101 protein-coding genes and 2 riboswitches (1 of these 103 only partly in view) are annotated in these 90,807 nt (G+C 47.5%); of the genes, 27 read left to right on the plus strand and 74 right to left on the minus strand.

Going from position 1 to position 90,807, the window contains the following annotated elements:
- The 6 genes from C7R93_RS00615 to C7R93_RS00635 form a co-directional block, all read right to left on the minus strand.
- Nucleotides 1-586: the 5' portion of a 3D domain-containing protein gene (locus C7R93_RS00615; protein WP_106836999.1), read on the minus strand. Its footprint begins 50 nt before the window's first position; 586 of the gene's 636 nt are visible here — the first part of the coding sequence; the start codon lies at nt 584-586; its stop codon lies off the left edge, out of view.
- Between the two features lie 160 nt (nt 587-746).
- On the minus strand, nt 747-1,007 hold the full coding sequence (locus C7R93_RS00620; protein ID WP_017251331.1) for a YuiB family protein: 261 nt from the start codon (nt 1,005-1,007) through the stop codon (nt 747-749).
- Between the two features lie 206 nt (nt 1,008-1,213).
- On the minus strand, nt 1,214-1,357 hold the full coding sequence (locus C7R93_RS29995) for a YuiA family protein (RefSeq protein WP_238144523.1): 144 nt from the start codon (nt 1,355-1,357) through the stop codon (nt 1,214-1,216).
- 180 nt (nt 1,358-1,537) lie between these two features.
- Nucleotides 1,538-2,014 carry an NUDIX domain-containing protein gene (locus tag C7R93_RS00625; RefSeq protein WP_106837000.1) on the minus strand — a complete coding sequence of 159 codons (477 nt, stop codon included), beginning with the start codon at nt 2,012-2,014 and terminating at the stop codon, nt 1,538-1,540.
- A 65-nt stretch (nt 2,015-2,079) separates the two neighbouring features.
- A complete protein-coding gene (locus C7R93_RS00630; RefSeq protein ID WP_106837001.1) occupies nt 2,080-2,331 on the minus strand; it encodes a hypothetical protein in 252 nt (83 codons plus the stop codon).
- Nucleotides 2,332-2,335: 4 nt separating this feature from the next.
- Nucleotides 2,336-3,526: an NAD(P)/FAD-dependent oxidoreductase gene (locus C7R93_RS00635; RefSeq protein ID WP_106837002.1), complete on the minus strand. Its 1,191-nt coding sequence runs from the start codon at nt 3,524-3,526 to the stop codon at nt 2,336-2,338.
- A 349-nt stretch (nt 3,527-3,875) separates the two neighbouring features.
- Here C7R93_RS00635 and C7R93_RS00640 point away from each other — a divergent pair, with 349 nt between their 5' ends.
- Nucleotides 3,876-4,886, plus strand: a complete 1,011-nt coding sequence (locus tag C7R93_RS00640; RefSeq protein WP_106837003.1) for an NAD(P)/FAD-dependent oxidoreductase — start codon at nt 3,876-3,878, stop codon at nt 4,884-4,886.
- Between the two features lie 290 nt (nt 4,887-5,176).
- Here C7R93_RS00640 and C7R93_RS00645 read toward each other — a convergent pair whose 3' ends face one another.
- Nucleotides 5,177-5,647, minus strand: coding sequence for a DUF6896 domain-containing protein (locus C7R93_RS00645; RefSeq protein ID WP_106837004.1), 471 nt, complete (start codon nt 5,645-5,647; stop codon nt 5,177-5,179).
- A 485-nt stretch (nt 5,648-6,132) separates the two neighbouring features.
- On the opposite strand from C7R93_RS00645, the gene C7R93_RS00650 reads away from it, so the two are divergent.
- Nucleotides 6,133-6,423 carry a hypothetical protein gene (locus tag C7R93_RS00650; protein WP_106837005.1) on the plus strand — a complete coding sequence of 97 codons (291 nt, stop codon included), beginning with the start codon at nt 6,133-6,135 and terminating at the stop codon, nt 6,421-6,423.
- Nucleotides 6,424-6,451: 28 nt separating this feature from the next.
- Here the strand turns inward: C7R93_RS00650 and C7R93_RS00655 are convergent, their stop codons facing one another.
- From C7R93_RS00655 to C7R93_RS00670, 4 genes are all read right to left on the minus strand, one after another.
- A complete protein-coding gene (locus C7R93_RS00655) occupies nt 6,452-7,072 on the minus strand; it encodes a hypothetical protein (RefSeq protein ID WP_106837006.1) in 621 nt (206 codons plus the stop codon).
- A 42-nt stretch (nt 7,073-7,114) separates the two neighbouring features.
- Nucleotides 7,115-7,474 (minus strand): hypothetical protein, encoded by a 360-nt coding sequence (locus C7R93_RS00660; RefSeq protein ID WP_088909219.1) that lies wholly within the window; start codon nt 7,472-7,474, stop codon nt 7,115-7,117.
- A 400-nt stretch (nt 7,475-7,874) separates the two neighbouring features.
- Nucleotides 7,875-8,258 (minus strand): cupredoxin domain-containing protein, encoded by a 384-nt coding sequence (locus C7R93_RS00665; protein ID WP_106837007.1) that lies wholly within the window; start codon nt 8,256-8,258, stop codon nt 7,875-7,877.
- A 119-nt stretch (nt 8,259-8,377) separates the two neighbouring features.
- On the minus strand, nt 8,378-9,172 hold the full coding sequence (locus C7R93_RS00670) for a metallophosphoesterase (protein ID WP_106837008.1): 795 nt from the start codon (nt 9,170-9,172) through the stop codon (nt 8,378-8,380).
- Between the two features lie 55 nt (nt 9,173-9,227).
- Between C7R93_RS00670 and C7R93_RS00675 the strand changes: the two genes are divergently transcribed.
- On the plus strand, nt 9,228-9,809 hold the full coding sequence (locus tag C7R93_RS00675; RefSeq protein WP_244191409.1) for a hypothetical protein: 582 nt from the start codon (nt 9,228-9,230) through the stop codon (nt 9,807-9,809).
- Nucleotides 9,810-9,835: 26 nt separating this feature from the next.
- Here C7R93_RS00675 and C7R93_RS00680 read toward each other — a convergent pair whose 3' ends face one another.
- The 3 genes from C7R93_RS00680 to C7R93_RS00690 all read right to left on the minus strand — a co-directional run bounded on the left by C7R93_RS00680 (nt 9,836) and on the right by C7R93_RS00690 (nt 12,321).
- Complete coding sequence (locus C7R93_RS00680; RefSeq protein ID WP_244191410.1) at nt 9,836-11,317, minus strand: DUF4153 domain-containing protein; 1,482 nt, start codon at nt 11,315-11,317, stop codon at nt 9,836-9,838.
- A gap of 272 nt (nt 11,318-11,589) precedes the next feature.
- Nucleotides 11,590-11,949 carry an iron-sulfur cluster insertion protein ErpA gene (erpA, locus tag C7R93_RS00685; protein ID WP_106837010.1) on the minus strand — a complete coding sequence of 120 codons (360 nt, stop codon included), beginning with the start codon at nt 11,947-11,949 and terminating at the stop codon, nt 11,590-11,592.
- A 150-nt stretch (nt 11,950-12,099) separates the two neighbouring features.
- Nucleotides 12,100-12,321: an aspartyl-phosphate phosphatase Spo0E family protein gene (locus C7R93_RS00690; protein ID WP_048034523.1), complete on the minus strand. Its 222-nt coding sequence runs from the start codon at nt 12,319-12,321 to the stop codon at nt 12,100-12,102.
- Between the two features lie 336 nt (nt 12,322-12,657).
- Between C7R93_RS00690 and mqnE the strand changes: the two genes are divergently transcribed.
- Entirely contained in the window at nt 12,658-13,761 is a 1,104-nt protein-coding gene (gene mqnE, locus C7R93_RS00695) for an aminofutalosine synthase MqnE (RefSeq protein WP_106837011.1), read from the plus strand.
- A 104-nt stretch (nt 13,762-13,865) separates the two neighbouring features.
- Here the strand turns inward: mqnE and C7R93_RS00700 are convergent, their stop codons facing one another.
- Complete coding sequence (locus C7R93_RS00700) at nt 13,866-14,129, minus strand: DUF1450 domain-containing protein (protein WP_047072975.1); 264 nt, start codon at nt 14,127-14,129, stop codon at nt 13,866-13,868.
- A gap of 173 nt (nt 14,130-14,302) precedes the next feature.
- Between C7R93_RS00700 and C7R93_RS00705 the strand changes: the two genes are divergently transcribed.
- Nucleotides 14,303-15,370 (plus strand): NAD(P)/FAD-dependent oxidoreductase, encoded by a 1,068-nt coding sequence (locus tag C7R93_RS00705; protein ID WP_106837012.1) that lies wholly within the window; start codon nt 14,303-14,305, stop codon nt 15,368-15,370.
- Between the two features lie 164 nt (nt 15,371-15,534).
- Here C7R93_RS00705 and C7R93_RS30910 read toward each other — a convergent pair whose 3' ends face one another.
- The 7 genes from C7R93_RS30910 to cysK form a co-directional block, all read right to left on the minus strand.
- Complete coding sequence (locus tag C7R93_RS30910) at nt 15,535-15,666, minus strand: hypothetical protein (protein ID WP_279629435.1); 132 nt, start codon at nt 15,664-15,666, stop codon at nt 15,535-15,537.
- Nucleotides 15,667-15,806: 140 nt separating this feature from the next.
- Entirely contained in the window at nt 15,807-16,148 is a 342-nt protein-coding gene (locus C7R93_RS00710; protein ID WP_106837013.1) for a hypothetical protein, read from the minus strand.
- Between the two features lie 144 nt (nt 16,149-16,292).
- A complete protein-coding gene (locus C7R93_RS00715; RefSeq protein ID WP_106837014.1) occupies nt 16,293-17,186 on the minus strand; it encodes a hypothetical protein in 894 nt (297 codons plus the stop codon).
- Between the two features lie 111 nt (nt 17,187-17,297).
- Entirely contained in the window at nt 17,298-18,515 is a 1,218-nt protein-coding gene (locus C7R93_RS00720; protein ID WP_244191411.1) for a hypothetical protein, read from the minus strand.
- 126 nt (nt 18,516-18,641) lie between these two features.
- On the minus strand, nt 18,642-18,971 hold the full coding sequence (locus tag C7R93_RS00725; RefSeq protein WP_106837015.1) for a YuzD family protein: 330 nt from the start codon (nt 18,969-18,971) through the stop codon (nt 18,642-18,644).
- 29 nt (nt 18,972-19,000) lie between these two features.
- A complete protein-coding gene (locus C7R93_RS00730; RefSeq protein WP_106837016.1) occupies nt 19,001-20,134 on the minus strand; it encodes a bifunctional cystathionine gamma-lyase/homocysteine desulfhydrase in 1,134 nt (377 codons plus the stop codon).
- 1 nt (nt 20,135) lies between these two features.
- Entirely contained in the window at nt 20,136-21,059 is a 924-nt protein-coding gene (gene cysK / locus C7R93_RS00735; protein ID WP_106837017.1) for a cysteine synthase A, read from the minus strand.
- 195 nt (nt 21,060-21,254) lie between these two features.
- Between cysK and C7R93_RS00740 the strand changes: the two genes are divergently transcribed.
- Nucleotides 21,255-21,482, plus strand: coding sequence for a NifU family protein (locus C7R93_RS00740; protein ID WP_007715787.1), 228 nt, complete (start codon nt 21,255-21,257; stop codon nt 21,480-21,482).
- 51 nt (nt 21,483-21,533) lie between these two features.
- Here C7R93_RS00740 and C7R93_RS00745 read toward each other — a convergent pair whose 3' ends face one another.
- From C7R93_RS00745 to C7R93_RS00755, 3 genes are read right to left on the minus strand one after another with little or no spacing between them, the layout of a single operon-like run.
- Entirely contained in the window at nt 21,534-22,454 is a 921-nt protein-coding gene (locus tag C7R93_RS00745) for an alpha/beta hydrolase (protein ID WP_106837018.1), read from the minus strand.
- Entirely contained in the window at nt 22,451-23,410 is a 960-nt protein-coding gene (locus C7R93_RS00750) for a 2-hydroxyacid dehydrogenase (RefSeq protein WP_106837019.1), read from the minus strand. The genes C7R93_RS00745 and C7R93_RS00750 overlap by 4 nt, the downstream gene beginning before the upstream one ends.
- On the minus strand, nt 23,367-24,452 hold the full coding sequence (locus C7R93_RS00755; RefSeq protein WP_106837020.1) for a protein kinase family protein: 1,086 nt from the start codon (nt 24,450-24,452) through the stop codon (nt 23,367-23,369). Before C7R93_RS00755 ends, C7R93_RS00750 begins: the two co-directional genes overlap by 44 nt.
- Before the next feature lie 164 nt (nt 24,453-24,616).
- Between C7R93_RS00755 and C7R93_RS00760 the strand changes: the two genes are divergently transcribed.
- On the plus strand, nt 24,617-25,132 hold the full coding sequence (locus C7R93_RS00760) for a phosphatidylglycerophosphatase A family protein (protein ID WP_106837021.1): 516 nt from the start codon (nt 24,617-24,619) through the stop codon (nt 25,130-25,132).
- Here the strand turns inward: C7R93_RS00760 and C7R93_RS00765 are convergent.
- The 4 genes from C7R93_RS00765 to C7R93_RS00780 all read right to left on the minus strand — a co-directional run bounded on the left by C7R93_RS00765 (nt 25,127) and on the right by C7R93_RS00780 (nt 28,775).
- Nucleotides 25,127-25,906, minus strand: coding sequence for a TIGR01457 family HAD-type hydrolase (locus tag C7R93_RS00765; protein ID WP_106837092.1), 780 nt, complete (start codon nt 25,904-25,906; stop codon nt 25,127-25,129). The two genes, C7R93_RS00760 and C7R93_RS00765, sit on opposite strands and share 6 nt — an antisense overlap.
- Nucleotides 25,907-26,049: 143 nt before the next feature.
- Nucleotides 26,050-27,291, minus strand: a complete 1,242-nt coding sequence (locus C7R93_RS00770; RefSeq protein WP_106837022.1) for a DUF4073 domain-containing protein — start codon at nt 27,289-27,291, stop codon at nt 26,050-26,052.
- 309 nt (nt 27,292-27,600) lie between these two features.
- Nucleotides 27,601-28,230: a helix-turn-helix transcriptional regulator gene (locus C7R93_RS00775; RefSeq protein ID WP_106837093.1), complete on the minus strand. Its 630-nt coding sequence runs from the start codon at nt 28,228-28,230 to the stop codon at nt 27,601-27,603.
- Between the two features lie 110 nt (nt 28,231-28,340).
- Entirely contained in the window at nt 28,341-28,775 is a 435-nt protein-coding gene (locus C7R93_RS00780; protein WP_048034536.1) for a DUF86 domain-containing protein, read from the minus strand.
- 242 nt (nt 28,776-29,017) lie between these two features.
- On the opposite strand from C7R93_RS00780, the gene glpX reads away from it, so the two are divergent.
- The 3 genes from glpX (at nt 29,018) to C7R93_RS00800 (ending at nt 30,875) form a co-directional block, all read left to right on the plus strand.
- Nucleotides 29,018-29,992, plus strand: a complete 975-nt coding sequence (gene glpX, locus C7R93_RS00790; protein ID WP_106837023.1) for a class II fructose-bisphosphatase — start codon at nt 29,018-29,020, stop codon at nt 29,990-29,992.
- A 12-nt stretch (nt 29,993-30,004) separates the two neighbouring features.
- On the plus strand, nt 30,005-30,274 hold the full coding sequence (locus tag C7R93_RS00795; RefSeq protein ID WP_106837024.1) for a DUF3055 domain-containing protein: 270 nt from the start codon (nt 30,005-30,007) through the stop codon (nt 30,272-30,274).
- A gap of 184 nt (nt 30,275-30,458) precedes the next feature.
- Complete coding sequence (locus C7R93_RS00800; RefSeq protein WP_106837025.1) at nt 30,459-30,875, plus strand: hypothetical protein; 417 nt, start codon at nt 30,459-30,461, stop codon at nt 30,873-30,875.
- A gap of 71 nt (nt 30,876-30,946) precedes the next feature.
- On the opposite strand, the gene C7R93_RS00805 is transcribed toward C7R93_RS00800, so the two are convergent.
- Nucleotides 30,947-31,612, minus strand: a complete 666-nt coding sequence (locus tag C7R93_RS00805) for a YutD family protein (protein WP_106837026.1) — start codon at nt 31,610-31,612, stop codon at nt 30,947-30,949.
- Nucleotides 31,613-31,691: 79 nt separating this feature from the next.
- Between C7R93_RS00805 and C7R93_RS00810 the strand changes: the two genes are divergently transcribed.
- Entirely contained in the window at nt 31,692-32,627 is a 936-nt protein-coding gene (locus C7R93_RS00810) for a YhcN/YlaJ family sporulation lipoprotein (RefSeq protein ID WP_208637772.1), read from the plus strand.
- Between the two features lie 70 nt (nt 32,628-32,697).
- Here C7R93_RS00810 and lipA read toward each other — a convergent pair whose 3' ends face one another.
- The 4 genes from lipA to C7R93_RS00830 all read right to left on the minus strand — a co-directional run bounded on the left by lipA (nt 32,698) and on the right by C7R93_RS00830 (nt 37,709).
- Nucleotides 32,698-33,600, minus strand: coding sequence for a lipoyl synthase (lipA, locus tag C7R93_RS00815; protein WP_106837028.1), 903 nt, complete (start codon nt 33,598-33,600; stop codon nt 32,698-32,700).
- Nucleotides 33,601-33,701: 101 nt separating this feature from the next.
- Complete coding sequence (locus tag C7R93_RS00820; protein ID WP_106837029.1) at nt 33,702-35,897, minus strand: ATP-binding protein; 2,196 nt, start codon at nt 35,895-35,897, stop codon at nt 33,702-33,704.
- On the minus strand, nt 35,894-37,021 hold the full coding sequence (locus tag C7R93_RS00825) for a metallophosphoesterase family protein (RefSeq protein ID WP_106837094.1): 1,128 nt from the start codon (nt 37,019-37,021) through the stop codon (nt 35,894-35,896). Before C7R93_RS00825 ends, C7R93_RS00820 begins: the two co-directional genes overlap by 4 nt.
- Before the next feature lie 136 nt (nt 37,022-37,157).
- Nucleotides 37,158-37,709 carry a DJ-1/PfpI family protein gene (locus C7R93_RS00830; RefSeq protein ID WP_106837030.1) on the minus strand — a complete coding sequence of 184 codons (552 nt, stop codon included), beginning with the start codon at nt 37,707-37,709 and terminating at the stop codon, nt 37,158-37,160.
- Between the two features lie 207 nt (nt 37,710-37,916).
- Between C7R93_RS00830 and C7R93_RS00835 the strand changes: the two genes are divergently transcribed.
- The 3 genes from C7R93_RS00835 (at nt 37,917) to C7R93_RS00845 (ending at nt 41,193) form a co-directional block, all read left to right on the plus strand.
- Nucleotides 37,917-38,924 carry a M23 family metallopeptidase gene (locus tag C7R93_RS00835; protein ID WP_106837031.1) on the plus strand — a complete coding sequence of 336 codons (1,008 nt, stop codon included), beginning with the start codon at nt 37,917-37,919 and terminating at the stop codon, nt 38,922-38,924.
- Nucleotides 38,925-39,030: 106 nt separating this feature from the next.
- Nucleotides 39,031-39,639: a TetR/AcrR family transcriptional regulator gene (locus C7R93_RS00840; protein ID WP_106837032.1), complete on the plus strand. Its 609-nt coding sequence runs from the start codon at nt 39,031-39,033 to the stop codon at nt 39,637-39,639.
- Nucleotides 39,640-39,660: 21 nt separating this feature from the next.
- Nucleotides 39,661-41,193, plus strand: coding sequence for an aldehyde dehydrogenase family protein (locus tag C7R93_RS00845; protein WP_106837033.1), 1,533 nt, complete (start codon nt 39,661-39,663; stop codon nt 41,191-41,193).
- Nucleotides 41,194-41,216: 23 nt separating this feature from the next.
- Here C7R93_RS00845 and C7R93_RS00850 read toward each other — a convergent pair whose 3' ends face one another.
- The 17 genes from C7R93_RS00850 to C7R93_RS00930 form a co-directional block, all read right to left on the minus strand.
- The gene (locus C7R93_RS00850; RefSeq protein WP_106837034.1) at nt 41,217-42,335 is read right to left on the minus strand and encodes a Ger(x)C family spore germination protein; all 1,119 of its coding nucleotides are present in this window, start codon (nt 42,333-42,335) and stop codon (nt 41,217-41,219) included.
- On the minus strand, nt 42,332-43,420 hold the full coding sequence (locus C7R93_RS00855) for a GerAB/ArcD/ProY family transporter (protein WP_106837035.1): 1,089 nt from the start codon (nt 43,418-43,420) through the stop codon (nt 42,332-42,334). Before C7R93_RS00855 ends, C7R93_RS00850 begins: the two co-directional genes overlap by 4 nt.
- A 5-nt stretch (nt 43,421-43,425) precedes the next feature.
- Entirely contained in the window at nt 43,426-44,928 is a 1,503-nt protein-coding gene (locus C7R93_RS00860; protein ID WP_106837036.1) for a spore germination protein, read from the minus strand.
- 124 nt (nt 44,929-45,052) lie between these two features.
- Nucleotides 45,053-45,517, minus strand: a complete 465-nt coding sequence (gene ribH, locus C7R93_RS00865) for a 6,7-dimethyl-8-ribityllumazine synthase (RefSeq protein WP_106837037.1) — start codon at nt 45,515-45,517, stop codon at nt 45,053-45,055.
- Between the two features lie 16 nt (nt 45,518-45,533).
- Complete coding sequence (locus C7R93_RS00870; protein WP_106837038.1) at nt 45,534-46,733, minus strand: bifunctional 3,4-dihydroxy-2-butanone-4-phosphate synthase/GTP cyclohydrolase II; 1,200 nt, start codon at nt 46,731-46,733, stop codon at nt 45,534-45,536.
- A 16-nt stretch (nt 46,734-46,749) separates the two neighbouring features.
- Nucleotides 46,750-47,406: a riboflavin synthase gene (locus C7R93_RS00875; protein ID WP_106837039.1), complete on the minus strand. Its 657-nt coding sequence runs from the start codon at nt 47,404-47,406 to the stop codon at nt 46,750-46,752.
- Between the two features lie 19 nt (nt 47,407-47,425).
- A complete protein-coding gene (gene ribD, locus C7R93_RS00880) occupies nt 47,426-48,532 on the minus strand; it encodes a bifunctional diaminohydroxyphosphoribosylaminopyrimidine deaminase/5-amino-6-(5-phosphoribosylamino)uracil reductase RibD (protein ID WP_106837040.1) in 1,107 nt (368 codons plus the stop codon).
- Between the two features lie 134 nt (nt 48,533-48,666).
- Nucleotides 48,667-48,811: riboswitch (FMN riboswitch) on the minus strand.
- A 113-nt stretch (nt 48,812-48,924) separates the two neighbouring features.
- A riboswitch (FMN riboswitch) is annotated at nt 48,925-49,072 on the minus strand.
- A gap of 67 nt (nt 49,073-49,139) precedes the next feature.
- Entirely contained in the window at nt 49,140-49,808 is a 669-nt protein-coding gene (locus tag C7R93_RS00885; protein WP_106837041.1) for an HAD family hydrolase, read from the minus strand.
- Nucleotides 49,805-50,347 carry a YdbC family protein gene (locus C7R93_RS00890; RefSeq protein WP_106837042.1) on the minus strand — a complete coding sequence of 181 codons (543 nt, stop codon included), beginning with the start codon at nt 50,345-50,347 and terminating at the stop codon, nt 49,805-49,807. Before C7R93_RS00890 ends, C7R93_RS00885 begins: the two co-directional genes overlap by 4 nt.
- A 145-nt stretch (nt 50,348-50,492) precedes the next feature.
- Nucleotides 50,493-51,263, minus strand: coding sequence for a hypothetical protein (locus C7R93_RS00895; protein ID WP_106837043.1), 771 nt, complete (start codon nt 51,261-51,263; stop codon nt 50,493-50,495).
- Between the two features lie 513 nt (nt 51,264-51,776).
- Nucleotides 51,777-52,709, minus strand: a complete 933-nt coding sequence (locus tag C7R93_RS00900) for a c-type cytochrome (protein ID WP_106837044.1) — start codon at nt 52,707-52,709, stop codon at nt 51,777-51,779.
- Nucleotides 52,710-52,867: 158 nt separating this feature from the next.
- A complete protein-coding gene (locus C7R93_RS00905) occupies nt 52,868-54,250 on the minus strand; it encodes a sigma-54-dependent transcriptional regulator (RefSeq protein WP_244191413.1) in 1,383 nt (460 codons plus the stop codon).
- Entirely contained in the window at nt 54,237-56,441 is a 2,205-nt protein-coding gene (locus tag C7R93_RS00910) for an ATP-binding protein (protein WP_106837045.1), read from the minus strand. Before C7R93_RS00910 ends, C7R93_RS00905 begins: the two co-directional genes overlap by 14 nt.
- Nucleotides 56,438-57,433, minus strand: coding sequence for an ABC transporter substrate-binding protein (locus tag C7R93_RS00915; protein ID WP_106837046.1), 996 nt, complete (start codon nt 57,431-57,433; stop codon nt 56,438-56,440). The genes C7R93_RS00910 and C7R93_RS00915 overlap by 4 nt, the downstream gene beginning before the upstream one ends.
- Before the next feature lie 222 nt (nt 57,434-57,655).
- A complete protein-coding gene (locus tag C7R93_RS00920) occupies nt 57,656-58,300 on the minus strand; it encodes a hypothetical protein (RefSeq protein ID WP_106837047.1) in 645 nt (214 codons plus the stop codon).
- A 143-nt stretch (nt 58,301-58,443) separates the two neighbouring features.
- On the minus strand, nt 58,444-59,169 hold the full coding sequence (yunB, locus tag C7R93_RS00925) for a sporulation protein YunB (RefSeq protein ID WP_106837048.1): 726 nt from the start codon (nt 59,167-59,169) through the stop codon (nt 58,444-58,446).
- 65 nt (nt 59,170-59,234) lie between these two features.
- A complete protein-coding gene (locus tag C7R93_RS00930; RefSeq protein ID WP_106837049.1) occupies nt 59,235-60,410 on the minus strand; it encodes an MFS transporter in 1,176 nt (391 codons plus the stop codon).
- Between the two features lie 420 nt (nt 60,411-60,830).
- Here C7R93_RS00930 and C7R93_RS00935 point away from each other — a divergent pair, with 420 nt between their 5' ends.
- Nucleotides 60,831-61,316, plus strand: a complete 486-nt coding sequence (locus C7R93_RS00935; RefSeq protein ID WP_106837050.1) for a cysteine dioxygenase — start codon at nt 60,831-60,833, stop codon at nt 61,314-61,316.
- 9 nt (nt 61,317-61,325) lie between these two features.
- Here C7R93_RS00935 and C7R93_RS00940 read toward each other — a convergent pair whose 3' ends face one another.
- Both C7R93_RS00940 and C7R93_RS00945 read right to left on the minus strand, forming a co-directional pair.
- Nucleotides 61,326-62,642 (minus strand): globin-coupled sensor protein, encoded by a 1,317-nt coding sequence (locus C7R93_RS00940; protein WP_106837051.1) that lies wholly within the window; start codon nt 62,640-62,642, stop codon nt 61,326-61,328.
- 124 nt (nt 62,643-62,766) lie between these two features.
- Nucleotides 62,767-63,564 (minus strand): hypothetical protein, encoded by a 798-nt coding sequence (locus C7R93_RS00945; RefSeq protein ID WP_106837052.1) that lies wholly within the window; start codon nt 63,562-63,564, stop codon nt 62,767-62,769.
- Between the two features lie 118 nt (nt 63,565-63,682).
- On the opposite strand from C7R93_RS00945, the gene C7R93_RS00950 reads away from it, so the two are divergent.
- From C7R93_RS00950 to corA, 3 genes are read left to right on the plus strand one after another with little or no spacing between them, the layout of a single operon-like run.
- Nucleotides 63,683-64,096, plus strand: a complete 414-nt coding sequence (locus C7R93_RS00950) for an NAD-dependent epimerase/dehydratase family protein (protein ID WP_106837053.1) — start codon at nt 63,683-63,685, stop codon at nt 64,094-64,096.
- A 47-nt stretch (nt 64,097-64,143) separates the two neighbouring features.
- A complete protein-coding gene (locus C7R93_RS30000; protein WP_158264001.1) occupies nt 64,144-64,320 on the plus strand; it encodes a hypothetical protein in 177 nt (58 codons plus the stop codon).
- Entirely contained in the window at nt 64,283-65,218 is a 936-nt protein-coding gene (gene corA / locus C7R93_RS00955) for a magnesium/cobalt transporter CorA (protein ID WP_106837054.1), read from the plus strand. The genes C7R93_RS30000 and corA overlap by 38 nt, the downstream gene beginning before the upstream one ends.
- Here the strand turns inward: corA and C7R93_RS00960 are convergent, their stop codons facing one another.
- The gene (locus C7R93_RS00960; RefSeq protein ID WP_106837055.1) at nt 65,219-66,313 is read right to left on the minus strand and encodes an HD-GYP domain-containing protein; all 1,095 of its coding nucleotides are present in this window, start codon (nt 66,311-66,313) and stop codon (nt 65,219-65,221) included. It lies immediately after the preceding gene.
- A gap of 158 nt (nt 66,314-66,471) precedes the next feature.
- Between C7R93_RS00960 and C7R93_RS00965 the strand changes: the two genes are divergently transcribed.
- A complete protein-coding gene (locus C7R93_RS00965) occupies nt 66,472-67,485 on the plus strand; it encodes a DUF2804 domain-containing protein (protein WP_106837056.1) in 1,014 nt (337 codons plus the stop codon).
- Between the two features lie 71 nt (nt 67,486-67,556).
- On the opposite strand, the gene C7R93_RS00970 is transcribed toward C7R93_RS00965, so the two are convergent.
- The 5 genes from C7R93_RS00970 to C7R93_RS00990 form a co-directional block, all read right to left on the minus strand.
- Entirely contained in the window at nt 67,557-67,859 is a 303-nt protein-coding gene (locus C7R93_RS00970; RefSeq protein WP_106837057.1) for a YunC family protein, read from the minus strand.
- A gap of 105 nt (nt 67,860-67,964) precedes the next feature.
- On the minus strand, nt 67,965-68,204 hold the full coding sequence (locus tag C7R93_RS00975; RefSeq protein ID WP_106837058.1) for a DUF6154 family protein: 240 nt from the start codon (nt 68,202-68,204) through the stop codon (nt 67,965-67,967).
- A 47-nt stretch (nt 68,205-68,251) separates the two neighbouring features.
- Nucleotides 68,252-69,706, minus strand: a complete 1,455-nt coding sequence (locus tag C7R93_RS00980; protein WP_106837059.1) for a bifunctional metallophosphatase/5'-nucleotidase — start codon at nt 69,704-69,706, stop codon at nt 68,252-68,254.
- Nucleotides 69,707-69,728: 22 nt separating this feature from the next.
- Complete coding sequence (locus C7R93_RS00985; RefSeq protein WP_106837060.1) at nt 69,729-70,553, minus strand: sulfite exporter TauE/SafE family protein; 825 nt, start codon at nt 70,551-70,553, stop codon at nt 69,729-69,731.
- Between the two features lie 20 nt (nt 70,554-70,573).
- Nucleotides 70,574-71,431, minus strand: coding sequence for a DUF72 domain-containing protein (locus C7R93_RS00990; RefSeq protein WP_106837061.1), 858 nt, complete (start codon nt 71,429-71,431; stop codon nt 70,574-70,576).
- Between the two features lie 52 nt (nt 71,432-71,483).
- On the opposite strand from C7R93_RS00990, the gene C7R93_RS00995 reads away from it, so the two are divergent.
- Nucleotides 71,484-71,990: a M67 family metallopeptidase gene (locus C7R93_RS00995; RefSeq protein ID WP_106837062.1), complete on the plus strand. Its 507-nt coding sequence runs from the start codon at nt 71,484-71,486 to the stop codon at nt 71,988-71,990.
- On the opposite strand, the gene C7R93_RS01000 is transcribed toward C7R93_RS00995, so the two are convergent.
- Nucleotides 71,921-73,324: an aspartate kinase gene (locus C7R93_RS01000; protein WP_106837063.1), complete on the minus strand. Its 1,404-nt coding sequence runs from the start codon at nt 73,322-73,324 to the stop codon at nt 71,921-71,923. The two genes, C7R93_RS00995 and C7R93_RS01000, sit on opposite strands and share 70 nt — an antisense overlap.
- 187 nt (nt 73,325-73,511) lie before the next feature.
- Here C7R93_RS01000 and C7R93_RS01005 point away from each other — a divergent pair, with 187 nt between their 5' ends.
- Nucleotides 73,512-74,264, plus strand: a complete 753-nt coding sequence (locus C7R93_RS01005; RefSeq protein WP_106837064.1) for a polysaccharide deacetylase family protein — start codon at nt 73,512-73,514, stop codon at nt 74,262-74,264.
- A 62-nt stretch (nt 74,265-74,326) separates the two neighbouring features.
- Here C7R93_RS01005 and C7R93_RS01010 read toward each other — a convergent pair whose 3' ends face one another.
- The 3 genes from C7R93_RS01010 to C7R93_RS01020 all read right to left on the minus strand — a co-directional run bounded on the left by C7R93_RS01010 (nt 74,327) and on the right by C7R93_RS01020 (nt 77,931).
- Complete coding sequence (locus C7R93_RS01010; RefSeq protein ID WP_106837065.1) at nt 74,327-75,868, minus strand: flotillin family protein; 1,542 nt, start codon at nt 75,866-75,868, stop codon at nt 74,327-74,329.
- Entirely contained in the window at nt 75,868-76,407 is a 540-nt protein-coding gene (locus C7R93_RS01015) for an NfeD family membrane protein (protein WP_106837066.1), read from the minus strand. Before C7R93_RS01015 ends, C7R93_RS01010 begins: the two co-directional genes overlap by 1 nt.
- Before the next feature lie 87 nt (nt 76,408-76,494).
- Nucleotides 76,495-77,931: an aminotransferase-like domain-containing protein gene (locus C7R93_RS01020; RefSeq protein WP_106837067.1), complete on the minus strand. Its 1,437-nt coding sequence runs from the start codon at nt 77,929-77,931 to the stop codon at nt 76,495-76,497.
- Between the two features lie 147 nt (nt 77,932-78,078).
- Here C7R93_RS01020 and C7R93_RS01025 point away from each other — a divergent pair, with 147 nt between their 5' ends.
- Nucleotides 78,079-79,020, plus strand: coding sequence for a DMT family transporter (locus tag C7R93_RS01025; protein ID WP_106837068.1), 942 nt, complete (start codon nt 78,079-78,081; stop codon nt 79,018-79,020).
- A gap of 50 nt (nt 79,021-79,070) precedes the next feature.
- On the opposite strand, the gene C7R93_RS01030 is transcribed toward C7R93_RS01025, so the two are convergent.
- Both C7R93_RS01030 and C7R93_RS01035 read right to left on the minus strand, forming a co-directional pair.
- Nucleotides 79,071-79,535: an NUDIX domain-containing protein gene (locus C7R93_RS01030; RefSeq protein WP_244191415.1), complete on the minus strand. Its 465-nt coding sequence runs from the start codon at nt 79,533-79,535 to the stop codon at nt 79,071-79,073.
- 16 nt (nt 79,536-79,551) lie between these two features.
- Nucleotides 79,552-80,088 carry a suppressor of fused domain protein gene (locus C7R93_RS01035; protein WP_106837070.1) on the minus strand — a complete coding sequence of 179 codons (537 nt, stop codon included), beginning with the start codon at nt 80,086-80,088 and terminating at the stop codon, nt 79,552-79,554.
- An 865-nt stretch (nt 80,089-80,953) separates the two neighbouring features.
- Between C7R93_RS01035 and C7R93_RS30915 the strand changes: the two genes are divergently transcribed.
- Nucleotides 80,954-81,076: a hypothetical protein gene (locus C7R93_RS30915; protein ID WP_279629437.1), complete on the plus strand. Its 123-nt coding sequence runs from the start codon at nt 80,954-80,956 to the stop codon at nt 81,074-81,076.
- Between the two features lie 443 nt (nt 81,077-81,519).
- On the plus strand, nt 81,520-81,891 hold the full coding sequence (locus C7R93_RS01040) for a hypothetical protein (RefSeq protein WP_106837071.1): 372 nt from the start codon (nt 81,520-81,522) through the stop codon (nt 81,889-81,891).
- A 1,443-nt stretch (nt 81,892-83,334) separates the two neighbouring features.
- Here the strand turns inward: C7R93_RS01040 and C7R93_RS01055 are convergent.
- Nucleotides 83,335-83,559: a transcriptional regulator gene (locus C7R93_RS01055; RefSeq protein ID WP_106837074.1), complete on the minus strand. Its 225-nt coding sequence runs from the start codon at nt 83,557-83,559 to the stop codon at nt 83,335-83,337.
- 148 nt (nt 83,560-83,707) lie between these two features.
- Here C7R93_RS01055 and C7R93_RS01060 point away from each other — a divergent pair, with 148 nt between their 5' ends.
- Both C7R93_RS01060 and C7R93_RS01070 read left to right on the plus strand, forming a co-directional pair.
- Nucleotides 83,708-83,923, plus strand: coding sequence for a hypothetical protein (locus C7R93_RS01060; protein WP_106837075.1), 216 nt, complete (start codon nt 83,708-83,710; stop codon nt 83,921-83,923).
- A 460-nt stretch (nt 83,924-84,383) separates the two neighbouring features.
- Nucleotides 84,384-84,659, plus strand: coding sequence for a hypothetical protein (locus C7R93_RS01070; RefSeq protein ID WP_106837077.1), 276 nt, complete (start codon nt 84,384-84,386; stop codon nt 84,657-84,659).
- A 68-nt stretch (nt 84,660-84,727) separates the two neighbouring features.
- On the opposite strand, the gene C7R93_RS01075 is transcribed toward C7R93_RS01070, so the two are convergent.
- Nucleotides 84,728-85,501, minus strand: coding sequence for a M23 family metallopeptidase (locus tag C7R93_RS01075; protein WP_106837078.1), 774 nt, complete (start codon nt 85,499-85,501; stop codon nt 84,728-84,730).
- A 108-nt stretch (nt 85,502-85,609) separates the two neighbouring features.
- On the opposite strand from C7R93_RS01075, the gene C7R93_RS01080 reads away from it, so the two are divergent.
- Nucleotides 85,610-86,302: a hypothetical protein gene (locus C7R93_RS01080; RefSeq protein ID WP_106837079.1), complete on the plus strand. Its 693-nt coding sequence runs from the start codon at nt 85,610-85,612 to the stop codon at nt 86,300-86,302.
- A 155-nt stretch (nt 86,303-86,457) separates the two neighbouring features.
- Here C7R93_RS01080 and C7R93_RS01085 read toward each other — a convergent pair whose 3' ends face one another.
- The 7 genes from C7R93_RS01085 to C7R93_RS01115 all read right to left on the minus strand — a co-directional run bounded on the left by C7R93_RS01085 (nt 86,458) and on the right by C7R93_RS01115 (nt 90,538).
- Nucleotides 86,458-87,285 carry an ATP-dependent DNA ligase gene (locus C7R93_RS01085; RefSeq protein WP_106837080.1) on the minus strand — a complete coding sequence of 276 codons (828 nt, stop codon included), beginning with the start codon at nt 87,283-87,285 and terminating at the stop codon, nt 86,458-86,460.
- 52 nt (nt 87,286-87,337) lie between these two features.
- Nucleotides 87,338-87,580: a YolD-like family protein gene (locus tag C7R93_RS01090; protein ID WP_106837081.1), complete on the minus strand. Its 243-nt coding sequence runs from the start codon at nt 87,578-87,580 to the stop codon at nt 87,338-87,340.
- Between the two features lie 11 nt (nt 87,581-87,591).
- Nucleotides 87,592-87,936 carry a YolD-like family protein gene (locus C7R93_RS01095; protein WP_106837082.1) on the minus strand — a complete coding sequence of 115 codons (345 nt, stop codon included), beginning with the start codon at nt 87,934-87,936 and terminating at the stop codon, nt 87,592-87,594.
- Nucleotides 87,936-88,304, minus strand: coding sequence for a YhjD family protein (locus C7R93_RS01100; RefSeq protein ID WP_208637773.1), 369 nt, complete (start codon nt 88,302-88,304; stop codon nt 87,936-87,938). Before C7R93_RS01100 ends, C7R93_RS01095 begins: the two co-directional genes overlap by 1 nt.
- On the minus strand, nt 88,301-89,542 hold the full coding sequence (locus tag C7R93_RS01105; RefSeq protein WP_106837083.1) for a DNA polymerase IV: 1,242 nt from the start codon (nt 89,540-89,542) through the stop codon (nt 88,301-88,303). Before C7R93_RS01105 ends, C7R93_RS01100 begins: the two co-directional genes overlap by 4 nt.
- A 124-nt stretch (nt 89,543-89,666) precedes the next feature.
- Complete coding sequence (locus C7R93_RS01110; RefSeq protein WP_106837084.1) at nt 89,667-90,038, minus strand: hypothetical protein; 372 nt, start codon at nt 90,036-90,038, stop codon at nt 89,667-89,669.
- Nucleotides 90,039-90,040: 2 nt separating this feature from the next.
- On the minus strand, nt 90,041-90,538 hold the full coding sequence (locus C7R93_RS01115; protein WP_106837085.1) for a hypothetical protein: 498 nt from the start codon (nt 90,536-90,538) through the stop codon (nt 90,041-90,043).
- Nucleotides 90,539-90,807 lie beyond the last annotated feature (269 nt).

A 90,807-nucleotide genomic window follows, 5' to 3' on the forward strand; every position in this document is an offset into this window, starting at 1 on the left:
CTTTTTCATTCAAGTTATTGAGAAAAGCTTCCGTTACTTTACCTTCGCCTTTTTTTACGATATACACGTCCACCGATTTTTTCCCCCATTGCGAGAATACGTCTTGCTTGGTCTCGAAATACAGGTCGATCTTATGGCCGCGAATCGCCCCACCCTTGTCAGCTACGACGCCATATCCATAACCGGGGATGTACAAAATGGTCCCCAGCGGGAAAACACGCAAATCAGCTGCAATCGTGGAATAGTCGTCTCTACGTACTTTTACACCTGAATATGTAATGCCATAGGACGGGTGAGATGGATTTTTGCCCGTCGACTCGTATCCAGCATAGTAGCCTGTTGCTACTACACGTACTTTTGGATATTGATCGTGAAATGCATCCGCTTTATCAATCACTTGAGTAAGAGAACTGGCAGATACCGTCCGTTTTTTGACGACACGCTGCCCCTCTTTCGTTTCCTTGATTCCAAAGGTGGATGAGACACCGTGATCTCCCACAACATTATAGCTGTATCCATCGCTTGCGAAGGCCGTCAAGACCAGGATGAACAGCGCGACGATACTTACAAACTGTTTCCTATTCATTTCTTGGTAAACCTCCTCTCGCTTCTAGTCATGTCCCGACGAGGAGGAAAGTATACACAAATTTTGGTTGATTACTGAAATATTCAGTAAGTTGCACGCATTTCCAATCAAATTGAAAAAGAAAAACAGGCCCAAAACAAAGGCCTGCTTGCACTTTTTGTTAAAACATCCGATATCCTTTTTTCCGAAGCGTTTGAATGGTCCAGCCGCTCGCCACTGTACCTGCCATGCCGCAGCCCAGAATGAGCGAATCCCAAATTCCTGGAACGATTTGTTGATAGACAAGCGCCCCTACCACTACGCCAACGCCGATCACAACTGGAAACCATGTCGTTTTCAAAATCATGTTTAAAATAAACCCAATGCCAAACCCTAGCACGGAGAACAGAACAATGGATACCATAAATTGCATCAAATTCATCGACGAAAAAGACCTCCTGCCACCTTCTCCACCTATTGCCACTTATTCGGCAAATACAGGAAAGACGGGCTATTTTCGGTATTAAGTGTAGCAAAAAGGCGAGGGGTCGGTCAATAAGAGAAGCCTATCTTATGTGTTGCATGCGAGACAGAAAAAACCGCCGATGCATTCGCTTCGACGGATTTCTATACGAGATTTCCCTGTCATTATTGATGAAAAGAAACAGCTTCCTTCTGAGCTTCCTGTGTACCAGCTCCATCACAGTTAGGGCAATTCTCCGAGCCCCCCAGGAGCAGTTGGAAATACCCTTGGCCATGGCAGTACGGGCACTGTTCTTGTTTTTGTCTCATGTTGAGCTCCCCTTTCGGCATACATGCGCGAGAATTAATTGCATGTATTTTCAGATTATTTTGATGTATCTAACTATATCAGAATCTTCCCTTGGTTCACAATGCACTTCATTGCGAAAAATCCATAAAAAACCGCAATGTAAGCGAAAACATTGCGGTTTATCTAGCTTATTCGCAGTATTACTTAAAGATTTTATAGGAAGTGTATTGAAAAACGGGATCGATAGCAAACGATTGACCTGTCATTCCTTGCTCCCGTTTGATATAGTCCGGCAAGATGATTTTCAAATAAGTCGAAGAAAGCGGGTCATGTAGTAGCTCCTGTATCGGCATAAATCTCGCCTCCGCGATCTCACCTTCCTGCGGGCGCGGTTCTCCCCCTATGTAATCCATCCAAAAAACGACCATATTGTCGCTAATGGACTCCCGAATGACACCTGAACGGATTCCCGCTACCTGTCGCACAACTGCCTCGACACCCGTTTCTTCCAGTACCTCACGCACGGCAGCTTCATCTACAGTCTCACCTTCCTGCACGAATCCCGCAGGAAACGACCATTGTCCTTTTAGACCACTGTACGTTTTTTTGACAACCAATGCTTCTTGCCCGCGAATGACGATCCCGCAGGCGCCAAGCCAAACCTTCCCCTCGCGCATCCTGCTCGCTCCTTCCATGTCTTGGCTAAACGAAACCCCCGGCTCTTCTTCGCCGGGGGTACTTATCAATCATCCTCGTCATCTAGGAGCCCATTATCGATCATGTATCGCAGATTTTCCCGATCCCTCTCGCGGCCCTTTTCCTTTAGCCGGTCGATGGCAGGTAGGATGAGAATATCTACTTCACGCTGTACATGCCATGCCAAATCGTGTCGCCCCTGTTCTTCCAGGTAAAGGCCCACTTCCATCAAGGCGTTGTACCGATCCATCTCTTCGCGGACCATGAGCCCCCGGACTTGAATGCTCGCGTGACGCATCGTTTTACAGCTTTACTTTCTTCATGGCGAGACCGACGCCGCCAATTTTGTACAAGTAGCGCAGGTCGCTCGCTTTTTTCATCATGGCTGCTGTGCTGCCGAACAGCTTTTTCGAACCAACTTGCCCGATTCCCTCACCTTTTCCAAGAGAAGCCAGTGTCCCTTGCAGATGCGGGATGAATTTTTGAGGCAGATCGCCACGGACCAAGGCAGCCAGATTCTCACCCAGCGTCTCGCCTTCCTGTACTGCGATTTGCGCAGTTGGCGGATAAGGACGTCCTTCTTCGTTGAAGATCAAGGCACAATCCCCTACGACAAAAACATTCTCATGACCAGGCGCACGCAAGTATTCATCTACTTTGACACGACCGCGCATAACCTCGAAGCCCGCTTTTTCCACGATGCTGTTGCCGCGGACACCTGCTGCCCAGATAACCGTCTTCGATTTGATTTCTTCTCCGGTAGCCAACAGCACGCCATCCGGGGTGCACTGCTTGATCGGGGTTCCAATTTTGAACTCGATGCCTTTTCTCTCCAATACATCCATGGCGTATTGGATCAGCTCTGGATCAAAGCCAGGCAATGCAGTTGGTGCTGCCTCGATGCAGTAGACTTTCACCAGTTTTGGATCGACATCAAATTCTCGGCACAGCTCTGGCAGTCGATCGCCGAGCTCTCCGCAAAACTCAATGCCTGTAAAGCCAGCTCCCCCTACGATAAACGTGAGGTAGTCCGTACGATCCGGCTCATTTTTATATTTGGAGAACATGTATTCAATATGCTCGCGAATATTGCGGACTGCATTGATGCTGCGAATGCTAAACGCATGCTCCTTGAGTCCTTCAATTCCAAACGTTTCTGGCTCGCTGCCCAATCCGATGACGAGATAGTCATACGACAGCACTTCGCCATTTTCAAGCGTGACGGTCTGCTCTTCTGGCTGAATGGCTTGCACCGTTCCTTTGACAAAGTTGACTTTGTCCTTGTTCAAAATGCCATCCAGACTAACGCGGGCGTGATCCGCTGGTGCTGTGCCTGCAGCCGGCTCATGCAGCCAAGTCGTGATGTAGTGATAGTTGTGCTTGTTGACCAAGGTGATTTCTGCCTCATTGTAGTTGAGCTTTTTCTGTAGCTGCAACGTTGTGAGCAAACCACCGTATCCAGCGCCAAGAATCAGGATTTTGGGTGTACCCATCAGTATCCCTTCCATTCATATATAATGTCATTGTTCATGGTAACTTAAGGAAGATTGTGCGATTTTTCACGTGGTCTGGTACGTATTAAGATGCCCCAATCAAGTGACCGTATAGTATCGGGATGATTGCCCTGTTCTACCATCGGAACCACTCTGTGAAAAAATGCACAAAGTCAGACAAAGAAAAATGTGACAATTTCTTTACAGTCATCCTCATCTTATCGGCTACGGATAGGATTTGCAAGGTTTTTTTGCCTATCATCTTTCGAATTTTCTCTCCTGTTTTTCCACTTGTATGGGTTATAATGGTTGAGGAGTTCGCTTACGATTAATTCGGAGGTGCTTTTGATTGAATTTTTTGCAAAAGGACGAGCAAATCTACGACATTACGATCATCGGTGGCGGCCCTGCCGGGTTATTTACCGCTTTTTACGGCGGGATGAGGCAGGCCAGTGTAAAAATCATTGAGAGCATGCCCCAGCTAGGTGGGCAATTATCCGCTCTTTATCCGGAGAAGTACATATATGATGTAGCCGGATTTCCAAAGGTTTTAGCACAAGATTTGATCAATAATCTGAAAGATCAGATTTCCCGCTTTCAGCAAACCGTTTGCCTGGAAGAGAAAGTGGAAAATGTCGTAAAAAAAGTAGACGAGGTGTTTGAAATCACAACGGACAAAGGCACTCACTACTCCAAATCCGTTATCATCACTGCTGGGGTAGGAGCGTTCGAACCTCGCAGGCTGGAACATCCAGATGCCGTCAAATATGAAAAATCCAATCTGCACTATTTTGTTACCGATCTGAACTCCTTCAAGGGACAGCGTGTAGCTGTCATTGGCGGCGGTGATTCCGCTCTGGACTGGTCCCTCATGCTAGAACCTATCGCAAAAGAAGTACACCTCATCCATCGCAGAGACAAGTTCCGCGCACATGAACACAGCGTAGAAATGCTCATGTCCTCCAAAGTAAACGTCACGACACCTTACGAAATTACAGCTTTGCACGGCGAGGAGCGCATCGAAAAACTCACGTTGGCTCATTGCACAACAAAAGAAGAAATTAATCTTGAAGTCGATGCAGTCATTGTCAACTTCGGCTTCATCTCCTCTCTCGGTCCGATCAAGAACTGGGGGCTGGACCTCGAAAAAGGTTCCATCGTGGTCGATACCCGCATGGAATCAAACATTCCAGGCATTTTCGCAGCAGGCGATATCGCAACCTACCCTGGTAAGGTCAAGCTGATCGCTGTCGGTTTTGGTGAGGCCCCTACCGCTGTAAACAACGCGGTTTCCTACTTTAACCCGGATGCCAAATTGCAGCCTGGTCATTCTTCCAGCATGGACAACTTCAAATCGTAAAAATGTTTCATCCCTGTTGTTGCTGTTCAGAGAAAATAAAGTATTAGACTATTCAATCCTTCCATACAAAAAGGCCAGTCATAACACAAAAATAAAGTGTTAGACTGGCCTGGTTTATTGAGCTAGCGTATCCATTAGCTTAAAGCGTTATCACAAACCTTTAATACCACCAAAAAGTGCAACAGTCATTAAGAAAATACCTATACATACACTAACATATCCACTTACAATAAATCTTTTATTGATGACTGATACATCATTTCAGGCCTCTTATTCACGAACTAAAATTATTATTCATTCTGAAGAATCTTTCTGTATTCAACACCGTGAATATGTATAAGTATTTTTCGCTTTTCTAATACTTCAAAAAAATTCAACATATCACCAAATGGATTTTCAAAATATTGAATTAAGTGTTTAAAATTCTCAGTTGTTTTCAAGAAGTCATAAAAAAAGTAGGGATCCACATTTCCAATATCGTCTGTATTCCCGAGGGAAACCTCCAGTTTTTGTCCAGTATCTAAGTTTTCAAACATGCAATGCTCTCCATGAACATCAAAGTACCAATTACCGGTTAAATGTTCTTCATCGTTTAGTAATTCCGCATTTGAAATTAAGTAGTAACTTCCTTTTATTATCTCTGATTTTTCAGGCTGGTTCGTTTCCAATATTAATTTGTCAATGAGTTCTTGCGTAATTACTTTATAAGCGTCCATTGCTGCCAATAATTCATCCACCGTTTCTTTAGTTAGCAAGTTCATAAATTACCGCCTTCTATGCTATTTATATTTTTCAGTTAAAGTTTTCTTTAAAGCGTTTCTTAACAACTCACCCTGCAAATATGCTTCCTTGCAATTTCGTAGAACGTTCTGTTATTCAGGACGTCCGACGTACAAAAGATATATCCAACTTGATCCGCACCTTTGCCAAAAACTCTGCCAGTCCCAAGGTCTGCAAGCCTGCATTGTGAACTTAGTGTTATGTGGGGTTTCGTGCCTTTTTTCACTTTTCAAACTAGCGTAGTGGTTGTCCGACTATCTCTGAGTATTACTTCAAGAACATGCATTCAGGAAATTTCTGATAACGTCTTATTCACGAACTTCGAAAATAATTCCATACGTAGAGTATTCGCAAAATTATTGAGCTATCCTGCTCATGAGCGATGGCGGCGACAGGGATTTTTCGTTCCCTTGCATAACCGCTTTTGTTCGCGTGCAAAGTAGGAGGAACGAGGAGGCGATACGCTTTGATTCATCTCTGTCCAGTTTGCAATGGCTTCGCGGCCCTCCAACAAGCTTGTACAGCCTGCGGTCAACCTCTGCAAGATGCCGGTCGTCTATCGGACTTTTATGGAGACTACAGCCCGTACCAGGAGATTGACAATGCCAAGATGGACAATGGCTACATGGACGGTCTGCGACACCAATGCATCCATACAGGCTGGTGTCCCTCCTGCCAAACCGAACAGGCCGTCGTCCTGGCTGAATGGACCCCCGCTATTCTAGTAACAGATATGGAAAAGGACGCGTACCAGTAGTCGGTCACGTCCTTTTTTGTTCGAAACGTTATTTTTTCTTCATAGCGAGCTTTTCCGCCATGCGCGAATTGTTTGCTTGCATTTGTTCCAGCATTTGTTGGAGTGACTCCTTAATCTTGATTGTATCGCCAGATTCAATTGCAGAGTCAAAGGTTTCATGTGTTTTTTTCATTTGCTCGATCCGAGCTTTTCGGGCGTCACGCTCTTCTTTTGGCCCCATGTTTTTGTCTTTCCATTCCTTGAACTGCTTTTCCATCTGTTCGTTCGTTATTTCGCCCTTTTTGACTTGTTCATTCAGCTTGTTGATCAGTTGCTTTCGTTCCTCACGCTTCGCTTGCCACTTTGGGTCGTCACTCAGCGCTTCGAACTCGCTCATTAGACGATCGCGTTCTTTGAATACTGCCTGCCATTTGTCTACACTATCTGGTGCATATTTTTCCGCTAGCAAGAGCATGTACATTTTTTGATGAACGCCTCTGTTTGAGCTGTGTTGCACCTTCATAAGCTTCTCTCCATGCTCATCATGGCTGTGAGTCGGCTTAATCACTTGGGCAACTGTTGCAGATACATCTTGAGCCAACGCGACACCTGGCATGGCGAGAGCCATTACCAGCGCTGTTGTCATCATTCCTTGCTTCCACATCTTCATGCAACTCACTCCTTCTGGTAGAAAACGTCTATGATTCATCCCTTAAAAAGGACGCAACTCTTCTTTATCCAGCCCCAATAGCTTTACAAGGCCCATTTGCTCCAGATCGCTTTTCGTTTTTTCGGTGCCATACTGATAAATGAGTTGGTAGATGGCTCGTAGGTTGTCATCATATTCGTCGTTGTCCCGATCCGGCATGTCAGACCATAGCGTATGCCCATGCATCCACATCATGAAATCCCCATGGACACAGTTATTGAACAAATCTCGCATCATGCCCACTTGAACATCGGTCGCTTCGATCTCAAAATCGTATGTCGCGGAGCCTTTTTCATCGCGGATTTCTGCCACTGTCGTTCCTGCTTGCAAGGTCACGTAGTAGTGTTTCTTATCCAGTGTCACTCATCTCCTTTTTGGATCGTATCACCGACTTGAAAACTTTTCCTCCTTACCATGTGCAAAAATCTCGAAAAACATGTATATGACAAGCAAAAAAGCCCTCCGGTCATAGGAGGACTTTCGCCGACTTGCTTTGCTTCTAAGCCTGTATGTTACGATCGATCTTCTTTCCGCAAATTATGCCCAGTGTTCTCTCCCGTTTTCGGGGGAGTGCTGCGTGAGCCGGCGGATGCTTCCGTTGGGCGTTTGTCTTTGTTGTTGTGCTTGGACATGTGGTTCCCTCCCTTACTCGATGGGTGACTACCCATGTAGTATGTCCCCACCTGTGAAATGAAAAAACACCTTGACCCGCTATGCAGGCCAAAGTGCTTGTTTGTGGTTATATTCCAATAAGAGAATCGAATTATTTCACGACTAATTTTGCTACCATTTTTCCATGATCCGGACCACAGATCACGTTGCAAAAGATGGTGTACTCACCAGCTGTATCGATTTTCATCGTTTTGCTGCCATCTTTTTGAATGTCTACATCCAGCCCTTGGATACCAATACCGTGAAAGCCTTCTGTCGACTTGAAGTTGAGCGTGAACTCTTCGCCAGCTTTTACTTCAAAGGTTTCTTGATTGAATTTCCAGTTACTAGCTTCTATGTTCACTTGTGTGCCAGTAGTCGCTGCAGGAGCCGCTGCATCCGTGCTAGCAGCTTGATCCTTGCCTCCGCCGCATGCTGTAATCAACATCGCAGACAATGCAACTGAAGAAACCAACAGACCCCACTTCTTATTCACAATGACCCCTTCTTTCTTCTTTTTCTACACTTCCATCTTACTCGATGAAATCAATCCAAAATCTGGGATGGTGTGAACGAACAGTGACGAAATGGAGAACGATTGTTGAACATGATCATTCATGATTGATTGATCGCGTATACCGTTATCTCTGGAAAGCAATTAAGCCGGATTGGCAGCCTCGAAGTGCCCAGTCCGCGACTGATACCAAATACGCTAACGGATTGATCCTCTTTTTGCCCGATGTGAAAATGCTTGTAGGCACCAACAGTCCGATTGAGCAAGCGAATTTGTCCACCGTGGGTATGTCCGGTCAGAAGCAGGTCAGCTTTCAGTCGCTCGCTGTGAATCATCGAGATAATATTGGGAGAGTGAGCCAAAAATATCGTCAAGTTCGCATGCCGGATCTCTTGCTCCGGAGGCCGTTCATTGCCGTAAATCGAATTGTCGAAGCCGTATATCCAGATTAGGCTGGTGTCCTTTTCTATCACAGTGCTCTCGTTTTCCAACACCGTCATTACCTGCTGGATGGCCTCTTTTTGGGAACGGTAGACAGCAGTAGAATAGACCTTCTTGCGAAATCTTCCTGCTTCTCTCTCGTAATTGCCAGGAACGAAGAATATCCCATCCTCGCTCTTTATTTTCGCTAGCTCATTCAACACACGCGTCAACTGTCCGCTGCGCTGTGTCAAATCCCCTGTCACCATCACAATATCCGGGTCGTGAGCATTCACCAGTTTGTACAACTCTCCATTCCAAAATCGTGCTCGTCCATGAAGGTCAGTCAGGTGAATCAATGTAAGGGGAGATACACCAGGGAGTGTCAGCTTCACTGTCGTTGTTTTGACATAAGTCGTATGATAGGCAAGAAAGATTATTCCCATCAGGATACACAAAATAATCGTTGTCATCATTTTCGGAACAATCCTCTCTTTTCCTCGTCTTATGTTTTAGAGGAGTCGATCAGTGATGATATTAAAGAAGGTTCAAGGTATTATTACAGTTTTCTCGATAGTAATTATTTTCACCTTTTTCATCCAGCCTTTCCCTGCATCTGCCTGTAGTTGTGCCAGCCCTCCTGACCCTTTAACAGCAAAGGATATGTCTGCTGCTGTATTTACAGGCAAGGTGCTCCAGGTAAATGAACGTACAGACTGGATTGGTCTTCTACCATTTGGAGATAATCTAGATCGCGGAGGATTTGACGTTGTTTTTGAGGTACAGTCCACTTGGAAAGGAGTGGATCAGCAACAAGTCTTGATTGTCACCGATGGGCTTGGAGGTGCATGTGGCATTCCTTTTCAAGTGGGGCAAGAATATCTTGTCTACGCGTCTTACTGGGAGCGAAATGACCTCGAAACCAACATCTGTACGCGTACCGCTCTCAAAGCAGACGCAGGAGTGGACTTGCAGGCATTAGGATCTGGCACAGTGCCAGGCCCTTTGGCAGCTATCAATTGGAATGATTATTTATCCACAGGAATTATCCTCATCATCTCAGGAGGAGCCTTGTTCTATCTTTTCTTGTCTCAAACAAAACGGAGACGATAGCACACCTCGTCTCCGTCATCATTTTTTTATGGAAGATAAGCTTTTGCCCGATACTCCGACAGATTAAAGGACTGCCAGCTATTGTCCTCATATAAAATCTCTTTTCGCTCCTGCAGCATCTCCATAAACCGATCTTCTACCTTTTTGTCCCGCACACTCTCCATAACCACTGGTATTGCGTCATAAGACAGCCCGCTCAAATACTCGATGTCGATGTGTCCAGTCGCATGATAGCGCTGTACATTGTTTTTGGCAATGATGACGTCCATATTGATGTAATTCAGAACGACGTAACTCACTAGTGTCACAATCGCATAATACTTGATCAGGGAGAAACCATCGCGCCAAATTTTCAAGAGAGCAATAATAAACAGCACAAACAGAAAAATCATGAAAACGTGAGCTAACAGCCGCGTATGCGTATACCCATAAGCATCCTCATACAGCGAAAGGCGAAAATAGGCAGACACGAGCATGAAGCCGGTACAAATCGTCAGCATACTCAGCAGAACTTGAATAATCCGGTAAAGTATTGGTTTTGCCCGTGAAGCGAAATGCATCGTGCACAGGAGAATCAGAAAATTAATAACGGTGACCGTCACCAGCTCATTGAAGCCATTTCTAGCATACTCGGCGTACGTCAATTCATCTGGTAAAATCCGCTTCGCTCCGCTGAACAAATACGATATTTGAATGTATGTAAACGCTGTGTACACGATATTGATGATCGCCAAAATCGTTACAAGGATAACCCCGTCCCAGACGATCTTCTGGTCATCTTCGGGCACAGGCAATTCCGCTTCTTCTCGTTCCCCGAAAAGAGAATGCATGTAAGCAAACACGAGGATCGTAATAATCCCGATTAGCATCAAGCGAAAGATTGCTTCAAGTGAATCTACATCAATCATCCTTTGCGGTATTTGACCTAGAAAATGTCCAAACACACTATCCGCATTCGAGAGCAAGGAGAGTACAATTACCAGTAGCGGCACCGAGATGCCGATCCCTATGAAAACCTTCTTCATCACCCCATACTTCTCTTGGTTCAGTCTGCCCTTGATCCATTCCTTTGTCAGCCGAAATGGCAGGCGCGTATGCTTCGGTGTATAAAGGAGCAGTGTCTCCACCATCTCCATGAAAAAGCCTGGCTCGTACCATTTCGCTTGATTGCGCTTGGTAATCAGGATGGTTTGGATGACGAATAAAAACGGGATCAGGAATAGGTTGAACAGATGAAAATGTATATTGGAAAATAGAAAAAAGGTAAGCGCCAATAGAAATATCGGAAGCGTCCATATCCAGTTGACTATTTGCTTTCGCGAAAAGCGTAAATGAATGCGTTGCCTGGCCTGCCAAATAAAAAGACCGTACAAGCCGATTACGAACAACAGATAAGAGATCCCCAATCCTTTACCGTAAAACATCCAGTCAAACAGTAAGCCGATCCCAAATGCCCCCAGCAATAGCCACTGCAAGCCTTTTTGTTCTTGCGTACCATCAGCCAACATCTTCACTCCTTACGTATGCTTTTGCCCTAAAAAAGGTAAGAGCAGACTCCACAAAGGAGCTGCTCTTGTAAGTACGTGCACTTCTGGATAAATGTTACATTTTTGGCTAGATATTATCTATTTTAATTTCTCTGCAATCGTTTCATATCGTTGTCCGCCTTCTACCACATATGACTTAGATATAACAAAAAACCTCTTCAACTCGTGCGTGATCATTCACACAAATCGAAGAGGTTCCTTCTTTCATTATTCAAGAGACTTTCGTCAAATCCTTAGTCGTCACACTTCTCCGCTTTACCTTCAGCTAGTGCCGTCTTAAACGACGAGCCACAGCCACAAGAAGCGACTGCATTCGGATTCTCGATGGAGAAGCCTCCACCCATCATCGATTCCTTGAAATCGATCTCTGTACCTTTAATGTATGGGTAGCTGTCCTTATCGACAACAATTTTCACACCGTTTTGCTCGAAGGTCTCGTCGCCTTCCTTCATCTCTTCGTCCCAGCCCATCCCGTAGGTAAAGCCGCTGCAACCACCTGTTCGGACACCTACCCGCAAAAACACATCGGGCTTGCCTTCTGCTGCCAGCATTTCTTTTACTTTCAAGCTGGCGCGCTCTGTCATTGTAATCATGCTACTTTCCCTCCTTTACAGGCTCATCATTCCTGCACTTGTTAACACCATTATATTCAGTTTACTAAGAAACGCTTCTTCCCACAAGGTTCCCCTGCACTTTACGCGCTCATTCTTTCTTTCCAAATAAAAAAGAAGGGTTTCCCCTTCCTATGCAAAATGTGCATTGTTTTCCATTAGATAAAATCTATAAGCTTTCTTCCGGTTCCCTGCCTTAGACAGACTATGATCGATCTGGTTCAGTTCGTTGTGTAGTTGATCAATTTGTATACTGTATTCGAGGACATCTGGATGATCTAACCCAAACTCTAACCCCATATTTACCATACGCTGTCGAAGGAGTTCGATTTTCTCGAGCAAAACGTCCCGCATTTGAAGCTCCTCCTAGTAATAGATCAGGCTTTCTTACTATATTTTACAAGAACAGCTAGAATTTCGCAAACAAAAATTCCTTTATTTCCGAAAATATACCAAAAATACGACGGTAATTGTTATATTTTTACATTCTCAGCTTCCTTCAAGAGAGTTGGAGAACTTATGATATTGTTCGTACTTACCAAGAGGTTTATAATATAGGTGCTCTTGTTGCCCGAGATTTACTCTATTCCTAAGAGCCAATCCACTCCCATGGAACGAATATCGATTGGGTACGACTGGATTAAAGCTCTTTCATCTAAGAACCATTGACTTTGAAAGGAAGTGTTTGGAATGGCGCTTGAAACGATTTCCATACAAGACAAATCTCTCGCCGAAATCGCAGAAAAAGTCATGCATGGCGAAAGACTTACCTTGGAAGACGGTGTCACCCTTTTTAATTCCAACGATCTTTTGACGATTGGACAATTGGCTAACGTTGTTAACTATCGCAAGAATCAGGATAAGGTTTACTTTTTGCAAAATCTGTACATCAACCCAACTAACGTATGTGAAGCTCATTGCAGGTTCTGTGGCTTCCGCCGCGATGAGGGTGATGAGGGTGCCTACACGATGAGCACGGAAGAGTTGCTTCATTATGTAGAAACTCGCTTCCATCCGGGTATCCGCGAATTCCATATCGTTGGCGGACATAACCAGCACAAACCGTTCGAGTACTACCTCGACACCATTCGTACCTTGAGAAAAGCGTACCCGGATGTGACCATTAAATCGTATACCGGTGCGGAAATCGAGTTCTTCTCTCGCATTTCCGGTCTTTCCATCCGCGAAGTTTTGCAAGAGCTGATGAAAGCTGGTCTCCAAAGCCTTACTGGCGGTGGCGCTGAGATTTTGACCGAGCGCTATCGTATGAAAATGAGCCCGGAAAAAGCAAGTACAGACATGTACCTGCAAGTACACCGCACGGCTCATGAGTTGGGCTTGAAAACACACACCACCATGCTGTACGGTTCCATCGAGACATTGGAAGAGCGCGTGATTCACATGCTCCGCCTGCGCGAGCTGCAAGATGACACAAACGGCTTCATGGTGTTCATTCCATTGGCTGTTCAACCAATCAAAGCAACAGCTGGCATCAAGCGCCGCAACTCTGCAATTGATGATTTGAAAACAATGGCGATCAGCCGTCTGATGCTCGATAACTTCCAGCATGTCAAAGCATACTTTATCAACATCGGTACCCAGCTCACACAGCTTTCTCTGCAAATGGGAATTTCGGATGCTCACGGAACCTTGATCGAGGAGCGCATCAGCCACTCAGCAGGTGCACTTACCCAGCAAGCTCTGACTGTAGATGAGTTGGTCTGGTTGATCAAAGGCGCAGGAAAACGTGCGCTGGAACGCGATACCTTCTACAACGTAATCAAAGAACATTAATCTATAATAAAAGCTGATGCTCCGATTCGCTTGGGCATCAGCTTTACTATTTTGGTACGTGTACGATTGATCATGCTCACCAATGAACATCCTAAGAGAACAACCTACAGAGGAAAATCTGCATCCAGCAGTTCTTCTTCCTCGCGTAATTTATTCTTGATTTTCACCAGTAATTCATCGGCTGTTGGCGCTTGTACCAAAGTTCCGTTTACGAGCGCGAATGGCTCCATGTAGCATTCACCGCAATACCCCAGACAGCCGTACTCGAGTACGTCCACATCTAGATCAGGATCATTTTCCAATGCATCCACGACGGATTGCGTATAGGAGGAAACATTGCTCGCGCAAAATTCTACTAGTGGTTTCATCTATTGTCACCTACCGATTATTTCGACATCATCACGTACTTTATTGTACCGCGACTTTGATAAAAATCCAGCGGAGAAAACGGGAAAAAGATTCTGCTTGCATTTTTAGTGAAAGAGACTAAAAATAGAGTGGGTGCTGTAAAAAACGGACAGAAGAAAGGACTAGACCTTCTATGAAACGACTTGTGATCCTTGGAGGAGGATACGGGGGTCTTCGTATTATTGAGCGAGTCCTGTCCCCTGATTTACCAGATGACGTGTTTATAACCCTCGTAGACCGTATGCCGTTTCATGGCTTAAAAACAGAGTATTACGCTCTGGCGGCAGGTACTACACCGGAATCTCACCTGCGTGTTAATTTTCCAAACGATCCACGCCTGACCGTCAAATACGGTGAAATTACTGGCTTGGAATTGGACGAGCAGGTCGTCAATTTTGCTAACGGGGACACCCTCTCCTACGATTGGCTTGTAATCGGATTGGGCTGTGAGGATCGTTACCATGATATCCCTGGTGCTGAACAATTTACGTGTTCGATTCAATCCATGGGAGCTACCCGCAACACATACATGGCAATCAATAATGTGAACCCATACGGTACGGTTACCGTCGTGGGCGGTGGTCTTTCCGGAGTGGAAATGGCTGCTGAGCTGCGCGAAAGCCGTCCCGACCTGAATGTACGCATCGTCGACCGCGGCCAAAGCATTTTGAGCCCATTCCCGAAAAAGCTTCAGGAATATGCATCTCAATGGTTCATTGAGCACGAAGTACAGCTTGTTTCCATGGCGAATGTCACTAGCATCGAGCAAGGGATTGTGTACAACCACAACCAGCCTGTTGAAAGTGATGTTATCGTATGGACAGCAGGTATTCAAGCGAGCCGAATCGTGCGCTCTCTGCCGATCGAAACAGACAATATCGGACGCGCCAAATTAAACCAGTATCATCAAATTCCATCCCATACGAACGTTTATGTGGTAGGTGACTGTGCAAGTACCATCATCGCGCCGAGTGCACAAACAGCTGAGATCCAAGGCGAACAAATTGCCTTGATGTTGAAAAAAGACATCAAAGGCGAGGAGTATCCAGCTTCATTGCCTGCTCTCAAACACAAAGGCTTCCTTGGCTCCCTTGGCAAAAAAGAAGGCTTTGCCAGCATGGGGAAAATGTCTCTGGTCGGTCAGATGGCTCGTGTCATCAAGAGCGGTCAGCTATGGATGTACAAAAAGCATATGGGATAGTGCACGAACCTGTTGGCCGGATGGTCTAACAGGTTTTCTTTTTGTATAATCCATGCCTGCAAATCATTTTTCGCGTAACCTCTTAATCCCGGTCAGGCAGCGTTTATCACACATCATCACCAAAGCTTATTCCACATTACGTGCTGGAATAAGCTTTTTTATACCTATTCAACCAGCTCTGGCTGGAATCGTTTCGAAATGTCCAAGCCGAGGTGTTTTGCACACGTATACTCATATTCGTAGGTTTCATCGACTTTGTTTTCTTGAAATGGCTGGCTGCAAAATAAGACTTTCATCTGCACGATCCTCCTCTCAGATGCTAGAGAAAAATAAGGAAAAAACAGGAATTTTCAATATCATTCCATTATACAAAATAATTCTCCCAATGCAAAAAAACCGTCAAGATTACTCCTAACGGTTTCCTCATTTTACTGGTTTATCGCTTTTGAATGCGTAAAACAGGGACTTTTTTCGGTTCAAAGGTGTCTGCCAGTATCTTCTCTTGGATGACATTCAGCTTGAGCAAACTCGAAATTTTCCCGGTATCCGCCTTCGACATGAGGCGCCAAAGCGAAGGATCTGGCAAGGCGTTGTAAAGGCGCTCATCGTTGTATTCTCGCCGCTCCTGATAGGAGATCAGCAGCTTGTATTCGCCTTCCTCTGCACTGCCTGCTTCGCTGTATTCTTCAATCAGTTTACTCCGCAGCTCGTTCAACTCTTCTTCTACCTGCTTCTGAATTTCTTTCAACTCGTAGTAGCGAGCAATCGGTTGGTCCATCCGCTCTTCCTCCTTTGGTTACCCCTGTACCCAAAATCCATATGAGGAAAAGTCGGTTGGTAGAACCATTCGCTGGCAACGAAAAACAGCCTCCTTTTTCATTTTCGTCATGAAAAGGAGGCTGCGTATCAATCTCAAAAACGATTACTTACCAATCATTGTGTTGATCGCTTCACCCGGGTGTTTTTTCAAGAACGTCGAATACTCTACTTCCCATGGGTTCCATTTGCCTTCACCTTGGTAGCCCCATACGGAGTTGATGCGGGAAACGGTATCTGTGTTGTTCATTCCTACGAGCCTTTGCTCCCCTACCAATTCAAATGTACCGTTTGCATCCATATCGACTGGAGTCAAAGAACCGAATGGGTAGGAAAATACAGAAACAGCATCTTCTGTCGGCTGTACTTTGCCTGCTTTGTCATACAGCTTGGCAGCTACGTATACATCCTGGTTGGCACTTACGTCAAGCGTCAGTGGCTTATCCAGGTGGGAGCCTTTGCCCTCTACTTTAAAACCATCCACGAATTTCCCCTCGTAACGGATTCCTTCGTTTTCCTTTTCACCAAAAATCACAGCTGGCTTGTTGTTTTCAAAAGTAGCGATTACGTGGCTGTAAACGCCGCCGCTTCCACCAGTCGCTGTTTTCACAAACGCATCGGCAACATGATCACCTGTGAAGTCTACGAGAGTCAGCTCACCTTCATAGCCTCCCAGCTCTTTGATGTCTGTTTGGCTATAAGCGCCGGATTTCCCGTCTTTCACTACGATGTTCATATTGGAGGAATAGATGTCATCCGCTTTTTCTTTTTCTCCAATCAGGTATACGGCGTCATCCTTTTTATCGCCATTGACGTCAGCCGTTTTTTGATCGATCACATAGGTGTTTTTCGCGAGCTTCAATTCAGCAGCGGCAGAGAACAGCTTTCCTTTTTCAGAGTCTGCGTGCGCTACCTGTGTATTCAGTGCAGAAAATCCAGCTACGCCTACAACTCCTGCAAGCAGCAAATATGTAACAGGCTTCATCCATTTTTTATTCATCGTAATAGCCTCCATTGGTTGTTATGGGTTACATTTCCTACTATAGGACGCAGCCCATTCTATTTCGTTACAAAAGGTTTACGAATGATAAACAAACAGGTTAACAGCCAGTTACTTGACGTTATCCAGCACACTTTTGATAATGGCTGGCGAGTCTTGACGGATACTCAAGTTGTAGTGCTTTCTTACAGCTTGGTAAACGGCATTCAGATTTTTGCTGCTTTTGTTTTTACGATAAGCGGCAATCCCCTTGGAAAATTTAGGATGGTGAATTAGATCGCGGCTCCAGTCCCATGCCCGAGGCTTTAGGGCATCCTTACGTGCTTGATCGAGCATTTGGGGAAACTTCGGAATAAAGTACTGCCCGATTTTTCTACTAGCATTTTGGTATTCTTGGTGGCTCTCTGTAATAGAGGAAACAGGATCATCATTATAGGACTTTCCATTGACTGAAATGAGATCGCGCGGTTGTGTCGGCACCATGCCCGGTGCTAATTTCACCTGATAGTACTCCCAACCTGATTCGGTCTTTTTCCCGGGAAGGATGAGTTTCATAAAATGCTGCAGACGATCATACGCATTCTCCTCCGCGTATTTTATCGGACCGGATTCCATGCTAAGCGGTGAATCAGGATAAAGATAGCCTTCGCTATCTACTACATAACCAGGCAAGCCTACTTCAACTGCCCAGCGCACAGCAACATTCTCCGAATCCTTCAGATCAATTCCTCCGTGGTAAGGTCGAACAGTTCCGAACATCCGATACAGAACGGTCGCGACGAACTCCTTCGTTGCGATCCCATCGTCGATCTCATTTGGCATGACGTAACCGGCTTGAACAAGAGGCTGCAGGCGGGCATTCATATTGATTTGAGCTCTGGTTTCTCGTAGAGCTCTCCCCTCTTCTGAATAGGCGTTCGTATTCTTAATACCTTGGTCTAGCTCATCCAGATTCATGTCAGCCGGATATGCTGGAGGGAGATTACCGATAAAGTGATACAGATTCCAGAGAAATCCTTTTTTCGAGGATAAGAAATTCAAGCGATAAGTGAAATTCATTTTGTGATACGAATCTTCCGTTTCCATGTCGATTATATAGTCATCGGATGAATAAGGGCGCAGTTGCAAAAGCAATGGATGCGGATTAGTAATAGAGACCATCTGTACATTCAAAAACAAGTATTTTTCCGGATTGGGCGGAAGTTTATATGTAATTCGGTAGCTCGTTGTGTTTGCTTCTGCAATATTTGTAGCAGATGGGGTAACAAGTATGGTGGATAAACAAAGGGAGCATGCTAGAACGCTAAACACCATCTTTTTTCCAAACATAGAAAAATCACCCTTTTCCTTCAGATGCTAGTTAAACGCATCTTGACCTTCGAAGTTGCGCTCAGACTGTTATTCTAAAAAGAAAAACGACCAGATATATATCATCTGGTCGTTTCTTGAGCGATCTTATTCTGCCAAAGAAGCAATCGGCTGTACGCCCATGCTCTCCAGCTTTTCGTAGATATCTTTTAATTTCGGATTTCCCTCACCGACAATTTCCCCGGAAATTACGACAAGCGGATACCATAAATCTTCCTCGATAATGCGATTCGCCCAGCTTTTGTCATCGTCTGTCTGCGGCTGTTGAAAGTCGCTATAAACGATGCGGAAGCTGTCACTCCCATACTTGCGTGAGAGTGCCGCCTCCAGCCACTCGGCCGTTTCCTTAGCAGATGGCAAATTGACGCAGCTTGCGCACAATTGCTCTGTTCCAAAAACCTTGATATCGACAGTCACTATATCCGCCCTCCCCCGGGTCAGCTAGCTTAGGACAATGCTTGTTCCAGGTCCTCGATCAAGTCCTGAACATCTTCAATACCAACAGAGATGCGCACCAAGCCATCCGTAATACCCAGCTCAGCACGGCGCTCTGCCGGGATAGAAGCATGCGTCATGCGTGCAGGTACGCTGATCAAACTCTCCACTGCACCCAGTGATTCCGCTAGCGTGTAGTATTTTACCTTTGCCAATACTTCGTCAGCACGCTCTGCGCTGCCTACGTCAAAGGAAATCATGCCGCCAAAGCCACGCGCTTGCTTTTGAATCAGCTCATGACCGGAATGGCTGGACAGACCAGGATAGATCACACGTTTGATGTCGCTGCGCTCAGACAGCCATTTTGCTATCGTACGTGCGTTGTGCTCATGCTCTTCCATCCGAATTCCCAGCGTCTTCATACCGCGCAGCAAGAGCCAAGAATCTTGTGGCCCAAGCACACCGCCAATTGCATTTTGCACAAAATGGAGGTCTTCGCCCACTTGCGCATCTTTTGCTACAACCAGACCTGCTACCACGTCGCTGTGTCCACCCAAATATTTCGTTGCACTGTGGAACACGATGTCAGCGCCAAGGTCCAGCGGATTTTGCCAGTAAGGTGTCATGAACGTGTTGTCAACTACGAGCAGCACGCCTTTTGCTTTTGCGATGCCTGCCAACGCGCTGATGTCGCTTACTTTCAGCAGCGGGTTTGTCGGTGTTTCCATAATGATTGCTTTGGTTTCCGGGCGAATTGCCGCCTCAACAGCTGCCAGGTCGCTCGTATCTACATAGGTTGCTTCCAGACCCATACGGGAGAATACACGAGTAATAACGCGGTATGTACCGCCGTATACATCGTCACCTACCACGAGATGATCGCCTTTGTTGAACAGCGAGAGAATGGTGGAGAGTGCCGCCATACCGGAACCAAATGCAAAACCGCGCGCTCCGCCTTCGATTTCAGCGATGTATGTTTCCAATGCGTGACGGGTCGGGTTCCCGGTACGGGAGTATTCGAAACCCTTGTGAACGCCAATGGCTTCCTGTTTATATGTGCTTACCTGGTAAATCGGAACGGATACGGCTCCTGTATGTGGATCTCCATCGATTCCGCCGTGGATCAGACGAGTTTTGATACGCATCTTAAATTCCCCCCTGGTAAATTTTCTTGCTTAGATAACGTTCACTGCCGTCAGCAAACAGTGTCACGATGTTTGTGCCTGGAGCTGCTTCTCTTGCTTCGCGCAGTGCCGCTGCCATCGCTGCACCTGAGGAGCTACCTACGAGCAAGCCTTCCTTGGCAGCCAGCTGCTTGACCAGATCGAATGCTTCCACATCGAGAATCGTGTGAATAGCGTTGAAGTAGCTCGTATCCATGAACGGAGGCAAAAACTCCATGCCGATCCCTTCTGTCTTGTGTGGGCCGGATTCTCCCCCATTCAAAATGGAACCTTCTGGCTCGACAATTACCGTTTTCACGTTTGGTTTTTGCTCTTTCAAGTAGCGAGCAGCACCCATGAAAGTACCGCCAGAACCCGCGCCTGCCACAAATACGTCTACTTGGCCGTCCATTTGACTCCAAATTTCCGGACCTGTTGTCTTGTAGTGTGCGTCTGGGTTCGCCGGGTTAGCAAATTGCTGTGGTACAAAAGCACCTGGAATCGATTCTGCGAGTTCTTTTGCCTTCGCAATTGCACCCTTAATCCCCAGTTCTGTCGGTGTATTGACGACTTCTGCTCCGAGGGCACGCATCAGCTCTTGTTTTTCCTCGGAAAACTTCGCTGGTACGCAGAAAATGACTTTATAACCGGTTCCTACAGCGGCCAGCGCTACACCAATGCCTGTATTTCCTGCTGTCGGTTCAATAATGGTACCACCTGGGGCCAATTGGCCGTTCTCTTCTGCGGCACGAATCAGCTCCATGCCCAGTCTGTCTTTTACGCTGCCGCCTGGGTTAAAATATTCCAGCTTGGCGAACAAGCGGACACCCTCAGGGAGCTCAAATTGAGTAATTTCGACGATCGGCGTATTACCAATCAGTTCCTTAACATTGCGAAATACGTTCACGAAGATCTGACTCCTTATATTGAAGTACTTGCTTCTTTCTTTTTCATTATACCATGCAAAGATTACAAAAAGTCTACGCTACTAAACTTCGGCGCGTCAGAGAAACTTCAAAGTGTCAACAGGGCATGTAAGCCATGGATTTCTCACCATGGTATGATTATAATAAAGGAGAGGTTGGAAAGGAGTGAATGTAACATGGATATCATGGATCAAGTACAAGAAGTTCTCGATAAACTGCGCCCTTACCTGCAACGTGACGGCGGAGACGTACAACTCGTTGATGTAGAAGATGGCATCGTGAAGCTGCGCCTGATGGGTGCTTGCGGTAGCTGCCCTTCCTCTACCATCACCCTGAAAGCAGGAATCGAGCGTGCACTGGTGGAAGAAATCCCAGGCATCAAAGAAGTTCAACAAGTATTCTAATCCAGTCACGTCGACATGAAAGCAGCTACAGCAACCGCGTAGCTGCTTTTTTCATTTCCCCTTCTCCCTTCCTTTTTCCAAAAAGGCAATGACACGCTTCCCATATTCTTCAGGAACTAGCGCATAGCTGCGAACGTGACCCGCGCGTGGTACGATCCAAAACTCGGAATCTTTGTCCTGGGTCAGCTCAAATAGTCGTTCGCTGTTTACCATCGGGATCGTCGTATCGCCTGTCCCGTGTATAAAAAGAATCGGTTTGTTCGCTTGCTTCACTGCCTGATACGGATTGACGTCTCGCGGGTTGGCTCCTAGCAAAATAGGACACAAGGTAAGGATGAGCCAATTGAACGGAAAGCGAGGCAGGCCCGTCCACTGCGGCAAGTTCTCAGCCAAGTATTCACGCAAGGAATAAAACGGTGAATCTGCCACAATCGCAGTGATGCGTTCATCTATACCGCCAACCATCAAGGAGGTTGCCGCCCCCATGGAAAATCCAACAAGGCCAAGTCTGTGTTCCGGCTTCTTCGTTGCTGCAAAATCGATGGCCCCAAACAGGTCTTGTTGTTCACGAAGACCAATCGTAGTCAGTGCATCGCTGGACTCCCCTGCATTGCGAAAGTCGAACATCAATACATCAAAGCCGGCCTGGACAAGTTTTGCAGCCAGAGACAACGCGGGCAGATGTGGCTCCAATCTGTTTTGACTATACCCGTGGGCAAAGACCAGCGTCTGTCCATTCGAGACTCTCCCATTTTTTTCTGCCGACAAGTACCATCCGGCCAACGAAATCGTCGCTTCCCTGCTCGAAAAAACGACGGGCTCCGACTGTTCGATTCCAAAATCTCGGGGTTCCATGTGAATCGGCTTTCGTACAGGATGCGTCAAACGCCAGGTTACGTGAAACGAAACGGCTACTGCTGCAATCAAGAGAAGCACGAAGAGTCCTGTAATTAAAACAAAGAACGTGTTCATACGGCAGTCAGTGGTCCCCTTCCACTTAGCACCTCTACGATGTTAGCAGCAGCTAGCCTCGCCATCTCCGCCCTCGTTTGCACAGTCGCACTCCCGATATGTGGTAACGCTACTACATTCGGCAGTTGTAAGAGCGGGTTATCCATCGGGACAGGCTCGACCGCAAAAACGTCCAGGCCTGCCGCCCATATTTTTTTGTCTACCAACGCTTGATACAGTGCTGCCTCATCTACTGTCCCACCACGAGAAACATTGATAAACACAGCGGTTTCTTTCATGAGCGAAAATTGTTTTTCCCCCATCAGCATGCGCGTGTCCTCAGTCAGCGGTGTAAGCAGAACGACGTAATCGGACTCTTGCAGAAGCTCCGCCAAATCAGCATACCGTGCTCCCGTCTCTTGCTCAGCCTGCGGTTTGCGATTCCGGTTGTGATACAAGATTCGCATGCCAAATCCTTTGGCGCGTCTCGCTACAGCTTCCCCGATTCGCCCCATCCCAATAATCCCTAGGGTTGAACCATATACATTTTGTCCAGCCATGAGGTTCGGACTCCACGATGTCCATTCCCCCTGCAATAAATATCGGTTGGCTTCCGTCAATCGGCGGCCCGTTGCCATCAATAAAGCGAAAGCCAAATCGGCAGTAGACTCTGTCAGCACATCGGGCGTGTTGGTTACGATAACTTCGTGTCGTCTGCACGCTTCCAAATCAATATTGTCGTAACCAACTGCCATGTTCGCCACGATTCGAAGTCGTTTTGTACTCGCCAAAAATTCCTCGTCCACTCGTTCTGTCAGCATGGTCAAGACGGCATCTACATGTTCAATCTTTTCCAGCAACAGCTCACGCGGAATCGGCGCATTTTTTGTCCATTGCTCGACCTGGGCTACTTTTTCAAGCATCGCGATCACTTCAGGATTGAGTTTCCTCGTAACGAAAACTTGTTGCTTGATCATCTTTTTTCCTCCACAACCACTCAATTTGTGGAATGGATACGTCATAACGCTGTGCAATGAATTGGGGGTACTTTCGCAGTCCGTCTTCCATTTTTGTCAGCTCGTCTTCCAACTGCGCTTGCCATGCCTGGATGTTGACTTCCTGGCGCTCTTCTACCGGCAACTCCATGTAAGTCTCCACGAGCTTCAAAAACCTGCCTGGGTAGAGCATGAGCGCATAAATCACGGCGTATTCAGCTGGCAGCAGAGCAGAAACGCTGTTGTAGCCGTCAAGAAAGCTGGACACAGCCTCTTCATTCCAGCCGTTTCGCTTTGTCTCGGCTTTGATCCACTGCCCCACATCGCGAGTGCGCATATCAAGAACCCAGTTCCATTCACCTGCCATTAGACGTACATCCTTCTCTTTCCATAGCATATACCCTTGATCAAAATTTTGGTAGGCTACTTTCCCGAGACTAGCTGTTTCCTTCACGACTTTATCGTATCCAGCATCCAACAAATATTGAACCGACAATTCACCGAGCTGAGTAATGTACGTGAAGCAGGTCAACAAATATTCATCCATTGACGCGAGCTCTACATTTTCCTCATCCATCTCATCCCGGTATTCATTAAAATTCCGCAGCTTTTTGCGCCACATGCTCGGCCAGTTGCCAAGAGAGCTGTAGGGGATAAACATCTTGTCAGATGAAAAATCACTTGTGGCCTGATGGAACTGTGCAAGTGACTGGCCGCTGGCATAATAGGGATTGTCGGGAACCGCCTCCCTCACGCCCCTATATAAATAGTAAAGCTGCTCATCATCGACGATGTGAGCCTGCCCGCTTGTTGTGTTCACCAGCTTTAACAAGCGAATGTTTTGCTGTTGACTCAAATGCTTTTTTACTTTCTCAATTAACTTGCTTTTGTATTTATATCCGGCTGGCGCCTCGAACATGTAGTAAAGGCCTCGATCCGTTTCCAGTACCTTGCTTGCCCCCGTCGTGCGATATCCCTGGAGTTCAAAACCGTACTTCTCCTGAAGAAGCTCTTTTTCTTCCATACAGTCGTTCACCCTCCTTGCATACTGCTCTTCTGGTATTGTATGTCGGCAGATCGGGATAGGTGCCTATCTGGATGCAGATACTAGATGCATTCATGCCGACTTTCTGGGTGCTGAAAAGTCGACTTTTTGAACACGCACGTGAAAAAGGAGGAACCACAAGCATGAGTGAGCATCCACTAAATAGCGAGAGTTGTCTGGACTTCGTTATTGAGCTTTTGGAAAAACGAGGAGTCAGTTTGAATGACATTGCTGAAATCGTCATGTTCCTGCAATCAAAATACATCCCGGACATCACCATCGACATGTGTCTGGAGAGTGTGGCATCCGTCTTGAAAAAACGCGAGGTCCAAAACGCGTTGCTGACCGGGATTCAACTCGACATCCTCGCAGAACAAAAGCAGCTGCTTCCCCCGCTCCAAGCAATTATTGAATCAGACGAGCCTCTATACGGCATAGACGAGGTTCTTGCCCTCGCCATCGTCAATCTGTACGGGAGCATTGGATTTACCAACTTCGGTTATGTAGACAAGCTAAAGCACGGCAAACTCGCCGATCTCAACGACAAGCGTTTTGGTGTCCATACTTTTTTGGACGATCTCGTCGGTGCGGTCGCAGCCGCCGCCTCCAGCCGTATTGCCCACCGCCAGAAGCAGCAGGAAGAATGCTCCGAATCATAGTGAGATTCGTTGCAGCCATTCAGGCAAGTCTTCCGCAATATGGGTAGGCACAGCATGATGCTTGTCTGCTTCTTCGCGCGTGGAATAGCCTGTCAAAACGAGCAAGCTGTCCAAGCCACTGTTGGCACCTGCCTCAATATCCGTATATAAATTGTCCCCGACGATCAGCGTGTCGGCCGCAGCAGTACCAAGCTGATCCAGAGCGTATCGGACGATGATGGACTCCGGTTTGCCAATCACGATTGGTTTGGTCGCTGAGGCGACGGAGACCGCTGCCACCAGTGAGCCATTGCCGGGGAACAGACCAGCATCCGTCGGTAGGGCTGCATCTGCATTTGTAGCGATAAAAGTTGCTCCTGCACGGATAGCCCGTGCGGCGATCGCCAACTTTTCATACGTAAATGCACGATCAATCCCGACAATGACATAAGCCGGATCTTCTTCTGTAATCACATAGCCTGCATCCGTTAGCTGATCATGCAAGCCCTCTTCTCCAATTACGTAGACGCGTGTACCCGCTGGTGCCTGCTCTCGTAAATAGGTAGCGGTCGCCATGCTCGTGGTATACACGTCCCGAGCCTGTGCTTCTATGCCCATTGCTACCAGCCGTTCTGCGACGATTTGTGCAGAGGCTGATGAATTATTGGTCAGGAACAAATACGGAATCTGATGAGTTTTCAAGTGGGTAATGAATGCTGCCGCTCCCGGAATCGCTTCTTTTCCCCGATAAATCGTCCCATCCAGATCAAGTAAGTAACCTTTATATTGTTTCACTTTGTTCCATCTCCCGTCTGCTGTAGTAAGCCGGTTGTACAAGCTCTTCCCTCTTAGTGTAAACCTTCGTCCTTTCTATCGCAAAAAAACAGGAAACGGCCTTCCACCGCTTCCTGCTTTTTATCTAGTCACGTCAGTTTCACTTATTTTTTGAATTTGACCATGATTGGCTTGCCGTCTTCCAGGTTCATTTCCCCTTTATGACGGACATACACGACCTGGTTTCCTGGAAATGTCGGTGGATTTTCGGGATCAAAATCCCGCCATTTTTTTTGCTTGCCAACTGCGTACTCCATGTATCGCGTCGCGTTGACAAGCACATTATTATCATCATCTGCCTGTACATCCGGCGGCAACTGCTCGATTTTTCCATTACGGATGCCGAGCTTCTTAATTACTTTGTCGTGTTGGTAGTCATACGCTTGGATGACGACATCATCACCGTACACTTGCAAGCGCAGCCCTTGCTTAAAATCCCCTCCATCCGGCGCGACTTTTTCGCCGCCGTCTGGACCGGCTGACATCCATCCCGTTTCAATGCCGCCCGTGTTTACGACGGTAAAACCGCGTTTGTCTCCGCCTTTGACTTTCTTTTTGCCTGCCCAGTCCGGTAGGTTCAGATCCCAATGGGTATGACTCGTGAAGAAAACGACTTGCGGATAGTCTTTCAAGATGTTAAGGAGCTTGTCCACATTCAGGTAATCGTTCATGTATGGTTTTTGTCTGGAGCCTGAGACACTGTCCGGAAGCACATGGTGGGAGAATACAAAAATGGGTTTATTCTTGTCCTTCTTGCTGTAATGCTTCAGATTTTCTTTCAGCCAATCCAGTTGCTCGTTGCTCATGTATACTTCATCCCACAATTTAGGATCGTGGTATTTCATGTATTTTTCTGTGCCGAGGAAGAGAAAGGGATATCCCTTGATTTCCTTTTGGTGATAGACTTTGTCTTCTCCGCTGAATTGGTAGAAGCTATCGAACAACTCTTCTTCCGTTGTGCCGTTTGGCCATGTACTTTGTGCAAGCGTTTGGGGATTCTTCCACTTCGGCACATAAAACTCATGATTACCGATGCTGTACCAGACGTTGTCAGGGTAAGGATTTTTATCGAGCACATCTTGCACGGCTTGATATTCAAAATCATAGCCGCGAGGAGTAATATCACCGTTAATAATCAGCGCTTCGGACTTTGGATTTTCCTCATTGATGTCTTGCAAAACGTGATCAAAATCTCGGAGGTCTCCTTGGATGTCACTGATCACGTCAAATGTCATCGTCATCTTTTTCTTAGAAAATTTGTCATTTGCATGAGCGGAATCAACGACTGGCAGGATTCCACTCAACAAGATGGCAGAAGCAGCTAAACTTGATACCATTTTTTTCATAACGGATCTCTCCTCATCTGTTTTTCGGTCACGACGCCCATCCGATTTACCAATATTATCCGAATATCATTCCGCCTTTCTGTTGTTTCCTGTTTGTTTTGTTGTTTTTTACACCATAAATAGTAGATGTCCAACATAAAGAAAACGTTAAAACAACATTAAGATTGCTAGAATGGAGCAAAAAGGTACTTAATACCTGCCTGATTATAGAAAAAAAGGCACACCTAGACTTTGTTGATCGTCTCAGGGAAATCCGTAAACAAAAGAAAAAAATCCACCCGGTTCGAGTGGACTTTCGTACTAGCTATTTTATTTCGCTTCCTTGATTTGAAACACGCATTTGTCTCCGCCTTTTGCCATGCACGTGGTTTGCTCGACATTGGCTTTCAAGACCCGACGGAACAAGGAGAGCTCACAGCTACACGCTTGGTTGAATTCACGGGCTACTTGCGAGATTGGGCAATTGAACTCCTGAATCCGATAGCCGTCTCCATTTTCGTCCTTTTCCCATTCCACCATGTAGCCTTTATCGTTTTGCAGCTCGGCTAGCTTGGCTACACGATCCTCCAAGTCGCCTTGCATGTGGGAGCGATAAGTCTCTTCTAAGCGATTCTCGCGGCGCCTAAAGAGCATCTCAATTTTAGACAAACCGTCGATTTCCTTTATGTCTTGTAAAAAATCTAATGTCAAATGAGAATAATTGCGCGGGAACAGTTCATCTGCTTCCTGCGACAATGAATAAACATTCGTTGGGCGTCCCATCGCTTGGCGAACAAGCGTAGACTTGATCAAATTATCTCTCTCCAGGGTGTTCAAATGACGTCGTACCGCCATTTCAGTAATCCCTAGCTCGACGGCCATGTCGCTGACAGGGAGTGAACCTTTGACCTTGAGCATGTGCAGGATTTGATCACGAGTGGACGTTCCTTCGTTTGTCATACGTATCACCGTCCTTTCTCCCTATTGTAGTGGATGTAGACGTTTTAGTAAACAAACGAAAGTCTTTTGTATAAAATATCCGCTACATGGTAATGGAATGAAACCACTTTTTAAAACAGTTCTTTTTTCAAGAAGGCTCTCACCTGTGGTTCAAACTGACGAATGGTACCGGCAGCTTCCTCTACCAGGCTGTACATTTCATTGACCGGTACACTTGTATAATCGTTGACCAGATGCTTGCGGAAATCGGTCACACGTGTCAGGATCAAAGCCTGTTCATCCGTGATGACTTGCTCATCTCGCAAAATTTCCACGATGTCGCTGTAGCTTCCTGGATCTCGCATAATGAATCCATCGATCAGCGCGTTTCCGACATCCACTATTCCTTCGATAGACAAGTGCAGGGCTCGCTCCATCGCTGCAACAGCTACTTCATCCGCCAAAACCGCTTTGGCTCCTCGTTCGCTGAGCTTGTCCAACAGATCAAGCATACGAGACATATGTTCCAATACTTGGTCGATTCGTTTTGTATTCACGTCGTACATATATTTCTCCTTACTTTCGCTTTTTTGCTTTGCGTTTTGAGTAATAAACGGTAAACACAAATGTTAGCACCAGGACGAGAAGCACCAATTCCCCTTCCTGCAAATAGGAATTGCTCACCGGTTTCACCTCTTTTCATCCCTCAGTATACCAAATTTGTACGACCTGTCACGAATCGAGTATGACTTTGTGATACAATGATGGGGTGAATTTTTGCCGGCAAGCATAAGGGGAGGAACATACTGTGGAACGCGAATTGGCTCTGGAAATTGTGCGGGTAACGGAAATGGCTGCACTCGCCTCTTCTCACTGGATGGGACGTGGGAAAAAGAATGAAGCAGATGGAGCAGCGACCAGCGCCATGCGCGCCATGTTTGACACGATCAACATGAGGGGTACGGTCGTCATTGGCGAAGGTGAGCTGGATGAGGCCCCCATGCTCTATATCGGTGAAAAGCTCGGTAACCCGGAAGCAGGCGGACCTGAGGTAGATGTAGCGGTTGATCCGCTAGAAGGAACGACGATTGTCGCCAAGGGTCACAACAATGCCATGTCTGTTATCGCCGTTGGCGACCGTGGAACACTGTTGCATGCACCAGACATGTACATGATGAAAATGGCCGTCGGCAAACGTGCTGCCGGACAAATCAACCTTTACGATCCCGTGGATAAAATGATAGAGGTTGTAGCAAAAGCAAACAACAAGCGCGTACAAGATGTGACTGTCATTATTCAGGAACGCGACCGTCACCAGGCGATTATTGACGCCGTTCGTGAAAAGGGTGCAAGAGTGAAGCTTTTTGGAGATGGCGATGTGGGTGCTGCGATTGCTGCTTGTCTTCCGCAAACAGGGATTGACCTATTCTTGGGTATCGGTGGTGCTCCAGAGGGCGTGATCAGTGCCGCGGCGATCAAGTGTCTGGGTGGCGACATGCAAGCCCAGCTGAAGCCGCAAAACGACATCGAGCGCGAGCGCTGCATCAAGATGGGTCTCGACAATCCAGAGCAGCTCTTGACGCTGAACGATCTGGTCAAAGGGGACGACGCCATTTTTGCGGCAACAGGCGTCTCGGACGGAGAGCTGTTGCAAGGTGTGCGCTACCTCGGTGATGATATGGTGGAAACTCATTCGATCGTCATGCGTGCCAAAACCAAAACCATTCGCTTTGTCCGCGCTGTACACAATACCGAACACAAACCAAATCTTTTATGGAAGTAGAGGGAGACCTATATGGCAAATGAATTGTTCTACTTGTACGACGATGCTGAGGATACTCGTACACGCTTTGTCAGCTTTACGGGAGAAGCTACGCGTTTTGACCTCGCGATTACAACGTCCAACCGATTTTATGGGAAAGCGATTGTCATCAACATTCAAAATGGACGTTCCGCTATTATTGGACATGATGATCTGGAAGAAGAAGGCTATCTGGAATTTGCGTTCAACTTGAACGAGCGTGAAGCAGAAGAATTGAAAGCATTTTTGGAAACAGCCATTTAATTCACCAAAGGAAGAGCGATTGCAGCTCTTCCTTTTTCTGTGAAAAAGGTCCCCTCTCATGGGAGAGCGAATATTTGTAACCCCGCCCATTTCCTGCCGGACAATGCTCCTTACAGGCGAATGCCTCGTATACTGCTACTGCACAGATGCACAGACAGATAACGAGAGGAGTGCCATTCGCACAATGCAACCTAATCCATATGACCAAAACCAATACGATGAAACTCAATATGATTCAAACGAATACGATCAAAACCAATTTGTCCCTGCACAATATGACCAGCCACCTTATTACCCAGGAGACCAGGATTATCAATACATTCCTGAAGATCAGGCTCATCCAGTCTTTTTCCGAAGAAGACAAGGTCCTGAAGTGGTTGTCGTCCCACAGCCATATCCTTGGTGGGGATGCAATACATGCTGGCCTGGTTACTGGCCCACATGGGGAGGCTGGCCTGGTGGATGGGGTTCCGCCCCCGGTGGCTGGGGTTCCGCCCCCGGTGGCTGGGGTGGAGCCCCCGGTGGCTGGGGTGGAACGCCCGGTGGTTGGGGTGGTTCACCCGGTGGTTGGGGTGGTTCACCCGGTGGTTGGGGCGGTTAATAGATTGAAAAACGAAAAGAGCCCTGACATATAGGGCTCTTTTTCTATGCTTCTTTTATTCTGTTTCGTTTTTAGGAATCACGCTTCGGCTGATTTGGCCCTGTTGGGACTTTATCGCGTTCACGATTGGGTCTCAATTGATTGGGACGGCGCTCACGTGAGCCGGAATCTTTGCCATTTTTATCGGGTCGATCCTTTTGAAACTTTGGTTTCTCACCGCGATCGTTTCTCCCTGCCCCATTGCGATCAGCGGCAGCATTGTTTTGGCGATCCTGTTTATTTTGACGAGGGTGGTAGCGTCTGCGTTCTTTTCGTTCGACATAGGGTGAAGAGCCACCCTCTTCACGGGGAATGTCCTGACGGATATCAATGATGACATCAAAGGCAGCTTCGTCTTGCCCGCTTTGGTCGTCACTGTTGCCGACATTTGCTTTTACCTTGCGCAAAACGAAGTACGGACAACCAAAATTGCAGAACTCATGCAGGTACTCATCCAAAGCGGCGATCCGCTGCTCGAACGGTACTTTGCGATTAGCGTCAGTATAAAACCCACGAAGACGAAGCTGACCATAGCCCCAGTCCCCTACAATATAATCGTACTTGTCGAGGATGTCGCTATAGCGCTCCTTGAACGCTTCAAGGTTCCAGCCGTCTCGATTTACTTCCATGACTTCATAAGTACCGGCTTGCGTGCGAATCAAACTCGCTTCCTCCTTACGCATGTATACTATGTCCATCTTATCATATTTCACGCAACATGAGCTAAAATTCCCACGATAACTGCCATGTGCCTTTGGACATTCTATCGTGTAGGGGGTGTTACCATTGAAAAAGACATGGTTGTATCCTGCAATTGCAGGTATTGTGCTCTTGGCTTCTGGTTGTAACAACAATGCTGCGCCTAATTACACACATCCGAACAGGACAATGTCGAATCAAGCCGCGCCGTACACCAGAAACTTTGATGGAATGCACGTCCGTAACTACGATGGCATGGGCTTGAATAACTTTGACTGGTTCAATGCCGACAACAATAATGGCGTACGTTCCAACAATTTTGACGGTCGTCACGTCCGCAATGGAATGGGACTCAACAACGACGGAATAAACAATGGCATGTTCCCGAATGGTACTCCACGGGCAAATGTGAACAACTACAACGCCTACACGAGCGGCATGAGACCGTACAATGCCTTTACGGATCAAAAAGCTGGTATGGGGACAGCAGGTGTTTACAATACACCAACTGGAAGACACCATTCCATTTATCAGCAGCAAGCTTGGAACCGCGGTGGAGCTGGAATCATGCAAACCGGAATGCCTCGAATGGGCTATGCGCAGACTGACCGTCAGCATATGAAAACTGCCAATGCAACAAACGTCTATGTAGATCGCGATGCGTTGGCAAAAGCTGTAGGGAATGTCACTGCCAGTTGCCCTGGCGTCCAGCGCTCAACCGTCTTGGTAACGGATAAAGAAGTTTTTGTGGGTCTGCACACACAAGGAGCAGATGGGCACACAGCGAAAAAACAGGCAAGAATGAACGCCGAATCGGTTTCACCACGCTACTATAGAGTGTATGTAACCGATAACCCAAATGATATCCAGGAAATCGCTCGTGTAGCAAGTCGCTCCAGCAACGTGAGTACAGCGCGTACAGAAGATGCGAAAAGCATTGATACGCTCGTCAAGCGTATGGGGGGAACATCCCATAACGTGAAGGCTACTCACAAAGGTACAACCAGTCGCTAAAGTCCTCTCCCCCATATAATGAAAAACCCCCTCTTTTCCGCTCATGCAGGGCGGGTGAGGGGGGGATTTATTATTGCGCTTTCGGCATGGATTCTTTCGCAATCGTTTCCTTTGCGGCACTCGCCTGCTCGTGAGCGTGATACGAGCTGCGTACCAACGGACCTGACTCCACGTGACTAAAGCCACGCTTCATGCCTTCTTCCTTCAAGCGAGCGAATTCATCTGGATGGTAAAACTTTTCTACCTTCAAATGCTTCTTGGTCGGTTGCAAATACTGACCAATCGTCATGATATTGACGTCGACAGAACGCAGGTCATCCATCGTTTCGATGATTTCCTCCATCGTCTCGCCTACACCAATCATCAGACTGGACTTCGTCGGAATGTTCGGCTGGAATTCTTTTGCCTTTTTCAACAGTTCCAGCGTCCGATCGTACTTAGCTCTTGCCCGTACGCGATCTGACATCCGGCGAACTGCCTCAATGTTGTGGTTCAGTACGTCAGGCTTTGCGTCCATGACCACTTTTAAGGCATCCCAGTTCCCCATAAAATCAGGAATCAATACTTCGACCGAGGCAAACGGCAGTCGACGACGGATCGCACGAATCGTATCGGCAAAAATCTGTGCGCCTCCATCTGCCAAATCATCACGAGCAACGGAAGTAACAACCACGTGCTTCAATCGCATTTGTTCGGCTGCTTCTGCTACGCGTTCTGGTTCAGCCGTATCCAGCTCCGTCGGCAGTCCGGTTTTTACTGCACAAAACCGACAGGCTCGGGTACATATATCGCCCAAAATCATGAAAGTTGCTGTACCGCTTGCCCAGCATTCATGAATGTTGGGGCATTTCGCTTCTTCACAAACGGTATGTAGCGTCTTCGTGCGCATGGTTTGCTTAAGCTCTTTAAAGCTGGCTAGTTCTGATCCTGAAACAAGGTTGATCTTGAGCCACTCCGGCTTGCGTTGCGTCATAGGGCTCACTCCTCATGTGACATCATGGTACAAGACAATAACAATCTCCATTATAGAGGTTGGATTTCGGAGGGGCAACCTCTTTCCTGCCCCGGAAACAATTACCCGATCCGATGCACTGCATGGCGGTTCCCTTGACGAAGTAATGGCGCAAGCATGCGCAGCTCTCGCTCATGACAGGTGAAAAGGAACACTTGCTGCTCTTGTGCCAGCATCGCTACATAGTCAAGCGTTCGGCGCAATCGCTCTTCATCATAATGGACAAAATGATCATCAAAAAACAGCGGCAATGGCTCCGACTGCTTGGCATGATGCACCAAAGCCAGACGCTGGGCAAGGTATAGCTGATCAATCGTCCCTGTGGAGCATTGGTCCTGTTCGAGCACCATTTGTTTGGTCGGCTCAAGCAAACGGACGGCAAAACCCTCACGCGGATCGAGTCTGACATCCCGATACGCTCCCCCTGTAATATGCTCGATGATCTCCGATGCCTGTTGATTCACAGCAGGCGTGCTATCCCGTCGCCATTCCCCTACGGCCTCCTGCAACATTTCCCGAGCCAACTGAAGGGCGTCTCGCTTATTTTGTAGCTGACGAAGTGCAGCCTGCGCTTCCTCAAGCTCATCAGTTGCGCGAGATAATGACAGACTCTCATGAACCGCCATCTCACCATTTCCTCTGGCCATTTGTTCCCGCAGTTCCTGCAATCTCTCCTCAATCTGTACGATCTCGATGCGCAGTTTGCTTTGCTCGGTCTCATGCGCGTTTTTTTCCTGATCAAGCAAGCTCCGAAGTGCCTCCCCCCAACTTGCAGACAGATCGGCCTCCTGCTTCGTTTTCGCCATTTCCGATAGTAGCTGCTCAGATTGTTGCTTGCGTGTGCTTTTCAGTAGCTCTTCCCGTCTTTGCAAAAATGTATCCCAATCACTCGCCCCCCATCTCTGAACGAGTCTGCCTAGTTCAGCATCGAGTGAAGCGATCTCTTCTTGTACTCTTTGACTTTCCTGTACCGCGTCATTGTCTGCTGTTTGTTTGGGTCCTCCTGTACTCTCTTTTACTCGCAACAAGAAAACCCCAAAGCCGAACAGCACCAAAGCGGCAGTCGCAGAAATTCCACCCAGAACGGGATGTCCACTCACGAAGCCGATTAACCCAAAAACAGACAGTATCCCTGCGCTGCCCCACATGAGTACAGCCCCCCGCTTCCTTTTCGCGTGATTCCCTTGTCGAGTGCTGCGTGATGCTGTACTTCGCGGACTTGTGGAAAGGGCGGATACAGCCAATGTCGCCAAACGAACATGCAATGCTTCTCGCTGTTTGAGCAATTGTGCGCCTTTTTCATAATCGTGTTGTAAGGGTACAAGATGGTCATCACCCTGTTGTACGGCTACTGTCGGCATATTTACCTGAGTGAAACCACGTCTTGCCTCTTCGTGAATAGCCAACTCGGCCTCAGAGAGAGCTGTTTGCTCCCACCACTCCCAGTCTTGTTGACTGACAGGAGCATGGCTTCGTTGCCAGCGTTCCTGCAACGCTTTCGCTTGTCCGGTTGAGCGATCCAGACGCTGCTGCAATCGGCTACGTCGCAGTTCTAATTGCTGACATTCTTCTTTCGCTTCCGCTATTTGCAGCGTCAGGTGACTGATCGTTTGCCACGCAGCTTTTGCATTCTCCTTCTCCTGCTCTTTTTGAGCTACCTTCGTTGCGGCTTTTCCCAAAAGTGTATTTTCGGCCCGTTCTTTTTTGCCGATGACCGCAACCTCCCGATCCAGCTCCGCCAAAATTTGTTGGACAGCCGGATTGGCTTCTTCCGCAGTCGTAAAAGTTGGAATCAAATGCTCAGCTGCTTGAAGGGGTTCCCTCCTGATCCACGTCAAATCCGTGAATAGACTGCGCGTAAGGCCCGTATGCTTTTCGATAAAATTGCGTTCCTTGCGCCTGTCTTCCAAATAAACATCAGTCAGCTCCGTCCATTCGGGGTCCAAAAAGAGGCGTGCCTCCTCCCGTTCCTTCGTCAATTGACGGTGCAGGCGATAGGTTTTGCCCGCTAATTTGTACGTAATGATCGTTTCATACGCGCCACTCTGCCACGGGCGGTATTTTTCATATTCAGGCAAGTATCGCGCCGATTTGACGTAATCGCGCTTCACACCATACAAGGCAGCGAAAATGCCCTGAAGGATGGTTGATTTTCCAGACTCATTGGGGGCATAAAACAGATTGATGCCTGGAGCAAAACGGAAGGAAGCATCCTGCCATTTTCCGAAGCCCCCTAGCACTAGCTCCTCAATTTTCATCGAATGGTCCCTCCAATCCGCGCCAAAGCCTCTTGCTTGGCCAACCTGACGATTTCTCGCTCATCCTCATTTTGTGCACGGGACTCCGCCTCTGCCAGCTTGGAAAGCCATCTCCCCCATACGCCACCATCTGCGATCAGCTTGTCCTCATCCACATCAGGCCACGTCCGATCTGTAAGCTGCAGCACAAAAAAACGGGAGAATCGCTGTTGAATTACGGACAATGGAGGCTGAAAATGCGCATCTCGCTCACCTGTCAGCGTGATGTACAGCATATCGGAATCCTTTTCCTCTGCGAGCTGCTGCTCCATCCAATCAATGAGCTGCTCAGTCGTTTCGACTCCTTTTGCCTCAATTTCCAGCTTTCGAATTTTGCGTGACTGGACAGGAATTGCCGTGAGCTGCAATCTGCCATCCTGATCCAGCTCGCCATACAATACGTTTCGTTCTCCAGCTTCCTTGCTCGTCAATCCTTCTGGCGAGCCTGGGTAAGCAGCGAACGGTTGTTTTTTGACGGGATGCATGAACTGCTCTGGCTTGTGAATGTGTCCCATCGCAATATAGTCCATGTCCGTCTGTACGAGCTGCTGCAAGGTGACAGGCGCATACGGATGATGCTCCTCTTCCCCTGAATGAGAAAGCACACTGGCGTGCAGAACCATCAGATGATGGGCATATCCTTCCAATTTGCCTGGAAACGTATCGAGTGGCGACTCATACACATGTGGCTGCCCGAAGCCCCAGCCGTAGATTACGCAGGACTTTTCGGGAAATTCGTACACGCCCCACTCGGGTGTAAACCAGTAGACGTTCGCCGGCCATTCCAATGTTTGATAAAACGAATCCGCTCGCCACGGATCATGATTGCCAGGTGCGATCACGACAGGGATTGGTGCGATACTAGCAAAAAGATCACGTAAAAACATCGCAGTTGATCGTCTTCCCCCGTGGTATTCCAACAAATCTCCAGCAATGAGCCAGAAGTCCGCTCCCTTTTCGCGGACAAGGTCACGGATTCTTTTCATCGTTTGACGAAAATCATCCTGACGCAGCTCGTAACGCTCCCCCAACATTTGAAGCGGTGCATCCAGATGGACGTCCGCTGTATGAATAAATGACAGCACGATCACTTCCACTCCTCACATAAAACAGACGAACATACTTTCCCTTTATGATACAGAGGAAAAGGCTGGATGAAAAGCATCTGTCAGAACGAAAAAACTTCCGCCAACTGGGACGGAAGTTTGGATGACTTGTTTTTTACTTGAGCAAATGGAGAAATTCACGCATGAAGCCTGGCAAGTCTGGCCATGCATGTCCCGAAACCAGATTGCCATCGACATGGAGCGTTTCGGTTTGGTAGATCGCACCACACGCTTCTACATCCGGTCTGCATGCCTGATAAGCTGTGATTTCACGACCAGCTAAGTGTTCACGAACGATGGTCAATACTTGTGAGCCGTGGCAGATGGCTGCGACTGGCTTCTTCGTCTCGAAAAAGTGCGCCACAATCGGCTTCAGGTGCTCATTGAGCCTGATATGCTCAGGTGCTCGTCCACCCGGAATAATCAAGGCGTCAAACGCCTCTGGGTTAATGTCTGAGAATGCAACATGGGCGGGAAGCTGATAGGCTGGCTTTTCTGTGTACGTCTCACTGTGTGCTTCGAAATCATGGCAAACGGTGTGCAGGGTTTTCACGCTGGGTGCTGCAATGACCGTTTCATACCCTTCTTCCAAGCAGCGGTAATACGGATAGAAAACCTCCAGTGCCTCCACGGCATCCCCTGTTACAATTAACACTTTTTTGCTCATCACACAGCCTCCTCATGACCATTTATTAAGGAATACACTCCTCCTGATTTGAATTCTTTGGCTGTACGGTGTGCTCCTGCCTCCTTTTCTGCAAATTTACAAAACTTTCCTCACCAACAACCAAAAGCTCTTCCAAAAGTATCTTGGATAATCCACTCCAACTGGCAGAAACTACAACAAAAGACTACTAGGCTGGAGGGAGACGGCATGCGAGTTTTCCGCCTAATCATTCAGATCAGCTTGTGCGTGGTTGCAGCTATTTCGCCACTAGAATCCGTCGCCGGAATCGCTCCGTCCGCTAAAGAGCAAGACCCGGTTCTTCAAGAGCGCTTGCAGCTTTTTTTGCGCTTGGAATCGATGCACGGCATTCCGTGGAATTATCTGGCAGCCATTGATCAATACGAGCGAACCATGAAAATACGCCGGAAGAAGCAGGAACAAGAAAATGTCTCGCGGCTAACAGCCGTGGACATTCCAAGCGACCGTTGGGCAGGTGCGTTCAATCCTGAAGCGGAGGATACCAATCCGGTATCTATTCAGTTTTTTGACGGGATCGGAATGGACGGGGATGGCGATGGGCTTGCAGATCGTCATAACGATCTCGATGCACTCACTACTTTCATTCGCTACCTATCCCAATACGGCTTCTCTCACGAAGATTGGCAAATCGGTCTCTGGTCATACTACCAGCGGGATCGGTCCGTGAAGACGATCAGGCAGTTCGCGCAGGTGTACGCAAAGTATCAACATCTGCACCTAGATGAGCGCCATTTTCCCATTCTGGCAAGGTACGAATACAGCTACCGCAGCACATGGGGGGCTCCACGCGGCTGGGGTGGTCGTCGCATCCACGAGGGGACCGATATTTTTGCGAGTCACGGCACCCCTGTACTCAGCACAGCGTACGGAGTCATTGAGGTAATCGGCTGGAACAGGTTTGGCGGATGGCGAATCGGCATGCGTGACATGGGCAATGTGTACCATTACTTTGCACATCTGTCCTCGTTTAAAAAGGGCTTGAAGCCTGGTGACATCGTGGAGCCAGGAGAAGTGATCGGATATATCGGCAGCTCTGGATACGGGAAGCCCGGCACCTCAGGCAAATTTCCTCCCCATCTGCACTACGGTATGTATCGGGAAACAGGTGGAGCAGATTGGTCATTTGATCCCTACCCGTATTTACGACGTTGGGAGCGGCAAAAGAAGCGGCAATGAAGCCGCTTCTTTTTTATGGGCAGCTCTTTTCATTGACATCCAGCATCCGTAAAAATACAATAAAAGCAGAAAAACTGGACAGTTGTCCAAAAAAAGAGGTGAGAAAGTGACTACCCAGAAAAAAGCCGAAGCAAAACGGGCATATTTGATTGAGCAAGCGACTGCTTGTTTGGCTGAAAAAGGGTATGCACATGTTTCCTTGCGCGACATTGCCAAAGAATCTGGCGTCTCACTCGGCATCCTGCATTATTACTTTGCAAGCAAAGAAGAGCTTTTGCTCGCGGTAATCTCTAGCTACAAAGGACGTTTTATGGAGGAGTTGGAACGCGAAGTAATCACGGCTCCATCTGGCGAATGGTCAGCAGCTCTTGCCCGTGTTTTGTGCCGGAGTCTACAAGAGGATCGGAAGCTGCATCGGCTCTGGTATGACTTGCAGGTACAATCCATGTACGTTCCTGCGTTTGGTGAACAAGTAAAAGACATTCGATCCCGGCTGCATCAGCTCATCTCTCGTATGCTCGTACGATTACAGCGCGAAGAACAATATTCATTGACCATCGACGAAGACTCCGCAATCTCACTCATTTACTCTGCAATCGACGGATTTCTTTTTCAGTTTTTGCTCGATGAGCTACAGAGGCCGGAAGAAGCGATTGCCCGTTTTGAACAGGCCTTTGCCCATTTGATGCGTACACTCTTCTCTTCTGAATCTTAATCTCCTTAATCGAGGTGAATCATGATGGCAGTCATGTCCATGCAAAACCCCGCCACCGGAGAGCTGCTAGGCTCTTTACAGGAAGCGACTCCAGAACAAGTAGAAGACGCGATGGCACGTGCGCGGCTTGCCTTTTCAGCTTGGTCCGCTACATCCTTGGCTGAGCGTCTGGACTATTTGACACGATTGCGGCACTATTTAGTCGATCACGGCGAAGAAATCGCCCGAAAAATTAGTGAGGCGACCGGAAAAGTTACATTGGAAGCGTACATGACCGAAATTTTCGTCACTGTCGACACCATCCGTTTTTACGAAAAACATGCCTATCAGATGCTGGCCGATCAGCCTGTACCAACCTCCCTCGTGCTGTGGCCGAAGAAATCGTATATCCACTACAAGCCGATGGGTGTCGTCGCGGTCATCTCTCCGTGGAATTATCCGTTTCAGCTTGCCGTCATTCCCGTATTATCTGCCCTCGTAGCAGGCAATACCGTTATTTTAAAACCATCCGAGGTGACTGCTTCTACTGGACTGCTCATTGAAGAGGTGTTTTCCGCTGTTTCTATGCCAGATGGAGTCGTGACAGTCCTGCATGGGGGACGCGAAGCTGGACAGGCGCTGGTGGCTGCGCGCCCGGATAAAATATTTTTCACAGGCTCTGTCGCAACAGGCAAAAAAATTATGGCGGCAGCGTCGGAGCATTTGATCCCTGTTGAACTGGAGCTAGGCGGCAAAGACCCGATGATCGTGTTTGAGGACGCTCATCTGGAACGGGCAGCGAATGGCGCGGTGTGGGGGGCTTTTACGAACTCTGGGCAGGTATGTATGTCTGTTGAACGGCTTTTTGTCCATGAAAAGGTATATCCTGAATTTCTCAAGCTGGTCACTGAAAAAACAAAAGCCCTGCGTCAAAGCTATCCGGATCAGGCCGAGGTCGGGTCGATGACGTCTTCCCAACAAATCGGAATTATCCGTGAGCATGTGAATGAAGCACTGGCTGCGGGCGCGACAGCAGTCACCGGAGGACTTCCTTCCTCTGACAGCATGTATATCGCACCGACCATTCTCACAAACGTGACACCTGACATGAAAATCATGCGGGACGAGACCTTTGGTCCGGTGTTGCCCATCATGACTTTTGCCAGCGAAGAAGAGGCTGTCCGCCTGGCTAACAGCTCACCGTACGGGCTGAATGCCTCGGTATGGTCAGCCAATCAAACAAAAGCGGATCGCGTAGCTCGTCAGCTGGACAGCGGCAACGTGTGTATCAACGACGTCATTATCAGCTACGCCAATCCCCATCTTCCTTTTGGCGGGGTTAAACAGAGCGGCATCGGCCGTTATCGCGGGCCTTCAGGACTGCAAGCCTTTACGCACAGCATCTCTGTCATCCATGATCCGGGCAAACGCAAGCGGGAGTTCAATTGGTATCCGTATACGAAAGACCAGGAGCTCACCTTCGTCGGTTTGACCAACCTGCTGTACGGCAAGCTCCAAAATGTAAATCGCCGGACTTTGAGTGCGATCTGGCGCGAATTCAAGCGCCTGTTCTAACTACGCCGGAATACTACTGCTCCTTATTTCAATGTGCCAAAACCGACAATTTCCAGATGAACCTTAACGTTGATTCTAGCTTTTTTATAAAGGGCGAGACCCGTTTCCCGCGTCCATTTGCCATCATACTTTTGGCGAATGCTCTCCTCTAGCTGCGCCGGGTCAACCCCTTGCTTTTGAAAACGGACCAGCATCTTCATGCTTTCCTTTTTGATCCGTGTCTCAAGCTCTTGAACCAAGGTCCGAAGTTGAGACCGCTTCTCCAAATCCTTGTTGCCTGAATAGCCTACCAACATCCCTCTTACCCGAAGATCGATGCTGATGACAGGCTTTTTCAGGCTGCCTTTGCTTCTCACCTTCGTTTGTGCCCGCACAAAATCGAAAACGATTTTTTCCGTTTGTTTTTTACCTGTCTTCGTCTCGTGTTGAAACTCGAAGCTCATACGTGGCAAGCGTTCTCTACCGAGAAACCCCTGAACCAGCTTCCCCTCTCGCTGTGAATACAATCCGATCATCCTGTCCACGCGAAAAAGGGCCACCTTAAAGATCTGAATCTCTCCGTTACTGTGGATGAGATAAGGAAGAGTGGGGTCCATCGTGTTGCTGGTCATCATAAAAACAAAATCGTGAATGGTCGCAAAAGACGAAAAGGCCGTTTCCACTCGCGGACGGAGCAGGTTGTTTAAATACGTGTTGATTTCCGGCCTGTGGTTATAGGTTCCTTTGATGACATCTTTCGCTGTTCCTTTGACGACGGCAATGTATACATTTTCTCCGACAATTGGATTGCGGTAGAGATCCAGGATGACTTTTCCGATCCCTGCTTTGCGGGCGTATTCTTCACTGAACAAAATCACCCGCAATTGCGAGAGCGACATGGTCCTCTCTGCTTTTGTCGCGAGATTCAGCATCGCCTCGCTCGTCATCGAGGCATGCGTCGAGTACACCTGTGTCGTTTCCTTATTCCTAGCGGGTACCGGTACCGATACGGTGACATCTATCTTTTCACGGTCCACATAATCGAAGCCCATAACCCCAATCATGGCCATATCTTCTAGTGACGGCCGTTCGATTTCGCGCCCACAACCGCAAAGGCAGAGCAAGAGGACAACCGCAGCGATGAACCAGCTCGCCCTCTTCATGATACTCGCTCTCCTCTACCGAACCTCAAGGAATGAAGCACTAACAAAAAAATCGGCCACAAGATCAATCCATAGGCCATATAAACGGTCACCTTGTCATAAATGTAGCGTTGTCTTTCTACAGATAATGGCCCCACAATGAATAGAAAGGAAATGATGGTCGGTACAAGCAGATGCCACAGCCGTGTCTTTTCTGCCATTTCTTCCAGACCCGTACGTGCAACCCACAAGTACCCCGTACTCGTGCTGAGAATAAGGAAGACCCAAAGACCAATCCCGAGATTTTCGATCCGCTCCAAAAAAGACAGCTCTACAGCCTTAAACAAATTCAAAATGGGATAAATGAGATTGTCCATTTGCCATTCGGAAAAATAAGATACGCTCGTGAGCAGGATCATGACGTACAGCAAAACAACGATCCATACCCCAATCAGGACATGCTTGTGTGCCTTGTTCTTGTCTTGGATATATGGATAGAAAAACAGGACCAATTCATACCCAAGCATGCTCGCGTAAGAATTGTGCACCGTTTCGGCAATACTGCGCCAATCTGTATGAAAAAGAGGAAAAATATGCGTCATTCCGCCCTTTTGAAATCCGTACTGCAAAAGAAAAATCATCCAACCCGTAAAAAAGAACGTTAGCAGGCAAAAACGCGCGATCAATTTGATGCCGCCGTTTGTTATGTAGACCATGACCAATGTCAATCCAAGCAATGGCAATGTGACTGTCTGATTGCTCAGCATGGAGGTTTGCACCAGCCTGACGTATCCTTCATGGGCAGTAGATACGTTCAGAATGGCGTAGACGATAATCAGGATATTGAAACAGCGTCCCAGCCATTTTCCCAACAGCTTTTCGTGAATCCGAAAAAGATTATCCTCTGGATAACGTCGGCACAAGGCCATCATCGGAATTAGCGTTAGGCTAACGATGCATCCCAGCAAAATCGGAGACCACCACAGATTGTAGCCCATTTTACTTGCATGATGAGCCAGTCCAAGTAAATTAACCCCCACCATCGTATTCATAATCAATCCGATTACCAGGATCGGATTCAGGCTGTGAATTCTCCCTCTATCCATCTCTCCTAGTCCTCCCCAAATGGCCGGACATGCTTTTGCTTGGCCCGGGACATGCGGTTGCGATTGACGATAAACCTCAATGGTGCACGTATGAGACTATTCATCAAATCGGTCCATTGACGCGGAACCCCCGGGGCCATGTACGGCGTCCCGAGCGAAGTCAGATTGAGCAGATGTCCGAATAAAAACGCCAGTGCCAGCATCTGGCCATACATACCCAATACGCCTGCCATCAAGATGAAACCATAGCGAACGAGCCGAATCGCATTACTCATCAAAAAATTGGGTGGCACAAAAGAAAGCAGTGCCGATACGGAAACAAGGACGATCAAGATATTACTGGCTAACCCCGCTTGTACAGAGGCTGTCCCGATCACGATACCGCCCACAATACCGATTGTCTGACCGATTTTAGTCGGCATTCGTATCCCCGCTTCCCGCAGGATCTCGATGACGAGCTCAATAATGAGCACCTCGATTACGGGCGGAAAAGGCACCCGGCTGCGAGATTCAGTCAAAATCGTCAGCAAAGCGGGAGGAAGCATTTCCGGATGATACGTCAAGACAGAGACATAACTGGATGTGAGCATAATGGTGATAAACAAACCAAAAAAGCGAATCATCCGCAGCAAGCTTGCCGTCGACCATCGATTGTAAAAGTCTTCGGGGCTGCTAAACATCTCCAGAAAGGAAGTCGGGCAGATTGCGGCATCCGGACTGCCATTTAGCATGATCACGATCCTGCCGTCCAACAAAGCGGCTGTAGCATTGTCAGGACGACCGGTCAAGCCAAACTGCGGAAACGGAGAGTACGGCTTATCCTCCAGCATTTGCTTTAAGACAGGCATCCCGACAAATCCATGGTAAATGACGTTGTCGATCCTTTTTTTCACACGTTCCACATTTTCCGCGTTCGCGATATTGTCCAAATAAATCACAGCTACCTTGTTCTGCGCCTGGGTGCCGATCGTGTAGCTCGATACTTTCAAATGGGGTGTAGCCAGCCTTCTCCGAAGCAAGGACAAATTGATCTCCAGCATTTCAACAAAGGAGTCTTGCGGTCCAAGGACGGTCGCCTCCGTCTCTGACTTCGTGATCGAGCGATGCGGGACCTGGAATGTATTTACATGCAGGATCAAATTCCTCTCCAGGAAGAACAAAATCGTATGACCGCGCAGCAAATTGCTCATCAAAGTCTCCATGTCGTCGAGCTGACACTCCTGGGCGAAAGGGAGAACCTGCAACGGCTCTCTGCCATCGGAGCGTTGCAGCGGAAGAAATACCGTCTGATAGATTTGCGAGACATCCACCAGCGTATCGAGAAAAAAAACGTGTACCTCTTCGTCATTCATCTTCAATGACAAGCTGCTGAGGTCATCCACGTTTTGCATGCATTGCTTTACCATATCCGGTGTAATTTGTTCGCCTCTCCGCGCATGAGCCGAACCGATGCGCCGCTTTGCTTGTATGGACTCTACTTGCGCTCTCCACCAATCAGTCGGCTTCAGGCTAGATCCCCCCTTTTTTCAGGAAAATCTTTCTTACTTTGACCTGTCTGTGGTGATTTTATCCAAAAAAAGAGAACGGGAGCCGAAGCCCCCGTTGAAATATCTCGTTATCCCTATGAAATGATTAGACGAACTGCCTGGATAGATTGGCCATTTCGATCGCTGCCGCTGCTGCTTCCCAACCTTTGTTGCCTGCTTTGGTTCCCGCGCGCTCGATGGCCTGCTCGATATTGTCTGTCGTCAATACACCAAAAATAACGGGTATCCCAGTCGTTAGCGATAGGGACGCGACTCCTTTTGCGGTCTCATTGCAAACGTAGTCGAAGTGCGGAGTCGACCCACGAATGACAGCTCCCAGCGTAACAACCGCGTCATAGCGACCGGATTCCGCCATTTTTTTGGCGATCAACGGAATTTCAAAAGCCCCCGGTACCCAAGCCACGTCTACATGCTCATCTTCTACGCCATGACGCTTCAGGGCATCGAGAGCCCCTCCGACCAGCTTGCTTACGATCAATTCGTTAAAGCGTCCTGCCACAATCCCTACACGCAAACCTGTTCCAACCAAATGTCCTTCGAATGTTCTCATCGCTTATTCCCTCTCCTTATCCGTGCAGATGAAGCAGGTGACCCAGCTTCTCTTGTTTTGTTGATAGGTAACGTTTGTTGTGCAGATGCTCCGGCATTTGAAGCGGCACCCGCTCTTCTACTGTTAATCCGTACCCGGTAAGCCCGCGGATTTTTCGTGGGTTGTTGGTCAAAAGCCGCATGCGCTGCACCCCTAAATCTCGCAAAATTTGCGCACCGATACCGTAATCTCGCAGATCAGCGGCGAACCCTAGCCTTTCATTGGCCTCAACCGTATCCAAGCCTTCCTCTTGCAGCTTGTAGGCACGCAGCTTATTAATCAAGCCAATGCCTCTGCCTTCTTGGCGCATGTACAACAAAATGCCGCGTCCGTTCACTTCGATCTGTTCCAATGCAGCGTGCAGCTGTGGCCCGCAGTCGCAGCGATGAGAGCCGAAAATATCTCCTGTCAAGCATTCCGAGTGCACGCGAACGAGCATGGGCTCATCCGGACTAATCTCTCCCTTGATGAGGGCCACATGCTCTTTGCCATCCAGCTCGTTCGTATAGGCCGCGATCCGAAAATCACCGTAGGCGGTCGGTAGCTGCACTTCAATTTCCCGTTTTACCATGGATTCCGTCCGCATCCGATACGCGATCAAGTCGGCAATCGTAATCAGCTTGAGATCAAAGCGACGTGCGATTTCTACCAATTGCGGCAGACGTGCCATGGAACCGTCTTCGTTCATAATTTCGCAAATGACGCCCGCTGGAATGCCTCCCGCCAAGCGAGCCAAATCAACTGCCGCCTCCGTATGCCCCGCTCTGCGCAATACACCGCCAGACTTCGCGATTAACGGAAAAATGTGTCCCGGTCTACGAAAATCTTCTGCTGTCCTCTGATCATCGAGCATCGCCAAGACAGTCTGGGAGCGCTCATGGGCGGATATCCCTGTATGCGTACTCCCTTCATCGATGGAAACGGTAAAAGCCGTTCCTTGCTTGTCTGTATTCGCATTAACCATCGGGTTCAGCTGCAAGCGAGCTGCGTGCTCTTCTGTCACTGGTACGCAAACGAGTCCTCTCCCATGTGTGGCCATGAAGTTGATCATTTCAGGCGTAGCCGCTTCGGCCACGCAGACAAAATCTCCTTCGTTTTCCCGATCCTCATCATCTACCACGATAACCGCCTTACCCTGACGCAAATCTTCCAATGCTTCTTCTATACGATGAAACATGCTTTCTCCCTCCTCCTCACGCGAAGCCGTTTTCCTGCAAAAAGCTGAGACTGAGCCTGCCAGATTTCTCTGTACCGCCATGGTTTTGATAACCTAGCAAACGCTCCACATATTTGCCGATGACATCTGCTTCGAGATTCACCAAGTCTCCAGGTCGCTTGTCTGCAAGACTCGTATTCGCCAGCGTATGCGGAATGATCGAAACGGTAAAACCGCTATCGGTTACGTCCACCACAGTGAGGCTGATACCATCTATGCAAATCGATCCACGGGCAATGACGTACTTCAACAGTTGCGGTTTGGCCTCAATCCTAAACACGACGGCATTCGCATTTACCTCTCGTGAAGTAACCATTCCGGTCCCATCTACATGGCCGGAGACAATATGCCCACCAAAACGGTCTCCCAGCCTCATCGCTCTCTCCAAATTAACTCGCTGTCCGCTGCGTAATTGCCGCAAGCTCGTCTTGTTCATCGTCTCTGGCATCACATCGACGCTAAACTGACGATTTGTATAAGACGTAACCGTAAGGCAAATACCATTGACTGCGATACTATCGCCGAGCTTCACTCCTTCGAGTACCTGCTGTGCGCGGATGACCAGTCGACTCGCCTGCTCGTTCCCTTGAATCGATTCCAACACGCCCACTTCTTCGACCAGCCCCGTGAACATGCTCTCTCCTCCTCACTTGCTACGTCTGATCCTCCCATTGGGGGTACCCGATGATTTGTACATCGCCTTTCCCGATTGGGGTGATCGTAACATTTGTCAGCTGTACCGCTTCTCCCATCGTCGCAAAGCCTTGACCACCGAATGGCGAGGGCGCGCCGCTTCCCCCGATCAGCTTTAGCGCGATATGGCTCACGACCTTTTGAATCGCTCTCGCCTGCAAAAATGAGCCGTTTACTTCCTGCCCGCCTTCCACAAGCAATGAGGTAATCCCCAGCTCTCCCAACGTATCCAGTACCTTTTCCACGCGAATTGGCGCTTCCGTTGTGATAACCTTTACTCCTCTTGCCACAAGCAGCTCCTGCTTTTCCCTCGGGGCTGCATCTGTCGTAAAAATCCATGTCTGCGCATCTGCATTCTGGACGACACGGGCATCCAGCGGCGTCCGCAGTTGGCTGTCCAAAATCACTCGAACTGGCTGGCGTCCAAAACGCTGCTCTTCTTGGCGCGCCGTTAGCAGTGGGTCATCAGCGCGAATCGTCCCAACCCCAACCAGGATCGCATCGTGCTGCCTGCGCAGTTCATGCACCTCTGTCCGTGCCTCAGCTCCGGTAATCCACCGACTATGTCCAGTGAACGAAGCGATTTTCCCGTCTACTGTACTGGCCGTCTTTACCGTTACAAATGGACGCCTTGTCTGGATGTAATGGAAAAAGACTTCATTGAGCGCCTTCGCTTCCTCTTCTCTCACACCCACTGACACTTCGATTCCCGCTGCCCGCAGCATCTCCATCCCTCGTCCTGCCACCAGTGGATTCGGATCGAGCGTCGCTACAACGACGCGTCGTACACCAACTGCAATCAACGCCTCTGCACACGGCGGTGTTTTCCCGTAGTGACTGCAAGGCGCAAGGGTCACGTACACGGTCGCACCCTGCGCTTTTTCCCCAGCCATCCGCAGGGCGTGCACCTCAGCATGGGGCTCTCCTGCACACAGATGCGCTCCCAGTCCAACGATGGCTCCATCCTTCACAATCACAGCTCCGACCATGGGATTCGGGCTGGTTTTACCTCGTGCCGATCGTGCCAGTTCCAGCGCCAGATCCATGTACTTGCTGTCCTGTTCCATACCGCACTCCTTTCTGTTCCAACATTCCAGCCAAGCACAACACAAAAAGCCCTTGAAACCTCATAGCGTTTCAGGGCATAGGGAAAGAAGCCTTGCCTCATCCGTTTTCTAAAAAAAACAAATGAAGAAAGCATAAAAATCTTCTTCCATCCGGACTGTACCGTCGGCTCTGGGCTCTCACCAGATCAGTCGCTTCCTACGTGGTCAGCGAGTCGCGGGCTCAGACGTCCGTACGTCATTACCGCCGGTCAGGAATTTCACCTTGCCCTGAAGATTGTCGCTATGAAGTTTTACGAAAAACAAAAACGCCCGTGAATCATATACTCAGGGCGTCGAGAAAGAAGCCTTACTTCAACCGTCTTTTCGAAAAAAACAGCGAAACAGGCCATTCCAAATACCTTCTCCCATCCGGACTGTACCGTCGGCCTTGGATTTGCACCAAGTCAGTCGCTATCAACTACTTCGATAGCGAGTCGCGGGCTCAGACGTGCGTTCGTCATTACCGCCGGTCGGGAATTGCACCCTACCCTGAAGGCTGGTATTCAGTTATGCAAAGTATAGCACATTTTTCGCTATTGTCTGTAATCATTTACTGGAGAAGTGCACTTTACCCTTGCTCGCACTCTTCGAGGACGACAAGGATTTCTTTTAAATCCCTTATGTAAGCCCTAGGCACTACGCCATTTCGCTTCATATCCAGCTCATTTCCTTGATACGCTATAAATGCAACTTGTCCGTCGCAGGCCGCCTTCCCATCGATCCAGGAATCCCCGATCATCGTCCATGCGGAAGCAGGCCAATCCGGCTTGCGATTGCGGATATAGTGAATGCCCGATGCAGATGGCTTCAAGGTTGTCATCTGCTCGCGGGCGACGATCTCATCAAAGTAGGATGCGATTCCCGTCTCGTTTAGCGCCTCCTCTGCGGCGGCGTAGGCATTGTTCGTCAGAATATAGAGCTGGTAGCTGCTCTTCAACTGCTCTAGCACTTCTACTGCATGATTCTCCAAAACAGCCCCGTGCATCCCTTCCTTCTCGATGGCGGTTACAGCATCCCACATCGTTTGCTCTAGCTCACTCGTCATTTTCGCTGATTGACGACCGATCTCAATGAGTTGGGATGCTGTATGATTCTGCCACTCGAGTGTCGGAGGAACGATCCCATTGTCCACCCACAATTGAAAAATGGCCCGTTTCATCTCGGCAAAGTTGATTCTGGATTGTAGCAAGGTATTATCCATATCGAAAATAATGCCTTTTTGAAAGGTTCTGCTCATTTTGCGCCTCCTTTTTTGACAACACGCCATGCTGGTTCAAGAATGACGGAATAATCTGGTGGTTGCTCATTCTCGTTGACTTGGCTACTATCCTTTTTCCACAGCGACGCGGACAAATACTCAATGCTGTTCTTTTGGCTTTGAGCAACGACTCCTCCCAGCATGGCCTCGGTCGCTGACATCCCGTCTTTGGCACAAACTACGCGAAGAATTTCCCCGTTCTCTAAAACATCTAGGATATTTCGTTCATCCATATCCACGATCTTTGAGAAAAGCTTTACCGATATGGCTTCATACGTTTGGCACTGCCCTGACTGATGAAAAATCGGATCGTGGTACTTCTCCATGAAGGCTTGATAGTGATGGATGTCCTCCCAAAAAGCAAGGATGCAGGCCTCCAAAGGCTGATCCTGATTCCATCCGCCTATTTGTCCAAGAAAGCCTTCTATTCCTTCTAACGGTCTCCATTTTTCCTGCGCGAGGGAAAACGTTTGTTTTTGACTCTCCGTTACTTTACACGTAATCCATTTGATCAACATATCCAAGCCTCCCTCCTACGATCATTTGCAAAAAAGAAAAACGACAGCTATACACTGTCGCTCTTCTCCAACCACTACGGATTATCCTGCTCATCGAACTTGGCACCTAACCTGCTGCTATAAATGTTCTACTAGATTGTTCCTTTTACTTCGGACTGGGGAAAGATGTAAAAGTAACACTAGGTAAAGAATTTGCTAAATCAATAAATTTTTGCTTGCTTACATTACCAGAAACAACAATAGTATTTTCGGTATCAAAGTAATACAGATAGCCATTTTTAAAATAATCCTTACCTATATAGGCTTCGTTTCCATTTTTTAATAAAATCTTTTCCCGATCAGAACTGGGCGTAAAAGGGAAACGGTTATACACGGTTATCGTAACGATCTCTGTTTCGTTTGCGAATACCCATATACTCGTTTCTTTATCTGGTAAACCCATTTTAGTTGCGTTGAACTTTTCGAAAGGTAATTGTAAACCCTCTTTATCGCCAAACTCCGTATTCCCCAGCAACCTAACCAGTCCATAAACTCCCCAACTAGCTGAGGGATTATGTTCATACAAAAAAACGGCAAAATTGTTTTTTCCCTCTGGAGAACGTATAGCCACTATACTCTTTTGTCCGAGGGACGTTTCGAAAATGACAGAATCCTTCTTAGGAAATTCTGTTGTTCCATCTTTAAATCCTACCTCGTATTGATGGACAACAGCTTCAGAAGGAGAAGAGACATTTTGAGGTGGATCAACAACCTTTACCCACTCCACTTCTTTTAATGCATGATCCTCCGGTTTAGGAGCTGCAGTATTATTAGGCAGCACTTTGTCGTTCTGATTGGTAAGTTCCGTTTCCTGGCACCCTAATAAGAGGCTACATACAGCTAGGAGCAATATAGGTATTAGGAGTTTATTTCTCATTCTCAACTCTTCTCCTTCTTAGCAGTTATTAGAATTTTTCTGTTCTTGCTAGTTTGGCTTTGTGTTTTGGACCTATTACCATGATTCTCTGTTTATCTTGAATTTTGCAAGTGGGGGTTACATAGTAATGATCTCCTTCCCAAGTCTCCGTATAAGCACCATAATCAATCCATCCCCACTCACCAGGGCCTACTGTAATGGTAGTTGACTCTTCTGTCGTCCATGTTATGGCTACCTCCTATTTCGAAGCCTGCTGTCGCTTCGATTACACCCCAATTCCATTTGCCTGATCCAGTAACTTTACCTGAAATCGTAGTGCTATTTTACAAACAATCCACAAAAATAGCGACAATTCTCACAATGTATTGTTAAGCACAAAAAAACAGAGGCTATCCCAAAAGTAGATATTTCTACTTGAGAACTGCCTCTGTTCTTTTCATCTACTGTTGCTTTCGTCAGCAAATTATGTGCAAACGAAAGGGACAGCCCCTTTTGGGGGTCAGCTACCGAGTCCTATTGTTTCTTCTTGGAGCTTTCTACTTCATACGGCACGTCCTTTGGAGCTCCTCCAGCTGGCCAGTCTTGTGCCTTTTTGGTAAAGTCCGGACGCGGCTTGGACAAAATATAGGCAGCAAGATCCGCTGCTTCTTGATCCGTTAACGACCCTTGCTTGATACCGCCCATTTCTCCCAAAGGCATATTGCGCTGAATGTAGCCAGCAGCTTTGGAAATTCGGGCCATACCTGCACCAATGTTGAAGGAGTTATCCCCCCATAGTGCTGGTCCAGAGTTTGGACCTGTTCCTGAGCCATCAGCTGCATGACACTGCAAACACGATTTTTGAAAGAGTGCTTCTCCATTTGCCACATTCGGTTGAGGTACGCTCTTCAAATCATTTTTCTCTATCCACGGGCGCTCTTTAATTCCTACTGGTACATCTGTCGAGATATACGTAAGATAGGCAACCATCGCTCTCATTTCATCGCTGTTGTAAGGCAATGGCTTTCCGTTCATACTTCGTTGAAAGCAACCATTAATGCGATCCTCAATGGTAAGCACTTTGCCAGACCTTGCAATGTACTGGGGATAGACTGCTGTGACACCCGTTAAAGGGGAGGTAGCATCCATTCCGGCATTACCGTGACAGCTGGAGCAGGAGAGCTTATTCCCTGTGTATTCAGGGATCGCAGTGCTTGTTTCATTCATTAACTTGTGTCCATACTTAATCGATTCTCCCAATGGCCCCTCTGGCACTTTGTCCAGACTAGGCGGGGTGTAGGTATCTAGATTGATAGCTCCAGTTGCCGCACTCGCTGTTTTATCATTAGCCTCTCTCCCAGTTGAGGTGGGTTGCGCGGTCGGCTGGGTTGCGCAGCCTGCAAAGACCAGTATCGCCATTACTACCATGGACAGCTTCTTCCAGGCTGTCTTCTCTTTTTTGATCATATGTCTCACTCCTCCATGTTGGTCGTGCATTCACTACATGAGAGTAGCAAGAGGCGTGCCATACCATAGAAGCAGGAAAATGAACGACTTGGCGCTTCCTGGCAGCAAGAAAAAGAAAAGACCATGCCAAAATGTCATGGTCCATACGCGCCAAAATGTCACGGTCGCAGCTTGTACTCTTCGATTTTTCGATATAGATTACGTACGCTGATCCCCAGCTTCTCAGCTGTCTTGGTCTTGTTCCATTGCAGCACGTGCAGCACATGCTTGATATGTTCTCGCTCTACATTTTTCAGTAAAAATTCCTCTTCCTCCCCAGTGTCTGCTGATGAAATGAGCTTCCTGTCCGACGGGATGTGAGGTACTGGCTGTTCGTGAGGAAAGAGATCCTTGTCGTCAATTTCCTCTCCTTTTGCCAAAACGACAGCACGTTCGATCATATGAGCCAACTCCCGAACATTGCCGGGGAATGAGTAGGCGCAAAGGGCTGCTTGCGCTTTCACAGAAAGCGGTTTGACTGGATACTTGCGCTTGAGTCGATTCAAAAAGAACGCCGACAGCGGTAAAATGTCCTCTTTTCTCCGGGTGAGAGGTGGAATCGTTATATCCATGACATGCAGCCGGAAATAAAGATCGGATCGAAACGTTCCTTCCTCCACTTTCTTCTCCAGATCGGCATTGGTAGCAGCAATGATACGGACATCCACCTTGTGCAGAATCGGGCTCCCTATTCGGCGAAATTCGCCGGTCTCCAGAAAACGGAGCAGCTTGACCTGCAAAGGAAACGGCAAGTCCCCTACTTCATCCAAAAATAGCGTCCCTAGATGGGCAAGCTCTACCAGTCCCTTTTTCTGAGCAGTTGCGCCTGTAAAAGCTCCCTTTTCGTGCCCGAACAGTTCGCTTTCCAGCATCGTTTCAGGTATTGCACCCAGATTGATCGGTACGAATGCTTCTGTGGCTCGCTCACTACATTCATAAATGAGTCGCGCGATGACATCCTTCCCTGTCCCACTTTCCCCTTTCAAGAGAACGAGAAAATCCGTACTGGCTACCCGCTTGGCAGTTGCCAGGACCTCTTTTACCTTCGGACTTTCCGCAACGATTTGAAACGTCGTTTTCCCGTTTGTCGATAGAGCTTCTCTCAACTGTTGGTTTTCCTCGGTCAACTGCTGTTTTTCCACGGCCTTGGAAATCAAAGCCTCCAATTCATTAAGATTGTAAGGTTTTGTCAAATAATCATAAGCGCCGCGTTTCATCGCTTCAATTGCTGTTTCGATTGTTCCGTGTCCCGTCACAACAATGATTTGAATGGCAGGAGAGGTTTCCTTGCACCATTGCAGAAAGGAGAGACCGTCCATCCCGGGCATTCTCAAATCAAGCAGAATGACGTGAATGGTTTCGCTCGTGACTAGCATCTGTGCGGTGATTCCGTCAGGTGCTTCCAACGTGGTATATCCCTTTCTCTGTAAGCGACTCGTTAATAGATGGCGGAAATCTGCTTCGTCATCAACGATGAGTATATGAATGTCATCGTGCTTCACCGTTCATTTCCCCCTTTGCCAACGGCAGAATGACTGTAACCGTTGTGCCTTTGTTTGGCGTACTTTCGATATGGATTTCTCCGCCTAAATTCGTAACAATCCCGTAGCAGACTGACAACCCAAGACCCGTCCCTTTTCCAGGAGGCTTGGTTGTATAAAAGGGCTCCAACACATGTGGCAAATCTGCTGCAGGTATTCCGCATCCATCATCTCTAATCCAAAGACAGATTCTATCATTCGATGGAGAATCAGTCGCGATCTCAATATTTCCTCGCTCCTGGGTCGCGTACAGCGCATTGGTTAACAAATTGAGCAAGATCTGCTGAAGTTGTCCAGGCGTAGCCAGAAGAAACGGAACAGAGGCCAACAGGGACTGCTTCACCGTTACCTGTTTTACACGTATTTCATGAGACAGAAGAATGAGAGTGTCTGAAAGTACTTGATGAATATTTACTTTTTCTACGGTAAGTGGTGATTTCCGCGAAAAGTGCAGCAATCCGGTCGTGATTTCCTTGCAGCGGTGAATTTGTTTGTCCATCGTGTCCAAGTACTGAGTAAGCTCCCCTGCGTCCTGTAAATCCCGAATATCCTCGTCCACTAGACGGTCTCGCAAGTCTTGTCCATACAACGACAGAATGCCTAATGGATTGTTGATTTCATGGGCGATGCCCGACGCCAAGAGTCCAATGGCAGCGAGCTTGTCTGCCTGTGCGATTGCGGCTTCCAGCTCTCGTTTCTCCGTGATGTCCTCGATGACCTCCAGAAAAGCAGACGACTCTTTCTCCGGATGCAGAGGGAAAACCTGATGTCGATAAAATCGGACACGTCCATTCTGATCGACTCTGGAGGAAATAAGGTCGGTCTGCTTTTTGTTCACCATTTGTCGCGTTCGGAGCATGCAACTGCTGCATGAGCTGAATTGCTGCCCCATCGTCTGATGGCAGTCTCTCCCCAGGAGATTAGACGCATCCTGGAACCACGCTGACGCCGTCTGGTTAATCCAGCGAATGCGAAAGGATTCATCTACGAGAATCAACCCCATCCCCATGCCACTGACGACGAGATCAAGCCGTTTTTTTTCTTCGAGAAGCTGATTGGTCTTCATCTCCAGACTTTGTGCCATGTCATTACAGGACGCTGCTAACCTGCCAATTTCATCTGTGGTCGTCACTGGTATTCGTACGGACAAGTCGCCACCTGCGATTTTTTGCACAGCGGATTCAATCTTTTCCATTAACCGACTAAACGAGACAGAAAACACAATGCTAATTCCCAAAACGATAAGTGCGATGAATAAAGTCGTAAGCAGCAGAGATTGCTCCAATTTTGAAAAGGCAGCAAACGCCGTTTGGCTCGACTGTTCCAGCATTATGACCCAATGTGTAACAGGAGAGCGCATGGCATAGTTGACCATGACATCTCCATTTGAAGCTTGATACGTGCGGATAACAGGCTTGTCTGTTCGCTCTGGTAGTGTCCAGGGGGGTGGAACCTCTTGTTCATAATAGGTCAAAGAGCCATCAGAAGGCTTGCCCAGCATAAACGGATCGGCAAACCTATCGCTTATACCATCCGTGACAAACAAATAGGCCTCGTTTTCGTATCGAGCTCGCAGTGTCACTTGTTCGAGTAACTGTTTTACATTGAGCTTGGCGTACATGCCACCTTTTACACCTTTGGCAGATACATGAGGGATCGCGACCGTTACCAGCAGCTTACCTTCCAATGATCGGACAATGCTTCCGATGTATGGTTTTCCCGACTGGATAGTGGGAAGAAGTTGGTTCTCCCGCTCCCTCGGTGTGTCCTGCCTTTGGTGTTTCCAGCGATTCAGCAAATACTGCGGCTCTCCATCCTGATTAAAAAGCGCGACTTCCTCCATGTAAGGCGAGGTTTTCAATAACGTATTCATCAAGAAATAAGCATCCTCATCACTAGGGCGCTCATTGAGAAAACGCTGCTGAACGACTTGCATGGATTGGGAAGTATGTAAAAAAAGCATCTCTAACTGCGCCAACGTATTTTCCACGTAGATCTGATTGGCTCTGTCTACCTCTTCTCGAACCTTTTCTTTACTGGTATGCAAATTGATATAACCCAGAATCAGAAAAGGGATGATGGACATGCATAGCCCAAATAGGAGCATTTTTGTCTTGAGTCGATTGATGCGCGGTATGATGCTCCTCCTCATTTGTTCTTCACTCCATACCATTCTTGTGCCAGTGACCATTGTTGGTCTGTTACGGTAATCGGAAGCTTGGACAGGGAAGAAGCATTGACAGCTAACCGCACGTCATCCGGCCATTCGATTGACAGAGTTGTAGGAGGAACTCCATCCAACACCCGAGCCACCATATGAGCAGCCTGCATGCCTTGAGCATGAAAGGAAACGCCGTAAGCGGCATACAAACCTGCTTTCACCTGCTCGGGGTAAGAACCCATGACAAACAATTGCTTCTCGATCAAAAGAGGCATGCAATCGGTAATCGCGTCTTCCAGAACATAGCTGGGTAAAGGAAGCATGGCGTCGTATTCTCCTGGAGAGAGCTCACTGAGCAACTGCTCTAAGTCTCTAGGGGAAGAAACCTGCTTCACCTGCAAGCGAATTCCCAGCAAGGCAGCAGCTGAGCCCGCTTCTACGATGGCTTGCTCCGTCGTAGGAGCATGAGAATCGGCAATGATCAGAATGCGCTTGGCATCAGGCAATAACCGAGTTGTCAGCTCCAATCTTTTCCCAATTACATTCATTTGGCCATTGCTGATTCCACACGTAACCGTTCCCTCGGTCTCAACAAGTGGTAGTTCTACCAGTGAGGCGACACCAATAAAAACAATGGGAACCGTCGTTGTCGCCTTTTGAGTCAAAAAGGTCTCGTGCGCCCCTGTCGTTACGATTACATCTGGCTTTTTTGAAATCAATTCTTGGACAAGGGAGTGCTCCTCTTCAAGAGTCTGAACCGCATTCAGATAAACTGGCACATACTGAACTCGTGCTCCTTCACCGAGACCTAACGATTGTAATCCCGCCTTTAATCCCGCTACTTTATCTTTTCTATCCTCATTGGCAATCACCATTCCGATCGTGTAAAGATCGACGTCCTGTTTTTGCTGACTACTGGACCAATCGAGCAGAGTTCCTGCCACTACCAAGATGAGAAAGAGGATTTTCCCTTTTTTCTTCATAGCTATCACATCCAACTTTCATCATAGCGGCAAATGATAACAGAGAATGTGAATATTTTACAAACCTTAGTCAATGAATGCTGATAAGCCCAAATAATATGTTTTTCATATTAACTATGATAATTTTATATATTATTCATATTTATCATGTTCCTTCACGATAAAAAGCGACAGCAGTGCGCTGTCGCTTTCTATTCAGTAATATTATTTGCTCTAAAATGATCAATCAGTTAATGAGCGCAAATATATTCCCTCAGTAGTACAAATCCTTTGGAGTAGCTCCGTGTATTTATCATCATCAGAATACAAAGGTAACGTAAAATCAAAATTTGACCATACACAAATCTTCATATCTTCAAATATAAACACGGTAGAGACTTTCTCACGAAGCCCTAATTCAAGGAATAATTCAAAATCATGTAGATTAATTATTCTCATGCTCTTACTACCAGATGCTTTCAATTGTGAATAAATTTCTTTAACCCTTATTTTTTTACTCTCACTATCTAGAGCATCTGCTGCCATTTCCACGTTTACATTAGGTAATGATGTTTCAATCCAAACTGAATTGTACGCCCAAAGTTTACGGAATACCTGTTTAAATTTCTCTTCTTCTCTTAGATAGGATTGAATTAGGGTAGGATTATCATCTGTCATATCAAAAAAGATATTTACCTGTTCAAAAACAGTTTGATTTTTTATTTGCAAAGGGAATCTATCCAGATTAAAACTTTTTTGCGGGAAACGTTCCGCCACAAAATGACTATGTTCTAAGAGAGCCGTATCACACTCTATATCTTGTTCCATATCCTCTGAAGGAGACCATTTCTTTCCCCATATACCCTCAACTATCTTAGTGATATTCATCAAATTTCCTCCTCAAGCTTATGAGACTTATTACCCCTATCTTTTTGAATACTCCAACCGGTCAGATTAGTGTTGACAATCCATGCTGGGTGCACACAAAAAAAAGCGACAGCATCGCGCTGCCGCTTTTTCCTATTCAGCGATTAAGGAGTGCTGGTCGGTGTATCCCCAGGGGCACGCGGCACATCCGGCTTGCCTTCCGGGTTGTTGTACAAATACTGCGGCACATCGCCAATGATCAAGGAATGAGTGATCGGAATTTTCGTCGTGACCGTCTGCTCCTCAGTCGCAAAAGGGATGACGATGCGCAAATCGACCTCTACGAAAATATAAACTGTCGCCAGCACCATATTGATGCCTGCTTCCTTCAGCTCTGTCTCCAGCTTGGTCTTGACCGAGCCAATGGGCACGAAGGTCACAGGCAAATTCGGCCCCATCGATGCCAAAAAGGAATTCCCGGTAGCCAGACCAAGCGGGATCGTGCGGTCTACTTTTTCTTGCTCGAATTCTTGGAGCTTGTTCTGGACTCTCGCTGTTGTTTCGCCCACGATTCTTGCATATTCCTTGAAGTTGAACTGATACGCCTGAATCTGCCCCTCGTTGTTCTTCTCGATTTTGACAATCTGGTTAAAGTCGACGCCTTGCTGCGAAATCCGCTTGGTTACGGCATCGGTTATCGCTTCTTTCGCTAACTGTTCGGTTTTTTGCGTCGCCAGGATCAAGAGAGTAGGCTCCAATCGATTTTGCAAAAATACAAGTGTCTGTATCGTCAAAACAAAAAAGATAACCAACGCGATCAAAAACGCTTTCGTACGTGAAAGCGGGTTTCTCCAACGCCGACGGGGTCGAAATACGGCCAATCCCGACACCTCCCAACTGGTACATCCTATGGTTAGAAGGTGGAAAAAAGACTACGTGTATCGGGAGGCAGATTCTATTTTTTGGGAGAAAAAACAAGGTACAAGCCAAATCCAATCAGCCCTGCGACAAACATCAGTTGGGCAAAAACCAGCATCCCAAATAAAGTGATCGCACCCGCCATGAATGGAGCCATGAGAAAACCAACGAAGTACCCGCTTCTACTCAAAAGCCCCTGTACCCCCATCACCTTGCCGCGCAGCTCATTTTGGGCTTGTTGCAAGAGTGTGCTTTCATAAACCTGTGCTGCCCCAGTAAAAAGACCCGCGAAAATCAAGAGCAAAAGCACAAGCACAGCATGGTTTGCCGCGAATGCCCCTACAATCCCCACGGAAAAAACAGCATAAGCGACGAGCATTCCATTCACCAGCTTCACTCGCAAACGAGCGGCCACATAGGACCCAATCAAACCTCCGACACTCATCGCCGTCCACATCAATCCGTGCAAGGTAGCGTCACTACCACGCAACTGATCCGCCAAAAAAGGCAACCCGTAATTATACGCAGACGTGCTGAGCGATACGAGAAAAGCTAACAGGCTAATCGTCAGAAGCACGGGTGTATCCCGCAAGTAACGAAGGGTGGCACGAAAGCCGCTCGCTGCTTTTTCCCTGATATCCGCGTCAGATGACGTAGCAAGCGCAGTGTTCCCCTTCTCCTCCCACCGAAGTCTCGTCAGAATCCACGCTGAGAAAAGAAAACTGGCGGCATCCAGGGCAATTACAATCGTATACCCATAGCAATCTGTCAGCCATCCTCCCAGCATGAAGCCAATGATGCCTACCAATGACTCCAGCCTGACCTTTCGACCGTTGACCTGAACTAGTTGCTCACTCCCAAATATGTGTGGCATGGATGCCTGAAAGCTAATATGAAACAGCGTATACAGCATTCCATTGAGAAAAGCCGCTGCGATTAATACATGCGGAGTCGGATAAAAAACGATGGCCAGAATAGCAAAGCCGGCCCCCAAGTCGCTTGCGATCATGGTACGCCTTCTGTCCATTCGATCAGCCAACATGCCTGCGAGAGGACTAAATAGCATTCCACCTAGTTGTCGTGCAACGAAAAAAGCGGTCATCCAAAAAGCACTATGTTCAAATGTAAAAATCAACGCGCTACACGCGATCAAATTCATCCGCGATCCCAAGGATGACAACGCATTGACATACAAATACCATTTCTTATTCACCTACATCCAAACCTCCCCGATCATGACAGGTGGTTTGAATCAACGCCCCCCTCTAGTGGGTGCGTACACTGATTATGGCAGTTGACATGCGCATGCCTCCTCTTGAATGGAAATCAGAAAAAGCCTATGTTTCGCAAAACATTCTGAAGGGGGACGCTTCCCCAAATCGTCCTGTTCGGCATTGGTTGCCGTACTTCCATAATAGGTCGTGAGTCAGCGAATTGTCGACATTTCATACTTTCCGATCGTACAAAAAAGGACGCTCTTTTTGCAAAAGCGCCCCAAAATACGAGTAATCCTGTTGATTTACAATGTAATAATAATGGTAAATAATTTCCTTTTAGACAAGCTCAGTCTATCACTAGTCTTGAAATTTGATCATATGGTGTAAGAGTATGACTATCGTTTGGGAGGTTATTTATGAATCTGGAACGTCTGGAACAAGTATTTGGCTCCCTTGTTTCGCCTACTCCTGCCCAGCTTAGACACGCTCTCGTCTCCCTGTCTCCCTGCATGGAACAACTCGGTCCATACATCCCGGAGCCGCTAGATCTACCCTATGGACGCAAGGTTTTATTCTCCACCCCACATGTAGAGGTTGTCTTGATCCATCTGCCGACAGATCAGGAATCCATTCCGCATAATCACGGTGACTCTTTTGGATGGGAATGGGTCGTCTCAGGCACGTTAACGAATATGATTTATGTCCAAACGAATAATGAAAATGAAGTACAACGAGCACAAACAACTCATGTCAGCACGGATGAATGCTATTTTGTAGAGTCTGGGGAAATTCACGCCATTCGCAACAATGGACAAAGTCCCGTTATATCCGTAAACGTTTACAGTCCTCCGTTGCGTAATTGCCGCCAATATGGTCTCTTTCAACCGAATCCTTCATACTGATTTTGTTTTTTACAGGTTTTCTGTTATTTCCGATAGCTCATCCGCAGAGCTGGCTACTTGTGCCACCGCTTGGTTCATATCCTCCATGACTTTGAAGAAGTTTTCCAGCTCCCGCTGAATCCGTGAGCTCTGTTCTTTACTGTCTGAGACAGCGCTCATGATACCTTCAAAAAAGGCATTCGTCTCGTTTACTACCACAGTGCTTGATTGGACCAGCGCCTGAATTTCTACAACGACAGATGAGAGGACCACTGTCTGTTGGTTCGTCTTCTCGATCAGCTCACGCACACCGAAAACCGACTTTTTGGTCTGTTCTGCCAGCTTGCGGACCTCATCGGCTACCACGGCAAATCCGCGTCCTTGTTCGCCAGCACGCGCTGCTTCAATCGCGGCATTTAACGCCAAGAGATTCGTCTGCTCAGCAATTGCCGTTACGACCTCTACAATTCCTTGGATTTTTTCTGCGTTTTCCTCCATCGCGTTCATTTCTTCCGCGATTTGCTTGACGCTGCTCTGAATCAAGCTCATCTGTTCCTGTTGTTTTTCCAGCTTATTTTTACCTTCACAGGACAGGTCTTGTGCTTTCGTGGAAAAGCCCGTGCCATTTTCAGCAAAACGAAGCACTTCTCTCGATTGTTCTGTCAATTGCACAACCGACGCGCTGTTTTCTTCAGAGACCGCTGCCAGCTCATGCGCAGAATTGGTTAGGAGGATTCGCAGCTCGTCCTTTTTGTCTTGTTCCGCTTGCCGCGCCTTTTCATGCTCGTTTTCATATTCCTCCAGCACAATTTGCTGTTCGATGCTGAGAATCTTCGTGACGGCCGTGAGGGCTTGGACGAACTCGTCCTTGTCCGCGATGTTTTTTTGCAAGAGATCAATCAAGGAAACCAGCATGTTTTGGAATGCACTCAAGTACCATTTTGGTTCCAAGCCTATTCGCATATGAATAACCGCAATTCTACTGCGCTGTTCAATGTAAGCGCTGTCGATGCGACCGCTAAACATTTCGGAGATATGACGGTTCAACGTTAATTTCAACCGCTCAATTGTGCTGTTTTGGTTTACAATCTTCATTAAAAGCGGTTCGTTTTCAATACTGGCATAAAAATAGTCAACAATAGCGTCAATATTTTGAATGATAAGTGGCTGAAGTGCTTTCACAATGGTCAATTCTTCTTCAGTCAGATTGATCAATGCTAGTTGCTTCGCGAGGGTGCTCTTCCCTACAATTTGCACTTCCCCCTTTTCCTTCACCCCCTGAAAAAAAGATTCACTTTTTCCTTTCCTTTTCAATCCAAAAAAGGTGGAAAACGGACATGTGCTCATAGCCTGAACTCCTTTTATCCGAGTACATATAACTCTGGAATATCCTTTCAATTATATACCCCTTTGCAAACGGGTGTAAACCGCCCACCTTGTCCATGGGCGGTTGTATGAGCCTAGCTAACGCCTACATTTCCGCTTTCCTCACGACTGCCCGTTGCAGCTTCCAGCTCGTCTTGTCCCACTTCCAGTACGACTCCACATATGCAATCGTATCGGCATTAGCAACACCACTGACTCTCTGTTCCCCTTTTAACTCACAGATACCATCACGGTTCTCATCAATGGGCATAAGTACGCTGAACGTATTAGGCATGACTTCTACTGGGGAAACCAGCTTCCCGTTCTTGTATACCCCATTTTCTTCATAGATTTTTTTGCGATCAGACAAATCGAGAACGACAGTTTCCCCCGTCTCCTTGATCGTCAAGGGTACTTTGTAATGGTCCTGATAGGAGCCCGAAATCGTCAAGGGCTGCGGAACAGGTAGGATCGCAGGCTTGTTGTCCTTGTCTGCGAACAAATAAAACTCAGAGGTCCCTCCACTGCCCCCAGACGGCGCCTGAAGCAAAATTTGCTGCACACCCCCTCCGGTAAAATCACAAAAGAACATCTCCGGCTGATAAGCGCCATACGGTGTTGTAAAAAAGGTTGTTTTTTTCGCAACTGGGTCTTGAACCATGATTTTTACATGTTCGAAGTAAGGACTGTCTGCCGCAAATCGCTTTCCTAGCAACGTAACGAAATCCGGCCGACCATCGCCCGTCACATCCTCCCGTTTGATCTGGATTTGTTCGAACACAGTCGGAGGAGGCTGTACCTCTCTCGCCTCCAATGCCAGCGCTGCTTGTCCCGCATCCGATCCGATCCCCGTCAACATCCATACGATACAGCCAATCATACCTACCCTCTTGCTTATCCACATGTCGATACATCCACCTTTTCCTCTGTTCAGCTTATCTGTAGTATGCAAAAAATGGCTTTGGTCAAACCGTTCTAAACGGTAAAATAAGAGGGAGGGATCGTAGAAAGTGAGGAACACTATGGCAATGAAACGTGCGGTATTATTTGGAGCGACCGGACTCGTCGGCCGCGCATTGCTGCAGCATCTCTTGGAAGACGAAGCCTATGAAAAAGTCGTCGCTGTCGTTCGCAACGAGCTCTCCTTCACACACGAAGCGTTTCGCAAAGTGGATTATCAGTACCCGCTCGAAATTGCTCGTTTGGCAAAAGAAGAAGGAGCCAGCCAGTTTCTCATCATTACAGCAATCGGTGCAAAGCTCTCCCAATCACTCTCATTTCTCTGGGTCGGACCGTTACGTGCCTATCAGCCTGTCACCGCAACAGATGTCGCGGGAGCCATGCGTTACATCGCCTCTCGTGGACTTGCAGGTGCACATGAGTACGAATCAAGGGAATTACCACAGCTAGCCGCAGCGGGAAAAAGGACGAGTTGACGCTCATACGTATAGGATGAAGACTTTCATCGAGGAGGCGAACTTGCATGACGACTCCCAAGCAACAGCGTGCATCACAGGCTCCGCCCAGCCGCCGAGCACTTCGCTCTGCTTATGAACTGATCCTCACCCAAATCTGGCCCCGTCTACCCGCCGCAACCGAATCTACTTGCAGGAGAATCGATCATGAAGATCAGACTCGTACAAAACGGAATCATCACTGAAATAGAAGACATCGAAGAGGCTGCTACTCCACCTGTGAACGGGTTTTACTGGATTCATGCCGCGCCATTCAATTTGGATATTTTACAGCCGCTGTTCGGACTGCATTATCTGGCTGTCGAGGACTGTATCGACGAGGAAGAACAGCGGCCCAAGCTCCAACATTACGATGATCATTACTTTATGGTCATCAACGGCATTACCTTCCACAATCACGATATCTTCCTGCGCGAGATTAATATTTTTTTGGGCAGCAGCACCATCATCACCGTAACGAAGCAGGAGGCACCCGAATTCACTACCATGCTGTCGATCATCCGGGAAAAAGAAGTCAATCGCCCCGATGCATTTCTGTACTACCTGGTAGATCAAATTGTCGATCGTTATTTTGATGTGACCGAAAAAATTGAAGACCTGCTTGAAAATCTGGAAGAACAAATTTTGATGCATACGAAAAAATCCCATCTGGATCAGATTATCGGGCTACGCAGTGAAATCTTGTACGCCCGTAAAATGCTCGTTCCCCAGCGGGATTTGATTGACGCCCTACATAAAAAAGAACTCCCGCTGATTCAACCTTATCTGCGGAAGTACTTTGGCGATATTGTAGAGGATGCCAGTAAAATTGTAGAAAGCTTTGAAGCGTTTCGCGACCTTATCGGAAACTTGCGCGAAGCGTATCAAGCGGCGCTTGCAGGCAGAGCCAACGATATTATGCGTGTCTTTACCGCCTTGACGACGATTTTTATGCCGTTGACGATTGTGACGGGCATTTACGGGATGAACTTTGATTTAATGCCTGAGCTGCATTCACCCTACGGCTACTACATCGTGCTGGGATGTATGGCTGTCATCGGCACGACGATGTTTCTTATTTTCAAAAAGAAGGACTGGCTCTGATTATACCAAGTCGCCACAGGCGATGATCATGAGTGTCAGCATTTTGGACAAGTCACACTCATAGGGATGCTCGATATCCCGACCTTCCTCATCCACCAGGACTCTGATGATCGGACGGCTCGGCATACCTTTGTTCGAGTCGACGACGACACCAGACAGACCATTGTTCAGGGTGACGGTCAGACCAACAGGATAGAGTGCAATCGTATTTCGCAAAGCCTCTACATACACATGGTCAAACAGTTTGCCTGAGCCGGAATAGAGCACTTCCATCGCTTCATGAGGAAGCATTCCGCGACGATATACCCGATGTGACGTCAGGGCATCGAATACATCTGCCACTGCCATCAAGCGACCAAACGGATGAATCTCTTCTTTTTTCAGGTGCCGCGGATAACCGGAGCCATCCCAGCGCTCGTGATGCTGAAACGCGCAGTGGGCCGCAAGCAACGGAATGTCATCTTGCCGACGCAGCATTTCAAAACCGATCTCCGTATGTCTTTTCATGATTTCAAATTCTTCTTGCGTAAGGCGGCCCGGCTTTTGCAAAATGTTGTCTGGGATATGCACTTTTCCTATGTCATGGAGCATACCGCCAATACTAATTTCCAACACATCTTTCTCGGAACAGCCGGTATTTATAGCGAGTGCTGTACTATACAAGGCAACATTAAATGAGTGCGTGAATATGTAATTGTCGAAGGCGCAAGCATCTGCCAATAAATTCATGGCTGAATCACTGTTGTTCAATTCATCCGCTACGGTTTGCATGACATCCCGCAGCTTGCGTCCCAAACCCTTGTCCGAAAAAAGCTGCTGCCATTTATCCGGAACTTGATGAACGGTTCGGAATGTATCGTGAATCATGGACATTGCTTGCCTGCGAGTATTTTCGGAAATGACTGTCTCCACGATGATATCATCCGTGCGCTTGTCTTGGATGTAGAGACTGTTCACGTTTTTGTTTTTGAGTCGAGTTATCATTCGTTGGGTTAGTTCTACTCCGGCCCCAACGAGAACCGTTCCATTCTCTGTAAAGATGGAACGAGCCAGTTTATCGCCCGGCTGACATTTTTGAATGGATTTCAGTCGCATTTCCTTTCCTTCGCCTTTCCTCAGGGTATCCCTATTATAGCGTGATTCGACTTGATTCTACATGAAATTTTTTCTGGATTTTCATTTCATGTCTACCTGGGAAAGACACTTGGCCGAGTTTTTCTGGAAGAATCCTTGTTTGTAAGGGAGATGATCGTATGCCACTTTTCGAAAAAGAATTAACGCAGCCTCTTTCATTATGTGATCAGAATGGCCGCTTGCTTCCAGAAGCGATTGGCTGGTCCCGCTATCCGTTGCATGACTGCCAATTTAGCGGGCATTGGCTTCGTCGGAAAAAATGGAATTTTTGGTTTATTACCGCGCCTGAATGTGCGATGTCGATCGCGATGGTCAATCTGGATTACGCCGGCATTGTCTTTGTCCATTTTATTGATCTGACGACAGGGGAGACCGCGGACAGTGCCGTAACGGTTCCTTTTGGCGCAGGGATTCGACTTGGTGCTACCGTAGATGAGCCTAGTCATTTTGCGAGTCGCAAGCTCTCGGTCTCCTTTCAGCCAGGAGCCAGCGGAACGAGCGTTGAAGCAGCTGCCATTTGTCCCGGCGATAAGCCTCTCTCCCTCGACATTGTGATTGATCCGCCATCCGAGTCATTAAATGTCGTGATTCCGTGGAGTGCAAAACGCTTTCAGTTCACATCGAAGCAAACGGCCCGGCCTGTGCACGGAACCATTCGCTATAACGGGAAAACCTATCTGCTCGATCGGCAGAATGCCTTTGCCAGTCTGGATTTTGGACGTGGCGTTTGGCCGTATCACACTCGTTGGAACTGGACGACCTGCTCTTTCCGTCACGCAGAGGGGGTCGCAGGCTTTAACTTTGGCAGAGGCTGGACGGATGGAACGGGCATGACGGAAAATGGCATGACGATCGATGGTGTCCTCTACAAGCTGAGTGAACAAATTCGTTTCTCCTACGATCCTGACAACCGGATGCTCCCTTGGACGCTTGCAAGTGAAGAATCGTCTGCCGTACGCCTTACCTTTACCCCACTCTTCGCTCGAACCGAGCACAAAAATTTGGCGTTGGTGCGGACCACTCTGCATCAAGTCATCGGCCGTTATGACGGGACAATCTCAACACCTGAAGGAAAAACGATTACGGTGCAAAGCAAGATCGGCATCTGTGAAGAACAAAATGCCCGTTGGTAAACAGGTCCCCAGAAAACAAAAAACCTTTGTCACGGGACAAAGGTTTTTTCTATAGGTAAGCCATTTGTTGTTTACAGCATTTTTACGACAGCATCCCGACCAATCATACCAGCCGTAATCCCCTTCATCTCCGCCGTCGTCGTCACGGACTCCAGCGGCGCATCCAGCAATTCCTGTATGGTCTTGACCCCTACCGCACGACCGGCAAGAATTTCCCTCGCTGCTAACTTCTCGTTCAAGAGCCCCACATCCAGCGCTCCACACATGATGTAGCCATGATCGGTCGTTACAGCCAATAGCGTCGTCTTGGGCAAACGAACGGTGACAGCAATTGCCGTCCCCTCTGGAAAGTGGATTGGCACTACCTCGACCATCAAGATTCCTCCTTTTTCTCTCCTGTCTGTTAGCGTTACCATCCTATGACATTCAGAAGAGAAATGTGAGGTCTCCATGAGGTGGTTCAAAAAGTTATGTTTTGATCAATGCATGACGCTTGTCGGAAAGTGCTCATCCTCCATCGCGACTTTTCGTTTCATGACTTCAATCATATACGTCGCGAGCATGTGAAACAGCTCTTCCTCGTCCATTTCCTCGACCAAGTCCAGCAAATCATCCCGAGACTGCTCATCGAGTATGCCTACGACAACCGCTGTAATGTCCTCTTCATCGCCATTAAAATGTCCTTTGTACAGCTCGTATACTTCATCAATGAAGCGCATCGCTCGTCTCCTCCCGTTTTTCGATAGCATTCCCGAAAACCCGGTGTCTACGATTGGTTTTTTGGCATGGACGATATCTTTTCCCAACGTGGAAGAAACGCATTTTGCAGCATCTGTTGGTCCTTTATCGTGGTGGCGAGCACTTCACGCAGCATCTCGGGTAAGAAAAACGTAACCTCACTGCCGAGCAGCAAATCGGGAAACATGCGATTGTACATAAACATGTCGATCGTCCCGACTCGATACAGACGCTCGGGATCAAGCGGTTGCCCGTTGACTTCAATCTGGATAATTTGCGGTTGGTCATCCTCGCTGTAGCGGACATGCAATCCATCCACACACATCCAGCCTTCTATTTTGCCGCGAAAACCGTACCCCCTCAGCTCCCGATGAACCATTTCCGGTTGAATGGCTTGCTCCAGAACTGTGGTGAGCTGCGCTCCTGTAATCGTGACCGCGCAGGCATTAATCGGGTGGGGCATACTGTGCAACAAATCGGCAAAAGACAAGCTGCCCCGCGGCAAATCGGTAAGCAACAGTCCTCCATTTGCCATGCCGATCTCAGCCCCTGTCCATTTGCGAATACTCGCTGCGATAAAGGAGCCATAGGGAGTCTCCTCTGTCCAGCCTATATGCATGTCTTGCTCCAATTGAACAATTGGCTGAAACAAACGATTCTCCGCCCATACTTTTTCACTCTCAATAAACTGGCTCATTGATTCGTCTGCTTGATACTGCTCTGTCTGAAAAAGCTCTGCTTGCACATCTGAAATCCTTTTACGCTTCCGGTCCCAGACGAGCTTTACATGGCCGACATACTCGCCAAATCTCCCAGCTTGTGTGATCAAGGTGCCACCCATGCGTTCTCCATGAGGAAGCGTCCGGTGAGAGTGTCCGCCCAAAATCACATCAAGTCCATCGACTTCATTTGCCAGCACACAATCTGTCTGATAGCCGAGATGCGAAAGCAAAATGACAATATCCACAGACGAGCGCAGTGCCGCAATCTGCTCACGCAAAATCGGGGCAGGTTCCTTGATCTTCCATCCCATACTTTGATAGGAGGGACCAAAGGGAATCGTCATTCCCAGGATCGCCAACCGCAGCTCGCCTACGGTTTGAATGGCGTATGGTACAGCCCAAGACGGTACAGCATTTGTTGTCGGTTCAAACAGATTGCCCGTAATGAGCGTGAAGCGCGCATCTATGTACAGTTCATTCAGCTTGTCTTTTGGGAGTGTGATGCCTTCGTTGTTTCCGATCGTCGCGTATTGAATCCCGCTTCTGTTCATGATCTCGACGTTTGTTTTCCCAAAGCTCGCTTCCGATCGGATATCCATTCGATCCATATGGTCCCCAATATCGACCGTCAGCACATGCTCTCCCCTGCTCTCCCACTCTTCTCGGTGCATGCCGAGGCAGGTTGCAATTCGCGGCATCGTATCAAAATGGCTGTGCAAATCATTCGTGTGCAAAATGTGTAAGGTACAGGTGTCAGCCACGACTTTCCCCTCCCTCTTCTCTTTATCCAAAAATCGCTTCTCCGATCATTTGTATGGCAATTCCCAAAATCAGAACACGCAAAAACAGCACGATGGTGCGACCCTTCATTTTACTGGCGGCAATTGCTCCGAGCTTTCCGCCCACCCATGCTCCTGGTGCGAGCATCGCTGCATACAGCCAGTGTACGTTGTCATGGAAAATATTCGTGATTGATCCAACCACCGCGGATAAAAATATAACCAGCATGGACGTAGCTGTGGCAATGTGTGGCGGGAAGCGAAACAAAATCATCATGGCTGGAACCATAAGAATACCGCCCCCCACGCCAAATAGCGACGAGGTAATCCCTACAAAGAAGGCAAGAGTAATCACGGACCATTTGCTGTATCCGTACACATATTCATTTCCTTCGTTGTCGATGAAGTGGCGTTGGACTTCCCACTCGATGCTGCGTGGTTTGATTTTGTCTTTGACCATCAATACGACGAACATGCAGAGCTGAAACAAGCCAAACAGCAGCGAAAAGCCCTCCACTGCTAGTAATGTATTAAGGTACACGCCCACAATAGCACCTGGTGCACTCCCGATAAAAAAGAGCAGGGCACTCTCTTTATCTACTTTTTTTTGCTTGAGATAAGAAAGGGAGGAAGAAAGGGCGGTTACCGCAATCACGATCAGCGAAGTCGCCGCTGCTACTTGCGGGTTCATCGATCCGGGCATGTACCAGTTCGCAAAGAACAACAGTGCAGGCACGAAAAAAATCCCACCACCCAGACCCGCAATACTGCCAATGACGCCAGCCACGACTCCGATGATGACAAATAAGATGGCAATTGCTACAAGCATGAACTCCCCTTCTTTCTTGCTTACGTGGAGAACAGGTCCATCTGACGAGGATTCAGACCAGTAGGTGCAAGGCCAAGCATTTCCGAAAACTGCTTCGCATTCGCTGCTGCATCCCCTCCAGAGTTATTGTTGAACAAAATACAGACTTCATCCGCTTCGCGTTCGAGCAGTCTGATATGTTCCACCCACTCCGCAAGCTCTGTTTCACTGTATCGATATAAATAACGGACATCTCGCCAATTTTGTCCCTCTCCTGGATCTCTCCAGCCCGCTTTATTGCGCCCATGAAAGCGGACCAACGCCAAGGATGGCTTCGTCACGGCAGGAACAATTGGGACTGAGCCTTTTCCAACTTGTGGTTCATCACATACGACATGTGTCGCTTCGATCTTGTGCAAGAAATCCAGCGTTCGCTCCGAATACTGTGATTCAAACCAGCTTTGATGGCGAAACTCCACCGCAAACGGATACGCCTGCATGGCTTGACGACAAGCGGTCACATACTGAACATGCTCTCGGGTACAATCGAACCACGGCGGAAACTGAAACAGCAATGCTTTGAGCTTGCCAGCCTCCACGACCGGCTGGATACTCTCCTCGAACTGACGAAACAATTCCCGTCTGCTTCCCGAGGCATCTCCCCGTTGATGTCCCGTCATCCCCTGATGAGGCTTGACGATAAAGCCAAATCGTTCAGGTGTATCCTTCACCCACGATTCGTAATTTCGCTGTGGTAAAATAGCGTAAAAAGAACTATCCACCTCTACAATTGGAAAGTGGCTGGCATATACGGACAGCTTGTCTCGATTGCGTACACCTTGTACGTACAATTCGTGCTGATCGCCCCAGCCGCAGACTCCCACTTGTATCGTAATCATCGAATGCTAACCTCCAAATCATGGCCGAATAGAGAAGAAGGACGGAAGCCGAATGAAAAATCCCGCTTGGTTGGGTGAACCCTTTGCGATTAAGGATAACAAAATATTCCTGACGAAAAAAGTAGCGAAACGCCTCCTGGCCGAAGCACAAGAGGCGTTTCCTTATGAATATTCAGCATTGCTCGCAGGTCGTGGAGCAACGATTACGGCCTGTGTACCGATGCCCGTCTCACCCGACAAGCACGTGTTCGCTTGGGATGGGCCAACTTTTCTTCAAGCCTTGCAGCACATCCGCAAGCTCAATCTTCAATGGTTGGGTGTCTTGCATACTCACCCCCACACGCCTCCGATCCCTTCTATACACGACATAGCAGGCTGGCATTATCCTACGCTCAGCTATTGGATTGTGGGACTCGCAACCGCACAGCCAGAATGGTGTGTCTATCAATGGGTACAGGATGGAAATAGCGGCTCATTTGAAGCACGCAACTACACACTGACAGATGCGGCTTGTGACGATGAGGAAGCCAGAGGTTCTTCGGCTCCAAAAAACTCTTGATACAAAGCAATCACAGCACGATCTGCCTCTTCGGCTTTTACCCCGAACATCATGCTTACTTCCGATGACCCCTGATTGATCATTTCCAGATTGATTTTCGCAGTAGCCAACGCAGCAGTGGCTCTCGCAGTTGTCCCCACAGATTGACGCATACCCTCTCCGACAATCATGACGAGTGCAAGACTATGCTGAACCGCGACATCATCAGCGAACAGCTCTCGGCGGATGCGTTCCACAATCCGTTGTTCCTTGTCTGCCGTGAGATCGCGCTCGCGCAGAATGACGGAAATGTTATCGATTCCAGATGGAGTATGCTCATACGAAAGCTCTTCCTCCTCCAGAATTTGCAGCAGCTTGCGACCAAAGCCAATTTCGCGGTTCATCAAATACTTGCTGACGTAAATACTGCAAAAGCCGCTGTCACTTGCAATACCCGACACTCTGTTTGTAGCAAATCCTCGCTCGGCCACAATCATTGTACCAGGCGCAGACGGGTTGTTCGTATTCTTGATGCATACGGGTATATCCGCTTGAAACGCGGGAATCAACGCTTCCTCGTGGAACACACTAAAACCGGAATAGGACAGCTCCCTCATCTCTCGATACGTAATCTCTGTCACCTTTTTCGGATCGGCAATCAGATTCGGATTGACCACATATACAGAATCGACATCGGTAAAATTCTCGTAGACTTCTGCATGAACCGCCGCAGCCAGAATCGATCCCGTAATATCCGAGCCACCGCGTGAAAAAGTAACTAGATCACCGGCACGCGAATAGCCGAAGAAGCCAGGGAAAATGACAATCCCCTCCTGCTCTTTCAATGTCGCCAATTTGGCATACGCTTCGGGCAGAATATGAGCATTGCTTGCCTCATCTGTAACGAGCATTCCTGCATCCTTTGGATTAATGTAGGACGCCACCTCGCCCAAGCTCTGCAAATAATGAGCAACAACTTTGGCGCATGTATCCTCTCCCGCAGCTTTTACCGAATCCATAAATCTTTCCGCGGACAAGCCCGCCTTGTTTGCCAGTACCTCCCCGAGCTCCGCTTCGATCGCTTGACCAATCTCGGCAGAAAGCCCTAGACCTGCCACAATCTCCTGATAGCGTAAGAAAATTGCTTGTTTCGCTTCCTCTGTAGGCTCCCCAGTCAAAAATCGCTCAGCATAAGCGATTAACAAATCAGTAACCTTCGTGTCTTCCTTGTGCCGTTTCCCAGGTGCCGATACAACAATGAATCGTCTGTCACGATCCGCCCTAACAATTTGGCATACTTTTTTTATTTGTTCGGCATTCGCCAGTGATGTTCCCCCAAATTTTGCTACCTTCATGATCGATTCCTCCATCTAACTCTCACGTCTTATGCTGTTACTAGCTTAATTTATCCACACAAAAAGAACAAGTGTCTTTTCCACAGGGACATAAAAGAATATTCATCTAGAGTTGGCGCATAGTAACGGTGAGCACATCATCAGTACAGCTACCTAGCACGAAAGTCTCTGGCAACGAGGTGAACGAATGAAAAAGCATATCCTCTTTTTCCCCCTTTTACTGGCTGTCATTCTTGCTCCTTCCTTCAGTGAGACAGCCAGTGCGATTCGGGGAAAAAATCGCGAGTATTACGAAACAAGAGGAGATATCGTTTGGGAAGTGCCGACAGAGAGCAAAGTGATTGCCCTTACCTTTGACGATGGTCCTGATCAGATATACACTCTTCAGATCGCCGCGCTGCTGAAGCAGTATCAAGCCAAATCTACCTTTTTTGTCGTAGGCAATCGTGTGAGCCAGTACCCAGAAATCGTCAAATCTCTCGCGAATGATCAACATGAGATTGCGAATCACACTTACAGTCATCCAGATATTCGAAAGCTGTCAGCGAATCGACTGTTGGAAGAGGTGCAAAAAACACAGGAGACGATATATTCGACAACAGGGGTTCGTCCCACCCTCTTTCGTCCTCCGGGGGGATATTATAGCGAAACCGTCGTCGAAACAGCCAAGCAAGCCGGTTTTCTCGTGATCATGTGGTCGTGGCATCAAGACACACGTGATTGGACCGATCCCGGTGTAATAAAAATCGTCAACAAGGTTTTGAACAACGCTCGGAATGGTGACATCGTGCTATTTCATGATTACGGAGGCAACCGAAAACAGACCGTACAAGCTCTCGAGCAAATATTGCCTGAGTTGAAAAAAAGAGGGTATAAGTTCGTAACGGTCAGCGAATTGTTGAGAGGATATGGACGTGCGAAGCAGGTAGACTATCCTTGATTTTCTTCCCATGAAAAAGTGCCCCTCGCTTAAAAGGGGCACTTCTCCTCTGATCGATTCGGTTATTCCTTTTCGTTCTCCAAAATAGAATCCGTCTCTACCTGAACTTTTACGGGTACAGGCTGTTGCTGTGTGGGCGCGGTACCACCCTTTTGCATAAAGTCTGAGATCATTTTGTTCATATCCAAACCGGATACGTCTTTTAGCATCTCTGGCAGTTGGGCCATCAACTTCGTGACATTCCCGCTCAGACGATTGACGCCATCTCCCTGACCGCCTCCTGCATCCACGATCGTTACCTTGTCGATCGCCTTCATTGGCTCGGCAATTTTCTCAGCCAGTTCAGGGAGCATTTTCGCAATAATATCGAGTACAGCTGCATGACCGAATTTTTCAAAGGCTTCAGCCAGCTTCTCTTTCCCTTCTGCTTCGGCTTCGAGCTTGAGTCGTGTGACTTCTGCCTCGGCACTACCGCGGGCTTTTTCAGCTTCGGCAATCGCCAAGCCTTCCAGACGCTTCTGCTCGGCATTTGCTTTTGCTTCTGCCTCAATGCGGTACTTGATCGCGTCTGCTTCTCTCAGCTTCTTCGCTTTTTCCGCTTCTGCGGCCTGTTCCACAGAGTAACGATCGGCGTCGGCCTTTTTCTTCACTTCCGCATCATATTGCTTTTCACGGCGAAGAATTTCTTTTTCCTCCAGCTCGATTTCCTTCTGCTTGCGGACGAGATCGACCTTCATCTCTTCTTCCGTAACCTGCTGCTTGGCGACAGCTTCTTGCAGCTTGTAGGCTTGGTCCGCGCTCGCCTTCGCTTTGTCCTGCTCTTGTTTAAACGCCGCTACCTTCAGCTCTTTTTCCTTCTCTGCTTCGGCAATGTTCGTTTCTTTCAGCAGCTCTGCCTTGCGTGCCTCTTCCTCTGCCTGAGCCTGCTTGATCCGCGCTTCTTTGTCTGCATCAGCCTGCGAGATGGTCGCATCACGCTTCACTGCAGCGATTTGCGGTATTCCAAGAGCAGCTAAATAGCCGTTTTTGTCGCGGACATCCTTGATCGTGAAGCTGACAACGGACAGCCCCATTTTCTTCAAATCCTTCGTCGCTACTGCTTGCACCTCTTGCGCGAATCGCTCACGGTTCTTGTAAATTTCCTCTACCGTCATACTGCCGAGGATTGCCCGCAAATAGCCTTCGAGTACTTCCTGTGCTTCTCCGCGCAGTGCCTCGTCACTCTTGCCCATAAATTGCTCGGCTGCGGTCGCGATATCTTCAATCGAACCGCCTACCTTGATAATCGCAACGCCATCTGCCATGACTGGAACGCCCTGCTCGGTATATACCTCAGGAGTCGATACGTCCAGCTTATGAGACAAAAGACTCAGAAAGTTTGCTTGTTGAAAAATAGGGAGAATAAATGCGCCGCCTCCGCGGACGATCTTCATTTTGCGTCCGGATTCGTCACTGAGTACGTTTTTCGAGCCGAGATAGCTCCCCGTCACGATCATGGCTTCATCTGCACCTACTGTTTTGTAACGGGCCCAAAAGGCAATACCCAAAACGAGAAAGACTGCGACGACAACACCTACTACCGTCAAAATACCAGGATCTAACATCACTTCTCATCTCCTTCGCCAGATTCAGTGTAAAAGGGGATCACATACAAGACATGGTCACGCACCTCTACCACCACGACACGGGTTCCTTGCGGGATAATCTGACCCTCAAGACTCGCCGCCATATGGTAAGTGGTACCACTAATCATCGGCAGCAGCACTTCTCCCAGTCCTTTTGCAGGAATCGTCGTCCCGACTTCACCCAGCTTCCCTCCAAGCTGACTCATGGAATAGCTCGTGGAATTTTCCGCTTGGCTCATTGGCTTTACCCACAGGAAGTACGAGACAAGAGCCAAAGCGATGCCAATGACAGCAGCCAGCATCAACACGACAAGCGCACCAAGAGAAGTGTACCGAGATAGCAAATACCCCGCTCCGCCAAAGGCGGTCATGCCGCTGACCAACAAAATGGGCTGTGCAAAAGGCAGATGCAAATGTCCCAGCCAATCCGAGAGCGCATCGCCAAACAACAGCGAGATCAGCGTGTAGATTAGACCAAGGACAAGGCAGACCATGTAGACGGTTTCAAGTACGCCCACGACTGTTCCCCCTTTCTAAAATTGCCTCTATAGTGCATACGAGTGAGATGGAAATTAGTTTCATAAATAAGGAAATACTCCCTTTTCTTATCGCTTTTTATGCTGAAGGACTCTTTGGATACGGCGTATTCCTTCCTCGATGTTCGCCTTGCCCTCCCACGAATAGGTCAGACGCAGCCAGCCCGCTTCCGCTCCATAGACGCTGCCAGGTGTAAATACGACACCCTCTCTGATCGCATCATCCAGCAATTCCTTTTCGTCCCTGGGATTTAGCAACCGACACCAAATATGATAGCTGCCACCCGGTTCATTCCATACGGCATAATCGGAGAGATGGTTGTGCATGGCGCGCACCATCGTTTGTTGCTGCTCCAACAAGTACCGAGACATTCGATCCTGCTGCTCGTGCCAGCACTCACGCTCTATAAATTGGCGGGCGAATTGTTGGGAGACACTGCTCGTGCCAAAGTCCATTTGCTGCTTGGCATCGGCCAGTCTTTCTACGACAGATCTTGGTCCCACCAGCCAACCAATCCGCAAGCCTGGCGCAATCGTTTTGGAGAGACTCCCGACATACAGAACAGCACCTGTCTTGTCGATGGCTTTGATCGGCTTGGGCGGTCTAGAGCTTCCAGCCAGTGTCAACGCACCGTAAGCGTCGTCCTCCACAAGTGGCAAGCGCAGCTCCTGACAAATATCGAGCAACTGGGCTCGCCGTGCCTCGCTCAATATCGTCCCCGTTGGATTATGATAGGTCGGGTTCGCGAAAACCATGCGAATGCGATGCTCCCGCTGCAAGTCGTAGACAGCCTCGGGTACAATACCGTCCTCATCCATCGGCAAGCGAAATAAACGCAGGCCTGCTGAACTGAATAAGGGCAAGGAATACGAATAAGAGGGGCCCTCCATTGCGATTGCATCCCCAGGATTCAAGAGACATAGTGTAATGAGATGCAGTGCCTGCTGCGCTCCTGACGTCACCAAAATTTCGTCGGGAGAAGCGTGAATGCCGTAGTTTTCGTGCAAATGCACAGCCAGTGCCTCACGCAGACGCGGCTCTCCCTTTGGATGCGCATAGCCCAGCTCAAGCTTGATTTCTTTTTCTTCCCCCGGCGTTGCTGGTATCAATGATGGGATTATCGTCGTTGCCAATTCAGCCTTTGCCAGATTGATGATCGATGAATCGAAACACGCATCCTGAATACGTTTCGCGAGTGGATAGGCTGGCAAGAAGGCGCCACCATTCGTGTAGGTATACCAGTTTGGCATTTGTTTGACGCCCCACAAATCACGACTGACCCAAGTACCGCTCCCTTGCCACGATTGTAAAATACCTTTTGCCCGCAGCTCTTCATACGCTGCCGATACAGTCCCGCGATTGACGCCAAAGCGCCGTGCCAACACTCTTTCCGGCGGCAGAGAGGTGCCAGGGGACAGTACTCCCAGCACAATCTGTCGTTCCAGCTCTTTGGCGATTTGCATATAGATCGGAACTCCCGTGTCTTTGTCCGGCTTCCATTCCATCCCTATCCGTCCTCCACACTTGCTGTTTCCCCTCCCTTTCGACAAATTGGCTTACTGCTCCTGCTGCCAATTGGCTCTACCGTTTCTGATCGTTCGCCTCTAAGATGGAACAACAGAAACTTTTATTCGACAAAGGATGGGGTTCGGATGAGTGCACAGCTTCCTATCGAGAATCAGCACGTACAAAAAGAGCAGCCAACCACTCCTGACCAGCTGCATGCAGAGAAAATGGGCTTGCTGTATGGCTTCATCGGGGTGCTTAGCTTCAGCTTGACCTTGCCCGTAACAAAGGTGGTTGTTACCGTGCTCTCTCCCCTCTCGGCAGGGTTGGGACGAGCGTTGATCGCAGCAGTACTGGCTGCTTTGTTGCTCCTAATCAAACGAGTTCCGTTTCCTACCTGGCAAGAGACAAAAAAACTGTTGCTCGTATCTGCCGGCGTAGTAGCGGGCTTCCCGTTTTTCTCGTCTTGGGCGATGGAGAGAGTGCCTGCTACCCACGGCGCAGTCATCATCGCACTATTGCCATTGGCTACGGCAGGCGCAGCGATATTTTTTTCAGGAGAACGCCCCACCCGGAAGTATTGGATTTCTAGTGCGATTGCCTGTGTAACGATTCTCGCCTACGCGATCAGTTCTGGCTTTGGTGCCCTCCAATGGGCGGATCTCGCCTTACTCGGGGCAGTCATCAGTGCTGCGATCGGATACGCAGTCGGCGGTGAACTCTCCAAGACGATGGGCGGTTGGCAGGTCATCAGTTGGTCGTTGATTTTCGCCTTTCCTTTTCTCATTGTTCCGCTCGCAGGTCCTCTCCTCGCTGAATTAAAACAAGCTACTTGGCCCGTCTGGATCGGTTTTGGCTATATTAGCGTAATCAGTATGTTTCTCGGATTTTTCGCCTGGTATCACGGTCTGGCACTCGGCGGCGTCTCTAAAGTCAGTCAAATTCAATACCTTCAACCCTTTTTATCGATCATCGCAGCCTGGCTCCTCCTGTCCGAGCCATTGACCCTCGGTGCTGTTCTTTCGGCTATCATTGTCGTGTTGGCTGTCGCAAAAGGAAGAAAAGCTTCCATTCAGCAAAAAGTGTAAGTAAAAAACACCGCTCCTCTTCACTAGGGAAAGGGCGGTGTCTCTTGTTTTTATTCTGCTTGACTCAACATATTTCCCAAGTACATCGGCTGATAAGTGGGATCAGACAAGACTTGCTTGACTTGATCCGGGCGTGTTTTGTGGTCGTTCGGCAGTTGCTTCCACTCGTCTAGCGTGACCCAGCCAGCCCATTCGATTTCTTCATCGACGATACCACCTGGCGTAGGATTCGTCTCTTCACCGATGAGTTTCGCCAGCACTCCCACTCCGACTGTATGCTTGCCGTTCCCTTCCTGATCGATCCGATCGTCTATCCAGATCAATCGCTCCATTTCCACGAGGAGGCCGGTTTCTTCCATCACTTCTCTTTTCGCCGCGTCTGGAATCGCTTCCAAATATTCTACGATTCCCCCTGGCAGGTTGTAAAAGATGCCTCGTTGTGTCTGCTCACGGATGAGGAGGACTTTCCCTTCGTGTTCCACTACTACGGTGACTCTCAAGCGAATCGCTGACATTTCGCTCGCTCCCTTCTCAGATGGCAGGCGTACGCGTAACATTCAGGGAATCGACACCGAAGTGCGCTAACCTTTCCTGTAATGCCATAAGTCCATATTGTTCCAAAAACTTTGCTTCAGAATCCGCGATTGCATGAAGCATCATGAACCTGATTACGTCCTTGCCATTTGTATAATATTCAAGTCCAGCCTCTTCATAATAGGCAGGGGTCAGTACCATATGATTCAAAACCGATTTTTCCACGATTGTATCCCCGAGCGAAAAGATGCTTCCAGACTCCATGCGGGTAGTTTGACTCTCCCACTGACGAATCACCTGAGCCGCTACTCTTGCCAAATGCGTGATCATTCTCTGCTCAAACTGATAGGAATAGACGAGGTACTCCGTTGCCCCCATCTTGTGCAGCTCAAGCGTGGCATACGTCCACCATCCTCGCTTGCGCGTAGCGGGATAGACGGCAATCAGGATATCCGCATCCTCGGATTGATACAGCTCTCCCAGGCTCCCAAAAAAGCGGTGGCAATGATCCATTAACTGCTTTACCACTATCATATGTGCAACCCCGCTCCAAAAAGTATGAAAACCTCTTCGGCTGCCTGCTCATAGAAGAGCAACTGCGTTTTTTGTGAAAAGGTTTGTGCTCGCCCGAAAAAAGCATGCCTGGATATGTAGGCATACTTCGTTGATGTCGGACAGCGTTATCTTGTATATACGAACATTTTATCATTGTGTGAAGGGAATGTACATGTTTGAACACGCACAAAAAAGCCCCCAGTTTTCCTGAGAGCCTTGTTCTTCTATTATTTTGTGACTTTCACCGAAATCGTCATGCTATTCCTTGATACTTCACCTTGAGCTTCGTTCTTCCGTTTACATGTCCCGTAATGACGCCATTTTCTACTTTGGCAATCTCCTCGCCTTCGCGACTTAATATGAAAGCGAACCTATATGACAAACAAAAAATACGTGCCCACGCGGCTTAATCACATCGTGTGAAGTCGCTTAAGACACGTATGAACACACACAAGATCGATGGAGGCAGCAAATACCTATCGACAGAAGCCTCGCACCTCGTTATTTACCTTGTTTCGCTCCTCAGTAAGTAGGTTCGTTGCATCGACAATAACACGGAAGGGGCTTCTCCCCACGCGGACCTGGAACCGGAGGGTTACTTCCTCTCCTGGCCCTAGAACTGGTGTCACCTGATCCTGTCTCTGAAAGGAGGAACCCCATTCCCCCATCACTTGAACACGGGTAATAGTTGTACGCTGAGTGGATACATTCCCTTGGTTTCGGACCCTTACCAAAAGGTCGCCAGTGTTTGGGTCTCGGTTACAGTAGTTCTCGTCGAGTGCAAGCCAGGGCGGAGCGAACCCTGTGCCAACACCGCCGAAACGATTCACCGGGACTAAATCCGGTGCGGGTACTGCATCTGGTCGGTAAGGAACGATTGGCCTCCATGGATCAACATATCGCGGTGGTCGTGTTGGTAGTAGTGGTCGTCGTGTTGGTAGTGGTACTGGCCTCGGGTAGGGAATGAGATCACGGATTGGTCGTATTGCTAGCTGTGGTATTTCTTGGTAGGGAATGAAATATGTCCATGGTTCATGGTAAAACCACAATGAGAGTGCACCTCCAGTGTACGAATGATTTTCATCCTTCGTTAGATTATTGATTAATAGAGGCAGATGTTCCGGATAAATCAGGAAATATTTCAATGAAAAGAGGTTATCAAAAACTTGCTTCACGGAATCACGAATGCGTCAAAGTTGCAACAGACACGTTTTGTGTTTCCGTGGGCAAAATGTGGGCGCGAGTGGGCAAAACAAAAAGGCGCCATTTGTCTTTATCAGCTTTTGTTTCGGCAAGGTTACTAGTTAATATTTGTGCTTTTCTCTCAATCATAAATAGGTTTATATAATGGACCAAGCCATTTTCTTAAACATACGATATATCGAAACAAATTAAAGGGGGTGTGAAATAATGTCAAAGAAAAAACAAAAGCCAAATTTTAAACAAACACAAAAAAGATTCCAAAAATTTATAGCAAATGAAAAAAATCAAGAGGCTACTTTTTTTGCTTTAGTAAATGCTGCTAATGAGACCTTAAATGAAGGTGGATTTTTAAACTCAGGTGCTTTTCAAAATGTAGTGCCACCTAATATTCCAACTGTTGATGTGACGAACCCAACGGCTCTGCTAAACGCTGCAAATAATCCGCCTCAAGAAGTAAGAGATCTAGGAACTGGACCTACTGGCTCATATACTAGATGGTCTGCAGCGTTTCTTCTTCTCTTCATATTGTTTGTCCTATTCGAGCTGAATTTTGGAACTGCAGATGAAAATGATGACTAACGTAGGTAAATAATAAGAGGCAAGGAGAAGCTTAAAGTTTTTTAAGCTTCTCTCTTCTATTATTTTATCTTTTTGTCCATTTGTGAATCAGGTGCAAGCCTTACATATATTTCATAGCGTTATTTCATCTTAATTCGGCACAAAATCGGCACATTAGAGAGTCCTAGAAATGATGTTCTAGGACTTTTCATTTTTACTCCACCTTCACATTTTTTCTATGTACCAGAACAGAGTAGCAGTTCAACAGCTGCTCCTTGCATTGCCCCTTTGCTCCCAAGGGATTAGCTATTAAAGGCGCAGGCGTAGGGGTCGCAACGAAACCACGAAAGACATTTATAATCATTACGACAACATTTCCAAAACAAAGGGAACCAAAGAAGCTATTGCACAAGCAGTTGAAGATAAGTTCATTGCTCCCTTCGAAACCTTATGCTTCTATGCCAACTCCCAAAGAAATAAGAGACTCAAAAGATAAAAACGACAGGAAAGAAAGTATCTCAGATCGAATTGGAAGAGAAGTACAGGATGCTAAAGAAAAGATTAAAGACATTTTTAAATGGTGAGATAATTAATAGTTACAGGAAATTAGGAGGTATTAATGGATGCTTACATAGATAAACTATATCACGGCGCTCAAGTAGCATTTATCACTTACATTGTATTTTTCTTATATTTTTGGTTAATTAAGAAACGTGGCTTTTTTACATTACTTGATCCCAGACTAATAGGAATAATTGTTCTAGGTACACTTGTTATGACAGCTTTCTTTACTGTTATTGAATATGTAATTCTATAATAATTGCCCTCCCCAGGTTGTTCTGAAGGAGGGCATCACTATTATTTGGGGATACCTACAGCATCACGCAATGCATCTGCGGCGTAATGTGCGGCATCCCTAACTTTTGGGTCCGGGCTTGCTGTCCAAAGTGCGCCAAGAACTCGATTACTTTTTCTGCTAAGTATCCTCATACCGCCATTCTTGGTCTTCTGCTGTCAATGGTATTGTACAGGAATGTTATTGTGTTCGTCTTGATAGTAAGTATGCCTTATCTTTCCCTCAATCACTTAGATTTCCCATGATATTCCTCTAATAAAGCGGGGCAAATAAAAATACGTGTCTGAACGAATCAGACACGTATTTACACGTTACAAAAACTATTATCCGATAGAACCTTCCATCTCAAACTTAATTGTTTTTACGTTAAATACCTGTAAACGCACATTAAAAAACCTTGATAAATCGGGCTTTTCTCTTCTTAAGCGTCAATTACCGTTAATATCTTGTAGTAGGAATGTGGGCAAATAATGGGCAAGCTATGGGCACATACACGGGCAACATACACGGCCGTAAAAAGGACTAGCTTGCGCTGCGTTCCTCAGTGAATTCGATAGGTACACAGTCAGTACCTTCTCTCATCTCCGGCATTTATGTGTCGGGGCTTTTTACATCGGCCAAAAATCATCATGCTTCTTCTCTCTATCATATTCACGCACAACACCAAGTATTTTCTTTTTTGTTGTGTTGCCAGGGCTGTAGTGCGGATCAGAACAAACTCGGGTAGCAGTGTCCTCACTTATTTTTGCTTGTTCAGCTAACCACCTCTGTGATTTTTCTCGAGCGTCTACCCATTTTCCCAATGGTGAGCGCGGTTTCCCTAAACCAAACATACTGATCACCTCAGTAGGCAGTTTGGACAAACTTTCTGAATATTAGTCCACACATCCGCAATTTTTGCGGAATATTGGACAAACCGTTGTGCATCCCTTAGTAGCACAGCAGCACACAACGCTGCACAACACACCGGGAGGGATAGGCATGGCAACCGAAAGAAAGCCTGTATGCTTTAACGTCAACGATCCTGTCGAACGAGAAATGTTTGAACTGGCAAAGAGCATGAACTTTAGCGGATGGGTGAAAGAGAACCTAAAACCCCTTGCCCTTGATCGGATCGCGATAAGGGTTAAAAAAGGCGTAGGCACTCCCGTTCCGGTACGAAAGGTGGCGAATGTGGTCGATGGGACGAAAGCGTAGATATTACCGTGAGGATCGGAGACGGCCTGAATACCTGGAGGATGATGATTGGGAAGATGACGAGGAAGACGATCCGGGTGACATAGATCGATCAGTCAGGAAAACGTCCTGGGGGCTGCTAGCCGTATTATCATTCGGCGTGCTCCTCTCCATTGCTCAAGCCCTTTACGTGCCCTCTGGACCATTGTCAACAGGTGACACCTATCGAGTAGTTTCGGTCAGCCGTGGACGACTACAGGCCGAGGAGATAGGCACAGGGAGGATAATTAACTTAGACGACCAAACCCTTGTCAGGGCAGCTCTGGACGGGACGATCAAGCGCGGAGACGTCATCCATCGGTAATGGCGTTATGCAGCGCTACATATCCTCTGCCGGTTGTGTGGGGAACTATCAGTGTGCAGTGTGCGGAATGATGTTTAATTTTCTGGCGATTTTGAATTGAGATCAGGAGGGATATGCGTGGATATTGGGGAAACACATGTGGATCTGCCGCGAGTGTCATCGACTCATTCGCGAGTAATGTATGGAAACTTGATTCAGATTGCGGATAATCTCGACTTCCGGAATCCCATATTTTTTGGCCGGGCGAAGCGCAATCGATCGCTCGGGAGTGCCCAAGCATTTGTTGTTGAACTGGCCCTTGCAGACAAAACGTTTCGTGAAAAACTCAAAGGATACATGATTGGTGGCGGAAAGCACTTCGTTTATTTGTCTGATTACATGGACAGATATTAATAAAACAACCCGTCTCCTTAAAACAGGGACGGGTTGTCATTTGACATTGGGTTATCTAATTTCTGCGGCTATTCCCTAGCTTGTTGCATTAGTTTCTTTTCTTTTTCATCAGAGATATTAAAGGCCTTTTTAAAATTTGGTACTGTTTGATCTTCCAACGGTTGTGAATTAATCCACTTCATAAATTCTTCTTCCCCTACATAATTAATAAGGGTGTCTTCAAAAAAGTATTCTGCACTGTCAAATTTACGTAATAATTCATCTTCCGTTTGATGCTCTTCGGTTTGATGCTCTTCATGTAGCGCAAAGGTCGGGCCATCAAAGTAGTGAGGCCAGAAGTATTTAGGATCAATTGTATTTGAATAATTAATATACGTCCCATCATACTCCCCTTCATTATTTATATCGATATGCAAATGAGGACCAGTAGTATCTGTACCAGTATTTCCTGATACCGCAATCTCTTCTCCTTTGCTCACAGAATCACCTGTAGATACAGATTTGGATTTTAAATGGAGAAACCTAATCACTAGTTTAGTATTCGTGTCAGGGTCCTTGTCTCTTGTTTCAATTGCCACATAATTGCCTGCACTTGTCCAATAACCTGCACTTAATACGGTTCCTTTTTGTGGACTGTATACGGGCTCTTTATTTACTGCAATATCCATTCCTTTATGACTTTTAGAATATCCCCTACTTAATTCAGTATCAGTAGTAACCCAACGCCAGTTAAAATCGTCGTATGGATTTATCCCTTCTGCGTAAGCTGTTCCATTGCCAGCACTAACTACAGCTGATACCGCGAGAGCTAAACCAAGAATACCTGCCCTTATTTTTCTCATACTTCCAACCCTTCCATTTTATGTTATATTATTACCAGTATGATTATAGTATTTGTTTGTCAAATTTTCAATTAATTTGGATAAATATGAGAAAAGGTGGTAATTTAAGTGTACAAAAAGTTAAAGTTATTCATTTTGCTTTCTGCCGTTTCGATAGTTGGCTGTTCGACTAGTAACAATGCAGTAGCAAAACCGGAAAGTCCTCACCCTACGCCCGTAGAATATAGTAAAAAGCTAGAAATTCTTGATCGGTTAGAGAATCACGACTCTACCTTAAGTCGAATGACGGAAATACTAGCAATCGAATGGCATCATTTATTTACACAAAAGAATGAAGAGGATCTATGGAATACATATTTTTATCTCACTTGGAATTTACGTCCAGACGAAAAAGAACGAGTAAAGAGCGAATTATCTACAACCCATAAAGAGCTTGCAACATACTTGGATATGCAGAAACAAGGCATACTTCCCGCAAAAGAAGTTAGTATTAAAAATATTATGGCTGAGAGAAACCCCAATAATGACGGTTATCTCGTGAAAGCAAGTTACCTTCTAACACTAAAAGACGGTACGACCAAAGAAGTACGGGTTGAACTTAACGCAGACGACTACATGGAAACTTTTAATCCTCGTTTTAACACTATTGCTACAGGAGAAAATCTTCCTGAGCCTAAAAATGAACAAGAGAGATTACGTCGTGAATTTATACTTAGGGCACTTGACTACAATGTGATTAAAAAAATGACTTATGATGAAATTTTAGAGATGATCGACATGAAATCGGTCGATACAAAGTAAATCTATGTTCGTTATACTGCTTAAAAGGGTAATGAAGTTTCCACCTTCTGGAATCTCGGTCAAGTAAAGTATTTGTTTCGTGTACCCGCAGATTCCTGATACGAATAAACATTTCACAGTAAAGAACCCGTCTCCTCAAAACAGGGACGGGTTCTTTACTTTTCAAGAATAAAATCAACAAAAACTGGCGATCTCAGCATGCCGCCCTTTGTCCAGTTCCGCATTTTGACGCGAGCTTTAATTTGAGGCTGAATGTATACATTCTCACGATCCTCGCCAGTAACCAATGATTTCGCAACGCCGTAAAACGCCTTCTTATGCGTAGGTGGAACACCAAGTTCGATCACGCCAGCTGGACGACCGTCGTAATGTGCCAACCATCCGAAGTCACCTTTACGCCAGCCGGCAATATGGACGTCAGCATACGTGTAGTTAATTACCTTTATGAAATCGTCTGTACGCTTATCCGAGTGGTATCGCCCATCCTTACGCTTTGCGACTATCCCCTCCATGTTCCGATTGACAATTGCATCCCATAAGTCCTCACCACGTCCGTCAATGTACGCAATTTTGCTCATGGTTGGAGTATCCGATATCGCTCGGTCAAGAACGGATTTGCGTTCCATTAGGGTAAGCCCGCGCAAGTCGGCGTCCTCATAACGCAGGATATCGAATACAACGTAGGATATCGGTAGCCGTGATCGTTTCGACTGGAATCGCTGCATGGTCAGCTCAAAGTCAGGGATTCCTGTGTTCGGGTCCATTACCGCGAGTTCGCCGTCCAGTATCATGTCGGAACCGTCTGTAATGAGTTCGGGATACTTCGCTGTCACGTCGTTATTGTGACGCGTAAATAGGCGTGTGACACCGTTACTTCGTGTCAGAATCAATCTATGACCATCGATCTTCGGCTCATAAATATATCGTCCGTCCGAAAATGGCTTTTCTACCTGTTCAAGCAACATCGGGTATATAAATTCCATATAGCATCACCGATTTAATTGTATCAATACGAATAAGGCCATGCGTTGGTAATTACTCGAAATTCACTTTCATAATGTCCAGGAAAGGAATCTTCCTAGTTACTCCGTTGTCATCAACGTGAACTAGCCTTGTACGCGAGTCAAGAACTGTGATCCGTCCTCGGACTTTCTCAGGCATTCCCCAAACAATCAACGACCTTTCGTCACCATCATCTTTAGCTTCAACGAGCTGATTCCCCAATTCCTCTAATTCAAATTCATCGCGGGTCGGTCGCTTGGGTGTTGCCTTTGCCATTCAAATCCCCCTTAGCTTCTAACATCAATAATGGTATCCATCGGAATCCATTGGACATCTTCATCCGTAAGCAACTTTACTTTTCTGCTATTCGTATCGACCCACTCAACTTTTCCCCACATCCTGCACGTAGTTCCAAGGCCATTTTTCTCGCGTTTCCACCAAGTAATCGCGACAGCATAGTTTTCTCGTCCGGCGTCTCTGAGTTGGTAATGAAACGATTCAAGCTCATCCTGCTCAAGTATAGGCATAGGTACGAGTTTGTCATCTTCTCTCATTGATAGATACATTTCCCGATGCTCCGGAAGCACAAAACGACTGGCCACGAATACATTTTCCTTTTTGGACACGCTCATCACTTGTTCTCTCCTCGCTGTTCATTTTGGGTCCACAAATGGACGAGTTCCTGACACTCTGCCCGCAAAACCTCAATCGTATAGATTGCTTCTCGCACGTACCCGCGTTGTCGATAGTGGACGACATACATATGTCCCTGACGCCGTGAGCTGACTACTATGCACCCTCTCTGCCCCAAGATGCGACGCAGCTGGTGATGCTGCCGCTCCGCCCACCGCGAGAGCTCATCGAACATCATCTGATAAGAAAATTTCAACGGCACAATCCGCATCTGCCCCAGATCGACCATGACCGCCCGAAACAAAATGCCAAATAAAATATACTGGCGTATCAATTCCTGCTCGTCTGACACCATCGACTCCGTCACTTGTAGTGTCCTCCGATCTTACGTGCGCGCTCTTTCGCCTGACCTGATTCTAACAACGAGGAGGCCCTCAAGATAGCATCATTCCCATATTTGTCCCGGATGTCATCCATGGCATGGGCTAGTGACTGTCTTTTCACATTGTCTGTAAACAAATTCAATTGCAGGGCGTTATCAGGGACAAGCTGCCCCAGATTGACACCGATACTGCGGACGGGCGTTTCCTGCCAGTGACGATCAAACAGAAAACAAGCTGCATCGTATAATGTTATGGCATCGTTCGTCTGTTCCGTGAGCTTCATCTGCCTCCCAAAGCCCGTTCCGGCAGCCAAATCAGCTCCACGACAGCCCACAGACAGAACGGAGCCAATCAGTTCCTTTTTCCGCGCGCGACGGCAAACTTCTTCGCACAGCTCAAGCAATATAACCTTGATTTCTGCTGCTGTATGATAATCCCGTGGCAACGTCATGTGATGACCGATCCCTTTTTGTGTTTCATAGGAACCAAGAGCCACAGGCGAATCGTCTATTCCATGAGCCGTGCGCCATAGCACTTCCCCGTTCACTCCCCAGTGGCGAGTAAGTATCGCTGGCCTCATATCAGCAAGCTGCCCGATCTGATAGACGCCCATTCGATGAAAATGGCGCTTCAAACGTGAGCCTACCCCGAACAGCTTTTCAATCGGAAGCTTCCAGAGTGTATTGGACAACTCCTCTTTCTTTAACCAAAATACACCCTCTTCATTTTTCTTGGCGAAATTGTCACATGCCATCTTCGCCAGGACTTTATTCTCCCCTATACCGACACGGCAATTAATGCCGGTTTCGAGCCAGACGCGTCGTCGAATTTGCTGTGCCATCTCCAGTGGATCTCCAAACAAATGAACGCTTCCAGTTACATCTAGAAATTGTTCGTCGATACTGAAAGGTTCCACCAAGTCGGTAAAAGCCTCAAATATCTTTGTTATCTGCATCGATCTGTGAATATACATTTCCATTCGAGGACGTACTACCACAAGCTGTCGGCATTTTTGCTGAGCTTGCCATAACGCTTCAGCTGTAACAACCCCATATGATTTTGCGATCGGGCAGGCTGCTAAAATGATACCACTTCTTCTCTCCGGGTCTCCTGCAACAACAACAGGTTTGTTCCGAATTTGTGGATTAGCAGCTTTCTCTACACTCGCATAAAAACTTTGCATGTCGATTAAAAAAACAAGTCTATTTTTTAATCTAATCATACACTACACCCCTAAAATAGGTTCATGCGTTCGCGTTGTTTATCATTGAACCAAACACATGTTCTTATTTTATGACGGGTGATAAAAAAAGAAAAGCCCCACTTTTTAGTGGAGCTTCTCATTTTTATGACATCTTCATTTTGAAGTGATTGTCATCAAACAAATCCCTGAATGCTATATTCATATTGCGAACGAAATTTGCACCAGTAAGATACTTCCCAGTCATTGCAACAAATGTGGGCATTAGCCAAGGAGTTTCTTTCAGGCAGAGTATATAAAATCTGACTTTCCGTTTACCTTCCAATTCTTTACCAACCACCTTAATTGCAGTAAAGCAGATAAGCAAATAGGCAATGGGAAGTAAGAAGGCAAATAAAAGCAGAGTGCCTCGGACGCGATAATGATACAATTTAATCATGGCTCCAACTGATACGGAAGAATAAGCGACGAGTAAGACAATAGGCAGTATCTCACTTAATGCAACTATTGTGTTCATGATTATCCCTCCAATCCAGTTTCCTTGCCAGCGATAACAATTTGTTCCAATTTGCTTTGATAAATAAAAGGATCGATCCCAGTCAGAAAAACATTAAAACCTACAATACACCATATGATCATTACAGGAAAAGTTTCCCCAGAAAAAACAACAAAGTTTTTTGCAACCATGACCATTATGTTTTCGCCTTCTGGGACAATCGTAAAAACTCCACTACTTGCAATAAATCCAAACGCCGCCCAAAAACCACAGGTAACAAGGCCGACTCGTCTGGCAATGATCCTTAGCTTTGTGTCTGGCTTAAACCTTAAATAGTCCATTGCAAGAGGTGTAAAGAATAGTATCAATGAGGTAAAGAACCCTAAATTGATCCCTAGTCCTAGTATCGTCCAAGCTATTATTGTATATGCAAATCTTGCCCACAAATGATTGAAAACTGTAGGCTCATCACTCGGATATGCGTGTACATGGTCTAATTCAACCTTTGCCTGGTTAGACATCTTTATCCCCCTGCTTACCATTTAACTCAATTTCTACTACATTGTCGACCTTGCCCACATTCTAGCAAATTATGGGTACATTGTCTCTACTTTTTACTCATTTTTCCATTTTCAATTTGCAAACACCAGTCAAAACAATTCATTCTTTAGCACATACTATCCTGTTCCTTACATGTATATAGATTAGACCATCAGCGCTAATTTCCAACAAAATTACGAGTAATTGTAAAGAAATAGCCCTCCTCGGATTGTGATATGCTCCCCTTCAG

Origin of the sequence: Brevibacillus fortis, assembly GCF_003013395.1 — a bacterium.
GTDB classification, from domain to species: domain Bacteria; phylum Bacillota; class Bacilli; order Brevibacillales; family Brevibacillaceae; genus Brevibacillus; species Brevibacillus fortis.

Excerpts from the sequence above, each read along its gene's own strand:
- C7R93_RS01000 (WP_106837063.1), bottom strand. The coding sequence starts at position 73,324 with ATGAAGGTAGCAAAATTTGGGGGAACATCACTGGCGAATGCCGAACAA.
- C7R93_RS00970 (WP_106837057.1), bottom strand. The coding sequence starts at position 67,859 with ATGGTCGAGGTAGTGCCAATCCACTTTCCAGAGGGGACGGCAATTGCT.
- C7R93_RS01030 (WP_244191415.1), bottom strand. The coding sequence starts at position 79,535 with ATGTCAGCGATTCGCTTGAGAGTCACCGTAGTAGTGGAACACGAAGGG.
- C7R93_RS00675 (WP_244191409.1), top strand. The coding sequence starts at position 9,228 with ATGATATTAAAGAAGGTTCAAGGTATTATTACAGTTTTCTCGATAGTA.
- C7R93_RS00625 (WP_106837000.1), bottom strand. The coding sequence starts at position 2,014 with ATGCGCGAGGGGAAGGTTTGGCTTGGCGCCTGCGGGATCGTCATTCGC.
- C7R93_RS00670 (WP_106837008.1), bottom strand. The coding sequence starts at position 9,172 with ATGATGACAACGATTATTTTGTGTATCCTGATGGGAATAATCTTTCTT.
- C7R93_RS00855 (WP_106837035.1), bottom strand. The coding sequence starts at position 43,420 with ATGGATAGAGGGAGAATTCACAGCCTGAATCCGATCCTGGTAATCGGA.
- C7R93_RS01085 (WP_106837080.1), bottom strand. The coding sequence starts at position 87,285 with ATGGAATTTATATACCCGATGTTGCTTGAACAGGTAGAAAAGCCATTT.
- mqnE (WP_106837011.1), top strand. The coding sequence starts at position 12,658 with ATGGCGCTTGAAACGATTTCCATACAAGACAAATCTCTCGCCGAAATC.
- C7R93_RS00890 (WP_106837042.1), bottom strand. The coding sequence starts at position 50,347 with ATGTTGATCAAATGGATTACGTGTAAAGTAACGGAGAGTCAAAAACAA.
- C7R93_RS00820 (WP_106837029.1), bottom strand. The coding sequence starts at position 35,897 with ATGAAAATTGAGGAGCTAGTGCTAGGGGGCTTCGGAAAATGGCAGGAT.
- C7R93_RS00910 (WP_106837045.1), bottom strand. The coding sequence starts at position 56,441 with ATGAGGAGGAGCATCATACCGCGCATCAATCGACTCAAGACAAAAATG.
- erpA (WP_106837010.1), bottom strand. The coding sequence starts at position 11,949 with ATGATTACAATGACAGAGCGCGCCAGCTTGAAAGTAAAAGAAATGCTG.
- C7R93_RS00935 (WP_106837050.1), top strand. The coding sequence starts at position 60,831 with ATGAATCTGGAACGTCTGGAACAAGTATTTGGCTCCCTTGTTTCGCCT.
- C7R93_RS30000 (WP_158264001.1), top strand. The coding sequence starts at position 64,144 with ATGACGACTCCCAAGCAACAGCGTGCATCACAGGCTCCGCCCAGCCGC.
- C7R93_RS00960 (WP_106837055.1), bottom strand. The coding sequence starts at position 66,313 with ATGCGACTGAAATCCATTCAAAAATGTCAGCCGGGCGATAAACTGGCT.
- C7R93_RS00770 (WP_106837022.1), bottom strand. The coding sequence starts at position 27,291 with ATGAAAAAAATGGTATCAAGTTTAGCTGCTTCTGCCATCTTGTTGAGT.
- C7R93_RS01105 (WP_106837083.1), bottom strand. The coding sequence starts at position 89,542 with ATGATTAGATTAAAAAATAGACTTGTTTTTTTAATCGACATGCAAAGT.
- C7R93_RS00845 (WP_106837033.1), top strand. The coding sequence starts at position 39,661 with ATGATGGCAGTCATGTCCATGCAAAACCCCGCCACCGGAGAGCTGCTA.
- C7R93_RS00895 (WP_106837043.1), bottom strand. The coding sequence starts at position 51,263 with ATGAGAAATAAACTCCTAATACCTATATTGCTCCTAGCTGTATGTAGC.
- C7R93_RS00940 (WP_106837051.1), bottom strand. The coding sequence starts at position 62,642 with ATGAGCACATGTCCGTTTTCCACCTTTTTTGGATTGAAAAGGAAAGGA.
- C7R93_RS00800 (WP_106837025.1), top strand. The coding sequence starts at position 30,459 with ATGCAACCTAATCCATATGACCAAAACCAATACGATGAAACTCAATAT.
- C7R93_RS01005 (WP_106837064.1), top strand. The coding sequence starts at position 73,512 with ATGAAAAAGCATATCCTCTTTTTCCCCCTTTTACTGGCTGTCATTCTT.
- C7R93_RS29995 (WP_238144523.1), bottom strand. The coding sequence starts at position 1,357 with ATGAGACAAAAACAAGAACAGTGCCCGTACTGCCATGGCCAAGGGTAT.
- C7R93_RS01095 (WP_106837082.1), bottom strand. The coding sequence starts at position 87,936 with ATGAGCGTGTCCAAAAAGGAAAATGTATTCGTGGCCAGTCGTTTTGTG.
- ribH (WP_106837037.1), bottom strand. The coding sequence starts at position 45,517 with ATGAGAACATTCGAAGGACATTTGGTTGGAACAGGTTTGCGTGTAGGG.
- C7R93_RS00965 (WP_106837056.1), top strand. The coding sequence starts at position 66,472 with ATGCCACTTTTCGAAAAAGAATTAACGCAGCCTCTTTCATTATGTGAT.
- C7R93_RS00700 (WP_047072975.1), bottom strand. The coding sequence starts at position 14,129 with ATGAAACCACTAGTAGAATTTTGCGCGAGCAATGTTTCCTCCTATACG.
- C7R93_RS00720 (WP_244191411.1), bottom strand. The coding sequence starts at position 18,515 with ATGTTTGGAAAAAAGATGGTGTTTAGCGTTCTAGCATGCTCCCTTTGT.
- C7R93_RS00835 (WP_106837031.1), top strand. The coding sequence starts at position 37,917 with ATGCGAGTTTTCCGCCTAATCATTCAGATCAGCTTGTGCGTGGTTGCA.
- C7R93_RS00995 (WP_106837062.1), top strand. The coding sequence starts at position 71,484 with ATGAAAAATCCCGCTTGGTTGGGTGAACCCTTTGCGATTAAGGATAAC.
- C7R93_RS00975 (WP_106837058.1), bottom strand. The coding sequence starts at position 68,204 with ATGCGCTTCATTGATGAAGTATACGAGCTGTACAAAGGACATTTTAAT.
- C7R93_RS00620 (WP_017251331.1), bottom strand. The coding sequence starts at position 1,007 with ATGAATTTGATGCAATTTATGGTATCCATTGTTCTGTTCTCCGTGCTA.
- C7R93_RS00920 (WP_106837047.1), bottom strand. The coding sequence starts at position 58,300 with ATGAATATCACTAAGATAGTTGAGGGTATATGGGGAAAGAAATGGTCT.
- C7R93_RS00635 (WP_106837002.1), bottom strand. The coding sequence starts at position 3,526 with ATGGGTACACCCAAAATCCTGATTCTTGGCGCTGGATACGGTGGTTTG.
- C7R93_RS00795 (WP_106837024.1), top strand. The coding sequence starts at position 30,005 with ATGGCAAATGAATTGTTCTACTTGTACGACGATGCTGAGGATACTCGT.
- C7R93_RS00830 (WP_106837030.1), bottom strand. The coding sequence starts at position 37,709 with ATGAGCAAAAAAGTGTTAATTGTAACAGGGGATGCCGTGGAGGCACTG.
- C7R93_RS00645 (WP_106837004.1), bottom strand. The coding sequence starts at position 5,647 with ATGAACTTGCTAACTAAAGAAACGGTGGATGAATTATTGGCAGCAATG.
- C7R93_RS00630 (WP_106837001.1), bottom strand. The coding sequence starts at position 2,331 with ATGCGTCACGCGAGCATTCAAGTCCGGGGGCTCATGGTCCGCGAAGAG.
- C7R93_RS01055 (WP_106837074.1), bottom strand. The coding sequence starts at position 83,559 with ATGTTTGGTTTAGGGAAACCGCGCTCACCATTGGGAAAATGGGTAGAC.
- C7R93_RS00740 (WP_007715787.1), top strand. The coding sequence starts at position 21,255 with ATGGATATCATGGATCAAGTACAAGAAGTTCTCGATAAACTGCGCCCT.
- C7R93_RS00915 (WP_106837046.1), bottom strand. The coding sequence starts at position 57,433 with ATGAAGAAAAAAGGGAAAATCCTCTTTCTCATCTTGGTAGTGGCAGGA.
- C7R93_RS00755 (WP_106837020.1), bottom strand. The coding sequence starts at position 24,452 with ATGGAAGAAAAAGAGCTTCTTCAGGAGAAGTACGGTTTTGAACTCCAG.
- C7R93_RS01115 (WP_106837085.1), bottom strand. The coding sequence starts at position 90,538 with ATGTCTAACCAGGCAAAGGTTGAATTAGACCATGTACACGCATATCCG.
- C7R93_RS30910 (WP_279629435.1), bottom strand. The coding sequence starts at position 15,666 with ATGAAAGTCTTATTTTGCAGCCAGCCATTTCAAGAAAACAAAGTCGAT.
- C7R93_RS00705 (WP_106837012.1), top strand. The coding sequence starts at position 14,303 with ATGAAACGACTTGTGATCCTTGGAGGAGGATACGGGGGTCTTCGTATT.
- C7R93_RS00750 (WP_106837019.1), bottom strand. The coding sequence starts at position 23,410 with ATGATCAAGCAACAAGTTTTCGTTACGAGGAAACTCAATCCTGAAGTG.
- C7R93_RS00805 (WP_106837026.1), bottom strand. The coding sequence starts at position 31,612 with ATGGACATAGTATACATGCGTAAGGAGGAAGCGAGTTTGATTCGCACG.
- C7R93_RS00745 (WP_106837018.1), bottom strand. The coding sequence starts at position 22,454 with ATGAACACGTTCTTTGTTTTAATTACAGGACTCTTCGTGCTTCTCTTG.
- C7R93_RS01035 (WP_106837070.1), bottom strand. The coding sequence starts at position 80,088 with ATGATAGTGGTAAAGCAGTTAATGGATCATTGCCACCGCTTTTTTGGG.
- C7R93_RS00945 (WP_106837052.1), bottom strand. The coding sequence starts at position 63,564 with ATGTGGATAAGCAAGAGGGTAGGTATGATTGGCTGTATCGTATGGATG.
- C7R93_RS00780 (WP_048034536.1), bottom strand. The coding sequence starts at position 28,775 with ATGTACGACGTGAATACAAAACGAATCGACCAAGTATTGGAACATATG.
- C7R93_RS00850 (WP_106837034.1), bottom strand. The coding sequence starts at position 42,335 with ATGAAGAGGGCGAGCTGGTTCATCGCTGCGGTTGTCCTCTTGCTCTGC.
- C7R93_RS00710 (WP_106837013.1), bottom strand. The coding sequence starts at position 16,148 with ATGGACCAACCGATTGCTCGCTACTACGAGTTGAAAGAAATTCAGAAG.
- C7R93_RS00775 (WP_106837093.1), bottom strand. The coding sequence starts at position 28,230 with ATGACAAACGAAGGAACGTCCACTCGTGATCAAATCCTGCACATGCTC.
- lipA (WP_106837028.1), bottom strand. The coding sequence starts at position 33,600 with ATGACGCAACGCAAGCCGGAGTGGCTCAAGATCAACCTTGTTTCAGGA.
- C7R93_RS01090 (WP_106837081.1), bottom strand. The coding sequence starts at position 87,580 with ATGGCAAAGGCAACACCCAAGCGACCGACCCGCGATGAATTTGAATTA.
- corA (WP_106837054.1), top strand. The coding sequence starts at position 64,283 with ATGAAGATCAGACTCGTACAAAACGGAATCATCACTGAAATAGAAGAC.
- C7R93_RS01010 (WP_106837065.1), bottom strand. The coding sequence starts at position 75,868 with ATGTTAGATCCTGGTATTTTGACGGTAGTAGGTGTTGTCGTCGCAGTC.
- ribD (WP_106837040.1), bottom strand. The coding sequence starts at position 48,532 with ATGGAACAGGACAGCAAGTACATGGATCTGGCGCTGGAACTGGCACGA.
- C7R93_RS00950 (WP_106837053.1), top strand. The coding sequence starts at position 63,683 with ATGGCAATGAAACGTGCGGTATTATTTGGAGCGACCGGACTCGTCGGC.
- C7R93_RS00680 (WP_244191410.1), bottom strand. The coding sequence starts at position 11,317 with ATGTTGGCTGATGGTACGCAAGAACAAAAAGGCTTGCAGTGGCTATTG.
- C7R93_RS00885 (WP_106837041.1), bottom strand. The coding sequence starts at position 49,808 with ATGAGCAGAACCTTTCAAAAAGGCATTATTTTCGATATGGATAATACC.
- C7R93_RS00985 (WP_106837060.1), bottom strand. The coding sequence starts at position 70,553 with ATGCTTGTAGCAATTGCCATCTTATTTGTCATCATCGGAGTCGTGGCT.
- C7R93_RS01075 (WP_106837078.1), bottom strand. The coding sequence starts at position 85,501 with ATGAGAAAAATAAGGGCAGGTATTCTTGGTTTAGCTCTCGCGGTATCA.
- C7R93_RS01110 (WP_106837084.1), bottom strand. The coding sequence starts at position 90,038 with ATGAACACAATAGTTGCATTAAGTGAGATACTGCCTATTGTCTTACTC.
- C7R93_RS00760 (WP_106837021.1), top strand. The coding sequence starts at position 24,617 with ATGAGTGAGCATCCACTAAATAGCGAGAGTTGTCTGGACTTCGTTATT.
- C7R93_RS00715 (WP_106837014.1), bottom strand. The coding sequence starts at position 17,186 with ATGAATAAAAAATGGATGAAGCCTGTTACATATTTGCTGCTTGCAGGA.
- C7R93_RS00730 (WP_106837016.1), bottom strand. The coding sequence starts at position 20,134 with ATGCGTATCAAAACTCGTCTGATCCACGGCGGAATCGATGGAGATCCA.
- C7R93_RS00990 (WP_106837061.1), bottom strand. The coding sequence starts at position 71,431 with ATGATTACGATACAAGTGGGAGTCTGCGGCTGGGGCGATCAGCACGAA.
- C7R93_RS00870 (WP_106837038.1), bottom strand. The coding sequence starts at position 46,733 with ATGTTTCATCGTATAGAAGAAGCATTGGAAGATTTGCGTCAGGGTAAG.
- C7R93_RS00655 (WP_106837006.1), bottom strand. The coding sequence starts at position 7,072 with ATGAAGATGTGGAAGCAAGGAATGATGACAACAGCGCTGGTAATGGCT.
- C7R93_RS01040 (WP_106837071.1), top strand. The coding sequence starts at position 81,520 with ATGTCAAAGAAAAAACAAAAGCCAAATTTTAAACAAACACAAAAAAGA.
- C7R93_RS01020 (WP_106837067.1), bottom strand. The coding sequence starts at position 77,931 with ATGGAATGGAAGCCGGACAAAGACACGGGAGTTCCGATCTATATGCAA.
- C7R93_RS00900 (WP_106837044.1), bottom strand. The coding sequence starts at position 52,709 with ATGATCAAAAAAGAGAAGACAGCCTGGAAGAAGCTGTCCATGGTAGTA.
- C7R93_RS01025 (WP_106837068.1), top strand. The coding sequence starts at position 78,079 with ATGAGTGCACAGCTTCCTATCGAGAATCAGCACGTACAAAAAGAGCAG.
- C7R93_RS00875 (WP_106837039.1), bottom strand. The coding sequence starts at position 47,406 with ATGTTCACGGGGCTGGTCGAAGAAGTGGGCGTGTTGGAATCGATTCAA.
- C7R93_RS01060 (WP_106837075.1), top strand. The coding sequence starts at position 83,708 with ATGGCAACCGAAAGAAAGCCTGTATGCTTTAACGTCAACGATCCTGTC.
- C7R93_RS00690 (WP_048034523.1), bottom strand. The coding sequence starts at position 12,321 with ATGCGGGACGTTTTGCTCGAGAAAATCGAACTCCTTCGACAGCGTATG.